The 110,228-nt window shown below is 75.1% G+C and carries 111 protein-coding genes, 2 tRNA genes and 1 pseudogene (1 of these 114 only partly in view); 40 read left to right on the forward strand and 74 right to left on the reverse strand.

Going from position 1 to position 110,228, the window contains the following annotated elements; genetic code table 11:
* On the forward strand, positions 1-361 hold the final stretch of the coding sequence (locus ACI8AP_RS04480) for an SDR family oxidoreductase (RefSeq protein ID WP_456588132.1). Its footprint begins 392 nt before the window's first position; only the last 361 of its 753 coding nucleotides appear in the window; the start codon falls outside the window, past its left edge; it ends in the stop codon at positions 359-361.
* Between the two features lie 3 nt (positions 362-364).
* Here the strand turns inward: ACI8AP_RS04480 and ACI8AP_RS04485 are convergent, their stop codons facing one another.
* Positions 365-1,768 carry a DUF6779 domain-containing protein gene (locus ACI8AP_RS04485; protein ID WP_456588133.1) on the reverse strand — a complete coding sequence of 468 codons (1,404 nt, stop codon included), beginning with the start codon at positions 1,766-1,768 and terminating at the stop codon, positions 365-367.
* Positions 1,769-1,850: 82 nt separating this feature from the next.
* On the opposite strand from ACI8AP_RS04485, the gene ACI8AP_RS04490 reads away from it, so the two are divergent.
* Positions 1,851-2,462, forward strand: a complete 612-nt coding sequence (locus ACI8AP_RS04490; RefSeq protein WP_456588134.1) for a DUF1684 domain-containing protein — start codon at positions 1,851-1,853, stop codon at positions 2,460-2,462.
* A 211-nt stretch (positions 2,463-2,673) separates the two neighbouring features.
* Here ACI8AP_RS04490 and ACI8AP_RS04495 read toward each other — a convergent pair whose 3' ends face one another.
* From ACI8AP_RS04495 to ACI8AP_RS04505, 3 genes are all read right to left on the reverse strand, one after another.
* Entirely contained in the window at positions 2,674-3,672 is a 999-nt protein-coding gene (locus ACI8AP_RS04495; RefSeq protein ID WP_456588135.1) for a glycine betaine ABC transporter substrate-binding protein, read from the reverse strand.
* A gap of 140 nt (positions 3,673-3,812) precedes the next feature.
* On the reverse strand, positions 3,813-4,547 hold the full coding sequence (locus ACI8AP_RS04500) for an ABC transporter permease (protein WP_456588136.1): 735 nt from the start codon (positions 4,545-4,547) through the stop codon (positions 3,813-3,815).
* Positions 4,544-5,254 (reverse strand): ABC transporter permease, encoded by a 711-nt coding sequence (locus ACI8AP_RS04505; RefSeq protein WP_456588137.1) that lies wholly within the window; start codon positions 5,252-5,254, stop codon positions 4,544-4,546. Before ACI8AP_RS04505 ends, ACI8AP_RS04500 begins: the two co-directional genes overlap by 4 nt.
* Before the next feature lie 26 nt (positions 5,255-5,280).
* Here ACI8AP_RS04505 and ACI8AP_RS04510 point away from each other — a divergent pair, with 26 nt between their 5' ends.
* Positions 5,281-6,471 carry an ABC transporter ATP-binding protein gene (locus ACI8AP_RS04510; RefSeq protein WP_456588138.1) on the forward strand — a complete coding sequence of 397 codons (1,191 nt, stop codon included), beginning with the start codon at positions 5,281-5,283 and terminating at the stop codon, positions 6,469-6,471.
* Here the strand turns inward: ACI8AP_RS04510 and ACI8AP_RS04515 are convergent.
* From ACI8AP_RS04515 to dacB, 12 genes are all read right to left on the reverse strand, one after another.
* Positions 6,468-7,013, reverse strand: coding sequence for a dihydrofolate reductase family protein (locus ACI8AP_RS04515; protein ID WP_456588139.1), 546 nt, complete (start codon positions 7,011-7,013; stop codon positions 6,468-6,470). The two genes, ACI8AP_RS04510 and ACI8AP_RS04515, sit on opposite strands and share 4 nt — an antisense overlap.
* Entirely contained in the window at positions 7,007-7,933 is a 927-nt protein-coding gene (locus ACI8AP_RS04520) for a helix-turn-helix domain-containing protein (protein WP_456588140.1), read from the reverse strand. Before ACI8AP_RS04520 ends, ACI8AP_RS04515 begins: the two co-directional genes overlap by 7 nt.
* A 70-nt stretch (positions 7,934-8,003) precedes the next feature.
* Positions 8,004-8,519, reverse strand: coding sequence for a DUF3180 domain-containing protein (locus tag ACI8AP_RS04525; RefSeq protein WP_456588141.1), 516 nt, complete (start codon positions 8,517-8,519; stop codon positions 8,004-8,006).
* 7 nt (positions 8,520-8,526) lie between these two features.
* The gene (folK, locus tag ACI8AP_RS04530) at positions 8,527-9,033 is read right to left on the reverse strand and encodes a 2-amino-4-hydroxy-6-hydroxymethyldihydropteridine diphosphokinase (protein ID WP_456588142.1); all 507 of its coding nucleotides are present in this window, start codon (positions 9,031-9,033) and stop codon (positions 8,527-8,529) included.
* Positions 9,030-9,401 (reverse strand): dihydroneopterin aldolase, encoded by a 372-nt coding sequence (gene folB, locus ACI8AP_RS04535; protein ID WP_456588143.1) that lies wholly within the window; start codon positions 9,399-9,401, stop codon positions 9,030-9,032. The genes folK and folB overlap by 4 nt, the downstream gene beginning before the upstream one ends.
* Positions 9,385-10,248 (reverse strand): dihydropteroate synthase, encoded by an 864-nt coding sequence (gene folP, locus ACI8AP_RS04540; RefSeq protein WP_456588144.1) that lies wholly within the window; start codon positions 10,246-10,248, stop codon positions 9,385-9,387. The genes folB and folP overlap by 17 nt, the downstream gene beginning before the upstream one ends.
* Before the next feature lie 13 nt (positions 10,249-10,261).
* Positions 10,262-10,879, reverse strand: a complete 618-nt coding sequence (gene folE, locus ACI8AP_RS04545) for a GTP cyclohydrolase I FolE (RefSeq protein WP_456588145.1) — start codon at positions 10,877-10,879, stop codon at positions 10,262-10,264.
* A 13-nt stretch (positions 10,880-10,892) separates the two neighbouring features.
* Entirely contained in the window at positions 10,893-12,860 is a 1,968-nt protein-coding gene (gene ftsH / locus ACI8AP_RS04550) for an ATP-dependent zinc metalloprotease FtsH (protein ID WP_456588146.1), read from the reverse strand.
* Between the two features lie 400 nt (positions 12,861-13,260).
* Positions 13,261-13,845: a hypoxanthine phosphoribosyltransferase gene (hpt, locus tag ACI8AP_RS04555; protein ID WP_456588147.1), complete on the reverse strand. Its 585-nt coding sequence runs from the start codon at positions 13,843-13,845 to the stop codon at positions 13,261-13,263.
* Complete coding sequence (gene tilS, locus ACI8AP_RS04560) at positions 13,842-14,870, reverse strand: tRNA lysidine(34) synthetase TilS (RefSeq protein WP_456588148.1); 1,029 nt, start codon at positions 14,868-14,870, stop codon at positions 13,842-13,844. Before tilS ends, hpt begins: the two co-directional genes overlap by 4 nt.
* 5 nt (positions 14,871-14,875) lie before the next feature.
* Positions 14,876-15,958 carry a zinc-dependent metalloprotease gene (locus ACI8AP_RS04565; RefSeq protein WP_456588149.1) on the reverse strand — a complete coding sequence of 361 codons (1,083 nt, stop codon included), beginning with the start codon at positions 15,956-15,958 and terminating at the stop codon, positions 14,876-14,878.
* Between the two features lie 48 nt (positions 15,959-16,006).
* Positions 16,007-17,431, reverse strand: a complete 1,425-nt coding sequence (dacB, locus tag ACI8AP_RS04570; RefSeq protein ID WP_456588150.1) for a D-alanyl-D-alanine carboxypeptidase/D-alanyl-D-alanine endopeptidase — start codon at positions 17,429-17,431, stop codon at positions 16,007-16,009.
* Between the two features lie 56 nt (positions 17,432-17,487).
* On the opposite strand from dacB, the gene ACI8AP_RS04575 reads away from it, so the two are divergent.
* Positions 17,488-17,982, forward strand: a complete 495-nt coding sequence (locus ACI8AP_RS04575) for an inorganic diphosphatase (RefSeq protein WP_456588151.1) — start codon at positions 17,488-17,490, stop codon at positions 17,980-17,982.
* Between the two features lie 169 nt (positions 17,983-18,151).
* Here the strand turns inward: ACI8AP_RS04575 and ACI8AP_RS04580 are convergent.
* The 3 genes from ACI8AP_RS04580 to tmk form a co-directional block, all read right to left on the reverse strand.
* Positions 18,152-18,224: transfer RNA gene (locus ACI8AP_RS04580), tRNA-Thr, on the reverse strand.
* 57 nt (positions 18,225-18,281) lie between these two features.
* Positions 18,282-19,478, reverse strand: coding sequence for a DNA polymerase III subunit delta' (locus ACI8AP_RS04585; RefSeq protein WP_456588152.1), 1,197 nt, complete (start codon positions 19,476-19,478; stop codon positions 18,282-18,284).
* A complete protein-coding gene (gene tmk, locus ACI8AP_RS04590) occupies positions 19,475-21,754 on the reverse strand; it encodes a dTMP kinase (protein WP_456588153.1) in 2,280 nt (759 codons plus the stop codon). The genes ACI8AP_RS04585 and tmk overlap by 4 nt, the downstream gene beginning before the upstream one ends.
* Positions 21,755-21,950: 196 nt before the next feature.
* Between tmk and ACI8AP_RS04595 the strand changes: the two genes are divergently transcribed.
* Positions 21,951-22,775: a trans-aconitate 2-methyltransferase gene (locus tag ACI8AP_RS04595; protein ID WP_456588154.1), complete on the forward strand. Its 825-nt coding sequence runs from the start codon at positions 21,951-21,953 to the stop codon at positions 22,773-22,775.
* Positions 22,776-22,792: 17 nt separating this feature from the next.
* Here the strand turns inward: ACI8AP_RS04595 and ACI8AP_RS04600 are convergent, their stop codons facing one another.
* The 3 genes from ACI8AP_RS04600 to ACI8AP_RS04610 all read right to left on the reverse strand — a co-directional run bounded on the left by ACI8AP_RS04600 (position 22,793) and on the right by ACI8AP_RS04610 (position 29,003).
* Entirely contained in the window at positions 22,793-23,605 is an 813-nt protein-coding gene (locus ACI8AP_RS04600) for a class I SAM-dependent methyltransferase (RefSeq protein ID WP_456588155.1), read from the reverse strand.
* Positions 23,605-26,469: a type I DNA topoisomerase gene (topA, locus tag ACI8AP_RS04605; protein WP_456588156.1), complete on the reverse strand. Its 2,865-nt coding sequence runs from the start codon at positions 26,467-26,469 to the stop codon at positions 23,605-23,607. The genes ACI8AP_RS04600 and topA overlap by 1 nt, the downstream gene beginning before the upstream one ends.
* A 266-nt stretch (positions 26,470-26,735) precedes the next feature.
* The gene (locus ACI8AP_RS04610) at positions 26,736-29,003 is read right to left on the reverse strand and encodes a sodium-translocating pyrophosphatase (protein ID WP_456588157.1); all 2,268 of its coding nucleotides are present in this window, start codon (positions 29,001-29,003) and stop codon (positions 26,736-26,738) included.
* A gap of 187 nt (positions 29,004-29,190) precedes the next feature.
* On the opposite strand from ACI8AP_RS04610, the gene ACI8AP_RS04615 reads away from it, so the two are divergent.
* Positions 29,191-31,674: a DEAD/DEAH box helicase gene (locus ACI8AP_RS04615; protein WP_456588158.1), complete on the forward strand. Its 2,484-nt coding sequence runs from the start codon at positions 29,191-29,193 to the stop codon at positions 31,672-31,674.
* Positions 31,675-31,710: 36 nt separating this feature from the next.
* On the opposite strand, the pseudogene ACI8AP_RS04620 reads toward ACI8AP_RS04615, so the two are convergent.
* The 7 genes and pseudogenes from ACI8AP_RS04620 to ssd form a co-directional block, all read right to left on the reverse strand.
* Positions 31,711-32,037 (reverse strand): annotated as a pseudogene (locus ACI8AP_RS04620) (Rv3654c family TadE-like protein); the annotation flags it as partial.
* Complete coding sequence (locus tag ACI8AP_RS04625) at positions 32,034-32,408, reverse strand: TadE family type IV pilus minor pilin (RefSeq protein ID WP_456588159.1); 375 nt, start codon at positions 32,406-32,408, stop codon at positions 32,034-32,036. The gene ACI8AP_RS04625 and the pseudogene ACI8AP_RS04620, both read right to left, overlap by 4 nt.
* A 3-nt stretch (positions 32,409-32,411) precedes the next feature.
* Entirely contained in the window at positions 32,412-32,666 is a 255-nt protein-coding gene (locus ACI8AP_RS04630; RefSeq protein WP_456588160.1) for a DUF4244 domain-containing protein, read from the reverse strand.
* Positions 32,667-32,785: 119 nt separating this feature from the next.
* Entirely contained in the window at positions 32,786-33,514 is a 729-nt protein-coding gene (locus tag ACI8AP_RS04635; protein WP_456588161.1) for a type II secretion system F family protein, read from the reverse strand.
* A complete protein-coding gene (locus ACI8AP_RS04640; RefSeq protein ID WP_456588162.1) occupies positions 33,511-34,302 on the reverse strand; it encodes a type II secretion system F family protein in 792 nt (263 codons plus the stop codon). Before ACI8AP_RS04640 ends, ACI8AP_RS04635 begins: the two co-directional genes overlap by 4 nt.
* The gene (locus ACI8AP_RS04645) at positions 34,299-35,438 is read right to left on the reverse strand and encodes a TadA family conjugal transfer-associated ATPase (protein ID WP_456588163.1); all 1,140 of its coding nucleotides are present in this window, start codon (positions 35,436-35,438) and stop codon (positions 34,299-34,301) included. Before ACI8AP_RS04645 ends, ACI8AP_RS04640 begins: the two co-directional genes overlap by 4 nt.
* The gene (gene ssd / locus ACI8AP_RS04650; protein WP_456588164.1) at positions 35,435-36,517 is read right to left on the reverse strand and encodes a septum site-determining protein Ssd; all 1,083 of its coding nucleotides are present in this window, start codon (positions 36,515-36,517) and stop codon (positions 35,435-35,437) included. Before ssd ends, ACI8AP_RS04645 begins: the two co-directional genes overlap by 4 nt.
* 125 nt (positions 36,518-36,642) lie before the next feature.
* Between ssd and ACI8AP_RS04655 the strand changes: the two genes are divergently transcribed.
* The gene (locus tag ACI8AP_RS04655; RefSeq protein WP_456588165.1) at positions 36,643-37,479 is read left to right on the forward strand and encodes an HAD family hydrolase; all 837 of its coding nucleotides are present in this window, start codon (positions 36,643-36,645) and stop codon (positions 37,477-37,479) included.
* Positions 37,480-37,482: 3 nt separating this feature from the next.
* Here ACI8AP_RS04655 and ACI8AP_RS04660 read toward each other — a convergent pair whose 3' ends face one another.
* Both ACI8AP_RS04660 and ACI8AP_RS04665 read right to left on the reverse strand, forming a co-directional pair.
* Positions 37,483-38,451: an aldo/keto reductase gene (locus tag ACI8AP_RS04660; RefSeq protein WP_456588166.1), complete on the reverse strand. Its 969-nt coding sequence runs from the start codon at positions 38,449-38,451 to the stop codon at positions 37,483-37,485.
* Between the two features lie 10 nt (positions 38,452-38,461).
* On the reverse strand, positions 38,462-39,250 hold the full coding sequence (locus ACI8AP_RS04665; RefSeq protein WP_456588167.1) for an oxidoreductase: 789 nt from the start codon (positions 39,248-39,250) through the stop codon (positions 38,462-38,464).
* Between the two features lie 65 nt (positions 39,251-39,315).
* Between ACI8AP_RS04665 and ACI8AP_RS04670 the strand changes: the two genes are divergently transcribed.
* On the forward strand, positions 39,316-39,867 hold the full coding sequence (locus ACI8AP_RS04670; protein WP_456588168.1) for a histidine phosphatase family protein: 552 nt from the start codon (positions 39,316-39,318) through the stop codon (positions 39,865-39,867).
* Between the two features lie 307 nt (positions 39,868-40,174).
* Here ACI8AP_RS04670 and ACI8AP_RS04675 read toward each other — a convergent pair whose 3' ends face one another.
* The 5 genes from ACI8AP_RS04675 to def form a co-directional block, all read right to left on the reverse strand.
* Positions 40,175-40,690, reverse strand: coding sequence for an FKBP-type peptidyl-prolyl cis-trans isomerase (locus ACI8AP_RS04675; protein ID WP_456588169.1), 516 nt, complete (start codon positions 40,688-40,690; stop codon positions 40,175-40,177).
* Positions 40,691-40,810: 120 nt separating this feature from the next.
* The gene (locus ACI8AP_RS04680) at positions 40,811-41,140 is read right to left on the reverse strand and encodes a tetratricopeptide repeat protein (protein ID WP_456588170.1); all 330 of its coding nucleotides are present in this window, start codon (positions 41,138-41,140) and stop codon (positions 40,811-40,813) included.
* Between the two features lie 43 nt (positions 41,141-41,183).
* A complete protein-coding gene (locus ACI8AP_RS04685) occupies positions 41,184-42,362 on the reverse strand; it encodes a glucose-1-phosphate adenylyltransferase family protein (protein ID WP_456588171.1) in 1,179 nt (392 codons plus the stop codon).
* Positions 42,363-42,414: 52 nt separating this feature from the next.
* Positions 42,415-42,909, reverse strand: a complete 495-nt coding sequence (locus ACI8AP_RS04690; RefSeq protein WP_456588172.1) for an FBP domain-containing protein — start codon at positions 42,907-42,909, stop codon at positions 42,415-42,417.
* A 90-nt stretch (positions 42,910-42,999) separates the two neighbouring features.
* Positions 43,000-43,557, reverse strand: a complete 558-nt coding sequence (gene def, locus ACI8AP_RS04695) for a peptide deformylase (RefSeq protein ID WP_456588173.1) — start codon at positions 43,555-43,557, stop codon at positions 43,000-43,002.
* Positions 43,558-43,620: 63 nt separating this feature from the next.
* Here def and ACI8AP_RS04700 point away from each other — a divergent pair, with 63 nt between their 5' ends.
* From ACI8AP_RS04700 to ACI8AP_RS04720, 5 genes are all read left to right on the forward strand, one after another.
* Positions 43,621-44,565 carry a cobalamin biosynthesis protein gene (locus ACI8AP_RS04700; protein WP_456588174.1) on the forward strand — a complete coding sequence of 315 codons (945 nt, stop codon included), beginning with the start codon at positions 43,621-43,623 and terminating at the stop codon, positions 44,563-44,565.
* A 250-nt stretch (positions 44,566-44,815) separates the two neighbouring features.
* Positions 44,816-46,264 carry a MocR-like transcription factor YczR gene (gene yczR / locus ACI8AP_RS04705; RefSeq protein ID WP_456588175.1) on the forward strand — a complete coding sequence of 483 codons (1,449 nt, stop codon included), beginning with the start codon at positions 44,816-44,818 and terminating at the stop codon, positions 46,262-46,264.
* A 147-nt stretch (positions 46,265-46,411) separates the two neighbouring features.
* Positions 46,412-47,125, forward strand: a complete 714-nt coding sequence (locus ACI8AP_RS04710) for an ANTAR domain-containing protein (protein ID WP_456588176.1) — start codon at positions 46,412-46,414, stop codon at positions 47,123-47,125.
* Between the two features lie 122 nt (positions 47,126-47,247).
* A complete protein-coding gene (locus ACI8AP_RS04715; RefSeq protein WP_456588177.1) occupies positions 47,248-47,913 on the forward strand; it encodes a lysophospholipid acyltransferase family protein in 666 nt (221 codons plus the stop codon).
* On the forward strand, positions 47,910-49,412 hold the full coding sequence (locus ACI8AP_RS04720; protein WP_456588178.1) for a cobyric acid synthase: 1,503 nt from the start codon (positions 47,910-47,912) through the stop codon (positions 49,410-49,412). The genes ACI8AP_RS04715 and ACI8AP_RS04720 overlap by 4 nt, the downstream gene beginning before the upstream one ends.
* On the opposite strand, the gene ACI8AP_RS04725 is transcribed toward ACI8AP_RS04720, so the two are convergent.
* Positions 49,399-49,788 carry an acyl-CoA thioesterase gene (locus ACI8AP_RS04725; protein ID WP_456588179.1) on the reverse strand — a complete coding sequence of 130 codons (390 nt, stop codon included), beginning with the start codon at positions 49,786-49,788 and terminating at the stop codon, positions 49,399-49,401. The two genes, ACI8AP_RS04720 and ACI8AP_RS04725, sit on opposite strands and share 14 nt — an antisense overlap.
* Before the next feature lie 40 nt (positions 49,789-49,828).
* Between ACI8AP_RS04725 and ACI8AP_RS04730 the strand changes: the two genes are divergently transcribed.
* A complete protein-coding gene (locus ACI8AP_RS04730) occupies positions 49,829-50,452 on the forward strand; it encodes an MSMEG_1061 family FMN-dependent PPOX-type flavoprotein (protein ID WP_456588180.1) in 624 nt (207 codons plus the stop codon).
* Positions 50,453-50,493: 41 nt separating this feature from the next.
* Complete coding sequence (locus ACI8AP_RS04735) at positions 50,494-50,919, forward strand: VOC family protein (protein ID WP_456588181.1); 426 nt, start codon at positions 50,494-50,496, stop codon at positions 50,917-50,919.
* Positions 50,920-50,940: 21 nt separating this feature from the next.
* On the opposite strand, the gene ACI8AP_RS04740 is transcribed toward ACI8AP_RS04735, so the two are convergent.
* Complete coding sequence (locus ACI8AP_RS04740; protein ID WP_456588182.1) at positions 50,941-51,138, reverse strand: hypothetical protein; 198 nt, start codon at positions 51,136-51,138, stop codon at positions 50,941-50,943.
* Between the two features lie 185 nt (positions 51,139-51,323).
* On the opposite strand from ACI8AP_RS04740, the gene ACI8AP_RS04745 reads away from it, so the two are divergent.
* Positions 51,324-51,833 carry a type II toxin-antitoxin system PemK/MazF family toxin gene (locus tag ACI8AP_RS04745; RefSeq protein WP_456588183.1) on the forward strand — a complete coding sequence of 170 codons (510 nt, stop codon included), beginning with the start codon at positions 51,324-51,326 and terminating at the stop codon, positions 51,831-51,833.
* 8 nt (positions 51,834-51,841) lie between these two features.
* On the opposite strand, the gene ACI8AP_RS04750 is transcribed toward ACI8AP_RS04745, so the two are convergent.
* The 4 genes from ACI8AP_RS04750 to ACI8AP_RS04765 form a co-directional block, all read right to left on the reverse strand.
* Positions 51,842-52,057, reverse strand: coding sequence for a hypothetical protein (locus ACI8AP_RS04750; protein WP_456588184.1), 216 nt, complete (start codon positions 52,055-52,057; stop codon positions 51,842-51,844).
* A 146-nt stretch (positions 52,058-52,203) separates the two neighbouring features.
* Positions 52,204-53,268 carry an AbrB family transcriptional regulator gene (locus tag ACI8AP_RS04755; RefSeq protein WP_456588185.1) on the reverse strand — a complete coding sequence of 355 codons (1,065 nt, stop codon included), beginning with the start codon at positions 53,266-53,268 and terminating at the stop codon, positions 52,204-52,206.
* Positions 53,269-53,407: 139 nt separating this feature from the next.
* The gene (locus tag ACI8AP_RS04760) at positions 53,408-53,701 is read right to left on the reverse strand and encodes a transcriptional regulator (RefSeq protein WP_456588186.1); all 294 of its coding nucleotides are present in this window, start codon (positions 53,699-53,701) and stop codon (positions 53,408-53,410) included.
* Positions 53,698-54,150 (reverse strand): hypothetical protein, encoded by a 453-nt coding sequence (locus tag ACI8AP_RS04765; RefSeq protein ID WP_456588187.1) that lies wholly within the window; start codon positions 54,148-54,150, stop codon positions 53,698-53,700. Before ACI8AP_RS04765 ends, ACI8AP_RS04760 begins: the two co-directional genes overlap by 4 nt.
* A 72-nt stretch (positions 54,151-54,222) precedes the next feature.
* Here ACI8AP_RS04765 and cobC point away from each other — a divergent pair, with 72 nt between their 5' ends.
* A complete protein-coding gene (cobC, locus tag ACI8AP_RS04770) occupies positions 54,223-55,332 on the forward strand; it encodes an Rv2231c family pyridoxal phosphate-dependent protein CobC (protein WP_456588188.1) in 1,110 nt (369 codons plus the stop codon).
* Positions 55,333-55,343: 11 nt separating this feature from the next.
* Entirely contained in the window at positions 55,344-56,567 is a 1,224-nt protein-coding gene (gene cobA, locus ACI8AP_RS04775) for a uroporphyrinogen-III C-methyltransferase (protein ID WP_456588189.1), read from the forward strand.
* Here the strand turns inward: cobA and ACI8AP_RS04780 are convergent.
* The gene (locus ACI8AP_RS04780) at positions 56,564-56,722 is read right to left on the reverse strand and encodes a hypothetical protein (protein WP_456588190.1); all 159 of its coding nucleotides are present in this window, start codon (positions 56,720-56,722) and stop codon (positions 56,564-56,566) included. The two genes, cobA and ACI8AP_RS04780, sit on opposite strands and share 4 nt — an antisense overlap.
* Before the next feature lie 190 nt (positions 56,723-56,912).
* On the opposite strand from ACI8AP_RS04780, the gene ACI8AP_RS04785 reads away from it, so the two are divergent.
* The 3 genes from ACI8AP_RS04785 to ACI8AP_RS04795 are packed head-to-tail and all read left to right on the forward strand — an operon-like array spanning position 56,913 to position 58,936.
* A complete protein-coding gene (locus ACI8AP_RS04785; protein WP_456588191.1) occupies positions 56,913-57,791 on the forward strand; it encodes an ABC transporter ATP-binding protein in 879 nt (292 codons plus the stop codon).
* Positions 57,788-58,642, forward strand: coding sequence for an ABC transporter permease (locus ACI8AP_RS04790; protein ID WP_456588192.1), 855 nt, complete (start codon positions 57,788-57,790; stop codon positions 58,640-58,642). The genes ACI8AP_RS04785 and ACI8AP_RS04790 overlap by 4 nt, the downstream gene beginning before the upstream one ends.
* A 3-nt stretch (positions 58,643-58,645) precedes the next feature.
* On the forward strand, positions 58,646-58,936 hold the full coding sequence (locus ACI8AP_RS04795; protein ID WP_456588193.1) for a helix-turn-helix transcriptional regulator: 291 nt from the start codon (positions 58,646-58,648) through the stop codon (positions 58,934-58,936).
* An 83-nt stretch (positions 58,937-59,019) separates the two neighbouring features.
* Here ACI8AP_RS04795 and ygiD read toward each other — a convergent pair whose 3' ends face one another.
* Both ygiD and ACI8AP_RS04805 read right to left on the reverse strand, forming a co-directional pair.
* The gene (gene ygiD / locus ACI8AP_RS04800) at positions 59,020-59,871 is read right to left on the reverse strand and encodes a 4,5-DOPA-extradiol-dioxygenase (protein ID WP_456588194.1); all 852 of its coding nucleotides are present in this window, start codon (positions 59,869-59,871) and stop codon (positions 59,020-59,022) included.
* A gap of 86 nt (positions 59,872-59,957) precedes the next feature.
* A complete protein-coding gene (locus ACI8AP_RS04805; RefSeq protein ID WP_456588195.1) occupies positions 59,958-60,656 on the reverse strand; it encodes a (2Fe-2S)-binding protein in 699 nt (232 codons plus the stop codon).
* A gap of 133 nt (positions 60,657-60,789) precedes the next feature.
* On the opposite strand from ACI8AP_RS04805, the gene acs reads away from it, so the two are divergent.
* The 3 genes from acs (at position 60,790) to ACI8AP_RS04820 (ending at position 64,336) form a co-directional block, all read left to right on the forward strand.
* Positions 60,790-62,739 carry an acetate--CoA ligase gene (acs, locus tag ACI8AP_RS04810; RefSeq protein ID WP_456588196.1) on the forward strand — a complete coding sequence of 650 codons (1,950 nt, stop codon included), beginning with the start codon at positions 60,790-60,792 and terminating at the stop codon, positions 62,737-62,739.
* 165 nt (positions 62,740-62,904) lie between these two features.
* Positions 62,905-63,405: a phage holin family protein gene (locus tag ACI8AP_RS04815; RefSeq protein WP_456588197.1), complete on the forward strand. Its 501-nt coding sequence runs from the start codon at positions 62,905-62,907 to the stop codon at positions 63,403-63,405.
* A 4-nt stretch (positions 63,406-63,409) separates the two neighbouring features.
* Positions 63,410-64,336, forward strand: coding sequence for an alpha/beta fold hydrolase (locus ACI8AP_RS04820; RefSeq protein ID WP_456588198.1), 927 nt, complete (start codon positions 63,410-63,412; stop codon positions 64,334-64,336).
* A 70-nt stretch (positions 64,337-64,406) separates the two neighbouring features.
* On the opposite strand, the gene ACI8AP_RS04825 is transcribed toward ACI8AP_RS04820, so the two are convergent.
* The 5 genes from ACI8AP_RS04825 to nth are packed head-to-tail and all read right to left on the reverse strand — an operon-like array spanning position 64,407 to position 68,215.
* Positions 64,407-65,588 (reverse strand): MarP family serine protease, encoded by a 1,182-nt coding sequence (locus ACI8AP_RS04825; RefSeq protein ID WP_456588199.1) that lies wholly within the window; start codon positions 65,586-65,588, stop codon positions 64,407-64,409.
* 2 nt (positions 65,589-65,590) lie between these two features.
* On the reverse strand, positions 65,591-66,091 hold the full coding sequence (locus tag ACI8AP_RS04830; protein ID WP_456588200.1) for a plastocyanin/azurin family copper-binding protein: 501 nt from the start codon (positions 66,089-66,091) through the stop codon (positions 65,591-65,593).
* On the reverse strand, positions 66,088-66,849 hold the full coding sequence (locus ACI8AP_RS04835) for an NUDIX hydrolase (protein ID WP_456588201.1): 762 nt from the start codon (positions 66,847-66,849) through the stop codon (positions 66,088-66,090). The genes ACI8AP_RS04830 and ACI8AP_RS04835 overlap by 4 nt, the downstream gene beginning before the upstream one ends.
* The gene (locus ACI8AP_RS04840) at positions 66,846-67,415 is read right to left on the reverse strand and encodes a TlpA family protein disulfide reductase (RefSeq protein ID WP_456588202.1); all 570 of its coding nucleotides are present in this window, start codon (positions 67,413-67,415) and stop codon (positions 66,846-66,848) included. Before ACI8AP_RS04840 ends, ACI8AP_RS04835 begins: the two co-directional genes overlap by 4 nt.
* Positions 67,415-68,215, reverse strand: coding sequence for an endonuclease III (gene nth, locus ACI8AP_RS04845; RefSeq protein ID WP_456588203.1), 801 nt, complete (start codon positions 68,213-68,215; stop codon positions 67,415-67,417). Before nth ends, ACI8AP_RS04840 begins: the two co-directional genes overlap by 1 nt.
* Before the next feature lie 98 nt (positions 68,216-68,313).
* Here nth and ACI8AP_RS04850 point away from each other — a divergent pair, with 98 nt between their 5' ends.
* On the forward strand, positions 68,314-68,553 hold the full coding sequence (locus ACI8AP_RS04850) for a hypothetical protein (protein WP_456588204.1): 240 nt from the start codon (positions 68,314-68,316) through the stop codon (positions 68,551-68,553).
* A gap of 176 nt (positions 68,554-68,729) precedes the next feature.
* Positions 68,730-69,404, forward strand: coding sequence for a Crp/Fnr family transcriptional regulator (locus tag ACI8AP_RS04855; protein ID WP_091929288.1), 675 nt, complete (start codon positions 68,730-68,732; stop codon positions 69,402-69,404).
* A 62-nt stretch (positions 69,405-69,466) separates the two neighbouring features.
* Here ACI8AP_RS04855 and ACI8AP_RS04860 read toward each other — a convergent pair whose 3' ends face one another.
* From ACI8AP_RS04860 to ACI8AP_RS04870, 3 genes are all read right to left on the reverse strand, one after another.
* Positions 69,467-70,255 carry an NUDIX hydrolase gene (locus tag ACI8AP_RS04860; RefSeq protein ID WP_456588205.1) on the reverse strand — a complete coding sequence of 263 codons (789 nt, stop codon included), beginning with the start codon at positions 70,253-70,255 and terminating at the stop codon, positions 69,467-69,469.
* A gap of 126 nt (positions 70,256-70,381) precedes the next feature.
* Positions 70,382-70,852 (reverse strand): RidA family protein, encoded by a 471-nt coding sequence (locus ACI8AP_RS04865; protein WP_456588206.1) that lies wholly within the window; start codon positions 70,850-70,852, stop codon positions 70,382-70,384.
* Complete coding sequence (locus ACI8AP_RS04870; protein WP_456588207.1) at positions 70,849-71,019, reverse strand: hypothetical protein; 171 nt, start codon at positions 71,017-71,019, stop codon at positions 70,849-70,851. Before ACI8AP_RS04870 ends, ACI8AP_RS04865 begins: the two co-directional genes overlap by 4 nt.
* A gap of 94 nt (positions 71,020-71,113) precedes the next feature.
* Between ACI8AP_RS04870 and ACI8AP_RS04875 the strand changes: the two genes are divergently transcribed.
* The 3 genes from ACI8AP_RS04875 to ACI8AP_RS04885 are packed head-to-tail and all read left to right on the forward strand — an operon-like array spanning position 71,114 to position 75,649.
* A complete protein-coding gene (locus tag ACI8AP_RS04875; protein WP_456588208.1) occupies positions 71,114-72,106 on the forward strand; it encodes an ArsA-related P-loop ATPase in 993 nt (330 codons plus the stop codon).
* A complete protein-coding gene (locus ACI8AP_RS04880; RefSeq protein WP_456588209.1) occupies positions 72,106-73,323 on the forward strand; it encodes an ArsA family ATPase in 1,218 nt (405 codons plus the stop codon). The genes ACI8AP_RS04875 and ACI8AP_RS04880 overlap by 1 nt, the downstream gene beginning before the upstream one ends.
* 40 nt (positions 73,324-73,363) lie before the next feature.
* A complete protein-coding gene (locus ACI8AP_RS04885) occupies positions 73,364-75,649 on the forward strand; it encodes a transglycosylase domain-containing protein (RefSeq protein ID WP_456588210.1) in 2,286 nt (761 codons plus the stop codon).
* 64 nt (positions 75,650-75,713) lie between these two features.
* Here ACI8AP_RS04885 and ACI8AP_RS04890 read toward each other — a convergent pair whose 3' ends face one another.
* Positions 75,714-76,166 (reverse strand): GatB/YqeY domain-containing protein, encoded by a 453-nt coding sequence (locus ACI8AP_RS04890; protein ID WP_456588211.1) that lies wholly within the window; start codon positions 76,164-76,166, stop codon positions 75,714-75,716.
* A gap of 51 nt (positions 76,167-76,217) precedes the next feature.
* On the opposite strand from ACI8AP_RS04890, the gene ACI8AP_RS04895 reads away from it, so the two are divergent.
* From ACI8AP_RS04895 to ACI8AP_RS04905, 3 genes are all read left to right on the forward strand, one after another.
* Positions 76,218-77,129, forward strand: a complete 912-nt coding sequence (locus ACI8AP_RS04895; protein WP_456588212.1) for a metallophosphoesterase — start codon at positions 76,218-76,220, stop codon at positions 77,127-77,129.
* Between the two features lie 49 nt (positions 77,130-77,178).
* Positions 77,179-77,252: transfer RNA gene (locus ACI8AP_RS04900), tRNA-Pro, on the forward strand.
* An 85-nt stretch (positions 77,253-77,337) separates the two neighbouring features.
* Positions 77,338-79,131, forward strand: coding sequence for a prolyl oligopeptidase family serine peptidase (locus tag ACI8AP_RS04905; protein ID WP_456588213.1), 1,794 nt, complete (start codon positions 77,338-77,340; stop codon positions 79,129-79,131).
* On the opposite strand, the gene ACI8AP_RS04910 is transcribed toward ACI8AP_RS04905, so the two are convergent.
* From ACI8AP_RS04910 to ACI8AP_RS04920, 3 genes are read right to left on the reverse strand one after another with little or no spacing between them, the layout of a single operon-like run.
* Complete coding sequence (locus ACI8AP_RS04910; RefSeq protein ID WP_456588214.1) at positions 79,128-79,604, reverse strand: hypothetical protein; 477 nt, start codon at positions 79,602-79,604, stop codon at positions 79,128-79,130. The genes ACI8AP_RS04905 and ACI8AP_RS04910 overlap by 4 nt on opposite strands.
* A gap of 52 nt (positions 79,605-79,656) precedes the next feature.
* Positions 79,657-80,709 (reverse strand): aspartate-semialdehyde dehydrogenase, encoded by a 1,053-nt coding sequence (locus tag ACI8AP_RS04915; RefSeq protein WP_456588215.1) that lies wholly within the window; start codon positions 80,707-80,709, stop codon positions 79,657-79,659.
* Positions 80,706-81,974, reverse strand: a complete 1,269-nt coding sequence (locus ACI8AP_RS04920; RefSeq protein WP_456588216.1) for an aspartate kinase — start codon at positions 81,972-81,974, stop codon at positions 80,706-80,708. Before ACI8AP_RS04920 ends, ACI8AP_RS04915 begins: the two co-directional genes overlap by 4 nt.
* 74 nt (positions 81,975-82,048) lie before the next feature.
* Here ACI8AP_RS04920 and ACI8AP_RS04925 point away from each other — a divergent pair, with 74 nt between their 5' ends.
* From ACI8AP_RS04925 to leuA, 3 genes are all read left to right on the forward strand, one after another.
* Complete coding sequence (locus ACI8AP_RS04925) at positions 82,049-83,644, forward strand: phospholipase D family protein (RefSeq protein WP_456588217.1); 1,596 nt, start codon at positions 82,049-82,051, stop codon at positions 83,642-83,644.
* A 145-nt stretch (positions 83,645-83,789) separates the two neighbouring features.
* Positions 83,790-84,431: a helix-turn-helix domain-containing protein gene (locus ACI8AP_RS04930; RefSeq protein ID WP_456588218.1), complete on the forward strand. Its 642-nt coding sequence runs from the start codon at positions 83,790-83,792 to the stop codon at positions 84,429-84,431.
* A 228-nt stretch (positions 84,432-84,659) separates the two neighbouring features.
* Positions 84,660-86,399: a 2-isopropylmalate synthase gene (leuA, locus tag ACI8AP_RS04935; protein WP_456588219.1), complete on the forward strand. Its 1,740-nt coding sequence runs from the start codon at positions 84,660-84,662 to the stop codon at positions 86,397-86,399.
* Positions 86,400-86,468: 69 nt separating this feature from the next.
* Here leuA and mnhG read toward each other — a convergent pair whose 3' ends face one another.
* The 8 genes from mnhG to ACI8AP_RS04975 all read right to left on the reverse strand — a co-directional run bounded on the left by mnhG (position 86,469) and on the right by ACI8AP_RS04975 (position 94,957).
* Positions 86,469-86,918 (reverse strand): monovalent cation/H(+) antiporter subunit G, encoded by a 450-nt coding sequence (gene mnhG, locus ACI8AP_RS04940; RefSeq protein ID WP_456588220.1) that lies wholly within the window; start codon positions 86,916-86,918, stop codon positions 86,469-86,471.
* Positions 86,915-87,241, reverse strand: a complete 327-nt coding sequence (locus ACI8AP_RS04945) for a monovalent cation/H+ antiporter complex subunit F (protein WP_456588221.1) — start codon at positions 87,239-87,241, stop codon at positions 86,915-86,917. The genes mnhG and ACI8AP_RS04945 overlap by 4 nt, the downstream gene beginning before the upstream one ends.
* Positions 87,238-87,840: a Na+/H+ antiporter subunit E gene (locus ACI8AP_RS04950; protein WP_456588222.1), complete on the reverse strand. Its 603-nt coding sequence runs from the start codon at positions 87,838-87,840 to the stop codon at positions 87,238-87,240. Before ACI8AP_RS04950 ends, ACI8AP_RS04945 begins: the two co-directional genes overlap by 4 nt.
* The gene (locus ACI8AP_RS04955) at positions 87,837-89,627 is read right to left on the reverse strand and encodes a Na+/H+ antiporter subunit D (protein ID WP_456588223.1); all 1,791 of its coding nucleotides are present in this window, start codon (positions 89,625-89,627) and stop codon (positions 87,837-87,839) included. Before ACI8AP_RS04955 ends, ACI8AP_RS04950 begins: the two co-directional genes overlap by 4 nt.
* The gene (locus ACI8AP_RS04960; RefSeq protein ID WP_456588224.1) at positions 89,624-90,154 is read right to left on the reverse strand and encodes a Na(+)/H(+) antiporter subunit C; all 531 of its coding nucleotides are present in this window, start codon (positions 90,152-90,154) and stop codon (positions 89,624-89,626) included. The genes ACI8AP_RS04955 and ACI8AP_RS04960 overlap by 4 nt, the downstream gene beginning before the upstream one ends.
* Complete coding sequence (locus ACI8AP_RS04965) at positions 90,151-93,036, reverse strand: Na+/H+ antiporter subunit A (protein WP_456588225.1); 2,886 nt, start codon at positions 93,034-93,036, stop codon at positions 90,151-90,153. The genes ACI8AP_RS04960 and ACI8AP_RS04965 overlap by 4 nt, the downstream gene beginning before the upstream one ends.
* Positions 93,037-93,122: 86 nt before the next feature.
* Positions 93,123-93,782 (reverse strand): response regulator, encoded by a 660-nt coding sequence (locus ACI8AP_RS04970; RefSeq protein ID WP_456588226.1) that lies wholly within the window; start codon positions 93,780-93,782, stop codon positions 93,123-93,125.
* Positions 93,779-94,957, reverse strand: a complete 1,179-nt coding sequence (locus ACI8AP_RS04975; RefSeq protein WP_456588227.1) for a sensor histidine kinase — start codon at positions 94,955-94,957, stop codon at positions 93,779-93,781. Before ACI8AP_RS04975 ends, ACI8AP_RS04970 begins: the two co-directional genes overlap by 4 nt.
* Positions 94,958-95,102: 145 nt before the next feature.
* Here ACI8AP_RS04975 and ACI8AP_RS04980 point away from each other — a divergent pair, with 145 nt between their 5' ends.
* Positions 95,103-95,807 carry a hypothetical protein gene (locus tag ACI8AP_RS04980; RefSeq protein WP_456588228.1) on the forward strand — a complete coding sequence of 235 codons (705 nt, stop codon included), beginning with the start codon at positions 95,103-95,105 and terminating at the stop codon, positions 95,805-95,807.
* A gap of 106 nt (positions 95,808-95,913) precedes the next feature.
* Here the strand turns inward: ACI8AP_RS04980 and ACI8AP_RS04985 are convergent, their stop codons facing one another.
* The 3 genes from ACI8AP_RS04985 to ACI8AP_RS04995 are packed head-to-tail and all read right to left on the reverse strand — an operon-like array spanning position 95,914 to position 99,652.
* On the reverse strand, positions 95,914-97,734 hold the full coding sequence (locus tag ACI8AP_RS04985) for an ABC-F family ATP-binding cassette domain-containing protein (protein ID WP_456588229.1): 1,821 nt from the start codon (positions 97,732-97,734) through the stop codon (positions 95,914-95,916).
* A gap of 26 nt (positions 97,735-97,760) precedes the next feature.
* Positions 97,761-99,053, reverse strand: a complete 1,293-nt coding sequence (locus tag ACI8AP_RS04990) for an MFS transporter (RefSeq protein WP_456588230.1) — start codon at positions 99,051-99,053, stop codon at positions 97,761-97,763.
* Positions 99,050-99,652 carry a helix-turn-helix domain-containing protein gene (locus ACI8AP_RS04995; protein WP_456588231.1) on the reverse strand — a complete coding sequence of 201 codons (603 nt, stop codon included), beginning with the start codon at positions 99,650-99,652 and terminating at the stop codon, positions 99,050-99,052. The genes ACI8AP_RS04990 and ACI8AP_RS04995 overlap by 4 nt, the downstream gene beginning before the upstream one ends.
* Before the next feature lie 195 nt (positions 99,653-99,847).
* Here ACI8AP_RS04995 and ACI8AP_RS05000 point away from each other — a divergent pair, with 195 nt between their 5' ends.
* The 3 genes from ACI8AP_RS05000 to ACI8AP_RS05010 all read left to right on the forward strand — a co-directional run bounded on the left by ACI8AP_RS05000 (position 99,848) and on the right by ACI8AP_RS05010 (position 102,371).
* Positions 99,848-100,846: a pirin family protein gene (locus ACI8AP_RS05000; protein WP_456588232.1), complete on the forward strand. Its 999-nt coding sequence runs from the start codon at positions 99,848-99,850 to the stop codon at positions 100,844-100,846.
* A 107-nt stretch (positions 100,847-100,953) separates the two neighbouring features.
* Positions 100,954-101,922 carry a pirin family protein gene (locus tag ACI8AP_RS05005; protein WP_456588233.1) on the forward strand — a complete coding sequence of 323 codons (969 nt, stop codon included), beginning with the start codon at positions 100,954-100,956 and terminating at the stop codon, positions 101,920-101,922.
* A 14-nt stretch (positions 101,923-101,936) separates the two neighbouring features.
* On the forward strand, positions 101,937-102,371 hold the full coding sequence (locus ACI8AP_RS05010) for a PPOX class F420-dependent oxidoreductase (protein WP_456588234.1): 435 nt from the start codon (positions 101,937-101,939) through the stop codon (positions 102,369-102,371).
* 48 nt (positions 102,372-102,419) lie between these two features.
* On the opposite strand, the gene ACI8AP_RS05015 is transcribed toward ACI8AP_RS05010, so the two are convergent.
* Together ACI8AP_RS05015 and ACI8AP_RS05020 are read right to left on the reverse strand one after the other, a co-directional pair.
* Positions 102,420-103,178, reverse strand: a complete 759-nt coding sequence (locus ACI8AP_RS05015) for a VOC family protein (protein WP_456588235.1) — start codon at positions 103,176-103,178, stop codon at positions 102,420-102,422.
* A 59-nt stretch (positions 103,179-103,237) separates the two neighbouring features.
* Positions 103,238-105,301 (reverse strand): TPM domain-containing protein, encoded by a 2,064-nt coding sequence (locus ACI8AP_RS05020; protein ID WP_456588236.1) that lies wholly within the window; start codon positions 105,299-105,301, stop codon positions 103,238-103,240.
* Positions 105,302-105,421: 120 nt separating this feature from the next.
* Between ACI8AP_RS05020 and ACI8AP_RS05025 the strand changes: the two genes are divergently transcribed.
* A complete protein-coding gene (locus ACI8AP_RS05025; protein ID WP_456588237.1) occupies positions 105,422-105,784 on the forward strand; it encodes a Rieske (2Fe-2S) protein in 363 nt (120 codons plus the stop codon).
* A 73-nt stretch (positions 105,785-105,857) separates the two neighbouring features.
* Here the strand turns inward: ACI8AP_RS05025 and ACI8AP_RS05030 are convergent, their stop codons facing one another.
* Genes ACI8AP_RS05030 through ACI8AP_RS05045 form a run of 4 tightly spaced genes read right to left on the reverse strand, consistent with a single transcriptional unit; the run spans position 105,858 to position 110,029 of the window.
* Positions 105,858-107,015 (reverse strand): ABC transporter ATP-binding protein, encoded by a 1,158-nt coding sequence (locus ACI8AP_RS05030; RefSeq protein WP_456588238.1) that lies wholly within the window; start codon positions 107,013-107,015, stop codon positions 105,858-105,860.
* Positions 107,012-108,055, reverse strand: coding sequence for an ABC transporter ATP-binding protein (locus ACI8AP_RS05035; protein WP_456588239.1), 1,044 nt, complete (start codon positions 108,053-108,055; stop codon positions 107,012-107,014). Before ACI8AP_RS05035 ends, ACI8AP_RS05030 begins: the two co-directional genes overlap by 4 nt.
* Positions 108,052-108,993 carry an ABC transporter permease gene (locus tag ACI8AP_RS05040; protein WP_456588240.1) on the reverse strand — a complete coding sequence of 314 codons (942 nt, stop codon included), beginning with the start codon at positions 108,991-108,993 and terminating at the stop codon, positions 108,052-108,054. Before ACI8AP_RS05040 ends, ACI8AP_RS05035 begins: the two co-directional genes overlap by 4 nt.
* A gap of 31 nt (positions 108,994-109,024) precedes the next feature.
* Positions 109,025-110,029, reverse strand: a complete 1,005-nt coding sequence (locus ACI8AP_RS05045; RefSeq protein ID WP_456588241.1) for an ABC transporter permease — start codon at positions 110,027-110,029, stop codon at positions 109,025-109,027.
* Between the last annotated feature and the right edge of the window lie 199 nt (positions 110,030-110,228).

A 110,228-nucleotide genomic window follows, 5' to 3' on the forward strand; every position in this document is an offset into this window, starting at 1 on the left:
CGAGCACGGCGGCTCCGTGCTGTTCGTCGCCTCCGTGGCGGGGCTGCGCTCCTCGCCGGAGATCGGCGCCTACGGCGTGAGCAAGGCGGCGCTGATCAACCTCACCACCCAGCTGGCCGTGGAGCTCGCACCCAAGGTGCGGGTGAACGCGGTCGCCCCCGCGGTGGTGAAGACCCGCTTCGCCGGAGCCCTGTTCGAGGGCCGGGAGGCGGAGGCCGCGGCGGTCTACCCGATGGCGCGCCTGGGGACGCCCGAGGATGTCGGCGAGGCCGCCGCCTACCTGCTGGGCGACGGCGCCGGCTGGGTCACCGGCCAGACGCTGGTGCTCGACGGGGGTGGGCTGTCCCGCGGTCCGCGGTGAGGCTCAGCGGCCGAGGACCCGGGCCAGGACGTCGTCGCTCTCGCCGTCCTCCCGGTACCGCCGCCGGCGGCGCCCGCCGGAGACCGGGCTGACGCCGTTCTCGGCCAGGATCCGCGCCAGCCGGTCGGAGGTGTCCGCCCGGTCCTCGTCCGGCTGCCACGCCCATTCGGGCGTCACCGCGGGGTGCGCGGTGGTGGGCGTGAACTCGGCGGGCAGCGGCGGCTCCGCCGGCTCGTCGGTGCGCCGGCGGCGGGGGGCGTCGTCGACCCGGGGCGGGGCGGGCGCGTCCAGCAGGGACCGGGCGGCCAGCCACTCCAGCGGGGACTGCGGTGGGTCGGCCGGCGGCCGCGGGGCCGAGGGCGTGACCACGGGCGACGCGACGGGAACCGGCGGCGGGGGCTCGGCCGGGGCGTGCCGCGACCCGAGGTAGGGGTCGTCCTCGTGCGCCGCGGCGCGCTCGTGTCGGCCGAGCCCCGAAGGCACCGGTGCGGCCGGGCGGCCCGGCACCGGCGGGACCGGAGGACGCAGCGGCGGCGGGACCGGCGGCGCGGACGCGGCGGGGCGGACCGGCGGCGTCACGGGGACGGCCGGAGCCGGTGGCGGGGCGGAGGACCACGTGCTGGTGCTCGTGCGCACCTGCTCGAACTGCTGGGTGGGGCGTGGCTCGTCCAGCCGGATGGCCGGCCACCCCCCGGTCAGCTCGCGCGGCGGCGCGTCGTCGCTCCACGCCGCGCCGCCGTCGAGGGTGCGGGCCGGCCCGTCCACCCGGCTGGCCTGGGTGCGCATGACGATCCGCTCGACCAGCATCTCGCTGGACAGCTGCTCGGCGAGCTCGGCGCGCAAGCGGCCCATGTCCTCCCGCAGCGCCCCCAGCTGCCCGAGCTCGGTGCGCAGGCCGGTCAGCGCGGCGACGTCGTCACGGAGCGCGGCCACGCGGGCGACCTCGTCGCGCAGCTCGCCGAGCGCGGCGATCTCCCCCCGCATCCCGGCCACCCGGGCGATCTCGTCGCGGAGGCCGGTCAGGGAGGCGATCTCGCCGCGCAGCGCATCCAGCTCGTCGCGCATCGCGTCCTCGGTCTCGCGACGCAGCTCGTTCTCGAGCTCCAGCTCGTACTCGCGGCGGGCGGCGACCTCCCGCTCCAGCTCCCGCTCGTAGGCGCGCCGCAGGCCGGCCTCGCGGGCCTCGGCGCGCACCCGGTCGGTGCCGCGCCGGCCGGCGGCGAAGGTGGCGAGCACGAACGCCCAGGCCACGGCGACGACCGCCACCCGCAGCAGCTGGGCGTTGTCGGTCAGGAAGACGGCGAGCGTGGCGCCGGCGGCGAGCAGGAAACCGCCGGCCTGCAGCAGCGTCCGAGGACCCGGAGCGGCCGGGCCGCGGTCGACGTCGTCGTCCTCGCGGCGGGGCATGGCTCCAGCGTAACGACGTGCGGCGTTCACGGGGAGCATTCGCCCCCGTGCCCACAGTGGCCACAGGTGCAACAGTGCGGAGGTGACCCTCTCCCTGCTCGACTGGCGCCGCCGGGTGGCCGCGCTGCACGCCGCCGTCCGGGACGACCCCGATCCCGATCCCGAACGGGGCTGGCAGCGGTGGCGGGACGGCCGCGACGAGCTCTTCGCCGGCCACCCGCAGTCGCCGCTGGACCCGGCCGCCCGGGCGGCCTTCCGCGGTCTGCCGGTCGCCCCGTACGACCCGGGGCTGCGGTTCGAGCCGGTGCTCGAGCCCGCGGGACCCCGGCGCCTGGAGGTACCGACGGCCGCCGACGGCGTGGTGCTGCTGGAGCGGATCGGGGCGGTGGCGCTGCCCGGCGTCGGCCGGCTGGACGTCTGGTGGATCGCCCTCTACGGGGGTGGGGTCTTCCTGCCGCTGCGCGATGGGACCGCCGGCGACACCACCTACGGCGGTGGCCGCTACCTGCTGGACACGGTGAAGGGCGCGGACCTCGGCAGCGACGGCGACCGGCTGGTGGTCGACCTCAACTTCGCCTACCACCCGTCGTGCGCCTACGACCCGCGCTGGTCGTGCCCGCTGGCACCGGAGGGCAACCGGGTGCCGACTGCGGTCGCCGCCGGGGAACAGCTGCCCCCCGGCGGCTGGACGTGACGTGCTGGAACGGCCCCCGTGCAGGGACCCGCCGCGAGCCCGTGACGTGCTGGAACGGCCGCCCTTCAGGGTCCCGCGCCGAGCGTCCGAGGCGTGGGGGGAAGGGCGGTCCTTCGACTGATCGTCAGGGGTCCTGGGTCAGCGTCGCCGGTGAGCCAGGACCCCGAGTGGTGAGCCAGGAGCGAGCCCGAGGGGTGGGCCGGGACGGCGGTCAGCCCTGCGCGAGGGCGCCGTCGGAGCTGAACACCAGGCCGAGGGAGATCTCGCCCCGCTGCAGCGCCGCCTTGGTCAGCGGGCCGCCGGTGTCCAGCGCCCGGAACTCGGCGAACTCCAGGCCGTAGGTCTCCTCCAGCCCCGGCTGGCAGAACGGCCGGGTCGGGCACTCGGTGGGCCCGCCGAGGACGAGCGAGCCGTCCCCGCAGGCCTCCGCGAGCTCGGAGAGGGTGCTGACCCCCAGCTCGTCGGCGAAGGCCTGGGTGACGGCGAAGGCGTTCTGGTCGGCGGCCTCCGCCGGCTCCCCGACGACCAGGCCAGCCTCCTCGGCCAGCGGCTGGAGGGCCGCCAGCGTCTCCTGGACGTCGCCACTGGCGACCTGGTTCTGCTCGTCACCCTCGAGCGTCTCGGTGACGGTGGCCAAGTACTCGGGGAAGACCTGGATCTCCCCGTTGCGCAGCGCCTGCAGGTACAGCTCCCGGTTGCCGGCCTCCCGGACGGAGGCGTCGAACCCGGCGGCGGTGAGGACGTCGGCGTAGATGGTGGCGAGGATCGTCGACTCGGTGAAGTTGGCTGCGCCCACGACGATCGGGCCGCTGCCCTGGGCGAGGCCGGCGGTGTCGACGTTCTCCTCGACCCAGGCGGCGGCGACGTCCTCGGCGTTCTGCCGCTCGACGTCGACCGCGGCGTTCATCTCGATGAGCTCGTCGGTGGTGAGCTCCGCCGAGACGGCGTCCAGCGCCGGCAGCAGCGCCGGGTTCGCCTCGGCCGCGGCCGCGTTGACCGCCGGGATGATGTTGTCGGCGTTCTGCAGGTCCTGGTCGTCGTCGAGGACGACGAGCTGGTCGCCGGCGACCGGGGCGCAGGCGTCGCCGGAGGCCTGGCCGCCGCCGGTGTCCCCCGCGCCCCCGGTGCCGGAGGACCCCGACTCCCCGCAGGCCGCGGTCAGCGCGACGGCGAGGGCGAGTGGAGCGAGGGAACGGATTCGTGCGCGCATGGTCGGAGGCCCGCCTTCTGTGTCCCGTGCCGGTCGGCACGCGTGTCTGGCGGGAGGACTCCCGCGCCACCATCGAACCGTCCCGTTGTGCACCACGCAATCGGGTATCCGGCGCCCGGGGATCCGTTACCGACGTGTGATCACTGGGGGACGCCGGTCGCGGTCAGCTCGGGCTCTCCCCGCACGGCCCGCCGGCGACCGGTCACGAGGGGCACCCGCTTCGGCCCGGGCCGCGCCGCCCAGGAGAGCACCACCAGCACCAGCTCGGTGAGCAGCGCCAGCGCCGCGATGACGATCGCGCCGGCGATGATCAGCCCGTAGTCCTGCTGGCCGAACCCGAGGTTGACCACCCGGCCCAGGCCACCCCCGCCGACGAGTGCCGCGAGCCCGGCCGTCGCCACCACCTGCACGGCGGCGGTGCGCACCCCGGTCATGACCAGGGGCAGCGCCAGCGGCAGGTCGACCCGGCGCAGCACCTGCCCTCGGGTCATGCCCATGGCGCGGGCGGCCTCGCGGACGTCGCCGTCCACCCCCCGGAAGCCGACGTAGGTGTTGGTGAGGATGGGCGGGAAGGCGAACACGGCCAGGGCGATCGCCGTGGCCCGGTTGCCGAAGCCGATCGGGCTGACCGCGAACAGGGTGAGCAGCGCGAGCGTGGGCACCGCGCGGCTGACGTTCGACAGGACGACCACCGCTCCCCCGCCGCGCCCGCTGGTGCCCAGGGCGATGCCCAGGGGCAGCGCGAGAACCAGGGCGGCGAGGACGGCGATCGCCGAGACCGCGAGGTGCTCGACGAGCAGGTCCAGCAGCCCGCCGGGCCGGGTCCAGTTGTACGGGTCGTTGAGGTAGACGAGGGCGTCGCCGAAGCCGGTCACGACCGCGCCCTCGCCCACGGGGTGAGCAGCCGTTCCGCGCCGGCGAGCAGCAGGTCGGCCAGCAGCGCGAGCAGCACGCAGCCGACCGCGCCGGTGACGATCTCGGCCCGGTAGAAATTGGCGTTGAAGCCGCCGAAGATCAGCTGGCCGAGCCCGCCGTGCCCCACCAGGACACCCACGGTGGTGAGCGCGACGGTGGAGACGGTGGCGATCCGCAGCCCGGCCATGAACGCCGGCAGCGCCAGCGGCAGGTCGATCTGCCAGAACAGCCGGATCCGGCCGTAGCCCATGCCCTGCGCGGCCTCGCGCACCTCCGCCGGCACGCCCTGCAGGCCGGTCAGGAAGTTGCGGACCAGGATCACCAGCGAGTAGACGACCAGCCCGATCAGCACCGTCGTCGCCGTCAGCCCGGTGAACGGGAAGATCAGGGCGAACATCGCCAGCGACGGGATCGTGTAGACGATCGAGGAGAAGCCGAGCACCGGGCCGGCCAGCCACCGGACGCGACGGGCGAGCAGGGCCAGCGGCAGGGCGACGAGCGCCCCGATGACGACGGCGGCGACGGTGAGCCTGACGTGCTCCCCGAGGTACCGCAGAATGGTGTCCCAGTTCGCCACCACGTAGGTTGCGTCGAACCACGGGTTCGGCGCCCCGTCCACGGCCAGCACCGCGCCGGAGGCGGACGTACCGGCACCCGCGCTCAGCACCGGGCGCATCCCAGGAGGGCCACCCCGTGGACGCTACTGCGCACACTCCACCGACCGCGAGCGCGTCCGGTGACGCGGCGGAGATCCGGCTGGAGGGCGTGGGCAAGGTCTACGACGACGGCACCGTGGGCGTGGCCGAGCTCGACCTCACCTTCGCCGCGGGCGAGCTGACCGTGCTGGTCGGCCCGTCCGGCTGCGGGAAGACGACCACGATGAAGATGATCAACCGGATCATCGAGCCCACCACCGGCCGCATCGTGATCGGCGGCGACGACGTCACCCGGGCCGATCCGGTGGAGCTGCGCCGCCGCATCGGCTACGTCATCCAGAACGTCGGCCTCTTCCCGCACCAGACGATCCGCGCCAACGTCGGAACGGTCCCCCGGCTGCTGGGCTGGGACAAGAGGGAGATCCGGGCGCGGGTCGACGAGCTGCTGGCCACCGTGGGCCTCGATCCGGCGGTGCACGGCGACCGCTACCCCGCCCAGCTCTCCGGCGGGCAGCGCCAGCGGGCCGGGGTGGCCCGGGCGCTGGCCGCCGATCCGCCGGTGCTGCTCATGGACGAGCCGTTCTCCGCCGTCGACCCCGTGGTTCGCGAGCGGCTGCAGGCGGAGTTCCTGCGGCTGCAGGCCACGGTGCGCAAGACCATCGTCTTCGTCACCCACGACATCGAGGAGGCCGTGCGGATCGGCGACCGCATCGCGGTCATGAGCGAGGGCGGCCGGGTCGAGCAGTTCGCCACCCCCGCCGACCTGCTGGGCCGGCCGGCGAACGAGTTCGTGGCCGACTTCGTCGGCGCGGACCGGGGCCTCAAGCGGCTCGCCGTCACCGGCATCGACCCCGAGGACCTGGAGCAGCCGCCGGTGCTGCACGTCGACGACGGGCTGGCCGACGCCCGGTCGGCGCTGCAGCGGTCCGGCGCGCGCTGGGCCGTGGTGCTCGACGACGCCGAGCACCTGCACGGCTGGCTGTCGCCGGACCGCGCCACGGGCGGCGGGACCGTCGGATCCGCGGCCCGGCGGATGGAGGCCTGGGTGCCGCGCGAGGCGTCGCTGAAGACGGCGTTCGCCACGATGCTGCAGCACGAGGCGGGGTGGGTGGCGGTGCTCGACGGCGACCAGTTCCTCGGCGTCCTCACGCCGGAGTCGCTGCACTCGGCGCTGCGCCGCTCGGTGGAGGGGCGGGTGCCGGAGACGGCCGGAGCCGCGTCGGCCTAGGGACGCCGGTCCTCCAGCAGCGGGCCGGCCACCCGGTACCGCGCGCTGACGAACGCCCCGTTGACCGCTGACTCGACCAGCTCGAGGTCCAGCCGGCGCGGGAGCAGCGGCCGGCCCGCGCCGAGGGTCACCGGCGCGATCGAGACCACGACCTCGTCCAGCAGCCCGGCTTCGGCGAACTGACCGGCCAGGTCGCCCCCGCCGACCAGCCAGAGGTCCTTCCCGCCCGCCGCCGCGGTCATCGCCTCGTGGACGGCACGGACGTCCCCGGAGGCGAACCGGACCGCGGGCCCTGCCGCTACCAGGTGGCGCGAGGTCATCACCCACGTCGGCAGCGTGTAGGGCCACGGCTTGCCGGCCTCGTGCTCCAGGACCCACTCGTAGGTCGTCGACCCCATGACCAGGGCGCCGATCCCGGCCATGAAGGCGTCCATGCCGAAGGCACCCGCCTCGTCGTGCGGCTGGCGCAGCAGCCAGTCGAGGGAGTCCTGCGGGTCGGCGATCCAGCCGTCGAGGGTGGTGGCGGTGTAGTAGGTCAGCACGGGTCTCCTCCAGGGGTCTCGCCGCGGCGGGCGCGGAGCCAGTCGATGGGGTCGCCGGTGTCGATCCGGCGGCCCGCCGTCCGCAGCAGGTGCCGGACCAGCTGACGCCGGTGGGCCGAGAAGGTGAGCACGTGGGCGACGACGCCGCTCAGGACGAAGCTCTCCGGCGGCTCGCAGAGCGCGTCGATCAGCCGGTCGTCCCAGCCGCCCCGGCGGTCGACGTCGCGGACCACCGCGAGCCACCGGGGAGCCACGGCGTCGTGCCGCTCCAGCAACGTGGCGGGGTCCGCGTCGGCGTGACGGTCGGGCACGTCGCGCCCCTCGATCGACGCCAGCCAGACCTCGACCGTGTGGACCAGGTGCGTCAGCACCGCCTGCACCGACTCCTCCGGGCCGTCCCACGGCAGCACGACCAGGCCGGGCAGCCGCGTCGCGCGGAACTCCTCTTCGGTCAGCCCCTTCGCCGCCTCGAGCAGGTGCCGGGTGTCGTCGAGGTCGTGCGCCACCAGTTGCTCGGTGAGCGGGTTCATCGCGTGCTCCGTGCTCTGCACCCACAGGGACGTGGGCGGGTGGAAGTGGATGCCGTTGGGCGCCGGCAGCCAGTGGCCGGACCCGGCGTCCACCGCGCTGGGCGGCCGGCCGTAGGCGCGGGTGAAGGCCCGGCTGAACCCCTCGACCGACTCGTACCCGGCCGCCCACGCGGCCTCGGTGACGCTGCTGCCCTGCCGCAGCTGCCAGGCGGCGCGCTCGAGCATCACCCGGCGCCGCATCGCCACGGGCGCCTCCCCGGCCTCCCGGGACAGGACCCGGCTGAAGTGGAACGGGGAGGCGTAGGCGTCGCCGGCCATCTCGGCGAGGGTGTGGTTCTCCTCGTCCAGCACGGCGTCGAGGAGTTCGCGGAGGCGGTCGCGTCCCGTCATGCCTGCAGCGTGCCGTCCCGGGAGCCGCCGGCGCTTGACCGTTCTTGCCCGGCGCGGGGCCGGGCGAGCGCTAGGCCGAGACCCCGGGGGCCGGATCGTCGTCGGACGAGCCCGGCGGGACGCGGCACACCGACTCCAGCCACAGCGCCGCGGCGACCAGCGCGAGGGACGTGACGAGGCCGAGCAGCGCGGTCACCGTGTCGCTGCCGGCGTACTGCAACCGGCCCACCGCGGGGCCGGTGTAGGCGAGGACGCCGAGCCAGACGCCGGTGAAGACGGCGCCCACGTAGGCGCTGGCCTGGGCGAGCACCGCCAGCCGGGCGACGAGCATCGGCTCGACCGGGCGGACGCTCGCGGCGTCGCGCTCCCGGGGGCCGCGGCCGGCCCGTGCCTCGCGCAGCGCGTGCAGGCGGGAGCGCAGCACCCGGGCCCCCAGCGCCTCGGCCAGGGCCAGCACTGCCAGCGGCGCCGGCAGCCACCAGCGCAACGGCGGCAGGTCGCCGTACCAGGCGCGCACCAGCAGCCACGCGGCCACGGTGAGCCCGAGGGCGAGGACGACGAGGTCGCGGCGGCGGACGGGGGTCACGGCGTCCTCAGTGCAGGTGGTCCCAGCGCACGACCGCCGCCACGTCGGCGGGGTCGAGCGCGGCCACCAGGTCGGCGACCCGGCCGCGGCCCGGGAGGACTGCGGTCGGGTCGAGGGTCAGCCAGGGCACCAGCACGAACGCCCGTTCGTGCGCCCGCGGGTGCGGCAGGGTCAGCGCGGGGTCGTCGGAGAGCACGGGGGCGCCGTCGTCACCGGTCACGGTGACCACGTCGACGTCGAGCGTGCGGGCGCCCCAGCGCACCTCGCGGGTGCGGCCGGCCGCCTGCTCCAGCTCCTGCGCCCGCGCGAGCCAGCCCCGGGCATCCCGTTCGCCGCGGACGACGGCGATCGCGTTGAGGTACGGCGGCTGCTCGACCGGCCCCCACGGCGGGGTCTCGTACAGCGTGGAGCGGGCGACCAGCACGCCGTCGTCCTTCAGCGCGGTGAGCGCGGTGCGCAGCGCGCCGGCGCGGTCGCCCAGGTTGGCGCCCAGCGAGAGGACGGCGCGGCTCACCGGCGCTCCCTGCGGATGGTGACCTCGACGTCGTCGAACGGCACCCCCAGCTCGGCCTGCGGCTTGTGCACGGTGATCTCGACGGCGTCGACGAGCTCGTCGGCCAAGCAGACGTCGGCCAGCCGCTGGGCGAGGGTCTCGAGCAGGTTGACCGGCTCCCCCGCGACCACGTGGTGCAACCGCTGGGCCAGGTCGGCGTAGTTCACCGTCCGCGCGAGGTCGTCGGCCGCGGCCGCGGCGGTGGTGTCCAGCTCCAGGACGGCGTCCACCCGGAACATCTGCCCGCGCTCGCGCTCGAAGGCGTAGACGCCGTGGTGGGCGTGGGCGCGGATGCCCCGGACGACGATCCGGTCAGGGGTGCTGGCCACGGCCGGCTCCTCTCGCCGCGCGGACGGCGGCCACGGTGCGGATGGCGTCGACCGAGCCGGCGGCGTCGTGCACCCGTACGCCCCAGGCCCCGGCCTGCGCGGCGAGCACCGTGGTGGCCAGGGTCGCGGCGTCGCGCTCCTCGGCCGGGCGGGGGACGCCGTCGGCGTCGGCGAGCAGCCGGCCCAGGAAGGTCTTGCGCGAGGCGCCGACGAGCACCGGCAGCCCCACGGCCACGAGCCGGTCGAGCCCGGCCAGCAGCGCCCAGTTGTGCTCGGCGCGCTTGGCGAAGCCCAGGCCGGGGTCGAGCACCAGCTGGTCGGGGCGCACCCCGGCGGCGACGACGTCCTCCACCCGGGCGGTGAGCTCGGCGCAGACCTCGGTGACGACGTCGCCGTACTGCGCCGCCGCGTACATCTCCCGGCTGTGCCCGCGCCAGTGCATGAGCACCCAGGGCACGCCCGCCTCGGCCACCAGGTCGGCCATGTTCTTGTCCGCCAGCCCACCGCTGACGTCGTTGACCAGCACCGCGCCGGCGTGCAGCGCCGCCTCGGCCACCTCGGCGCGGGTGGTGTCGACGCTGGTGCGCACGCCCGCGGCGGAGAGCTCCCGGATGACCGGGAGCACGCGGCGGCACTCCTCCTCGGCGTCCACCCGGTCGGCTCCCGGGCGGGTGGACTCCCCGCCGACGTCGACGTAGTCGGCGCCCGCGCCGTGCATGGCCAGTCCGTGCGCGATCGCGGTGGCGGGGTCGGCGAAGCAGCCGCCGTCGGAGAAGGAGTCGGGCGTGACGTTGAGGACGCCCATCACCAGGCAGCGACCCGGACGGGGCAGCGCGGCGGGGCTCATCGACGCGCCCCGCTCACCGGCCGAGCACGAGGGCCATGGCCTCGCTGCGGGTGGCCGCGTTCTCGCGGAAGATGCCGCGGACCGCGGAGGTGACCGTGGAGGAACCGGGCTTGCGGACGCCGCGCATCGCCATGCACAGGTGCTCGGCCTGGACGACGACCAGCACGCCGCGCGGCTTGAGGGCGTCGTCGAGGGCGTCGGCGATCTGCCGGGTCATCCGCTCCTGCACCTGCGGCCGGCGGGCGTAGACCTCGACCAGCCGGGCCAGCTTGGACAGCCCGGTCACCCGGCCGTCCTGCCCCGGGATGTAGGCGACGTGCGCGACCCCGTGGAAGGGCACCAGGTGGTGCTCGCAGGTCGAGTACATCGGGATGTCCTTGACCAGCACCAGCTCGTCGTGGTCCTCGTCGAACGTGGTCGCGAGGATGTCGTACGGGTCCTGCGCCAGCCCGGCGAAGGTCTCCGCGTAGGCCCGCGCGACACGCGCCGGGGTGTCCTGCAGGCCCGGCCGATCGGGGTCCTCGCCGATGGCGAGCAGCAGCTCCCGGACCGCCGCCGCGGCCCGCTCCTGGTCCACCCCCGGCGCCGGGGTCAGCAGCTGGTCGGCGGGTTCGGCCGGGATCTCGCTCATCGGTGGTCCCGGCTCATCCCTGGACCGGGGCCCCGACGTCACCGACGGGGCTGGTGGCCCCCGACCCGTTCTGCCCGGCCCGCTCCGCCGGCGTCAGCACCGGCGGCTGGTCGGACGGGGTGCGCTTGCCGAAGCCGTTGTACGGGGCGAGGGCCGGCCGCTTGGCGACCGGAGCGCAGATGCGCGCCATGTCGTCCTTGGAGAGCGTCTCCTTCTCGATCAGCTCGAGCACGAGCTGGTCGAGGACGTGGCGGTACTCGACCAGGATCTCCCACGCCTCGTCGTGCGCGGCCTCGATCAGGGCGCGGATCTCCGCGTCGATGTCGGCGGCGACGGCCTCGGAGTAGTCGGGGCGGGACCCCATGTCCCGGCCGAGGAACGGCTCGGAGTCGCTGCTGCCGTACTTCACCGCGCCCAGCTTGGCGCTCATGCCGTACTGGGTCACCATCGCGCGGGCCATCGAGGTGGCCTTCTCGATGTCGTTGCCGGCCCCGGTGGTCGGCTCGTGGAAGACGAGTTCCTCGGCGGCCCGCCCGCCGAGGGCGTAGGCGAGGGTGTCGATCATCTCCGACCGGGTCTGGGTGTACTTGTCCTCGGTCGGCAGCACGAGGGTGTGCCCCAGCGAGCGGCCGCGGGGCAGGATCGTCACCTTGTGCACCGGGTCCAGGTTGGGCAGCGCGTGCGCCACCAGGGCGTGCCCGCCCTCGTGGTAGGCGGTGACCTTCTTCTCCTTCTCGCTCATCGCCCGCGTCTTGCGCTCGGGGCCGGCGATGACGCGGTCGATCGCCTCCTCGAGGGTCGCGTCGGTGATCATCGAGCCGTTGTTGCGGGCGGTGAGCAACGCGCCCTCGTTGAGCACGTTGGCGAGGTCGGCGCCGGTGAAGCCCGGCGTGCGGCGGGCCACGGTCTCCAGGTCGACGTCGGGCGCGAGCGGCTTGCCCTTGGCGTGCACCTCGAGGATCTTCTTGCGGCCCTCGAGATCGGGGCGGTCGACGGCGATCTGCCGGTCGAAGCGACCCGGGCGCAGCAGCGCGGGGTCCAGGACGTCGGGCCGGTTGGTCGCGGCGATCAGGATGACCCCGCCCTTGACGTCGAAGCCGTCCATCTCGACGAGCATCTGGTTGAGCGTCTGCTCGCGCTCGTCGTGCCCGCCGCCCATGCCGGCGCCGCGCTGCCGCCCGACGGCGTCGATCTCGTCGACGAAGATGATCGCCGGGGAGTTCTCCTTGGCCTGGGTGAACAGGTCGCGGACCCGGCTGGCACCGACACCGACGAACATCTCGACGAAGTCCGACCCGGAGATCGAGAAGAACGGCACGCCCGCCTCGCCGGCGACCGCGCGGGCCAGCAGGGTCTTGCCGGTGCCGGGCGGGCCGAAGAGCAGCACGCCCTTGGGGATCTTCGCGCCGACGGCCTGGAACTTCACCGGGTTGGCGAGGAAGTCCTTGATCTCGTGCAGCTCTTCGATCGCCTCGTCGGCGCCGGCGACGTCGGCGAACGTCGTCTTCGGCATGTCCTTGGTGATCTGCTTGGCCTTGGACTTGCCGAAGGCCATGACGCCCCGGCCGCCGCCCTGCATGGAGTTGAACAGCCAGAAGAGCAGCAGGAGCAGGATCAGGAACGGCAGGAAGCTGACCAGCAGGCTGACCAGCAGGCTGTCCTGGGTGACGTTGGTGTCGAACTGCTCGTCCTCCTGGGCGCGCAGGAGGTCGACGATGTCGCCCTCGACCGCCACCGGGTAGGAGGTGGTGACCTCGGTGCTGCCCTCGACCTCGTCGGTCAGCTCCAGGTCGAGCGTCTGCTCCTTGGTGTTGAGCGTCGCCGACTCGACGTTGCCGCTCTCGATCTGCTCGAGGGCCGTCGAGGTGGTGATCTCCTGGCGGTTGCCCTCACCGCTGAACAGCGACGAGACGGTCAGGGCCAGCAGGATGACCAGGACCACCCAGAACCACACGGAGCGGAAGATCTTCTTACGTTCCATACACCGATGCCGGGCGCCGGCGTGCCGGCTCGCCCGTCGACCCTCCTGACCGTCCCGGGGACGCCGCCACGGCCCGGGCACGGACCCCGGCGCTCGGTGCAGCGTCGTCGGGATCGACGGTACACCGGTGCACCTGGGCGATCCCTGCGTGCGAGCTGGGAACGTCCCCCGCCCGGGCGACGTGACCGGCGACGGGCCCGGAGGGTCCTCGCCGGTCACGGCAGACGCGTGGGACACGGGGCGGGGACGGCAGGCGGTCGCGGCACCGGAGGTGATCCGCCCCGCGAGGGTCGCAGCCGGCGACGGGCCCGGAGGCTCCTCACCGGCCGCGACGGGAGGGCTCAAGCGCAGCCGGGGCACGGCACCCGGCCGCGGTCGTCGTCCGGAGGACGACGACGTGTCAGGCGTAGACCTCGGGCTTGAGCGTGCCGATGTAGGGCAGGTCGCGGTACCGCTCGGCGTAGTCCAGGCCGTAGCCGACGACGAACTCGTTCGGGATGTCGAAGCCGACGTACTTCACCGGCACCTCCACCTTGACCGCGTCGGGCTTGCGGAGCAGCGTGCAGACCTCCAGCGACGCGGGGTTCCGGCCGCCGAGGTTCTTGAGCAGCCAGGAGAGCGTCAGCCCGGAGTCGATGATGTCCTCGAGCACCAGCACGTGCTTGCCGGTGATGTCCCGGTCGAGGTCCTTGAGGATGCGCACGACACCCGAGGAGCTGGTGGCGGACCCGTAGGAGGAAACCGCCATGAACTCCATCTGGGTGGGCAGCTGGAGCGCGCGGGCGAAGTCGCTCATGAACAGCACCGCGCCCTTGAGCACGCCGACGAGCAGGACCTCCCTGCCCGCGTAGTCGGCGGCGACCGCCGCGGCGAGCTCGGCGATCTTGTCGCGGATCTGCGCCTCGCTGAGCAGGACGTGGTCGATGTCCGGGCCGTAGCCGTGGTCGGGACCGAGTGCGCCGGGCGTGCTGGCAGGCTCCGTCACGGAGTGTGCTCCTCGTGGGGTGCGGTTCCGGGGGTGCTGCGCCGAGCCTCCGGCGGCAGCAGCACCAGACTGCCAGACGCCCGGACGACGCCCGCGCCGCCGGGTAGGTCGACCACGCCCTGCCCCCGCCAGCCGGTGACCAGGCTCTCGACCGCGCGCAGGTGGACCGCCTGCAGGTCGGGGACCCCGGCACCGCGCAGCCACCCGCGGAGCACGCGCCGGCGGAGCGCGGCCGGCAGCGCTTCCAGCGGCCGGGCGGGCAGGCCGCCGTCGCCGGACTCCGCGGCCAGCCGGGCGAGCTCGGCGGCCGCCAGGTCGTCGAGCGCGTCGAGGTCCTCCCGGAGCATCCCCGCGGTGCGCGCCAACGCCGGCGCCACACCGCCGCCGAGGACCTCCTCCAGCAGCGGCAGGACCTCGGTGCGCAGCCGCACCCGGGTGTAGGCGGGGTCGGTGTTCCACGGGTCGTCCCACACGGGCAGCCCCTGGTCCGCGCAAGCCCGCCGGGTGGTCTCGCGGCGGACGCCGAGCAGCGGCCGCCACCAGGAGACGCCGTCGGAGACCCGCAAGGGCACCATGCCCGCGACCGACCGGGGCCCGGAGCCGCGGCCCAGGCCGAGCAGGACCGTCTCCGCCTGGTCGTCCAGCGTGTGCCCGAGGGCGACCCGGGCGCCGCGCTCCCGCGCCGCGGCGGCCAGCGCGGCGTAGCGGGCGGTGCGGGCCGCCGCCTCGGGGCCACCGGGGCCGGCCACCCGCACGGGCAGCACCAGCACCGGGTCCAGGCCCAGCTGCCGCAGCAGCGCGGCCGTGTTCTCCGCACGCGCGGCCGAACCGGGCTGCAGGCCGTGGTCGACGGTGACCGCGCCGACGCGCACGCCGGCGGACCGCGCCTCGAAGGCGAGTGCGGCGGCCAGGGCCAGCGAGTCCGCTCCCCCGCTGCAGGCGGCGAGCACCGGGCCCGCGCCGGACCGCAGCCCGGCGCGGACCGCGAGCCGCACCGCGGCGACCGCGCGAGGTGGCCCGGCCACCGGCCTCAGGCGGGGAGCGCCGGGCGGCCGAGCACCCGCTCCACCCACCGCTCGGGCGCGGTGAGCTCGTCGACCAGCGGCAGGTTCGCCGGCCCCTCCCAGACCCGGTTGAAGCCCTCCATGCCGGCGAGCTCGACCACCCCGCCGACGAAGTGCCGGCCGTCGGCGTACTGCTTCATCTTCTGCTCCAGCCCCAGCAGCCGGCGCATCACGCGGTCGAGCGGTCCGCGACCCTTGCGGCGCTGCGCGAACCGCTTGCGCAGGGTGCGCACCGACGGGACCACGTCGGGCCCGACACCGTCCATGACGTACTCGGCGTGGCCCTCGACGAGGCTCATCACCGCGGTCACCCGGTCCAGCACGGCCCGCTGCCGCGGGTCGCGCACCAGCGCCAGCAGCCCCTCGGAGCCGCCGTCCCCGCCCCGCACCGCGTCGGCGAGGCCGCGCAGCAGGTCCTGCAGGCGCTCGCGCAGCACGTCGGGGGCGAGGTCGGTGGCGGCGACGAACTCCGCGATCTGCGACTCGAGGTAGCCGGTCAGCCAGGGGACGCCGGTGAACTGCAGCTGGTGGGTGACCTCGTGCAGGCAGACCCAGAGCCGGAAGTCCGACGGGTCGACGCCCAGCTTCCGCTCGGTCGCCACGATGTTCGGCGCCACCAGCAGCAGCCGGCCACCGGTGCCGAAGACCTCGTACTGGCCGAGCACCCGCGAGGACAGGAAGGCCAGCAGCCCACCGGCCTGCAGCCCGGTGGCGCGGGAGCCGATGGCCGTGGCGAGGGCGCCGGGACGGCTCTCCTGGCGCTCGGTCAGCTTCTGCACCAGCGGGTCGAGCAGGGCGGCCATGCCGCGGGCGTTGGCGTCCGCCCAGCCCGGTCGGTCGACGACGACGACCTCCGGGACCGCGCCCCCGGGGGCGGGCCGCAACCCGGTGAGGGCCTCGACGTGCTCGACGGCGGTGGCCGCGGCCCGGTGCAGCTCGGCGACGACGGCGGCGGCCTCCTCCCGGGTCGTGCTCGGGCCGCTGCTCACCAGCCGGCGGGCCGTGCGTCCGGCGAGATCCCAGTCGACCATCGAGGAGGCGCTGCTCATCGCCTCACCGTACGCGTGGAGCGCCCCCCGGCCCGGCGGGCCGCGGCGTCACCGGCAGCCGCAGGCGGCCAGCGTGGCGGCGACCTCGTCGAGCGCGGCCTCCGCGGCCACCTCGCTGCCCGTCGCCTCGTCCGCCACCACGGCGAAGGCCAGCAGCCGTCCGTCCGCGGTCACGATGGTGCCGGCGAGGGCGTTGACACCCAGCAGCGTGCCGGTCTTCGCGCGCACGGTCCCCGGCGCGGTCGCCGGGTCGTCGTCCCCGCGGTCGGCGAGGGTGCCGTCGTACCCGGCCACCGGGAGCCCGGCGAGCAGGCCCGCGGCGTTCCCGAGGCTGCCGTCGGCAGCCCCGCGCACCAGGGCGGTGAGCAGCTCGGCGGTCACCACGTCCTCCCGGGAGAGGCCGCTGGCGTCGGCGAGGGCGACGCCGGTGACGTCCAGGCCGGCCTCGTCCAGCGTGTCGACGATGGCCCGGGCCGCGCCCTCGAACGTCGCAGGCTCCCCCCGTGACAGCGCCACGTGCCGGGCCAGGGACTCGGCGAGCACGTTGTCGGACATGGACAGCGCCTGCTCGACCAGCCGGGCGACCGGTGCGGACTCCACGGTGCCGAGCGTCCGTGCCCCGGCGGGGGCCTGCCCGAGGACCACGGCGGCGCCGGGCGCGCCGAGCGCGTCGGCGAGGGCGGAGCCGGCGTCCAGGCCGGGCTGCCCGCTCCGGGCGGTCGCGCCGGGGCTGACCCGGGCGCCGTCGACGGCGGTGGCGGTGATCGGGGCGGCGTAGCTGGAAGGGGCGTCCCCCGCACCCCAGCCGCTGGCCGTGAGCGGGCCGCTGAACAGCGAGCTGTCGACCACGACGCGGGTCACGGCGGTACCGGCAGGGAGCTCGGCGACCACCTGGGTGGCGAGGTCGGCCATGGTCGGGGCGCCGGGATAGGTCAGCGACGGCTCGGTGCGCGACAGCGTCGGGTCCCCGCCGCCCACGAGCACCACCTCGCCGGGGGTGGCGCCGCTGACGACCCGGGTCTCGAACGTGTCGGCCGGGTCCAGGGTGGTGAGCACGGCGGCGGCGGTGAGCAGCTTGGCGGTGGAGGCCGGGGTCAGGGGGGCGGCGGCGTCCTGGTCGTAGAGCACCTGACCGGTGGCGACGTCGATGACCTGCGCCGTCGTCCCGGGCCCCAGCGGCGGGCCGGTGACCAGCGGGGTCAGCGTGGCCGCGAGGACGTCGGGGTCCGGGAGGGGCGCATCGGCCGACAGCCCGGCCAGGACGGGCTCGGCCTCGCCCAGGCTGGGCAGCTCCGCGTCGGGGACGGCGACAGCGCCGTCCCGGCCCGTGTCGCCGCCGAGCGCGACGCCGAGCCCGACACCCCCGGCGGCGAGCAGCAGCACGAGGACCACGACGCCGATCGTCATGCGCCGTCGGAAGCGGCCGTAGTTGGCCGTGACGATCGTCGAGCCGCTCGACGAGATGGTGCCCACCCCCCACAGGGGGGCCTGCGCCGACCGGATCGTCCCCCGTGGGCCACACTACGTCCGTGCAGTTCGACGTGACGGTAGAAATCCCGAAGGGCCAGCGGAACAAGTACGAGCTGGACCATGAGACCGGACGCATCCGCTTGGACCGGATGCTGTTCACCTCCACCCGCTACCCGGCGGACTACGGCTACATCGAGAACACCCTGGGGCAGGACGGCGATCCGCTGGACGCCCTGGTGATCCTCGAGGAGCCGACGTTCCCCGGGTGCCTGGTCACCTGCCGGGCCATCGGCATGTTCCGCATGACCGACGAGGCCGGAGGGGACGACAAGGTCCTCTGCGTCCCGGCGACGGACCCGCGGGTGGCGCACCTCAAGGAGATCGAGGACGTGTCGGAGTTCGACCGCCTCGAGATCCAGCACTTCTTCGAGACCTACAAGGACCTCGAGCCGGGCAAGTCGGTCGAGGGCGCCGAGTGGGTCGGCCGCGACGCGGCCGAGGCCGAGATCCTGGCCTCGATCGAGCGCGCCAAGAACAACTCCACGCACCACTGACCTCCCGCCCGGCCTTCCGGACCGGGCGTCGGGTGCACCGATGGCGGCACGCCCCCCTGGGGACGTGCCGCCATCAGCCGTACCCGGGTACAGGCCATGCGCCCGCGCGCACGACGGGCCCGGGAACGACAGCGGGCCCGTCCGTGTGGACGGGCCCGGCGTCTGGGAGAGCCGCCTGTCGGAATCGAACCGACGACCTTCTCATTACGAGTGAGATGCTCTACCGACTGAGCTAAGGCGGCGGACTGCCCGCACAGCCTACGACACGGCCGCGCCGGGCTCGCGCACGGGCCGAGGTGTCACGCGGGCAAGCGCAGGGCGACGGTCAGCGCTTCCAGGGCCACCTGGGGCTTCACGTTCTGCTCCAGCGCACGGCGGCAGGCCAGGATGGCGTCGATGCGGCGCAGCGCCCCCTCCGCGCCGATCCGCCGGGCCAGTTCCTCGGCGTCGGCGCGGCGGTCGGGGTGGTTGAGCTGCGGCGCGGGGTGGGTCGGGGAGGACACAGCGGCGTCGAGGACCAGTGCGTCGCGGTAGAGCCCGGCCAGGTCGACCAGCGCGCGGTCCAGGGAGTCGCGACCGAGCCGGGTGGCCCGCGACTTCTGCCGCTTCTCCAGCTCCTTGAGCTGGCCCGCACCCCGGCTGGCGGCGGCCACGCCCGGCCCGCGCGCACCGACCCCCAGGCTGGCCTTGACCGCCTCGGTCTCGGCCCCGTCCAGAGCGGCGGAGGCCTCGTCGGCCTCCTCCTTCGCCGCGCCGACCAGGTCGTCGGCGGCGTCCAGGCACGCGGCGAGGGAGACCAGCCGCAGGGGGACGTCGAGCACCGCCTTGCGGGCCAGCCGTGCCGTCTCATCCCGGGCCAGCCGCCGGGCCCGGCCCACGTGCCCGCCCGACGCCGCGGCCGACCAGGCGGCCAGCGCGGGGTCGACGCCGTCCCGGCGGACCAGCACCTCGGCGATCGCCTCCGCCGGCGGGGTGCGCAGCCCGACGACGCGGCAGCGCGAGCGGATGGTGACAGGCACGTCGTCCGGGTGGAGGCTGGGCGCGCACAGCAGGAACACGGTGCGCGGCGGCGGCTCCTCGAGCATCTTGAGCACGGTGTTGGACGCCTGCTCGGTCATCCGGTCGGCGTCCTCGACCACCACCACCTGCCAGCGGCCCTGCGAGGGGGCCCGGCCGGCGATGCGCACGAGCTCGCGCACCTCGGCGACGCCGATGGACAGGCCCTCGGGGACGATCATCTGCACGTCGGCGTGCGTCCCGGCCAGCACGGTGCGGCACGCGTGGCAGGTGCCGTCCCCGCCCGCGGGGCACTGCAGCGCGGCGGCGAAGGCGCGCGCGGCCACCGACCGCCCGGACCCCGGCGGGCCGGTGAACAGCCAGGCGTGGGTCATCGCGGTCGGGTCGGCGATCGCCGCCCGCAGTTCGGCCACCACGGCCGGCTGGCCGACCACCTGCGTCCAGACGCCCTCCTCGGGCGCCACCACCGGGGCGGTCACGGGTGCAGCTGCGGCGTGGCGCCGGTCTGCGCGTGCGGATGGTGCGCGTGGGCACCGCCCCGGCCGTCGTGCCGCAGCTCGGGAGCGACCTGGGTCTGCGCGGCCGGCGGTGCGGGGGTCTGCAGCGGCAGCCCGGAGAGCAGCTCGGCGACCCGCACCCGGATCGCGGCCGCGAGCTCGTCGGGTGAACGCCGCGCGTCGAGCACCAGGTAGCGGTCGGGCTCGGCCTCGGCGAGCTCCTGGAAGGTGCGCCGCACCCGCTGGTGGAACTCCAGCGACTCCGACTCCAGCCGGTCGGCGGCGGCCCGGCCGCGGGCTCGCGCGAGGCCCACCTCGGGCGGCAGGTCGAGCAGGACCGTCAGGTCGGGCTGCAGGCCCTGGCTGGCCCAGCGGGAGATCGTGCGGACGTCGTCGAGCGGGATCGTGCGCCCGGCGCCCTGGTAGGCCAGCGAGCTGTCGATGAACCGGTCGGTGATCACGACCTCGCCGGCGTCGAGCGCGGGGCGCAGCACCTCGTGCACGTGCTGGGCGCGGTCGGCGGCGTAGAGCAGCGCCTCGGCCCGCGGGGCGATGCCCACCTGGGCGCGGTCGAGCACGATCGAGCGGATCCCGGCCCCCGGCGGGGTGGCGCCGGGCTCGAAGGACGCACGGGCGGTCAGCCCCTCGTCGGCGAGCCACTCCTGCAGCCGGCGCACCTGGGTGGACTTGCCGGCCCCCTCGCCGCCCTCGAAGGCGATGAGCACCCCGCCCCCGGCCAGCCTGCGGCGCGCGGTGGTGTCGCGGCGCAGCGCGGTGACGACGTCGGCCCACAGCGGGATGGGGCGCCGGTCGTCCATCTGCCGGTAGGCGAGCAACCCGACGCCGATGGCCAGCAGCCCGGCCGCGAGCAGCATGATCCGCTCGCCGGAGAGCGGCAGCACGACGGCGCCGAGGTCGAGCTCCTCCCGGCCGATCAGCCCCACCCCGATCGGCACGAGGGCCAGGGAGATGATCAGCGCCGCGCGGACCAGGGACTGCACGATCGCGAAGGTGCGGCCCCGGATCGAGTCCTCCACCTCGGTGCCGATCAGGGTGATCCCGGCCAGGAAGGCCATGCCGGCGAAGAAGCCCATGACGACCACGAGCAGCAGCGAGATCCACAGCGCGAAGGACAGCGACAGCAGCACCACGACCACCCCGGCGCCGACGATCGCCAGCCCGAAGATGCGCTCGCGGGCGAGGTCGCGGGCCACGCTGGGGCCGATGCCGATGCCCAGGCCCAGGCCGACGAAGACGGCCCCGAACAGCAGGCCGTACGCCGCCTCGCCGCCCCCGAGCACGTTGACGTAGGCCTGCCCGGTGGCGATGATCGCGCCCGCCGCGACGAAGGCCCCGGTGATGCCCACGACCAGGCCCCGGATCAGGCGGGTGTGCCCGGCGAAGGAGAAGCCCTTGACCAGCGAGCCGAGGAAGCTCTCCTGCTGGCCGACCACCGCCCCCTCCGCCCGGCGGCCGCTGATCGACGGCAGGTTCCAGATGACGAAGGCCGCGACCAGGAAGGTGAGCGCGTTCAGGTAGAGGGCGAGGTCCACCTCGTCCACGCCCGGCAGGACGGCGCTGAGCTCGCCGCCCACGCTGGTGAGCAGGGCGAACACGATCGCCGCGGCCACCGGGGTGAGCCCGTAGGTGGTGACCAGGGAGAGCTGGTTGGCCGGCTCCAGCTGGTCCTTGCGCAGCATGTTGGGGACGGCGGCGTCCTTGGCCGGGATCCAGAACAGGCTGAAGGCCTCGATGACGAACTGGGCGATGAAGAGCCAGATGAGGTTGTCGACGATCGGGATCGAGGCGAACAGCCCGAACCGGAAGATGTCGGTGACCACCATCGTCTTCCGCCGGTCGAACCGGTCGGCGAAGGCCCCGGCCACCGGGCCGAGCACGATGGCCGGGAGCAGCCGGAAGAGCAGGACGCCGGCCAGCGCGAAGTTCTGCGCGGCGTAGTCGTCGAAGGTCATCGTCGCCGTGACGGTGATGGCGAGCAGGCCGAGCCAGTCACCGAAGCTGGACAGCAGCGTGGACAGCCAGAGCTTGCGGAAGTCGCGCACCCGCAGCACCGCGCGGATCTTGGCCACCGTGCCCACCGCACCGGAGCCGTCCGCGCCCGAGGCGGACGAGCCGGGGGGTGCGCCGTCCGGGCCGACGTCGGTCAGGGGCGGGCCCGCGGACGGCGGCACCGGCGTGCCGGCGGGCGGCAGCCCGTCGCCCGGGGCGGCCGGCTCCCCGACCGGAGCAGCCGGCACCGCCTTCTCGGGCGGTGCCGGTGAGTTCGGGTCGGCCGGAATGGCGAGCTCCCCAGGTCGGTGGGCGGCAGGGCGGAGCGGGCCCAGCGGGGTTACGGTACCGGCCGGGGACCACGTTCCGGCACCGCATTACCCGGCGGGTGGGCGGTTCTCGACGGCTCCGCGGACGGGCGGAGCCCTGTCAGGGTCGGGGATGATGAGGGCGACCGGGGATCCGACGCGCCAGGCCGGCAAGACTTCACCCGGCCGTTGGCACCCGGACACCTACCTGCGGTTCGCCGGGGAACGCGCCCGCCCGTTCGCCGACCTGCTCGCCCGGGTGGGGGCCCCCGACCCGCGGGTCGTCGTCGACCTGGGCTGCGGAGAGGGCTCCCTGACCGCTTCGCTGGCGCAGCGCTGGCCGGGTGCCCGCGTCATCGGCGTCGACTCCTCCCCCGAGATGCTGGCCGCGGCCACCGCCACCGCTCCCGGGCACGTGGAGTTCCGGCTCGGCGACGTGCGGGACTGGACCCCGGCCGGCGCGGTGGACGTCGTCGTCAGCAACGCCGTCCTGCACTGGGTGCCCGGGCACCCGGACCTCATGGCGCGCTGGGCCGCGGCCCTGCCGGCCGGCGGGTGGCTCGCCGTCCAGGTGCCGGGCAACTTCCGGGCACCCACCCACGCGCTGCTGGCCGACCTGTGCCGCCGCCCGGAGTGGGCCGACCGGCTGGCCGGCGTCGCGCCGCGGGCCGACGCCGTGCTCGAGCCCGCCGGCTACGCCGAGGTACTCACCGGGGCGGGGTTGGTGCCCGACGTCTGGGAGACGACGTACCTGCATGAGCTGAGCGGGCCCGACCCGGTGCTGGCCTGGGTGCGCTCGACGGTGCTGCGCCCGGTCCTCGCCCGGCTGGACGACGACGCCGCGACCGCGTTCTCCGCCGCCTACGCCGAGGCCCTGCGGACGGCCTACCCGCCCCGACCCGACGGCACGACGCTGCTGCCCTTCCGGCGGGTCTTCGCCGTCGGCACCCGCCTGTCCTGACCGTCGGCCGGCGGCGGTCAGCGCGGGGTGAGCCGGTAGGCGTGCGTCCGGTAGGGCAGCTCGAGCTCCGGCCGCCCCCGGGTGCCGGGGTGGTCGGCCAGCAGCCGGCGGATCGCGGAGAGGAACTCCTCGCGCCGGGCGCCGTCCATGACCGCCACGTAGCTGCGGGTGGCGATGCCGCCGACGACGTCCTCGGGGCCCGCACGCTGCACGATCCCCGACTCGACGACCTCGACGTCGGCCCCGAGCTCCTCGGCGAAGCGGTCGACGACGCGCTGGTCGGCCTCGTGCCCGCGCGCCTCGTCGGCGATCAGCTCCTCCAGTGCGGCGATCCAGGGCACCCGGTCGTCGCGGGTGTTCCAGACCAGGCCGAGGACTCCACCGGGACGGAGCACCCGGCGGATCTCGCGGGCGGCCGGGACCGGGTCGAACCAGTGCGCGGCCTGCCCGGCCACGACGGCGTCGACCGAGGCGTTCCCAGCCGGGAGCCGCTCCGCGGTCCCCACGGCGGTGGCGACCGCCGGGAACCGGGCGCCGAGCTCGGCCAGCATCTCCGGGGACGGGTCGACCGCGCGGACGCGGTGCCCCAGGCCCAGCACGACCTGGGTGAGCAGTCCCGTGCCGGCACCGACGTCGAGCACGTCGAGCGACCGGTCCCGGCCGAGGAGGAACTCGACCGCGTCGACCGGGTACGTCGGCCGCAGCGCGGCGTACCCGGCCGCGACCGCCCCGAACGAGCGCGCCCGTGCCCCCAGCGCGTCCTCGTCCGGCGGCCCCGCCCCGAGGCCTCCCCCGAGCATGCGAGGGGTGCGGGGGACGGGGTCCTTCATCAGCCCGCGGTGACCGGGTCCGACGCCGTCGTGGCGGCCTTCTTCGCGGTCGTCTTCTTCGCGGTGGCCTTCTTCGCGGTCGTCTTCTTCGCCGCCGTCTTCTTCGCCGTCGTCTTCTTGGCGGCCTTCTTCTTCGACGGTCCAGCGGCTCGGCGGTCGGCCAGGAGCTCGGCGGCGCGCTCGATCGTGATCGACTCGACGTCGTCGCCCTTGCGCAGGCTGGCGTTGGTCTCGCCGTCGGTGACGTAGGGCCCGAAGCGACCCTCGCGCACGGTCACCACGCCCTGGGTGACCGGGTCGGGGCCGAGCTCCTTGAGCGGGGCCTTGGCCGCCGCCCGGCCGCGCTGCTTGGGCTGGGCGAAGATCGCCAGAGCCTCGTCCAGCGTGGTGGTGAACAACTTCTCCTCGCTGTCGAGCGAGCGGGAGTCGGTGCCCTTCTTCAGGTACGGACCGTACCGGCCGTTGAGCGCCTGGATCTCCTCGCCGTCGGGCGCGGTGCCGACGGTGCGCGGCAGCGTCAGGAGCTTCAGCGCGTCGTCGATGGTCACCGTCTCCGGGGACATCGACGAGAACAGGCTCGCCGTGCGCGGCGACTCCTTGCTCCCCTCGGGGACGACGGTGGTGACGTAGGGGCCGTAGCGGCCTGCCTTCACCACGACCGGGTGCCCGGACTCCGGGTCGGTGCCCAGCTCCCGGTCGCCCGAGGGCGCCTCCAGCAGCTCGCGGACCTTCTCCTCGGTCAGCTCGTCGGGCGCGAGGTCCTCGGGGATGCTGACGCGCGCGCCGTCCTCGCCGTCGGCCTGCAGGTAGGGGCCGTAGCGGCCGACGCGGACGACGACCGGGCGGCCCTCGCGGTCGGTGGCGCGCAGCGGGATCGAGTTGATGCCGCGGGCGTCGATCTCCTCCAGCCGCTGGCCGATGACCTGCTTGAGCCCGCCGGACTGCGCGATCGCGCCGGCGTGCCGGCCCTCGCCACCGAAGTAGAACTCGGTCAGCCAGTCCACCCGGCCCAGGTTCCCGCCGGCGATCTCGTCGAGCTCCTCCTCCAGCGAGGCGGTGAACTGGTAGTCGACCAGCTGGGCGAAGTACTGCTCGAGCAGGTTGACCACGGCGAACGCCACGAACGACGGGACCAGGGCGTTGCCCTTCTTCCAGACGTACCCGCGGTCCTGGATGGTCTGCATGATCGACGCGAAGGTCGACGGCCGGCCGATCCCCAGCTCCTCCAGCCGGGCCACAAGGCTCGGCTCGGTGTAGCGGGACGGCGGCTGGGTGGTGTGGCCCTTGGCGTCGAGCGACCGGGTGTCGAGGGTCTGGCCGCGCTCCAGGCGCGGCAGCCGGCGCTCGGCGTCGTCGCTGCCGTGGTCGTCGTCGCCGTCCTTCTGCGCGCCCTCGTCCCGGGACTCCACGTAGGCCCGCAGGAAGCCGGGGAAGGTGATCGTGCGGCCGCTGGCGGTGAACTCGACCGCCTCGTCGGTGCTGCTGCGACCGGCCAGCCGGACGCTGACGGTCTGGCCGACGGCGTCGGCCATCTGCGAGGCGACGGTGCGCTGCCAGATCAGCTCGTAGAGCCGGAACTCGTCGCGCGCCAGCTCCGACGCCAGCTGGCCGGGGGTCCGGAAGCTGTCCCCGGCGGGCCGGATGGCCTCGTGCGCCTCCTGCGCCCCCTTGGACTTCTTGCTGTAGACCCGCGCCTCCGGCGGCACGTACGCGTCGCCGTACAGCTCCCGCGCCTGGGTGCGAGCGGCGTTGACCGCCTCGGCCGACAGGTTCGTCGAGTCGGTCCGCATGTAGGTGATGTGGCCGTTCTCGTACAGCCGCTGCGCCACCCGCATGACCTGCGCCGACGACCAGCCGAGCTTGCGACCGGCCTCCATCTGCAGCGTGGAGGTGGTGAACGGGGCGTACGGACGACGGCGGTAGGGCTTCTCGTCGACCCGGCTGACGCTCACCTGGCGGCCCTCGAGCCGGGCGGCCAGGCCACGGGCGCCGGCCTCGTCGAGGTGCACGACGTCACCGGTGACGCGGCCGGTGGCCGCGTCGAAGTCCTTGCCGGTGGCGACGCGACTGTCGTCGACGCTGACCAGCTTGGCCCGCACGGTGGTGGGCTCGCCCGCGTCGGCGCCGGCGGCGCGGCCGGGGACGGCGAAGGTGCCCTCCAGCGACCAGTAGTCGGCGGCGTGGAAGGCCATCCGCTCACGCTCGCGCTCCACGACGATGCGGGTGGCCACCGACTGGACGCGGCCGGCCGAGAGCTTCGGCAGCACCTTCTTCCAGAGGACCGGGGAGACCTCGTAGCCGTAGAGCCGGTCGAGGATGCGCCGGGTCTCCTGCGCGTCGACCAGGTGGGTGTCGAGCTCCCGCGGGTTGGCCACGGCACGGGCGATCGCCTCGGGGGTGATCTCGTGGAAGACCATCCGGCGCACCGGCACCCGCGGCTTGAGGGTGTCGATCAGGTGCCAGGCGATGGCCTCGCCCTCGCGGTCCTCGTCTGTCGCGAGGTAGATCTCGCTGGCGTCCTTCACCAGCTGCTTGAGCCGGGTGACCTGCTGCTTGCGGTCGGGGCTGACCACGTAGAGCGGCTCGAAGGAGTTGTCGACGTCGACACCGAGCCGCGCCCACGCCGCGCCCTTGTGCTCGGCCGGGACGTCGGCGGCGTTGCGCGGCAGGTCGCGGATGTGCCCGACGCTGGCCTCGACGACGTAGCCGCTGCCCAGGTAGCCGGCGATCTTGTTCGCCTTCGTCGGCGACTCGACGATGACCAGCGGCCGGCCGCCGGACGCGGCCGAGCCCCGGCGGGCCGGCGTCTTCTTCGCGCCGTCCGTCGTGGGGTCGCTCTCGGTCTGCGTGGTCTTGGTGGGCACGGGACTCCTGTCGGTGCTGCGGGGGCGGTGCGGGTGCGGCGGGACCGGCCGGTCGGCCGGTCTCCTGCGTCGCCCCGGCGGGTGCCGGGGCGGCGGGCGCCACCGCGGAACGCCCCTCGGCGGGCCACGGTAAGCCACCCCGGCGCCGTGGCGCCGGGGGCGACCTCTCCATGGGCGTGCCGCCACCCCGACCAACGTGGATGGTGCGGCCGTGTTCCCGCAGGTGGAAGGCGGTGTACCGCCAAGGGGTCAGCCGCCGGCGGTGTTCAGGGCGCGCTGGTGGTGAGCTCGGACCCGGTGGAGGACGCCGTCGTCGCCTCGCCGACGACGACCGAGCGCCGCTTGGACACCACGACCGCGACCACGATGACGACGACGGCGGCCAGCGCGATCGCCACCCGGACCGGGGTGTTGGCGCCCTCCCCGACCGACAGGGCGACCACCGCGGGTGCGATGAGCAGTGCCACCAGGTTCATCACCTTGATCAGCGGGTTGATCGCCGGGCCGGCGGTGTCCTTGAAGGGGTCGCCCACCGTGTCGCCGATGACGGTGGCCGCGTGGGCCTCGCTGCCCTTCCCCCCGTAGCTGCCGTCCTCCACCATCTTCTTGGCGTTGTCCCAGGCGCCGCCGGAGTTGGAGAGGAACACCGCCATGAGCGTGCCCGCCGCGATGGCGCCGACGAGGTAGGCGGCCAGCGGGCCGATGCCGAGACCGAAGCCCACGGCCACCGGCGCCAGCACGGCCAGCAGGCCCGGGGTGGCGAGCTCGCGCAGCGAGTCCTTGGTGCAGATGTCGACGACCCGGCTGTAGTCCGGCCGCTCCTCGAACGTCATGATCCCGGGGTGCGTGCGGAACTGCTCGCGCACCTCGAAGACCACGCGTCCGGCGGCCCGGGACACGGCGCTGATGGCCAGCCCGGAGAAGAAGAAGACCACTGCGGCGCCGAGGACCGCACCGACGATGTTGTTCGGGTTGACCAGGCTGAAGGCGGTGCCGAGCGTGGCGCCGGCCTCGTCGAGCGCGACGGCGACCTGGGCGTTGTAGGAGCCGAAGAGCGCGGTGGCGGCGAGGACGGCGGTGGCGATGGCGATGCCCTTGGTGATCGCCTTGGTGGTGTTGCCGACGGCGTCGAGGTCGGTGAGCACCCGGGCGCCGTCGTCGTCGATGTCGCCGGACATCTCGGCGATGCCCTGGGCGTTGTCGCTGACCGGGCCGAAGGTGTCCATGGAGACGATCACGCCGGCGGTGGTGAGCAGCCCGCACCCGGCCAGGGCGACGGCGTAGAGCGCGGCCCCGCCCCCGATGAGGAAGGCGCCGTAGACCGCTCCCCCGATGAGCAGCGCGGCGTAGACCGCCGACTCCAGGCCCAGCGAGATGCCGGAGAGGATGACGGTGGCCGGTCCGGTGAGGGAGCTGCGCCCGACGTCCTGGACCGGCTTGCGGCTGGTCTCGGTGAAGTAGCCGGTGAGCTGCTGGATGGCCGCGGCCAGCACGACGCCGACGAGCACCGCCACGAGGCCGAGCACCTGCGGGCTGACAGCCAGGCCCGCACCCCCACCGGTGCCGGGCAGCACGGTGAACGCGGCGACCGCCACGAGCACCAGCGACACCACGGCGGAGACGAAGAAGCCGCGGTTGATCGGGGCCAGGCCGTTGCGGTCGTTCTTGCCCGGGTTGGTGGCCAGGATGCCCACGACCGAGGCGATGACCCCGATCGCGGCCACCACGAGGGGGAAGACCATGCCCACCGAGCCGAAGAAGACCTGGCCCAGGATGAGGGCGGCGACCAGGGTGACGGCGTAGGACTCGAAGAGGTCGGCGGCCATCCCGGCGCAGTCGCCGACGTTGTCGCCCACGTTGTCGGCGATGGTCGCGGCGTTGCGGGGATCGTCCTCCGGAATGCCGGCCTCGACCTTGCCGACCAGGTCGGCGCCGACGTCGGCGGCCTTGGTGAAGATGCCGCCGCCGACGCGCATGAACATCGCCAGCAGCGCACCGCCGAACCCGAAGCCCTCGAGGACGACCGGCGCGGTCTCGTCGAACAGCAGCAGGACCAGCGCCGCGCCGAACAGGCCGAGGCCGATGGTGATCATCCCGCAGACGCCGCCGGTCCGGTACGCGATGCGGAAGGCCGGCCGGTAGCCGCCCTCGCGGGCGGCGGCCGCCACCCGCACGTTGCCGCGCGTGGCCAGGGTCATGCCGATGAAGCCGACCAGCGCCGAGAACAGTGCCCCGACGAGGAAGAACACCGCCCGTCCCACCCGGGTGCCGAAGCCGCCGTCGGCCACGGGGAGGACCAGCAGCAGGGCGAAGACGATCACCGCGAAGACGCTGAGCGTGCGGAACTGCCGACGCAGGTAGGCCGCCGCGCCCTCCTGGACGGCCCGGGCGATCTCCTTCATCTTCTCCGTGCCCTGATCGGCGGCGATGACGGCGCGGACCAGGTAGGCGGCGAAGGCCAGCGCGGCGAGGGAGATCGCGAGGATGACGGCGACCAGCGCCGTCTCCCCGCCGGACAGCGATCCGTCAGGCATGGCTCCTCCAGGCGTCTGCGGCCGCCCGGGAGGCGCCGTGCTCCCCGGTGCGGCGGAGGTCGGCGTCCCGGGGGCGGGCCCCGGGACGGCGCGAAGTGTAAGGGAGATCACACTGCATGTGGCCGGTCCGCGCGCTCCTTCTCCCGGCGGGCGACGGCCGGTTGCGCCCGGGTGTGACAGTGGGGAGGTGACCACGCTCCACCCGGTCCGGTCGGCTCCCCCTCCCGGCACGGACGACCGGTCCGGGGGCGCTGCGGCCTGGCCCGGCGGCGGCGAGCTGCTGGCCGCGCTGCTGGCGGACACGGCCGAGGACGAGCAGCCGGTGACCCACGTGCACCACCTGCCGGTGCGTGAGAGCCGCACGGCCGCGTGGCCGGAGTGGGTGGAGCCGGGCCTGCGCGACCGGTTGGTGGCACGGGGCGTGCGCGCTCCGTGGCAGCACCAGGTCGCGGCGGCGCAGGCGGCGCGGGAAGGCCGGCACGTCGTCGTCGCCACCGGCACCGCGTCGGGGAAGTCGCTGGCCTACCAGCTCCCGGCCCTGACCACGCTCGCCGAGGACCCGCGCGCCTGCGTCCTCTACCTCGCGCCCACCAAGGCGCTGGCCCGCGACCAGCTGGCCTCGGTGGCCGAGCTCGCGGACCCCTCGGTGCGGCCGGCCCCCTACGACGGCGACACCCCGGCCGAAGAGCGGGACTGGGTCCGGCGGCACTCCCGCTGGATCGTCACCAACCCCGACATGCTGCACCGCGGGATCCTGCCCGCGCACCAGCGCTGGTCGAGCACGCTGCGCCGGGTGGCCTACGTGGTGATCGACGAGTGCCACGCCTACCGCGGGGTGTTCGGCTCGCACGTCGGGCACGTGCTGCGCCGGCTCCGCCGGATCTGCCGCCGCTACGGCGCGGACCCGGTCTTCGTGCTCGCGTCGGCCACCGTGGCCGACCCGGCCGCCGCGGCGACCCGGCTGATCGGGGCGGACGTCGTCGCCGTCACCGACGACGGCTCCCCGCGCCCGGGCGCCACCTTCGCGCTCTGGGAACCACCGCTCACCGAGCGGACCGGCGAGCACGGGGCGCCGCTGCGCCGCTCGGCCGCCGCCGACGCCGCCGGCCTGCTCGCCGACCTCGTCGAGCGGGGCGCGCGGACGCTGGCGTTCGTGCGCTCGCGCCGCAGCGCGGAGTCGGTGGCCGAGCAGGCCCGCCGGCTGCTGCACGACCGCGGCCGCGCCGACCTCGTCCCCCGGGTGGACTCCTACCGCGGCGGCTACCTGCCCGAGGAGCGCCGGGAGCTGGAGCGGGCGCTCTCGGCCGGGGACCTGCTGGGCGTGGCGACCACCAACGCGCTCGAGCTCGGCATCGACATCGCGGGACTGGACGCGGTCCTGCTGGCCGGCTACCCCGGGACGCTCGCCTCGCTCTGGCAGCAGGCGGGGCGGGCCGGGCGGGCGCAGCGGGAGTCACTGGTGGTGTTCGTCGCGCGCGACGACCCGCTGGACCACTACCTGGCCCACCACCCGCGGGCGGTGTTCGGGCGGCCGGTCGAGGCCACCGTCACCGACCCGGCCAACCCCTACGTGCTGGGCCCGCAGCTGTGCTGCGCCGCGGCCGAGCTCCCGCTGGTGCCCGCGGACCTCGCCGACTTCGGCGGCCCGGTGGCCGAGGCGCAGCTGGACGAGCTGGTGGCCGCCGGGCAGCTGCGCCGGCGGCCGGCCGGCTGGTACTGGGCCGGGCGCGGCCGCCCCGACGTCGACATCCGCGGCAGCGGGGACGAGCCGGTGGCGATCATCGAAGCCGGCACCGGCCGGCTGCTCGGCACCGTCGACGGCGGCGCCGCGCACTCCACCGTGCACGAGGGCGCCCTCTACGTGCACCGGGGCGACACCTTCGTCGTCGACGAGTTCGACCTCGACGACGCCTGCGCTGTCGTGCACCCGGAGAGCCCCGACTGGACCACGGTGGCCCGCGACGTCACCGACCTGGCGATCGTCTCGATCGAGCAGACCCGGTCGCTGGGCACGGTCACCGCGCACACCGGCGTCGTCGACGTGACCAACCAGGTGGTCGCGTACCAGCGGCGGCGGCTGGGCACCGGCGAGGTGCTCGCCGAGTTCCCGCTCGACCTGCCGCCGCGCCAGCTGCGGACCAAGGCGGTGTGGCTGACCCTCGACTCCCGCGCCGTGCAGCGGGCGGAGGTCGACGACGCGGCGCTGCCCGGCTCGCTGCACGCCGCCGAGCACGCGGCGATCGGCATCCTGCCGCTGCTGGCCACCTGCGACCGCTGGGACCTCGGCGGGCTCTCCACCGCGGTGCACCCCGACACCGGGACGGCGGCGATCTTCGTCTACGACGGCCACCCCGGCGGAGCGGGCTTCGCCGAGCGCGGCTACGCGGCACTGCGCAGCTGGCTGCAGGCCACCCGCGCGACCGTGGCCAGCTGCGAGTGCGAGAGCGGCTGCCCCTCGTGCGTGCAGTCGCCCAAGTGCGGCAACGGCAACGACCCCCTCGACAAGGCCGGCGCGGTGCGGGTGCTCGACGTCGTCCTGGACGAGCTGGCCACCGTCGACGAGCGGGGCGCGGACGACCTCGCCGACGAGGACGACGACGCCCCGGTTCCCGGCGCGGTCACTGCTGCCGAAGAGGTGCCCGCGCCGACCGAGGAGGACCTCGTCTTCTGACCCGGTCGGCGCGGCGGCTGCGACCGGGCCGGCGCGGGCCCGGCCCTCCGCGCCGTGCACGCCGAGCCGGCCCAGCCGCAACGGCACGCGCACGGTCACCTCGACGACCGCACCCTCGGTGACCCGGCACCCGGTCAGCTCCGCGCCGTTGGCGGCCGCGACCTCGGCGGCCGCGGTGCAGGCCGCCGGATCACCCAGCACCGCGCGCCCGGCGGCGGCCAGGGCGGCGAGATCCGCCGCCGTCGCCGCCCGGTGGCGGGCCACCGTGGCCAGGCCGACCAGCACCGCCCCGGCTGCGACGGTCACCAGGACGGCGCAGAGCACCAGCACCCACACCGTGGCCGAGCCGCGCTCCCTGCTCATCCGGGGGGCTCCGTCCCGGGCTCGCGCTGCGTCACCGCCGCGGCGGTGACGGTGACCCGCCAGGGCAGCGGGCCCAGGGGCCGGACCTCCGCCGTCACGGTCACGCGGACCTCGCTCCCGCTGCCGGTGACCGCCGTGCGGGCACCCGCCGGCGCCGCCCGGCCGGCCCACTCCGCGACGACCGCGACCTCCTCCCCGCGCGACGCGGCCCGGGCCCCCTCCCGGGCCGCGTCGACGCACCGCAGCTGCGCACCCACGACGGTGACCGCGGCGACGGCCCCGGCGAGCACGAGCAGCAGGACCGGCAGGACCACCGCGGTCTCGGCGGTGACCATCCCGGCCTCCCGGCGCGGGGCCGCTCGACGTGCCACCGCTCAGGAGAGGGTGGCCAGCGCGGCGTCGACCAGCTCGGTGAGCCCGGTGACGATGGAGTCGCCCGAGACCACCCGGTAGAGCACCGCGGCGAAGGCGCAGGCGGCCACGGTGCCGACGGCGTACTCGGCGGTGCTCATGCCGGCCTCCGCACGTGTCTGCAGCCGCGCCCACCGGCGGCGGAGGAGCAGGCCGCGAGGCGGCTCCTCGGCCCCCTCCGGTGACGGGTTGCGGGGAGCGGGCGTGGTTCCGGGCATCGGGCGTCCTCCTCGGTCGGGGCCCCCGGCGGGGCCGTGCCATCGAGCCTCGGGGTTGCGGGCGGCCCGGCCGAGGGGCACGCGACATCTGTGGAGAGCGCCGGAGGATGTGGACGGCGTCAGCCGAAGACGTCGCCGGCGATGCCGAGCACGAGCGGCACCACGCCGAGGCAGACGAACGCCGGCAGGAAGCACAGCCCGAGCGGGGCGAGCACCCACACCCCCGCCCGCTGGACCGCCGCCTGGGCCTGCGCCCGCGCCGCCGTGCGGGTCTCCTCGGCCAGGGCCACCAGCGCCGGCACCGCGGCGGCGCCGGACTCCCCCGCCCGCACCAGCACGCGCGCCAGACCGGCGAGCTCGGCCGGCTGGTCGGCCCAGGCCCGGCGGGGCTCGGCACCCATCCGGTACAGCCCGGCCGCGCCGCGCAGCCGCCGGCCGAGCGGGTCGGGCACCGCACCGGCCACGGCGGCGAGCGCCCCGGCGACCGGCAGCCCCGCGGTCAGGCAGGCGGCGAGCAGCTCGCAGGCCGCCGGCAGCTCGCGCAGCAGGGCCGTGCGCTCGGCGGCGTCCTCGTCCGGGGAGCCGCCGCGCAGCAGCCGCTCCCCCGCGGCGGCGACCACGACGGCGGCGCACGCCCCGGGCACACCGCCCAGCAGCAGGCCCACCGCGACGCCGGCCGCGCCCGCGAGCAGCCAGCGGCGCCGAGCACCCGCCGCCGCGTCGCCGGCGACGGCCGGCGGAGGGCCGGGCCCGGTCACCCGGCGGACCCGCTCGCCGACCACGGCCGAGCCCGGCACCCACACGGCCGCCGCCACGGCGAGCAGCAGCACCGGCAGCGCACCGGTCATCGCGCGCTCCGCCGCAGCAGGCGGCCGGTCCACGCGATGCCGGCCACCTCCAGGAGCACCCCGGCCACCAGCAACCCCTGCCCGGTGCCGGTGCGGGTGAGCACGTGCCACGGGTCGCCGCCGATCCCGGCGCCCATCGCGAGCCCGAGCACCGGCAGCCCGGCCAGCAGCCGGGCGCTGGCCCGGGGCCCGGCGGTGGCCACGAGCAGCTCGCGGCGCCGGCGCAGCCGGGCCCGGAGATCGCTCTCGACCGCGGCGACCACGGCGGCCAGGGAGCAGCCGGTGCGGGTGCTCAGCGCGACGGCGGCCGAGAGCCGGGCGAGCGCGGCGGCGACCCCGTCGGCGCCAGGTGCCTCCGCAGCTCCCGCAGGCACCGGCGCGCGGACGGCCCGCACCAGCGCTGCGGCGCACTGCGGGTCGGGGCAGTCGGCGGCGGCGGCGCGTACCGCCTCGTCCAGCGTGCGGCCCGCCCGCAGCTCCGCCGCGAACGCGGCCAGCGCGTCGGCGAGCACCCCCTGGCGCGCGGCGTCGGCCGCGTCCCTCCGGCGGGCCAGCCGGTCGCGGGCCGCGAGCGCGGCGCAGCCGGCGGCGAGCACCGCGACCAGTGGTGTGCCGAGCAGCGCGCCGGCTCCGCCGGCGACCACCGCGGCGGTGAGCGGCAGCGGTGGCAATCGAGACGGGCTCCCGGTAGCGGCCGGCGTCACCCGAAGCAGCCGACGGCGGACCACCGCGCGGCCGTCCGGCCAGAGGAGCGCCGCGCCCGCGGCGGCCAGCAGCGCCGCGGTCACGGGCCCGCCAGCAGCCGCCGCAGCGCCTCACCGGCCGGGCACGGCCCGCCGTCGGCCCGCCAGCCCGGCTCCACCACCACGAGCTCACCGTCCCGGCGCAGCAGCCCGATCTCCTCCACCCGGCGTCCCCCGGGCGCCCGGCGCAGGTGCACCACCACGTCGAGCGCGGCCGCGGCCTGGCTGTGCACCGCGGCGCGCCCCAGCCCGGCGGCCACGCCCAGCGCCTCCAGCCGGGCGGGCACCTCGGTCGACCGGTTGGCGTGCAGGGTGCCGCACCCGCCGTCGTGACCGGTGTTCAGCGCGGCCAGCAGGTCGACCACCTCGGGGCCCCGCACCTCCCCGACGACCAGCCGGTCGGGGCGCATGCGCAGCGCCTGCCGGACGAGGTCGCGCAGGCCGACCGCGCCCGCGCCCTCGACGTTCGGCGGCCGGGTGAGCAGGCGGACCACGTGCGGGTGCGGCGGCGTCAGCTCGGCGGCGTCCTCGCACAGCACCAGCCGCTCGGCCGGGTGCACCTCACCCAGCAGCGCGGAGAGCAGGGTCGTCTTCCCCGAGCCGGTGCCCCCGGTGACCAGGAACGCCAGCCGCCGCGCCACGACCGCGCGGACCAGCGCCCCGCTCTCGCCGGGCAGCGCGCCCAGCGCCTCGAGGTCGGCCAGCGCCTGCGAGCACCGGCGCAGCACCCGCAGCGACAGGCACGTGCCGCCGCCGGAGACCGGCGGGAGGACCGCGTGCAACCGGGTGCCGCCGGGGAGGCCGACGTCGACCCAGGGGCAGGCGTCGTCGAGTCGCCGCCCGGCCGACGCGGCCAGTCGCACGGCCAGCCGGCGCACCGCGTCGTCGTCGGGGAACCGGATCCCGGCCGCCGGCTCCAGGCCGGCCCCGCGGTCCAGCCAGACTTTCTCGGGCCCGTTGACCAGGACGTCGGTGACCCCGGGCAGGCGCAGCAGCGGCTCCAGCGGGCCGGCGCCGGCCAGTTCGTCCACGGCGTCGCGCGCGGCGAGCAGGACGTCCCGGTCACCCAGGAGCCCCCCGGCCTCGTCGCGCACCAGGGCGGCCACGCCTGCCCGCGAGGGGACACCGTCGGCGACGGCGAGCCGGGCGCGCACCCGGTCCAGCAGCGAGGGCTCGCTCACCGGCCGGCCGCCTCGGGCAGCGCCGCGAGCACCCGCCGGGCGACGGCGGCCAGCGGGGACCGGGGGTGCGCACCGGGGAGCTGGCCGCGCTCGGCGCGGGCGACCGCCCCCCGGTCGTGCGGCAGCTCGGCGAGCACCGGCCGCCCCACCACCTCGGCCACGTCACCGGGCGCCAGCCCGCCGGGCCCGGTGCGCACCACCAGCTGCGCCGGGGACCACGGCGAGCCGTCGGCCGCGACGAGCTCGCGGGCGGCCGTGGCGGCGCGCAGCCGGGCCGGCACCACGAGCAGCGCGAGGTCGGCGTCGGCCAGCACCTCCTGCGGCCCGCGCCCGATGCCGTCGGGGCCGGGGCGCGGCAGGTCCACGACGACCGGGCGCCCGGTGCCGCGGCCGGCGTCCACCACCGCGGTCAGCGCCTCACCGGGCACCGGCGTCGCGCCGCCCCGGTCGGCCGAGACCAGGTGGACGCCGGCGACCTCGGGCAGCGCGGCCAGCAGCGCCTGGCCGGCCACGCCGCCGCGCAGGCCGGTCAGCTCCGGCCAGCGCAGCCCCTGGGCGAGCTCGGCGCCGAGCAGCAGGTCCAGCCCACCGCCCCAGGCATCGGCGTCGACCAGCACCGCGCCCCCGGGGGCGGCCAGGGCGACCGCGGCGGCCACCGTGCTCGCGCCCGCCCCGCCGCAGGCACCGCCCACCGCGATCAACCCACCCCGTTCGGCCGGCGCCCGGGCGGCGGTGGCGCAGCGGGTGAGCAGCCAGGCCTCGTCCGCCGGGAGCACCGCCACCCGCTCGGCCCCCACCTCGACGGCCACGGCCCACTCGGCGGCGGGCAGCTCCCCGCCGGAGACCACCACCACGCCCGGTCGGCGGGGCAGCCCGCGCAGCGCCCCGCGGCTCAGCTCCTCGGTGCCGACCAGCACCAGCGGCGCCTCGCGGTGGGCGCGGCGCAGCGCCGGGCCGCCGGTGGCCACCTCCGCCTCGGCGCCCGCGGCGGCGACCAGGCGGAGCAGCTCGTCGAGCAGCTCCTCGTCGGTGCTGACGACGAGGGGACGGAGCGGTCGGGACGGCATCGGGACGGGCACGGGGCGACCCCACCGGACGCCAGGAGGACGGCGCCAGAACGGCAGGGGAATTGTGGATGACCCCATCGGGTGTGGACACCGTGCATCTCGGTGCCCTACCTGCCGATCCAGCTACCGTGACTGACGTGTCCCGCGCCGCGGCGTTCTTCGACCTCGACAAGACGGTCATCGCCAAGTCCAGCACGCTGGCCTTCGGCCGGCCGTTCTTCCACGGTGGGCTGATCAACCGGCGCGCCGTGCTGAAGACGGCCTACGCCCAGTTCGTCTTCTCCCTCGCCGGTGCCGACGCCCAGCAGATGGAGCGGCTGCGCGCCCAGCTCACCACGATGGTCACCGGCTGGGACGTGGCCACGGTGCACGAGATCGTCCGGGAGACCCTGCACGAGATCGTCGACCCGCTGGTCTACGCCGAGGCCGCCGACCTCATCGAGGAGCACCGCGCCGCCGGCCGGGAGATCGTCATCGTCTCCAGCAGCGGGGCGGAGATGGTCGAGCCCATCGGCGAGATGCTCGGCGTCGACCGCGTCGTCGCCACCCGGATGGTCGTCGAGGACGGCCGGTACACCGGCGAGATCGAGTTCTACGCGTACGGCGAGCACAAGGCCGAGGCGATCCGCCGGCTGGCCGCCGAGGGCGGGTTCGACCTGGCCGACTGCTACGCCTACAGCGACTCGATCACCGACCTGCCGATGCTCTCGGTCGTGGGGCACCCCACCGCCGTCAACCCCGACCGCGGGCTGCGCAAGGCCGCGCTGCAGCACGGCTGGCCGGTGCTGCGGTTCGAGCGCCCGGTGAGCATGCGCTCCCGCTTCTCGGTGCCGCCGGCGCCGGTGGTCACCGGCGCCGCCATGGGCGTCGGCGCCGCCGTCGTCGGGCTGGCCTGGTACGCCCGGCACCGGGCGCTGCGCGCCGGGCTGCCGGCTCCCGGCCCGGCGCCGCGGCGGCGTCGTCGCGGCGCCTGACGCTCAGCGACCGAACCGCTCCCGGAGCCCGTCGACGAGGGTGCGCACGCCGGACACCGGGGTGAACGCGCGCGCGGCCGCGGTCAGCGCCGCCACCTCGTCGTCGGCCAGCACCAGCTGGTCGGCGGCTGCGTTGAACTCCAGCTGCTCGACGCTCGAGGCGCCGGGGATCACCACCACGCGCGGCTGCGCGACGAGCCACGCCAGCGCGACCTGGGCGGGGGTCGCGTCGTGCGCGTCGGACACCTCGCGCAGCACGTCGAGCAGCGGCTCGACCCGGCGCAGGTTCTCGGTGCCGAACAGGGGGTTGGCCGCGCGTACGCCCCCGGGCCGGTGGTCGGCCGAGTACTTCCCGCCGAGGAGGCCCTGGGCCAGCGGGCTGTAGGCGATGACCAGCCGGTCCTCGCGCTCGGCGAAGGGCACCAGGTCCGCCAGCGGACCGGCGTGCGCCAGCGAGAACTGCACCTGGTTGGCGATCACCGGCGCACCGAGCGCCGCGTCGGCGGCCCGCCAGCGGTCCAGCGAGTAGTTGGAGACGCCGACGGCGCCGATCCGCCCCTCGTCGAGCAGCGCCCGCAGGCCCGGCATGGTCACCGTGTCGGGCACCACCGGGTTGGGCTGGTGCACCTGGTAGAGAGGGATGCGGTCCAGGCCCAGGCGGCGGGCGCTGCCGGTCCAGCGCTGCCGCACCACCCGGGGGAACGGCGCCACCGGGAAGATCTTGCTGGCGACGACGACCTGGTCCCGCTCCTCCCCCAGCGCCTCGCCGAGGATTCGCTCGCTCCGCCCGAAGCCGTAGATCTCGGCGGTGTCGAACAGGGTGATGCCGAGTTCGCGTGCCCGCCGCACGATGTCGCGGGCGGCCCGGTCGGCGTAGGTGTCGCCGTACCCCCACTCGCGGGACCCGAACTGCCAGGTGCCCAGACCGATGCGGCTGACGGGGCCCAGCCCCGGGACGTCGAGAGTGCGCATGCCCCCAGTCTCAGCCGCGGAGCAGGCTCTCGCAGATGGCCAGGCCTTCCAAGGCCCCGTGCTCGGTGGCGCGGCAGCAGTGCACCAGCCACGCGGCCACGCCCTCGGGGGTGCCCGTCACGTAGCCGGCGAGCGCCTCGGCGTAGGCCTCCCGGCCCAGCTCGGTGAAGCCCACCTCGGGTACCGACACCGCCTTGGGGTCCAGCCCCCGGGCGATGCCGGTCAGCCGGGCGGCCCCCCGGGCGACGACGCCGTCGGCGACGCCGAAGGGGGCGAGGGCGGCCAGCTCGCCGTGCACGAGGGCAGCCACGAGGACGGCGGGCACGGTCGTGGTGCCGGTGGCCAGGGAGAACAGGCCCGCCAGCCGGGGGCCGGCGTGCGCGGCGGGCCGGCCGAGGTCGGCCCGGTCGGCGAGATCGGCGGCGGCCAGCACGTGCAGGCGGGCGATGACCTGCCCGGGCGCCCGCGGCCAGGTCTCGACCATCGAGCCGAGCGCCGCCGAGACCCGCAGCGCGCCCTGCACCACCGGGTCGTCCACCCCGCCGGCCCGCAGCTCGGCGAGCGGCACGTCGACGCCCGCCAGCGCCGCGGATGCGCGCGCCCCGCGCAGCGCCGACTCGGTGCTCACGCCCGCGGACTCCCGGCGCAGCACCTTGTGCCTCAGCAGCCGGTCGATCCCGGCACGGGCCGCGTCGGCGGCGTCGCGCACGCCCGGCAGGTCGAGGAGGGGCGCCAGGGGGTCCGGGTCACCCGGACGGGCTGCGGGACGGGCCGCGCCGGGGCGGACGGGGATGCTCACGGCCACGACGGTACGAGGCGCGGCGTGCGGGCCCGCGAACCCCTGCCCTACGCTGCCTCCTTGCCATGGCCCGACCCGTCACCCTGCTGCTCGTGCGCCACGGGCAGAGCGAGTGGAACGCCGCCGGCCGCATGCAGGGGCAGGTGGCCCACGTGCCCCTGACGCCGCTGGGCCACACGCAGGCCGAGGCGGCCGCCGCCGAGCTCGCCGGCCTGCGGCCGGGCGCGCTGCTCTCCAGCGACCTGCTCCGCGCCGTGCAGACCGCCGAGTACTGCGCCCGCGCCACGGGGCTGCCCTTCAGCACCACCCCGGCGCTGCGCGAGCAGGGCTACGGCGTCCTGGAGGGCCGGCCGTCCCGGGAGCTGTGGGACGTCGTCGACTGGTCCGACGCCCACTGGTCCGCCGAGGGCGGCGAGAGCCTGGCCGAGCTGCACGCGCGAGTGGCGGCCTACCTCACGCAGCTGTGCGCCGAGCCCCCGGCCGACGTGGTCGCGCTGGTGACCCACGGGGACACGATCCGCGCGGTGCAGGCCGTGGCGGCCGGGCTGGGGCCCGACGCGATGCCCGCGATCACCCCGCACAACGGCTCGGTGACCCGGCTGGAGATCTGCGAGTGAGGACGGCCCGGCCGCGCGGCCGGGCCGTCGTCCCCGCTCAGCGACGGCGGAGGAACCCCTGCACGAGGCGCCCGATGCCACCGCCGGAGGAGGCCGAGCGGCCACGCCCGGTGCCCCTGCTCGCCGACGTCCTGCGGCCCATGCCGCGGCCGCCCCGCGTCGCGCTCTGCGCCGTTCCCATCAGCTTCCCGAGGATGCTCATGCAGGAGCCAGTGCCCGCCGCCGACCGGCCCGATGCGGCCGACGGCGACGCGCCGGCCCGACGCGGCGTGGCGTCACGCCCTGCACGCCGAACGGCACGGTCGCGTCAGGCAGCGAGCTCCACCAGGTCAACCACGAAGACCAGCGTCGAGCCGCCCGGGATGGGTCCGCGGTCCTGCTCGCCGTAGCCCAGCTCGCTGGGGATGACGATGACCCGCCGGCCACCGACATGCATGCCGGTGATCCCCTGGTCGAAGCCCGGGATCACCTGGCCCGCGCCCAGGGTGACCGGCAGCGTCTCGTCCGCTCCGCGGCTCCAGGAGGAGTCGAACTCCTCGCCGGTCTCGTAGAACGCGCCCACGTACTTCACCGCGACGGCGGTGCCCTCGGTGGCCTCCACCCCTTGCCCGACCAGCACGTCCTCGACGGCGAGCTCGGTCGGCGCGGGCGCGTCCGAGGCGGGCACGTCAGGCGCCTGCGTGAGGTCGGTGGCGATCTCCTCGGCGATCACCACCGCGGGGTCGCCGGTCGACGAGCCGGTCCCGTCGTCCCCGCCGCAGGCGGTCAGGACGGCGGCGAGGGCCAGGGCGAGCAGGGTGCCGGGAACGGTGCGGCGGGGCATGAGGACTCCTGGACGAGCGGCGGCTCGGATCGGGACCGGGACGGCGCTGCCCGGGCGGACGGGGGCCACGACGGCCCCGTGGTCATCGTCCCAGAACGCCCGGTCCGCCCCGGGGCGCGGTCAGGCGGCGCCGAAGGCGTCGGCCACCCGGTGGTGCACGGCCGCCTCGTCCCGCCGGCTCTGCCGCTCCAGCGTGCGCGCCAGGGCCCGGCGGGCCCAGCCATTGCTCGGCGCCAGCTCCACCAGGCGGGCGAGCGCCTCCTCGGCCGACCGCAGCTGCGCCGAGCCGTAGTAGGCCCGCGCCAGCAGCTCCAGCGCCGCCTCGTTGCGCGGCTCGGCGTCGACGACCGGCCGCAGGATGCGGACGGCCGCGTCGGCCTGCCCCATGTTCAGCAGGAGGTCGGCGCGGAGGAACTCCGAGTGCAGGTCGAACTCGCTCGGCTGACGCATGCTCCCGCCAACGCGCCCGCACGGCGGCAGCTTCCCGCGGGGCTCAGCCCTCCGGTTCGGGGAAGCGGGCGCCCGCGGCCAGCTCGCTGCCGTCGGCGACCCGCGCCGCCCGGCCCACCAGGGTGATCTCGCCGTCCCCGCCGATCGACGCCCCCCGCCCGACGTCGACGCCGTCGTCGAGCACCGACCGGGTCACCGTCGCCCCCGAGCGCACCCGGACACCGGGGAGGAGCACCGAGTCGACGACGGTGGCCCCGGCCTCGATCACCACGCCCGGCGAGAGGACCGAGCCGCGGACCTCCCCGCCGACGCGGGTGCCGCCGGAGATCAGGCTGTCCTCGACGTGTGCCTCGCTGAGCACCCGCGCGGCGCTGTGCCGCCCACCGCGGGTGTGCACCGGCCACCGCGGCGCGTCGAGGTCCAGCGGCGGCTCCGCGGCGATGAACTCCCGGTGCGCCTCCCAGTAGGCCGGGATGGTGCCGACGTCGCGCCAGTAGCCCTGGAGGGGGAAGGCGCGTGCCAGCCCGTCGGCCGTCATCGCCGGCAGCAGGTGGGTGCCGAGGTCCTCCAGCCCCTCCTCCCCGACCTGGTCGCTCAGCGCCTCCAGCCGGTCCAGCGTGGGGGCCGGGGAGAAGACGAACACCTCGTTGGTCGCCGTCGTCGTCGCCGGCTCGTCGGGCTTGTACGCGTACCCGCTCACCCGGTCGCCCTCCCCTACCTCGACGATCCCGTAGCGCGACGCGTCGTCCGGGGCCACCTCGGTGGTCACCATCGTCACCTCCGCACCGGAGCCCAGGTGCGCCTCGGCCACCTCGCGGTAGTCGAGCTTGTAGACGGCGTCGGCGCTGACGACGACCAGCGCGTCCGCGTCGAAGTCCCGGATCAGGTCGGCGTGCCGCCACAGGGAGTCCGCGGTGCCGGTGTTCCACCCGCCGCGCTCGGTGCCCTTGTACGGGGGAAGGGTGAGCAGCCCGCCGGCCGTCCGGTCGAGGTCCCAGGGGCGGCCGTTGGACAGGTGGTCGTGCAGCGACGTGGGGTGGAACTGGATGGACACCCAGACGTCGGGGATCTGCGAGTTCTGGCAGTTGCTCAGCGGGAAGTCGATGAGCCGGTAGACCCCGGCGAAGGGCACGGCCGGCTTCGCCCGCCGTTCCGTCAGCAGCTCGAGGCGGCCTCCGGCGCCGCCGGCCAGCACGAGGACGAGGATTCGCGGGAGCGCCATGGCGGCTGGCTACCCCGCCGCGGGCACACCCACCCGCGGGCGTGCCCGGCGACTACGGGCGGCGCACCGACTCGAGGAAGCCGCGCACCCGCTCCTCCAGCTCCCAGGACCGCTCGGCGACGACCTCGTCGGGGTCGCGCTCCTGCAGCCACGGCGGGATCTCGGTCCGCACCCGCGCGGAGCACCGCAGGTCCGCGCAGATGTAGGTGCCCACGGTGTTGCCGTTGCGCCCGGCGTCGCCGGTGCGCCGGGCGGTGAACAGGGAGACGCCGTCGCCCGGCTGCGCGGTCTGGCAGAGCAGGCACATCGCCGTCGTCCGGCTGGACATGCGGCTCTCGGCGGCCCGGACGGCGATGCCGACGGTCTCGTCGTCGACCTGCGCCACCAGGTACCCGCGCAGCGGCGCCTTCGGGTCGCGCCAGCCGAGCACGACCTGCTCGCTCCAGTCCAGCTCGCCGAAGTCCCTGGGCAGGGTGAGGGTCTTCGCCTCGCCGCGTGAGCAGTTGACGAACGAGCGCCGGATCTCGGCCTCGGTCAGGGGTGTCACCGGTGGTGCCTCGTCTCGTGGTGGTGCGGGTGCCGACGGACGATCATCGGTCATCCGCCCGGCGGGCTCACCCGGTTTTCCGCACCGCGGTCAGGCGGGGAGCTCACCACCGGGACCGGCCGCCTCGGCCAGCAGCCGTTCCCGATGCTCCGCCGGGAGCCGGTCGACGTACACGGTGCCGTCGAGGTGGTCGACCTCGTGCTGCAGGCAGCGGGCGGCCATGCCGGTCGCCTCGATGGCCATCGGGTCGCCGTGCAGGTCGACGCCGTCGACCCGCGCCCGGAAGGCGCGCGGCAGCTCGGCGTAGGGGCCGGGCACCGACAGGCAGCCCTCCTCGGTGATCTCCTCGGCCGGCTCGTCCCCGACCGGCTGGAGGACGGTCAGGGCGGGGTTGACGACGTAGCCCACGACGTCCTCCCCGTCGGCGTCCGGGCAGTCGATGACGAAGACCCGCGCGTCCACGCCGATCTGGTTGGCGGCCAGCCCGACACCGTCGGCGGCCTCCATGCTGGCGAACATGTCGAGCACCAGCCGCCGCAGCGCGTCGTCGAAGACGGTCACCTCGGTGCACCTGCGGTGCAGCACCGGGTTGCTGCCGTAGGTGACGATCGGCCGGGCGACGCCGTCGTAACGGCCGAACAGGCGCATGCGGCGATCCTAGGGAGGACCACCGCGGGCGGGCGCCCGCCGGGGCCTTGGCACGATGGCGCGGTGCGCCCCAGCCCCGATGCCGCGACCGCGCTGGGGCTGGCGCTCGGCGCGCTGGCCGACCTCGCGCTCGCCGATCCGCGGCGGGGGCATCCGGTGGCCGGTTTCGGGCGCGCCGCCGCCGCGCTCGAGCGCCGGGTGTGGCGGGACTCCCGCGCCGCGGGTGCCGGCCACTGGGCCGTGCTCGTGGGCGGCGCCACCGCGCTCGGGGTGGCGGCCGATCGCGTCACCCGCTCCCGCCCGGCGCTGCGCACGGCGGCGACGGCGGCCGCGACGTGGACGGTGCTGGGCGGCACGTCGCTGGCCCGGGTGGCCGGGCGGATGCACGTGGCCCTGGCCGCCGACGACCTCCCCACCGCCCGGGCCACGCTGCCCGGCCTGGCGGGGCGCGACCCGAGCGGGCTGGCGGCGGCGGAGCTCGCGCGTGCGACGGTGGAGTCGGTGGCGGAGAACACCTCCGACGCCGCCGTCGCCCCGCTGTTCTGGGGTGCGGTGGCCGGGCTGCCGGGGTTGCTGGGCTACCGGGCGGTGAACACCCTCGACGCGATGGTGGGCCACCGGTCGGCGCGGTACGGCCGCTTCGGCTGGGCCGCCGCCCGGGCCGACGACGTCGCCAACTGGGCGCCCGCCCGGCTGACCGCGGCCCTGACGGTCGGGTGCGCCCCCCTGGTGGGCGGGTCCGCGGCCGGAGCGCTGCGCGTCTGGCGCCGCGACGGCGCCGCGCACCCCAGCCCCAACTCGGGGCGCTGCGAGGCCTCGCTCGCCGGCGCCCTCGGCCTGCGGCTGGGCGGGCGCAACGTCTACGGCAGCCGGGTGGAGGACCGGCCGGCGCTGGGCGACGGCCGGCCGCCGGGAACCGCGGACATCTCCCGGGCCGTGACCCTCTCCCGCGCGGTGTGGACCGCGGCGGCGGTCGCGGCGGTGCTGGCGCGCCGGCTCCGCGGCTGACGGCGCCGGTGCGCGACGTCACGCGGGCGTGGCGGCACCGGGAAGCCGGCCGGGTCGACCCGGGGATGGCTGGCCGGCGGGTCCCCCGGCCCGCGGCCACCCCGCACCGTGACGAGGAGCGTGGACACCGACAGGTACCCCAGCCCCAGGAGAACGAGCACCATCGCGACGACACCACCTGCATCCATGCCGAGCACAGTGGCACGGTCGTTGCTGGCACATTCCAGGCCAATCCGGCATGGTGGCCCGCATGCCACCCGGAGCAGAGAAGTCCACCGGCGCTCGCGAGCTCGCCACTCTCATCGGGCCGCCCGACGGGTTGCCCGCTCCGCGGTACGCCGGGGTCGCCCGGCGGGTCCGGGAGCTGCTGACCGCCGGCTCGCTGCCCGTCGGCACCCGGCTCCCCGCCGAACGGGAGCTCGCCGCCGAGCTGGACGTCAGCCGCGTCACCGTGGCGTCGGCCTACCGGGTGCTCCGCGAGGAGGGGTTCGCCCGGACCCGGCACGGATCGGGCACCGTGACCGCGCTCCCCGACGTCCGGACCGGCTGGTCGCCGCCGAGAACCACCCCCGGGGTGCTCGACCTGGCGCACGCCGCACCGGAGGCGGCCCCCCAGCTGCTGCCGGCCTACGAGCGGGCGTTCGGCGAGCTGCCGGCGCACCTGCCCGCCCACGGCTACGCGCCCAGCGGGCTGCCCGGCCTGCGCGCGGCGGTCGCCGGGTGGTTCACCTCCCGCGGGCTGGCCACCGACGCCGACCAGGTGGTGATCACCGCGGGCGTCGGCGATGCGGCCGCGCTCGTCCTGGGGACGCTGCTGGAGCCCGGCGACCGGGTGCTCGTCGAGCACCCGACGTACCCCGGCGCGGTGGGCCTGGTCGCGGCGGCCGGCGGGCGCTGCGTGCCCGCGGTGGTCGATCCGGCCGAGCCCGACGCGCTGGTCGGGACGGCCCAGCTGGTCGCCCGGCAGAGCAGCCCCCGGCTGGCCTACCTGATGCCCGACTGCCACAACCCCACCGGCGCCGGGCTGTCGGCGACCGGGCGCCGGCGGCTGGCCGCCACGCTCTGGCAGCACGGGATCGTGACCCTGGTCGACGAGGTGGCCACGGGCCTGCAGCTGGACGGCCCGGCCGCGCCGCCGTACGCCGCCGGGGTCCCCGACGCCGCGGTGGTGACCGTCGGCGGCCTCTCCAAGGCGGTGTGGGGCGGCCTGCGCATCGGCTGGCTGCGGACGGAGGCGAGCCTCGCCGCCCGGCTGGGCGAGGCGCTGGCCAGGCGGCAGCTGTCGGTCGGGGTGCTCGACCAGCTGGCCGCCACCGTCCTGGTGCAGCAGCTCGACGAGGTCCTCGGGCACCGGCGGGTGCAGCTCCGGGAGCGGCGCGACGTCCTCCTGGCCGAGCTGGCCCGGCAGCTGCCCGACTGGAGCGCGCCGGTGCCCGCCGGCGGCCTCTCCGCCTGGTGCCGGCTGCCGCCCGGGACCAGCTCCGCCGAGCTGACCTCGGCCGCCGCCGAGCTCGGGCTGCTGCTCGCCGAGGGGCGGGCGTTCGGCACCGGTCACGCCTTCGACGACCACCTCCGCCTGCCCTTCACCCTGCCCCCGGAGCGGCTGCGGGCCGCCGTCGGCGTGCTGGCCCGGCTCGACTCGGCGGTGCGCCGCACCGGCCCCGCCGCCTCGCCACCGCGCCCGCTCACCGTGGTCTGAGGCGCGTGCCGGTGCGGGGAGCGCCGCGTCGACGTACGGTCCTGGCATCGGGAGGCCCGGCCCGTCGGAGCCGGGGCGCCCGGGTGTCGAACAGCCGGTGCCCGGGGGTCTGCCGGCACCGGCACGCCTCCGCCGAGGAGGTCGACCATGTCGTCACCGGCGCCCGCCCGCACCCCTCCGGCCACCCGCCCCCCGCTCGACGGGGGCCGGGAACCGCGCCGCACCATCACCCGGCACCCCGCCCCGGTGCCGGCGATCGCCGGCCGCTACCGGTTCGACCGGCACACCGGGAGCTGGTGGTGGTCCCCGGAGATGCACGACCTGCTCGGCCTGGACGCCACGGCCACCGCGCCCTGCACCGAGGCGCTGATCGGCGTCCAGCACCCCGACGACGCCGGGCGGGTGCTCGCCGCCCTCTCGGCCTGCGGGGCCGGCCGGCCGTTCGCGGTCGAGACCCGCGTCGTGCACCCGGCACGTCCACCGCGACAGGTGCTGCTGGTCGGCGAGCCCGACCGGGACGACGCGGGCGGCGTGCGCGCGGTGGAGGGCATCTGCGTCGACCTCACCGGCTCCCGGCCACCGGTGCCCGGGCCCACCGGCGCAGAGATCCTCCGGGCCGAGGTCCAGCAGCTCCGGGCGGCCATGGCCAGCCGCGCGGTCATCGAGCAGGCCAAGGGCATCCTCATGGTGCTCACGGGCTGCACCGAGCAGGTCGCGTTCGACCTGCTGTCGCACATCTCCAGCCACACCCACCGGAAGGTCCGGGACGTGGCCCAGGCCATCACCGCCTCGGCCACGGGGCACGGCCGGCTGCCCGAGGACGTGCGCCTCATCCTCCGGGACGCCTGCCCCCCGGGGTAGCCGCCCGGCCGGGCCCTCGCCGGAGCCGCCGTCCCGCCGCCGGGCGGGTTCCGGCAGGATCGCGGGCAGCCCGTGGTGTCCGGGGTCGCGGCCCCCGGGCCGCCGAGGAGGGAGAGCCTGCGATGTTCTACGTCCTGGCCCGATTCGTGCTGCGCCCGCTGTTCTTCCTCATGTGCCGGCCGCAGATCACCGGGCGCGAGAACGTGCCGCTCGACCGGCCGGTCATCCTCGCCAGCAACCACCTGTCCTTCATCGACAGCATCGCCATCCCGCTGGCCGCCCCGCGCCGGGTGGCCTACCTGGCCAAGGCCGAGTACTTCACCGGCCGGGGAGTCGGCGGGTGGCTCACCCGCACGCTGTTCACCGCACTGGGGGCCCACCCGGTCGAGCGGGAGACCCACCGGGCCGCGCAGGCCGCCCTGGACACCGCACTCGGCATCCTGCGGGGCGGCACCGCCTTCGGCCTCTACCCGGAGGGCACCCGGTCCAAGGACGGCCGCCTGGCCCGCGGCAAGACCGGGGTCGCCTGGCTCGCGCTCACCGCCGACTGCCCCGTCGTCCCGGTCGCGGTGCGTGGCACCGACAAGGTGCAGCCGGTGGGCGCGCGCTGGCCACGCCCGCACCGCATCGCGATCACCTTCGGCGAGCCGCTGACCTTCCCCGAGCTGGCCGGCCAGGCGAACCGCAACCGGGCCCGCCGCGAGGTCACCGATCGGATCATGCTGGCGATCGCCGACCTCTCCGGGCAGGAGAAGGCCGGCTGGGACGCCCCGCGCGAGGCGGCGTGAGCGGAGGGCTGCTCGTCGCCGGCACGACCTCGGACGCCGGCAAGTCGGTGGTCACCGCCGGCATCTGCCGCTGGCTGGTGCGCCAGGGCGTGTCGGTGGCGCCGTTCAAGGCGCAGAACATGAGCAACAACTCCATGGTCACCCTCGACGGGGCCGAGATCGGCCGCGCCCAGGTGATGCAGGCGGCGGCGGCGCGGGTCGAGCCGGAGGCGGCCATGAACCCGGTGCTGCTCAAGCCGGGCGGGGAGAACTCCAGCCAGGTGGTCGTGCTCGGCCGGCCCGTGGCCGACGTGACCGCGCTGTCGTACCGGCCGATGAAGGCGGCGCTGCTCGAGCAGGTGCTCGAGTCGCTCGCGGACCTGCGGTCGCGGTACGACGTCGTCGTCTGCGAGGGCGCCGGCTCCCCCACCGAGATCAACCTACGGCCCGACGACATCGCCAACATGGGCCTGGCCACCGCCGCCGACCTGCCCGTGGTCGTCGTGGGCGACATCGACCGGGGCGGCGTCTTCGCCGCCCTGCACGGCACCGTGGCGCTGATGCCGGCGTCGGACCAGCGGCTGGTCGCCGGGTTCCTGGTGAACAAGTTCCGCGGCGACGTGCGGCTGCTGCGGCCCGGGCTGGACCAGCTGACCGCGCTCACCGGGCGGCCGACGCTCGGCGTCCTGCCCTGGCTCTCCGGCCTGGAGCTGGACGTCGAGGACTCGCTGAACGTGCCCGCCGCGTCCGCCGCCTCGCCACCGGTCGGCGACGACGTCCTGCGCGTCTCGGTCGCCCGGCTGCCCCGGCTGTCGAACTTCACCGACCTCGACGCGCTGGCCGCCGAGCCCGGTGTGCTCGTGCGGTACGTGACCCGGCCCGAGGAGCTCGCCGACGCCGATCTGGTCGTGCTGCCCGGGACGCGCGCGACCGTCGCCGACCTGGCCTGGCTGCGCGCGACCGGGCTCGCCGACGCCGTGCTGCGCCGGGCGGCGGAGGGGACTCCGGTGCTCGGCATCTGCGGCGGCCACCAGATGCTGGCCCGGTCGATCACCGACGAGGTGGAGTCCCGGGCGGGCACCGTGACCGGGCTGGGCCTGCTGCCCGCCGCCGTCCGCTTCGCCCGGGAGAAGACGCTGGCCCGCCCGGTGGGGTCCGCGCTGGGCGAGACGGTGCACGGCTACGAGATCCACCACGGGGTCGTGACCGTCGACGGCGACGCCGAGCCGTTCCTCGACGGGGCCCGCGCGGGATCGGTCTTCGGGACGACCTGGCACGGCGCGCTGGAGAACGACGGCTTCCGCCGGGCCTTCCTCGCCGAGGTCGCCCGGATCACCGGCCGCCGCTTCGTCCCCTCCCCGGACACCGACTTCGCGGCGGTGCGGGAGGCCCGGCTGGACCGGCTGGGCGACCTGGTCGCCGAGCACGCCGACACCGACGCGCTGTGGCGGCTGATCGAGGCAGGACCGCCCGCCGACCTGCCGATGCTGCCGCCGGGCGCCGGGTTCAGCCCTCGCTGAGGCGGGCCCGCACGTCGTCCGGCCAGGGGGTGGCGCGGCCGTCGGTGACGGAGACGTAGGTGGTGCGCACCACGCAGCAGACCCGGTCGCCGACGCGCACGGTGAACCGCACCGACACGCTGGTGCGGCCGACCTTCTCCGTCTCGGCGTCCACGGCGACGGTGTCGCCCCAGCGGGCCGACGACGTCCACTCGAGCGCGGTGGCCTTGACCACCGGGTCGATGCCGCGGGCGACCAGCTCGTCCCACGCGAACCCCTGTGCGGCCCACCACCCGTTCGACGCCTCGTCGGCCCACGTCAGGTAGTGGGCGTTGAAGACGACGCCCTGCTGGTCGCACTCGACGTAGCGGACGGGGGAACTCCAGACCTCGGGCACGGGTCGCCACGCTAGCCGCACGGGCCGATACCGTCGGGGCGTGCACCCCGAGACGCCCGCCACCCCGCCCTCCGACGCCGTCGTGCTCGCCGGGTACCGGGAGGCGTCTCCACGGGTGCTGAACAAGGTGATCGGCGCGCTGGACGGCTACTGCCGCGACTTCATCGCGCTGAGCCCGTTCGCCACGCTGGCCACCGCCTCGCCCGACGGCTGGCCCGACGTCTCCCCGCGGGGCGGCGCGCCCGGCTTCGTGCACGTGCTCGACGAGCACCGGCTGGCGCTGCCGGACCGGAGCGGCAACAACCGGGTCGACAGCCTGCGCAACCTGGTGGCCAACCCGAGGGCCGCGCTGATGTTCTTCGTCCCCGGCTTCGACGAGACGCTGCGGGTCTACGGGACGACGTCGCTGGTGGACCCCGGGTCGCTGGATCTCGACCTCACCGAGTTCGGCCGGGCACCGCTGTCGGTGCTGGTGGTCCAGGTGGAGCGCGCCTACTTCCAGTGCCCGAAGTCGGTCATGCGCTCGGGCCTGTGGGACCCGGAGCAGCGGGTGGACCGCTCGGCCTTCGCGCCGTTCGGCGAGGTGATGCGCGAGCACTGCCGGGACACCACCATCCCCACCGACGACGCGGTGATCCGGGCGGACCTGGCGCTGGAGCTCTGACGCCGGCGGGTTCTGTCGGTGCGGCGCCCTAACCTGCGGCCATGTCCTTCGACGTGCAGGTCGTGGTCGACTCGTCCGCCCCGCATGAGCTCGCCGACTGGTGGGCCGAGGCGCTGGGCTGGCGGGTGGAACCCCAGGACGAGGCCTTCATCCGCCGGATGGTCGAGACCGGCGCCGCCGCCGGGTCGGACACCACCACGCACCGTGGTGCACTGGTGTGGAAGGCAGGCGCCGCGATCACCTCGGCGGAGCCGGGCCGCCCGCGCGTGCTGTTCCAGCTCGTCCCCGAGCCGAAGGCCGTCAAGAACCGGCTGCACCTCGACGTCCGGGTCGCGCCCGAGCGGCGGGAGGAGGAGGTGGCCCGGCTCGCCGGGCTGGGTGCCACGGAGCTGTGGCGCGGCCAGCAGGGCCCGTTCGCATGGGTGACGATGGCCGACCCGCAGGGCAACGAGTTCTGCCTCACCTGAGGAGGCACTCCCCCTGGGTGCTCAGCCGGCGCGCAGGTCGCGGGCGAGCTTCCGGTCGGCGACGGCCCGCTCGGCCACGGCGCGCACCCGAAGGCGGCGGCGTCTGCGACTGGAGCCCAGGTAGCGGGCGTCCTCCACCAACTGGAAGGCGGCGAGCACGCTCGCCTGCACCTCCCGTGCGCGTGGGAGCGCCGGGCGCGCCGGTTCGGCCGAAGTCATGAGCCCCCCTTCTCCCGGGGGCGCCGCCACGCTCCCCGTGCGCCCATCGTGCCCCCGTATCGACACCGCCAACCCCCACGGTGACCAGATGGTGCCGATGTGTCACGTGTGACACACGGTGATGCTCCTGTGTCCTCGCCGGGGCGCACGATGCCGTCGCGGCCACCCCTCCGTACGGTGCGGTCATGGCCAGGTTCCGGCTCGGGCGGACGGCGGCGCACACCGCGGGCCGCGTGCTGCACCTGCTGCGCAGCAGCCGTTCCCCCGCCCGCGGGCGGCCCGCGCCGCCGGGGAGCCCGCGGCCGGCCGGCGCGCCGGACGTGGAGTACCGGCCGTTCGACGACGACCGTCCCGATCCCGGGGAGATCGTCTGGGCCTGGGTGCCCTTCGAGGAGGACGACGGCCGGGGCAAGGACCGACCGGTGCTGATCATCGGCCGGCGGGGCGAGGACCTCCTCGGTCTGATGCTGACCAGCCGCGACCACGACCGGGACGCCGCCGACGAGGCCCGGCACGGCCGGTCGTGGACCGACATCGGCACCGGCGCCTGGGACCCGCGAGGGCGGGCGAGCGAGGTGCGGCTGGACCGGCTGCTGGTGCTCGATCCCGGGACGGTCCGCCGGGAGGGCGCCGCGCTGGACCGCAGCCGCTTCGACCGCGTCGTGGCCGAGGCCCGCCGCGTGCAGGGCTGGTGAGGCGGGGGTCAGTCCGCGACCGACTCGTCCCGCGCGGGCCGCCGCACCGGCGGCCGCAGGTTGTAGACGCCGAGGCCGTCGCCGATCGGCTCCAGGTCGTAGCGGTGCACGACCTTCGGCCCGCCGTGGAGGTGGACGTGGGTCACCGTCGGCAGCGGGTCACCGTGCCGGGCCTCCCGGATCTGCACCCGGCCGTCGAGCGGACCGCCGACGAACAGCAGCACCGCGTCGTCGGCGTCGGCCCCGGTCGTGGCCGCGTTCTCCTCGGACAGGTCCCTCTCCTCCCGCTCGTGCGCCGGTCCACGAGGGTAGGCGCGTCCGGCCCGCCCGTCAGGTCCCCCGCCCCCCGGCAGCCCGGTGGCCGGGTCGCTCAGCCCGGGGGTCTGCGCCGGAGCCGGCGCGCCACCAGTGGGGCGCTGAAGAGCATGACGAACAGCCGGATCACCTGGACGGCGAGGACGAAGGTGGTGTCGGCGCCCGAGTCCCGGGCGGTGGCCAGCACCGCGTAGAGCCCACCGGGCGTGGTGGCCAGGTAGCCCTCGAGCGCGGTGGCCCCGGTGGCGGCGGCCAGCAGCCCGCCCAGCCCGGCGCACGCCAGCACCAGGGCCAGCATGATCGCCAGCGCCAGCGGCAGGGCGCGGCCGATGGCACGCAGGCTCCCGCGGGTGAAGCTGATGCCGACCTGCAGGCCGATCACGAGGAAGGCCGCGCTCTCGACGAGGGCGGGCACCCCCGCACCACCGGAGAGGCCGGTCAGGTCGGCGACCGCGGCGGCGACCAGCGGGCCCAGCAGCGCGGCGACGGGGACCCGGAGCAGCCGGCCCCCGACCAGCCCCACGAGCGAGCAGGAGGCGGTGAACGCCAGCCCGGCGGGCCAGCCCGGCCCCCCGGCGTCGCCGGGGGTGAGCCCGGCTCCCGCGGTGGCGCCGTAGGCGGTGGTGGCGACCACCGGCATGAGCAGGACGATGAGCAGCACCCGCAGGTACTGGAGCACCGCGACCATCCGCTCGTCGGCTCCCAGATCGCGGGCCATCACCACGATGCCGGAGGCGCCACCGGCGATCATGGCGAACGCCCCCGTGACCGGGCTGATCCCCCGGTGCAGCCGCAGGGCGAGCCCGGCCAGCAGGCTCAGCACGAGCGTCCCGACGGTGACCAGGAGGACCGGGAGCCAGTCGGCGGCCACCGCCCGCAGCGTGCCGAGGTCGACCAGGGCGCCCATGGAGACGCCGACGACCGCCTGCCCGGCGGTCCCGAGCCGCTCGGGGACCCGTGCCGGTGCAGGTACCGCGAGCGCGCGGACCAGCCCGGCGACCAGGCCCCCGAACAGCGCGGGCGACGGCAGGCCGGCCAGGCCCAGCAGCAGGCCGAGCGCGACGGCTCCGCCGACGACGGCGGCCGCGTCGAGCAGCGTCGCACCCCGTCCGCCCCGCACCAGCCCCCCGCTCCCCGTTCCGCCGCCGGCGCACACTCTGCCGGTGTGCCGCTGGCCACGCGCGGGTGGTCGGCTGCCGGCGCCCCGGCAGCGAGGGCGCTCCGCACGGGAAGTCGGGCGCACCGCCCCGAGGGCGGACTCAGCCGCCGGTGATCCGCCGCAGTTCGGCGACGTGGGCGTCGAAGGCCGCCCGGCCGGCGGCGGTCAGGGCCAGGCTGGTGCGCACCCGGGACGCGCGGGTGACCTTGCGGACCGTCACGTACCCGGCCGCCTCCAGCTGCTTGACGTGCTTGGAGAGGACCGAGTCGCTGACGCCGACCTGCTCGCGGACGGCGGCGAAGTCCATCGTGTCGACGACGGCGAGCAGCCCGCACACCTGCAGCCGCGGCGGGGCGTGCACGACCGGGTCGAACCGCGGTTCGACGGTGGTCACAGCTCGCCGCGCAGCTCGGCGACGTAGATGCGCGTCCACCACCGGCTGACGAGCGCGATGCCGATCCCGAGGACCGCGCCGGCCACGACCATCGCCCCGTGGACGTCGAGCAGCAGCTCGAGGACCAGTGCCGGCACCACGACCAGCGTGGCACCGACCAGCCACGCCGTGTACGCCCGGCGGGTGGGCCCCGGCCGGTCGCCGCTGACCCAGGCGCCGGTCAGCCGCCGGTACACCGCCATGAGCCCGCGAAGCCCCGCCAGGTGGACCACCAGCGCCCCGAGTGTCAGCCAGGGGAACGCGAACGAGTACGACGCGAACAGCAGGAACGTGAGCAGGCCGAGGAGCACGTCGTACCACCACGGCTGGACGACGCGTTCGGCCAGCGCCGCCCGGTCCGCGCGCAACGCGGCCAGCTGGGTCCGGGCGTCCCTGTCGTCGCTTTCCATGCCGGAAAGTCTGAGTCCTCGCTTTCCAGTTCGTCAAGTCGCGCCACACTCCCGTTACACGCCCGTGGTCGAATGGCCCATCGACGCCGACCGCGAAGAGGAGACGTGACGGATCTGCGACACCACGGCGACGCCGAGCTGGCGCCCGGCCTGGTCGACCTCGCCGTCAACGTGCGCGCCGGCACGCCACCGGAGTGGCTACGGGTCGTGCTGCGCGAGGCGCTCGACGGCAGCGCCGCCTACCCGGACCAGACCCCGGCCCGGGCCGCGGTGGCCGCCGCGCACGCGCGCACCCCGGACGAGGCGCTGCTGGCCGCCGGGGCAGCCGAGGTCTTCGTGCTGCTCGCCCGGGCCCTGCGCCCCCGGAAGGCCGTCGTCGTCCACCCGTCCTTCACCGAGCCGGAGGCGGCGCTGCGGGCCGCCGGGCACCCGGTCAGCCGGCACCTGCTCTCCCCCGCCGACGGTTACCGGCTCGACCCCGCCGCGATCCCCGACGACGCGGACCTCGTCGTCCTGGGCAACCCGACCAACCCGACGTCGGTGCTGCACCCGGCCGGCGACCTGGCCGCCCTGACCCGACCGGGACGGATCGTCCTGGTCGACGAGGCGTTCGCCGACACCGTCCCCGGTGAGCCGGAGTCCCTCGCCGGGCGCACGGACCTGCCCGGGCTCCTCGTGGTGCGCAGCCTGACCAAGACCTGGGGCCTGGCCGGGGTGCGGGTCGGCTACGCCCTCGGGCCACGGGAGCTGATCGCGGCGATGGCCGCCCAGCAGCCACCGTGGCCGGTCAGCACGCCCGCGCTCGCCGCACTGGTGGCCTGCAGCACCCCGGCCGCGCGCGCCGAGGCCGGCGCCGCGGCCGTCGAACTGGTCGCCCACCGGGAGGCGCTGCTCACTGCGCTGCCGGCACCGGTCGAGGTGGTCGCCGAGCCCCGTTCCTCGTTCGTCCTCCTGCGCGTGCCCGACGGCGCGCGGGTGCGCGCCGCGCTGCGGGACGCCGGCTGGGCGGTGCGCCGCGGCGACACCTTCCCGGGCCTCACGACCGACCACCTCCGGGTCGCGGTGCGGGATCCGCAGACCTCGCGCGCGTTCGCCGGAACGCTCGCCGGGATCCTGGCGGGGACGCACGGGCCCGGCTCCGCCCCCGGAACCGCCCCCCGCATCCCCGAGGAGATCCGCTGAACGCCACCCCGGTGCCCCCCGAGTCGGGCACGGTCTACCCGGTCGGCCTGCGGCTGCGCGACCGGCCGGTCGTCGTCGTCGGCGGCGGCCGGGTCGCCCACCGGCGCGTCGCCGGTCTGCTGGAGGCCCGGGCCCGCGTCACGGTGGTCAGCCCGGAGGTCACCCCGGCGCTCGAGTCGCTCGCCGCGGCCGGCAGCACGACCTGGCACCGACGGCCCTACCGGCCCGGGGACCTCGACGGCGCCTGGTACGCCGTCGCCGCCACCGACGACCCGGCGGTCAACGCGGCGGTGGCCCAGGAGGCCGAGCGCGCCCGCATCTTCTGCGCCCGCGCCGACGACCGCGCCGCCTCCAGCGTCTGGACCCCGGCGATCGGCCGGCAGGGCGACCTGGTGGTGGGCGTGCACGGCGGCGGGGACCCGCAGCGGGCGATCGGGGTGCGGGACGCGATCGTCGCCGGGCTGACCGACGGCAGCATCCGCGACCGCGCCGCACGCCCGACCCCCGCGGGCAGCGTGGTGCTGGTGGGTGGCGGCCCGGGTGATCCGGGGCTGATCACCGTGCGCGGCCGGCAGGCGCTGGCCACCGCCGACGTCGTCGTCGCCGACCACCTCGGCCCCCAGCCACTGCTCGCCTCGCTCCCCGCCGAGGTCGAGGTCGTCGACGCCTCCAAACTGCCGCGCGGCCGCTCGATGGCCCAGGAGACCATCAACGACCTGCTGATCACCCACGCCCGCGCCGGCCGCCGCGTCGTCCGTCTCAAGGGCGGCGACCCCTTCGTCTTCGGCCGCGGCTTCGAAGAGGTCCAGGCCTGCACCGACGCCGGCATCCCCGTCGAGGTCGTGCCCGGCATCACCAGCGCCGTCGCCGTCCCCGCCCTCGCCGGCATCCCGGTCACCCACCGCGGCCTCACCCACGAATTCGTCGTCGTCTCCGGCCACCTGCCCCCCGGCCACCCCCAGTCACTGGTCGACTGGGCCGCCCTCGGCGCACTGCGCGGCACCCTCGTCGTCCTCATGGGCGTCGACACCGCCCCCGCCATCGCCGCCGCCCTCGTCGAGCACGGCCGCGCACCCGACACCCCGGTCGCGGTCGTCACCGACGGCTCCACCCCCACCCAGCGGTCGCTGCGCACCACCCTGGCCGACCTCCCGGCCACCCTCACCGAGCACGCAGTCCGCCCCCCGGCGGTCTGGGTCGTCGGTGAGGTGGCCGGGCTCACCGCTGCCACCTAGGAGCCGTCGGCCACCGTCGCGAACACCACGGTGTTCTCCGTGCTGGTCCCCGCAGCGTCGTCGAACTCACCGCCGCAGGTGGCCAGCGCGACGTCGGCCTCCGCAGGATGCCCACTGAGCGCGCTCCGGGCGCGGTGGCGGATCCGTTCGTCCACGCGGGGGGTCGCTACGTCCCACACGTGAGCCGCTACGAGGCGTGAGAGCCACCGCCGTTCCGTATGCACTTGTGCTCTCGATGTAGTACTCCTACTATCGGCCGCACCGACGAGCGCACAGGGGTGTGGCGGTATGGGTCCTCAGCGGGACACGGCAGGTGAACCGGTCGTCCGGACCAGCGGGCTACGGATGACCTACGGCGAGCAGGAAGTCCTCTCCGGCGTCGACCTCGAGGTCCACCCCGGCGAGGTCGTCTGCCTGCTCGGCCCCAACGGGGCCGGCAAGACCACGACGATCGAGATCCTGGAGGGCTTCCGGCTGCCCTCGGCCGGGGAGGTCCGGGTGCTGGGGGAGAACCCGGCCACCGCGGGCGACGCGTGGCGGGCCCGGGTGGGCGTGGTGCTGCAGTCCTGGCGCGACCACGCCCGCTGGACGCCGCGCCGGCTGCTCACCCAGCTCGGCGGCTACTTCACGCCCTACTCGACACCCGAGCGCCGGCGCCCGTACGACGTCGACGAGCTCATCGCCACCGTCGGCCTCGACGAGCACGCCGACCGCAAGATCGGCACCCTCTCCGGCGGCCAGCGCCGGCGGCTCGACGTGGCCGTCGGCATCATCGGCCGGCCCGAGCTGCTCTTCCTCGACGAACCCACGGCCGGCTTCGACCCGCAGGCGCGGCGGGACTTCCACGAGCTGGTGCACCGGCTCTCCGACCTGGAGGGCACGAGCATCCTGCTCACCACCCACGACCTGGCCGAGGCGGAGAAGCTGGCCGACCGGATCCTCATCCTGGCCCACGGCCGGATCGTCGCCGCCGGCAGCGCCGACGAGCTCACCCGCCAGGTCGCCGGCACGGCGGAGGTGCGCTGGGCCTGCGGCGCGGAACGCTACGTGCACCCCACCGACGACGTCGTCCCCTTCGTCCGCCGGCTGTTCGAGGAGCACGGCGACCGGCTCACCGACCTCGAGGTCCGCCGCGCCAGCCTCGAGGACACCTACCTGGCGATGGTGCAGCGCTTCGAGTCCGGCCGCCCGGCCGACCCGGTCCTGGAGGAGGTCACCCGATGAACGCCACCCGGCACGCGATCGGTCTGGGGCTCCAGCGGGGCTGGACGGAGTTCGTCCTGAGCCTGCGCAGCCCGCAGGACCAGGGCTTCTACCTGTTCACCGCCGTCGGCACCTTGCTCTACCTCTGGTTCAACCGGGACAACGAGCTCGAGGGCACCGGGCTGATGTACCCGACGTACGCGCTGCCCAGCATCCTCGGCGCGCTGCTGGCCTTCGGTGTGGTGATCGGTCCGGCCTTCGCGCTGGCCATGGAGCGCGAGGACGGCACGTTGCTGCGGCACAAGGCGCTCCCCCACGGCATGCCGGGGTACGTGACCGGGCAGCTGACCTACCACTCCCTCTCGCTGTTCCCGTCGCTGCTGACCGTGCTGGTGCCGAGTTTCCTGCTCTTCGACGGGCTGATGCACGGCGGCGCGTCGGGGTGGCTCACCGTCGCCTGGGTGGTCGTGCTCGGGCTGCTGGCCACGCTGCCGCTGGGCATGATCCTGGGGGCGGTCGTGCCGAGCACGCAGAAGGTGGGCAGCTGGGGCATGCTGCCGGTACTGGTCCTCACGGCGATCTCGGGGATCTTCTTCCCGATCACGCTGATGTGGGGGTGGGTGCAGGCCGTGGCGCAGGTCTTCCCGATCTACTGGATCGGCCTGGGGTTGCGCTCGGCGTTCCTCCCCGACGCGGCGGCGACCCTCGAGCTCGGCGACTCGTGGCGCACCGGCCTCACCGTCGTGGTCCTGGCCGCCTGGGCCGTGTTCGGCGCGCTGGTCACCCCCCGGGTGCTGCGCCGGATGGCGCGCCGGCAGTCCGGGTCGCAGGTGCAGGCGGCCCGGGAGGCCACCCTGCAGTGGGTGCGCTGATCGGTGGCTCCTGATCGCCCCGCCGGCGACCGTTCCGGCGACGCCGTCCACAACCGGATATCGCTGCTGCGCGCCGAGCAGCAGGTGACCCGGCGGGAGCTCGCCGACGCCCTCGGCGTCCACTACCAGACCGTCGGCTACCTGGAGCGCGGCGAGTACAACCCGAGCCTGCACCTGGCCCTGCGGATCGCCGAGTTCTTCGGCGTACCGGTCGAGGCGGTCTTCTCGACGCGCCCCTTCCCCCGGATCACCGATCTGCACCGCCCCGCCGACGAGGAGCCCCGCACCGCATAGCGACCCACTGGGCATAGGAAGCTATGCATACGTTCTCGCGCCGGAAACGCATGCATAGCTTCCTATGCCTGGTCGGTGGTCCATCAGATGTTGGCGCCGTCCGGGGGCGGGCCGTCGGGCAGCGCCGCAGCGACGCCCGACCCCGCCGCCTCCGGGGCGTCCATGCCGACGGTGTAGGCGGTCATCGACAGCGAGCCGTAGGCGTAGCCGTCGACCAGCACGTCCACCGGCGCGTCGGTCGCGCCCGCCATGCCGGCCACGTAGAGCAGCGGCAGGAAGTGGTCCGGCGTCGGGACGGCGAGGTCGAAGTCGCGGTGCCCGTCGAGACGGCCGACGTCGGTGGGGTCGGTCAGCATGCACTCCTTCGCCGCCTCGTCGAACCGCTGCGCCCAGTCGAACCCGGCGTCCGGCAGCGCGCGGCTGACCCCGCCGAGGTTGTGGACGACGTTGCCGCTGCCGATGACCAGCACCCCGTCCTCGCGCAGCGGCGCCAGCGCCGCCCCGAGCTGGAGGTGGTAGTCGAAGGACTTGAGCGCGTTGATCGACAGCTGCACCACCGGGACGTCGGCGTCGGGGAAGGCGTGTGCCAGCACCGACCACGCGCCGTGGTCGATGCCCCAGCTGTCGAGGTCGGCCCCCACCCACGTCGGGTGCACGATGTCGGCCACCTCGTCGTACAGCTCCGGCAGGCCCGGGGGCTCGTACCGGACGTCGAACAGCTCCCGCGGGAAGCCGAAGAAGTCGTGGATGGTGCGCGGCCGCGGCATCGCGGTGAGCGCGGTCGCCTGCACGTACCAGTGGGCGGAGATCACCAGGATGGCCCGGGGCCGGGGCACCGACCGCCCGAAGGCCCGCCAGGCCTCCGTGTAGCGGTTGCTCTCCAGCGCGTTCATCGGGTTGCCGTGGCCGAGGAACGCGGCGGGCATCACGGGCATCGCTGACCTCCGCTCTCGTCGCCTCCGTCGATCATCTCGCGCGAAGCCTCGCGGTGCGACGTCGTCGCGGCACCGACAGCGACGGATCAGCCCGGCAGCCGGGTGGCCGCGTCCTCGAGGAGCACCTGCCGTTCCGCCGGGGGGCGGCGGGGGCAGGACAGGCACCTCGCACCGGGCGGCAGCCGGTCCACCAGGCAGCAGGACACCCGGGCGGTGAACCGCGCACCGCCGACGTCGACGTAGCGGGGAGCCGGCAGCGGCGCGCCGACCGCCCGGGCCAGCGGCGCGGCCAGCGCGGTCACCGCCGGGACGTCGCCCAGCGCGCGGCCGAGGCCCAGCAGCCCGTTGGCCAGCGAGTCGGTGGCGATCGCCCAGAGCGGCCGCTCGCGCATCCCGGCGACGTCCGCCAGCGCGGGGACGACGTCGCCGAGCGTCTCGCGGAGCCCCGCCGCCGGGTCGTCGTCCCCCCGCGAGGAGACGGCGGCGAGCGGGAGACCGCCCGGGCTCAGGGCGACGGCGACGTCGGGGAGGCGGCCGGAGAGCGGACGCCCGACCGCGAGCCCGGCCAGCAGCGGCGCCAGGAGGACGGCGGAGGCCGAGTACCACCACACCGTGGCGTGCACCCGGCGGCTGCCGCCGCGGGCCCGGCCGGCGAGCAGGTCGGTCAGCCACACCCGGTCGGCGAACGCGGTCGCCGGAACGACCGGGGCGCCCTCCGGGGGCACCAGGCCGAGCGCCGCCGCACCCGGGATCCGGGCCGCGACCTGCGCCTGGCGACCGCTCACCGGCCCAGTGTGGCCGGTCGTCGCTCGGGGGCTCGCGTGGGGCAGACGCCGGAGCACTGTCCGCCATACGGTGTGTCGTGGCACACGTTGCACGGCCGCGGGCCCACCGCGGCACCGGACCCGGGAGGACCACATGAGCGAGACGCCCCAGCTGGACGGCCGGACCTTCGCGCCGCCCGAGGCCCTGGCCGCCCAGGCCAACGTGGGCCCCGAGGTGTACGAGGAGGCCGCCCGCGACCGGCTGGCGTTCTGGGAGTCCGCGGCGCGACGGCTGAGCTGGGACCAGGAGTGGGACACCGTGCTCGACTGGAGCAACCCGCCGTTCGCGAAGTGGTTCGTCGGCGGCCGGCTCAACGTGGCCTACAACTGCGTGGACCGGCACGTGGAGGACGGCCACGGCGAGCAGGTGGCCTACCACTGGGAGGGCGAGCCGGGCGACACCCGGACGATCACCTACGCCCAGCTCAAGGACGAGGTCTGCCGGGCCGCCAACGCCCTGACCGAGCTCGGTGTGCGGGCCGGCGACCGGGTCGCCATCTACCTGCCGATGATCCCCGAGGCGATCATCTCGATGCTCGCCTGCGCCCGGATCGGCGCGGTGCACATGGTGGTCTTCGGCGGCTTCTCCGCCGACGCCCTGGCGAGCCGGCTCGACGACGCCGGCGCCGTCCTGGTCATCACCGCCGACGGCGGGTACCGCCGCGGCGCCCCCAGCGCCCTCAAGCCCGCCGTCGACGACGCGGTGGGCCGCAGCCCCGGTGTCCGCAACGTCGTCGTGGTCAAGCGCACCGAGCAGGACGTGGAGTGGACCGAGGGCCGCGACCTGTGGTGGGACGACGTGGTCGGCCGGCAGTCCGCCGAGCACGAGTGCGAGTTCTTCGACGCCGAGCACCCGCTGTACATCATGTACACGTCGGGGACGACGGCGAAGCCGAAGGGCATCCTGCACACGTCCGGCGGCTACCTCACCCAGGTCGCCTACACCCACTGGGCCACGTTCGATCTCAAGCCCGACACCGACGTCTTCTGGACCGCGGCCGACGTCGGCTGGGTCACCGGCCACAGCTACATCGTCTACGGGCCGCTGGCCAACCGCGCCACCTCGGTGATGTACGAGGGCACACCCGAGACCCCGCACCGCGGCCGCTGGTTCGAGCTGATCCAGAAGTACGGCGTCACGATCCTCTACACGGCGCCCACGGTCATCCGCACGTTCATGAAGTGGGGCGAGGAGGTCCCGGCCGGCTTCGACCTGACCTCCCTGCGGCTGCTCGGCTCGGTCGGCGAGCCGATCAACCCCGAGGCCTGGCTCTGGTACCACGAGCACATCGGCGGCGGCCGCTGCCCGATCATGGACACCTGGTGGCAGACCGAGACCGGGGCGCACATGCTCACGCCCCTGCCCGGCGTCACCACCCTCACCCCCGGCTCCGCCCAGCACCCGTTCCCGGGCATCTCCGCCAAGGTCGTCGACGACGAGGGCAACGAGCTCACCGACGACTCCACCGGGCTGCTCGTGCTCACCGAGCCGTGGCCGTCGATGCTGCGCACGATCTGGGGGGACGACGACCGGTACGTCGACACCTACTGGTCGCGCTTCGGGAAGAACGTCTACTTCGCCGGTGACGGCGCGAAGAAGGACGCCGAGGGCAACATCTGGCTGCTCGGCCGGGTCGACGACGTGATGAACGTGTCGGGCCACCGCATCTCCACCACCGAGGTCGAGTCCTCGCTGGTCGGCCACCCGACGGTCGCCGAGGCCGCCGTCGTCGGGGCCAGCGACCCGACCACCGGCCAGGGCATCGTCGCGTTCGTCATCCTCCGGGGGAACGCCGAGGACTCCGGCGACGAGCTGGTCCAGCAACTCAAGACGCACGTCGCCAAGGACATCGGCCCGATCGCCAAGCCGCGGCAGATCATGGTGGTGCAGGAGCTGCCCAAGACCCGGTCCGGGAAGATCATGCGCCGGCTGCTGCGCGACATCGCCGAGAACCGCGAGCTGGGCGACGTCACCACGCTGACCGACTCGTCGGTGATGAACATGATCAAGGAGAAGCTGCCCGCCACTCCCGCGGAGGGCTGACCTCCCAGGCATAGGAAGCTCTACCTGCGCCTCGGACCCCGGGCACGCAGGTAGAGCCTCCTATGCCCTCCCGCCCCACCGAGTCTGCAGGCACCGGGACGCGGTCCCGCTGGCCATGGGGCACGATCGTCCCGACCAGCAGTTCCACCGAAGGAGGAGCCACCCGTGGCCCACAGTGTGTCGACGACCCGAACCGACGGGAGCAGCGCGGCGGCCGAGCCCTCGATCGGCACGCTGGTGCAGAGCGCGATGGCCGACGTCTCGACGCTGGTGCGCGGTGAGATCGAGCTGGCCAAGGCCGAGATCGGCACGTCCGCGAAGAAGGGCGCCATCGGCGGCGGGATGTTCGGCGCGGCGGGCGTCGTCGCCGGCTTCTCGATGTTCTTCCTCTTCATCGCCCTCGCCGAGGGGCTCACCGCGCTGGGCGTGCCCCGCTGGCTGTCCTACCTCATCGTCTGGGTCGTGCTGCTGCTCGTCGCCGGCGTGCTCGCACTGATCGGCAAGCGGCTGATCAAGAAGATCGAGAAGCCCGAGCGGACGATCGAGTCGCTGCGCGAGCTGCCCGAGGTGATGCACCGCGAGGCGCCCGGCGCGCGCCACCGCGACGTCCCCGTGGTGAACGGCGGCAAGGTGGAGCTGCGCGGCAACGAGACCTACCGGGTCTGACTCGGTGACCGTCCCTCCGGACGGCCGTCCCGACGCCGTCAGCGTGCTGCTGCCGGGGCCCTGGACCCACCGCGACATCTCCGCGAACGGGGTGCGGCTGCACACGGCGGAGGCCGGTGACGGGCCGCTCGTGCTGCTGCTCCACGGTTTCCCGCAGTTCTGGTGGACCTGGCGCGCCCAGCTCACGGCCCTGGCCGGGGCGGGGTTCCGGGTCGTCGCGCCGGACCTGCGCGGCTACGGGGCCAGCGACAAGCCACCTCGCGGATACGACCTGCCGACCCTCTCCGCCGACGTCGCGGCGCTGGTGCGGGCGCTCGGGGAACGCGATGCGGTCGTCGTCGGCCACGACTGGGGCGGCCTGCTGGGCTGGACGGCGGCCGCGCTGCACCCGCGGGTGGTCCGCCGGCTGGTCGTGGTGTCGATGGCCCACCCCCGGCTGCTGCGGGCCGGTATGGCCGACCGCCGCCAGCGCCGGGCGATGCGCCACGCGCTCGGTTTCCAGGTGCCCCGGCTGCCCGAACGGCGGCTGACCCGGGTCGACGACGACCCGGTGGCCGACCTGATGCAGCGCTGGGCCGGGCCGGAGTGGGCGCGCACCGCGGAGTTCGCGGCGGCCGTGGACCGCTACCGCGCGGCGGCGCGCATCCCGCAGGCCGCGTACGGGGCGATGGAGTACTACCGCTGGGCCGGCCGGTCCCAGCTGCGGCCCGACGGTCTCCGGTACGCCCGGCGGATGGCGGCCCCGATCACGGCGCCCACCCTGCAGGTGCACGGTGCGCTGGACCCGTACGTGCTGCCGGGTACGGCGCGCGGGTCCGGCCGCTACGTGGCGGGGGCCTACGAGTGGCGGGAGCTGCCCCGGGTCGGCCACTTCCCGCAGGAGGAGGCCCCCGACGAGGTCACCCGGGCCATCGCCGACTGGGCCAAGTGACCCGCTGGAACGGCCCCGCTGCAGGGACCCGGCACGAGCGAAGCGAGTGGTGGGGGGCAGCGGGGTCCTCTTACTCGCAGGAGCCCGTCGCCACCTCGGTGCGCGCGACGCTGCCCGCATCGGCGGCCGCGGCGACCTCCGGTCCGGTGAGCGCGTAGCCGGTCTGCGGGTCGTCGATCGCCGAGGCGAACACGACTCCGAGGACGCTGCCGTCGGGGGCGAACAGGGGGCCACCGGAGTTGCCGGCGCGCACCTGTCCGTACAGGGCGTAGACGTCGCGGACGACGGTCTGCGTGTTGCGGAAGTCGGGGCCGCTGATCTCGCCGCGGTCCCGCACGCGGGCGGCACCGACGTACAGCGGTCCACCTCCCGGGTAGCCCATGATGATCGCGTCGTCGCCCGAATCGGCCGGCTGCGGGGTGAACGACAGCGGCACCTGCGGCAGCCCCGGCACCGCGAGGACCGCGACGTCGATCTCCTCGTCGACCACGACCGGGATCGCGTCGTACTCCCTGCCCTCGGCGACGACCACCGGCGCGGTGACGCCGGCCAGCACGTGGGCGTTGGTCATCACCCGCTCCGGCGCGTAGACGAAACCGGACCCGTCGATCTGCCGGGAGCAGGACGGCGCCACCCCACGGATCCGCACCACGGACCCCTGCACCGAGGCGACCACCGCGCTCTCCTGCAGCGCCGGGTCGGGCGCCGGGACGTCGCGCGCCTGGGTGGGGGTGAGCGGGTCGAGGACGTCGGGCAGCCCCCTCCGGTCGATCGCCTCCCGCAGGTCCTCGTAGACGGTGCGGACCTCGTCGGGGACCGCCCGGTCCACGGCCTGCACCAGCGCCGACTGGCGGACCTGGCCGGCCACCTCGGGGAACGGCGAGCTCGCCAGCGGTGAGGCGACCATCCAGGCGACCAGCAGGACCGCCGCCGCCGAGACGACCGCGCCGGCCACGGAGTCGACCATCTTGGCCGGCTCCCACGTGACGCGGGACCGCAGCGCCCGGCCCGCGGCCCCGGCCAGGATCTGGCCCAGCAGCGCGCCGGCGAGCACCACCACGAGCGCGGCGAAGACCCGGCTGACGCTGGAGCCGTCGATCCGGTCGGCCACCGGCCCCGCCAGCTGGGCCCCGAGGACCGCCCCGGCCAGGAAGCCGACGATCGAGGTGGCCGAGACCAGGAGGCCCTGCCGGAACCCGGACAGCGCGAACAGCAGCGCCAGCATGACGAGCAGGAGGTCGACCAGGGACACCGCTACCCGCTGACCGTCATCGTGCCCACCTGCCCCAGCTGGAGGTGGAAGGTGCAGGAGAACGGGTACTCCCCCGGCGTCGACACCTCGAACTCGATCGTCTTCTCCTCGCCCGCGGCGAGCATCGAGATCCCGGCGTCGATCGGCTCGGGCAGCTCCTCGTCGGTGAACTCGAGGTTGTGCGGCATCTGCTCGGCGACGTTCACCAGGGTCAGCCGCACCCGCCCCGGCGACACGGTGAACCGGTCGGGGGTGAACACGTAGTCGTCCTGGGTCTGGAGGGTGACCTCCTGGACGCCGTCGTCGGCGATCGTCACCTCACCGAGCCCCTCGGCGACCGGCGCCGCGGTCACCTCCTGCCCCCCGGCGCCACCGCAGCCGGTCACCAGCAGGACCAGCACCGCGACGACCGCCACGACCTTCCCGCCGATGCCCTGGCCGCCTCCCGGGCCCCGCCCCGAGCCGGCGAGGGACGGGGAGGAGGTGGTCCTTTCACCGCTCATCGGGGCCGAACCGTACGCGCCGGGGCGACGCCGGGCGCGGGATCGGCGACGGTCGGCGCGGCGGAGTCGCCGGCGGGGTCGTCGTCCCCCGAGCCCGGCAGCGTGTACGGGCGCAGCCGCTCCGGGCGGATCGGCCGCACGTCGGTGGCGTCCCACGGCTGCGCCAGCCCGGCGGCTTCGAGGATCGCGTCGAGCAGGCCGGCGGTGAAGCCCCACACCTCCATGTCGGCCACGCCGAACGCCGGCCCGACGAAGCCCGCCGGATGCCGGACGCGGTAGCGGTTGGCCGGGTCGACGAGGTCGGCCAGCGGCACCCGGGCGACCCGCGCCACCTCGTGCGGGTCGCCGACCGTGACGTCGCGCGGGTCGTCCCACCAGCCCACGACCGGCACGACGAGCCGGTTCGACGGCGGCAGGAACAGCTCCTGCAGGGTGGCGAGGACCCGGACGCCGTCGGGGTCGATCCCGGCCTCCTCGTGGGCCTCGCGCAACGCCGTGCCCACCGGGAAGTCGTCGCCCGGGTCGACGCCGCCGCCCGGGAAGGCGGGCTGCCCGGCGTGGCTGCGCAGGTGTGCGGACTTCTCGATCAGCAGGATGTCCGGCCCGGCCGGGCCCTCGCCGAAGAGGATGAGGACCGCCGAGCGGCGGGCGGTGGCGGTGGCCTGCGGCATGCGGTGGCGCAGCGGGAGGTCGTCGGCCCGCTCCAGCAGCCGGAGCAGGTACTCGGGCAGGCCGTCGGTGGCCGCCCCGGCGGTCACAGCTGCACCCCGAGGTGGTCCGCGACGAGGCCGCGGAGCTCGTCCACCGAGGCGACCGCGCCGGCCTCGGTGTGCACCAGCGCGCCGCCGGCGTCGACGAAGTAGGTGAAGGGCAGGAAGTTGATCCCGAGCTCGGCCATCAGCTCCCCGGTCCGGTCGTAGGCGCTGGGGAACGTGACGCCGGCGTCCTCGGCGAACGAGCCGGCCTGCGGCAGCCCGTCCTTGCTGATCACCCCGACCACCCGCACCTGGTCGCCGGCGAGGTCGGCGAACTCCTGCAGGACCGGCATCTCCTCCCGGCACGGCGAGCACCAGCTTCCCCACAGGTTCACGACCGTCGGCACGCCCGGTGCCCTGGCCAGGTCGAGGGAACCACCGCCGGGGCAGTCGAAGGCGAGCGCCGGCAGCCGCTCGGCCCCGGCGGCCTCGACGTCGGGCTGGTCGGGGCACGGCGTGAACGACGGGGCCGCGGTCGTCGCGGGCGTGGCCTCGGGCTGCTCCTCGGCGGTGCAGCCGGCCATCAGCAGCGCGAGCGCCGCCCCGGCGGCGGCCAGGACCCGGCGCATCACTCGGTGTCCGAGGCGGAGGGGGTCTTCACGAGCTTCAGAGCCACCTCGGGGTCGACCGGGCCGATGCCGAACGAGGGGCACCACTGCGCCAGGCCGCAGGCGCCGCACGCCGCCTTCTTCGCGTGGCACACGCGCCGGCCGTGGAAGATCACCCGGTGGCTGAAGTCGGTCCACTCCTTCTTCGGCACCAGCTGCGCGATCTCCGCCTCGACCTTGACCGGGTCCTCCTCCGCGGTCCAGCCGAACCGGCGCACCAGCCGGCCGAAGTGGGTGTCGACGGTGAGCCCCGGGACACCGAAGGCGTTGCCCAGCACGACGTTCGCCGTCTTGCGCCCGACGCCCGGCAGGGTCACCAGGTCGGCCATCCGGGCGGGCACCTCGCCGTCGAAGCGCTCGACCAGGGCCTGGCTCAAGCCCAGCACCGAGTTCGCCTTGGCCCGGAAGAAGCCGGTGGGCTTGAGGATGGTCTCCAGCTCCTCCCGGTCGGCGCCGGCGAGGGCGACCGCGTCGGGATACCGCGCGAAGAGCGTGGGCGTCACCTTGTTGACCATCTTGTCGGTGGTCTGCGCGGACAGCACCGTGGCGACCAGCAGCTCGAAGGCGTTGGTGAAGTCCAGCTCGCAGTGGGCGTCGGGATGGATCGCGGCCAGCTCGCGGGCCATGCGACGGGCCCGGCGGGTGCGGGCCAGCGGCGTCTCCGCCGGGTCGTACGGCGACGCCCCGGTCAGTGCGGCTGCGGTGGGGCGCCGGGCCCGGGCGGGGCGTGCGTAGGCCGGTGAGGACGCGGGTGCGGACACGCGGTCGAGGGTATGCGGAGCTGCTGACCCTCTCCCGGCGTGCCATGATCGAGGACGGACCGCTTCCCCGTTCCGCCGACGACGCAGAGGAGGTCGGGATGGTCGCCCTCAGTGTCATCCTGTTCCCACCGCTGCTGATCGCGTTCCTGCTGGTGATGGAGCGGGTCGAGGAGCCCCTCCGCCGCCCGGCGTCCCCCCGCGAGGTCAGCGAGTTCCTGGACACCGCGACGCCCGGCGAGGTCGACACGCTCGCCACCTCGGGCATCCGGCGGGCGCTGTTCCGCTGGCGCCGTCGCCGCCACCGCGTCCGGCGCTCGCAGAACCCCCCGCTGGTCTGAGGAAGGACCTCCCTGCCCCCACCGCTCGCACGCTCGCGGCGGGCCCCTGCAGGGAGGCCACTCGCTCCATGGGGGGACGCGGCCGCCCACCGAACGGGTGATTGACCGCACAGCCGCCTAGACTCGCTCCGGACGCGGGCACCCCTGCGTCCGAGGACAGTGCGAGAGGACGTGCAGTGGACGAGGTGCTGGCTCAGTCGGGGCTCTTCCAGGGGCTCTCCGAGGACGCGGTGGACCCCGTCATCAGTCGCCTCGAGACGATCACCCTCCCCCGGGGCCGGGTGGTCTTCAACGAGGGCGAGCCCGGCGACAGCCTCTACATCGTCATGACCGGCAAGATCAAGCTCTCCCGTCGGTCGCCCGACGGCCGGGAGAACGTGCTCGCGGTCATGGGACCTTCCGACCAGTTCGGTGAGCTGTCGGTCTTCGACCCCGGTCCGCGTACCGCGACCGCCACCGCCGTCACCGACGTGAAGCTGGCCCGGATGCCGCAGTCGGTGCTGCTGCCCTGGATCGAGGCGCACCCGGAGATCGGCGAGCAGCTGCTCCGCGTGCTGGCCCGGCGCCTGCGCCGCACCAACGACTCGGTCGCCGATCTCATCTTCACCGACGTCCCCGGCCGCGTGGCCAAGGCGCTGCTGCAGATGGCCGACCGCTTCGGCAGCCGCGACACCGACGGCCTGCGCGTGAAGCACGATCTCACCCAGGAGGAGCTCGCCCAGCTGGTCGGCGCCTCCCGCGAGACGGTCAACAAGGCGCTGGCGGACTTCGTGCACCGCGGCTGGATCCAGCTGCAGGGCAAGTCCGTCGTCGTCCTCGACGAGGAGCGCCTGCGCCGCCGCGCGCGCTGACGCACGCCTGAACGCGAGAGGCCCGGAACCGCATCGGTTCTGGGCTTCTCGCGTTCACCGCTTCACGAGGGGAGCGGCACGGCCAGCCGGATGCGGGTGCCGTCGGGCAGCACCGCCCAGCGGCCGTCGGGCGTCTCCTCGAAACGCGGGCTGATCGGCTGCAGGGGCTCTGGCGGCGAGCCGGCCAGGGCGGCCGCGACGTCGGGGAAGGCCACCAGCTGGCCGAGCGTGTGCGACGTCGGCGGCAGCATCGGGCGGGTGCCGGCCTCCAGCTCGGCGAGCGCGGCGGCGGGTGCCAGCCACGCGGCCTCGTCGGCCTCCCCCGAGACGTCGCGCGCCTCCTGCCCGACCGGCAGCGCGGCAGCGAAGAACTTGGTGTCGTAGCGCCGCGGCTCGACCGGTGGGGTGATCCAGTGCGCGAACGGCCGCAGCAGGTCCGACCGGAGCACCAGCCCCCGACCGGCCAGGAGCCCGGCCAGCGACAGCTCGCGGCTGAGCAGGGCCTGGCGCTGGTCCTCCCAGTCCTCCCCCGAGACGTCCGGAACGACGGTCCCGTCGGGCAGCCCGGCGAGCAGGACGCCGGCCTCCTCGAACGTCTCGCGCACCGCGGCGCACACGAGCTCCCGGGCGGTCCGCTCGTCGCAGCCGAAGGCGGTCGCCCACTGCGCGGGCGCGGGCCCGGCCCACCCGATCTCGGTGTCGCCGTCCCGGGGGTCGACGCCGCCGCCCGGGTAGGCGGTCATGCCACCGGCGAAGGGCATGCCCTTCGTGCGGCGCAGCAGGTACACCTCGAGCCCGGGCGCGCCGTCCCGCAGCAGCAGCACCGTCGCGGCCTGCTTCGGCTCAGGCATGCCGCACGACGCAGTCGTCGGTTACGAGCAGCGGGGGTCCGGAGGACCTCCCGGCGAGGGACCGGGACACGCTCAGCGCAACGACGGATGGCACCTGGCCGCGGTGCGATGCGGAGGATCGCGGTGTCATCGCAGCTCGACGGTGAGCTCGACCTCCACGGGGGCACCCATCGGCAGCTCGGCCACCCCCACGGCGCTGCGGGCGTGCTGACCGGCGTCGCCGAAGATCCGGCCGAGCAGCTCGCTGGCGCCGTTGACCACCCGGGGCTGACCGGTGAAGCCCTCGACGCTGGCCACGTAGCCCACGACGCGGACGACGCGCGCCACCGCGTCCAGCCCCACGAGGTCGTCGATCGCGGCCAGCGCGTTCAGCGCGCAGACCTTCGCGTCGGCCGCGGCGGCCTCCACGTCGACCGACCCGCCGACCTTGCCGGTGCGGCGCAGGCCGCCGTCGACGAACGGCAGCTGCCCCGAGGTGAACACCAGGGAGCCGGTGCGCACGGCCGGCACGTAGGCGGCGACGGGAGCGGCCACCGGGGGCAGCCGGATGCCCAGCTCGGCGAGCCGGGCGTGCCAGCCCGGAGCCGGGGCCGTCATACCGGCCGCTTGAGGTAGGCGACCGGCTGCTCGGGCCCACCGGGCCCGGGGAGCACGGTCACCAGCTCCCACCCGTCGACGCCCCAGGAGTCGAGGATCGCCTTGGTGTTGTGGATGAGCAGCGGGATGGTCGCGTACTCCCACTTCTGGCGGGCGGTTTCGCTCATGACCGCGACGCTAGCGCAGCGGCCGGACGCGATGCCCGTCACGCCACCTGGCACGGGCAGGCCGTCCCCGTCGCCTGCTCCTACGCTGGGACAGGTGAGCCCAGATCCCGCCGCCCCGCGCCTGCACGTGGTCACCGGCAAGGGAGGGACGGGCAAGACCACCGTCGCCGCCGCCCTGGCCCTGGCGCTCGCCGCCGACGGGCGCTCGGTGCTGCTGGTGGAGACCGAGGGCCGGCAGGGCATCGCCCAGCTGTTCGACACCCCGCCGCTGCCCTACGAGGAGCGCCGGGTCGCCGTCGCCCGCGGCGGGGGCGAGGTCAAGGCGCTGGCCATCGACGTCGAGGAGGCGCTCCTCGACTACCTCGACATGTTCTACAACCTCCGCCGGGCCGGCCGGGCGCTGCGGAAGATGGGCGCCATCGACTTCGCCACCGCCATCGCGCCGGGCCTCCGCGACGTGCTGATCACCGGCAAGATCAAGGAGGCGGTCACCCGGCGGCGGGACGGCAGGCTGGTCTACGACGCCGTCGTCGTCGACGCGCCGCCCACCGGCCGGATCACCCGCTTCCTCGGCGTCACCGGGGAGATGTCGCAGCTGGCCCGCTCCGGTCCGATCAAGACCCAGAGCGACGGCGTCATGGCGGTGCTGCGCTCCCCGCAGACGGCGGTCCACCTGGTGACGATCCTGGAGGACATGCCGGTGCAGGAGACGGCGGACGCCATCGCGGAGCTCGAGGCGGCCGGGCTGCCGATCGGCTCGGTGATCGTGAACATGGCGACCGAGCCGGTGCTGCCACCGGCCGCGCTGTCCCGCGCGGCGGCCGGCGAGCTGACCGGGGCCGACCTCGCACCCGCGCTGGACGCCGCGCACCTGCCGGGCGCCGAGCAGCTGGCCGAGGCGCTGGTCGCCGAGGTCGTGGAGCACGCCCGCCGCTGGGCGGCGCAGGACGCCCTGCGGGCCCAGGTCGCGGAGCTGGACCGCCCCAGCCTCGAAATCCCGCTGCTGCCCGGCCCGATGGACCTGGGCTGCCTGTTCGAGCTGGCGGGGCGGCTCGAGGAGCACCTGCGCACGGAGGTGGCCGCCTGATGGCCGCCGGCACGGCCACCGCGCCGCGCACCCGGGCGCCCCGGCAGGCCCCGGCGATGGACCTGGGCGCGCTGATCGCCGACCGGCAGACCCGCATCGTCGTCTGCTGCGGCGCCGGCGGGGTGGGCAAGACGACGACGTCCGCGGCGCTGGCGCTGGCCGCGGCGGAGGCCGGGCGCACCGTCGTCGTCCTCACCATCGACCCGGCCCGGCGGCTGGCCCAGTCCCTGGGGCTCACCGAGCTGGACAACGAACCGCGGCGCGTGGACGTCCCTGGGGCGACCGGTGAGCTGCACGCGATGATGCTGGACATGAAGCGGACGTTCGACGACATCGTCACCGCTCACTCCACGCCCGAGCGCGCGCAGCAGATCCTCGACAACCCCTTCTACCAGGCGCTCTCCTCGTCGTTCGCCGGCACGCAGGAGTACATGGCGATGGAGAAGCTCGGGCAGCTGCGCGCCAGCGACCGGTGGGACCTGATCATCGTCGACACCCCGCCGTCGCGGTCGGCGCTGGACTTCCTCGACGCCCCCAACCGGATGGGCCGGTTCCTCGACGGCACGATGATCCGGCTGCTGATCGCGCCGAGCCGGGCCGGCTTCAAGTTCGCCAGCGCCGGGTTCCTGCTGTTCAGCCGGATCGTCAGCAAGATCCTCGGTGGCCAGCTGCTGCGCGACATCTCCGCCTTCGTCGCGGCCCTGGACACCATGTTCGGCGGGTTCCGCGAGCGCGCGACGGCGACGTTCGAGCTGCTGCGCCGCCCCGGCACGTCGTTCGTGGTGGTCGCCGCGCCGGAGCCCGACGCGTTGCGCGAGGCGTCCTACTTCGTCGACCGGCTCTCGGCCGAGGGGATGCCGCTGGCCGGACTGGTCGTCAACCGGACGCACCCCCCGGCCACCACGGCGCTGTCGGCGACCCGCGCGGAGGGCGCCGCCGAGGAGGTCGCCGAGAGCGGTGACGAGGGTGCGGCGCTCGCGGCCGCGGCGCTGCGGGTGCACGCGGACCGGATGCAGCTCGCGAGCCGGGAGCAGCACCTGGCCGACCGCTTCACCAGCGCCCACCCCGACGTCGCGCTGCGCACGGTGCCGGCCGCCGCCGGGGACGTCCACGACCTCGACGGGCTGCGGATGATGGCCGACGCCCTCACCGGCCCCGACCACGACACGCCGACCGGCACGCCGCGGACGCGCGTCCTGCCCGCGCGCCGCGGCTGAGCGCTCCGCTCACCCGTCCGGGCGACGTACCCTGGCCGCGATGTCGGAGAACGCGCGTGTCCGGACCCGTCTGCTCGCCAAGCTCGCCGCGACGATCGTCGTCGCCGGCGCACTGCTGGCCGGACTCATGCTGCCCTGGATCGGGGGCACCGGCCTGGCGGCACGCAACTCCGTGTCGCTGCTCGACGCCCTGCCGGTGGAGCTGACCGACAAGACGCCGGCCGGCGTCACCCGGGTGCTCGCCGCCGACGGGCAGCTGATCACGAACTTCTACGAGCACAACCGGACGCCGGTCACCTCCGACCAGATCGCCGACGTCATGAAGCAGGCGCTCGTCGACATCGAGGACTCCCGGTTCTACGACCACAACGGCCTGGACGTGCAGGGCACGATGCGGGCGCTGGTGAAGAACGTCGCCGCCGGCGAGGTCCAGGAGGGCGGCTCCACCCTGACCCAGCAGCTGGTGAAGCAGACCCTGCTGCAGACGGCCACCACGCCGGAGGACCGGGACGCCGCCGACGCCCAGACCGTGGGTCGCAAGCTGCGGGAGGCCCGCCTGGCCCTCGCCCTGGAGGACACCTACTCCAAGGACGAGATCCTCACCCGGTACCTGAACATCGTGTACTTCGGGCAGGGCGCCTACGGCATCCAGGCCGCCGCCCAGCGCTACTTCAGCGTGAACGCCGCCGACCTCACCCTCCCGCAGGCGGCCATGCTCGCCGGGCTGGTGCAGAAGCCGTTCTACGACGAGCCGATCAACAACCCGGAGAACGCCCAGATCCGGCGCAACCAGGTGCTGCAGCGCATGCACGACCTGGGTCACGTCAGCGCGGAGCAGCTGGCCGAGATCACCCCCACCCCGGTGGAGGTGGCGCCGGGCCAGGCGCCCCCGAACGGCTGCATCGACGCCGCGATCGGCGGCTTCTTCTGCGACTTCACCCGGCAGTACCTCATCCAGGAGCTCGGTCTGACGAAGGCCCAGCTGGACAAGGGCGGGCTGACCATCCAGACGACGCTACGGCCGGACATGCAGGCCGCCGGTGACCAGGCCGTGCTGGACACCGTGGCGATGGGCGCCGACACCGTGGGCGTCTACGACGTCGTCCAGCCCGGCACCGGGCACGTGCTCGCGATGAGCGTCAACCGCCGCTACGGCTGCGACGGCCCCGAGTGCGAGTCGGTGAACTTCGCGACCGTCCCCACCAAGGGCTCCGGGTCGACCTTCAAGACCTTCGTCGCCGCGGCCGCCCTGGAGATGGGTCTCCCGGCCAGCCACACGATCACCACGAGCGAGCCCTACCGGTCGAAGGTCTACGAGAGCTACGACCCCGAGACCCAGCGCATCGAGCCCTACTCGATCGGCAACGTGGGCAGCTCGTACCCGCGCACGCTGACCATGACGCAGGCGCTCTACATGTCCTCCAACACCTACTTCCTCGCGCTGGAGGACGCACTGGGCCGGATCGAGCCGGCGGTGCGGATGGCCGAGCGGCTGGGCATGACCTTCGACTACTCGGTCACCCAGACGCCGGCGCAGCAGATCATCGACGAGAACCGCCCGTCCTTCGCCTACGGCACCGATGGCGTGAGCCCGCTCGACCTGGCCAACGCCTACGCGACGATCGCCGCCCGCGGGGTCAAGTGCACGCCCACGCCGGTGCTGTCGATCACCACCCCGAACGGCGAGCCGCTCACCGGCGAGGACGGCGAGCCGGTGGTGAAGGGCGACGACTGCGAGCAGGTCATCGAGCCCGGCATCGCCGACACGCTGAACCAGATGATGATCAAGGACGTCGAGCCGGGGAACCGGCTGCAGACCGGCGCCCGGGCCCACATCCCCGGCCACCAGATCGCCGGCAAGACCGGCACGGTGAACGAGCGCGACTCGGTGGCCTTCGTGGGGTCGACGCCGGAGTACACCGCCAGCGTCATGGTGTTCCGCCCGCGGGACACCAACGACGTCGGCAGCTACGGCGGCGGTCTCCCGGCCGGCATCTGGCGGGCCGCGATGGCACCGATCCTGACCAACCAGCCGGCGGCCGAGTTCCCGCCCGCCGATCCCCAGTACGCCGGCCGCGGCGTCGACGCCGCCCCGCAGGGGGCCGGCGTCTCCCGGTCCGGCACCACGTCGAGCCGCTCGGCGGACCGGTCGAGCACGACGGGCACCACGGGAGGCACCACCTCCCCGCCGCCCGTGCAGCCCGAGACGCCGGCACCCCCGCCGGTGGAGCCCCAGGTGGAGCCCCAGGTGGAGCCCCAGGTGCCGCCGCCGGCCGACGCCGGCACGACCGCACCGGAGCCGACCGGGGACCTCCCGACGAACTGACCGGAGCGACGACGAAGGGCCGGACCGAGAGGTCCGGCCCTTCGTCGTTCCCGTCGCGCGGGGCTCAGCCGAGCTGGCGGCGGACCTCGGCGGCGACCCGCGAGCCCTCGGCCCGGCCGGCGACCACGCCGTTCGCCGCGCCCATGACCTTCCCCATGTCCTTCATGCCGGAGGCGCCGGTCCGGGAGATGACGTCGGCGACGATTGCGGCCAGGTCGGCGTCGTCCAGCTGAGCCGGCAGGTAGTCCGCGAGGATCTCGCCCTCGGCCCGCTCGCGGGCGGCCTGCTCGGCGCGACCGGCCGAGCCGAACGCCTCGGCCGCCTCGCGGCGCTTCTTCGCCTCGCGCCGGAGCACGGCCTGCACCTCGTCGTCGGTGAGCTCGCGGGCCTCCTTGCCCGACACCTCCTCGGCGCTGACGGCGGCGAGCACCATGCGCAGCGTGGCGGTGCGCAGCTCGTCACGGGCCTTCATGGCGGTGGTCAGGTCGGCGCGCAGCTGTTCCTTGAGGTCGGGCACGGGTCCAGCCTCGCACGACGCCGCGCCGGGGTGCGCCCGTAGGCTCGGCGGGTGCGCTGGTACACCGCCGTCCCCACCGCCGCCGTCGCCTCGGGCGCGGCCGTGACCGCCTACGCGAGCCTCTACGAACGCACGCGCTGGACGCTGCGCCGGTTCGAGGTGCCCGTGCTGGCCCCGGGCTCGGCGCCGCTGACGATCCTGCAGCTGTCGGACCTGCACATGACCGCCGGGCAGCGGAGCAAGCAGGAGTGGGTCGCGGGCCTCGCCGCCCTCGAGCCCGACCTGGTGATCAACACCGGGGACAACCTCGCGGGGTTCGACGCGGTGCCGCCGACGCTGCGCGCGCTGGACCCGCTGCTGGACCGGCCCGGCGCCTTCGTGCTGGCCAGCAACGACTACTACGCCCCGCGCCCGAAGAACCCGCTCAAGTACTTCAAGCGCGACCACAAGCGGGTGCACGGCGACGAGCTGCCCTGGCGCGACCTGCGCGACGGCATGCGCGAGCGCGGCTGGCTGGACCTCACCAACGCCGCCGGTGAGCTCACCGTGGGCGGGCGGCGGATCGTCTTCGCCGGCGTCGACGATTCCCACCTGAAGCGGGACCGCTACGACCTGGTCGCCGGGCCGGCCGATCGGAGCGCCGACGTGCGGATCGGGCTGGCCCACTCCCCCGAGCCGCGGGTGCTCGACCGCTTCGCCGCGGACGGCTACGACCTGCTGCTGTGCGGTCACACGCACGGCGGCCAGCTGCGGGTGCCGTTCTACGGGGCGCTGGTCACCAACTGCGGCATCGACCGCCACCGGGTGCGCTGGCTGCACCGCTGGGCGGCCCCCACGCCGGAGCACCCGGCCGGCACCTGGCTGCACGTGTCGGCCGGCCTGGGCACCAGCCCCTACGCCCCGGTGCGGTTCGCCTGCCCGCCCGAGGCGACGCTGCTGACCCTCACCGCACGGCCGTCCTGACCCGCCGCCGGGGCGCGCGCAGTGGAGCGTTAGACTCGTCGACGCACCTCGGGGTGTGGCGCAGCTTGGTAGCGCGCGTCGTTCGGGACGACGAGGCCGCAGGTTCAAATCCTGTCACCCCGACCCTCCGCTCAGGGGCCGCCGCAAGGCGGCCCCTGAGTCGTTCCCGGGGCACCGGTCGTTCCCGGGGCGCTGCGAAGATGGTGGCGTGACCGCCGAGCAGACCGTCCCCGCCCTTCCCCCCGAGGTCACCGCCCGCTGGCAGGCCCGGTTCCGCGCACCCCGGGTGTCGCTGCCGGACTGGGCCGAGGAGGCACCGCACCGCAACCTGTACAGCTCCGACGTCAGCGGCGTCGTGGAGCAGTACGCCTGGGACCGGGAGACCGGCACCCACCGCCGGGTCACCGACCGGCCCAACGGCACGCTGATCGCGACGCTGGACCGTGACGGCGACACGATCTGGTGGTTCGCCGACACCGACGGCGACGAGTTCGGCGTCTGGATGACCCAGCCGTTCACCGGCGGCGAGGACACCGTCGCCGTCCCCGAGGTGGGGCCCGCCTACCCGGCGGGACTGGAGATCGGCCGGGACCTGGTGGCCATCGGCCGCAGCACCGACGACGGCAGCGAGCTGTGGCTGGCGCCCACCGGAGGCACGCCGCGGGTGGTCTACCGGCACCCCGACCCCGCCTCGGTGGACGCGCTGACCCGCGACGACGAGCTGCTGGTCATCTCGCACTCCGAGCACGGCGACCCGCGCTACCCCGCGCTGCGGGTGCTCCGCACGGCCGACGACTCGGTGGTCGCGGAGAAGTGGGACGGTGAGGGACGCGGGCTGCACGCGCTGGAGTTCGCCCCGCTCCCCGGTGACCGCCGGCTGCTGGTCGGCCACGAGCGGCGCGGTCGCGAGGAGCTGCTGGTCTGGGACGTCGCCGCCGACACCGAGACGGAGATCGTGCTCGACCTGCCCGGCGACGTGACCGCCGGCTGGTACCCCGACGGCTCCGCGCTGCTGGTGGGCCACGACCACGCCGCCCGCAGCGAGCTGTACCGCTACGACCTGGCCTCGGGCGCGCTGGAGAAGCTCGACACCCCGCCCGGCGTCGTCCGCGGCGCCACCGCCCGCCCCGACGGCACGGTCGAGCTTGCGTGGTCGAACTCCGAGCGGCCGCCGGTCATCCGCCGCGCCGACGGCCCCGTCGTCCTCTCGGTCTCCGACGAGGAGCCGCCCGCCGCCTACCCGGTCGAGGACCGCTGGGTCCCCGGCCCGGGCGGCGACGTGCACGCCCTGCTGGTGCGCCCGGCCGGTGAGGGCCCGTTCGCGACGGCGTTCCTGGTGCACGGCGGCCCGGAGGCGGCCGACGACGACTCCTACCGCGCCCGCCGGGCGGCCTACGTCGACGCCGGCTACGCGGTCGTGCACGTGAACTACCGCGGCTCCACGGGCTACGGCTCGGCCTGGCGCGACGCGCTCACGGGGCGCCCGGGGCTCACCGAGCTCGAGGACATCGGGGCGGTCTACGACGCACTGGTGGCCGAGGGCGTCGTCGACCCGGCCCGCGCGCTCCTCACCGGGGGCTCGTGGGGCGGGTTCCTCACCCTGCTGGGGCTGGGCACCCAGCCGGAGCGCTGGGCGGCCGGGATCGCCGAGGTGCCGGTGGCCGACTACCTCGCGGCGTACGAGGACGAGATGGAGGGCCTGCGGGCCTACGACCGGGCGCTGTTCGGCGGGTCACCGGAGGAGGTGCGCGACGTCTACGTGCGCTCCTCGCCGATCACCTACGTCGACGCCGTCGCCGCGCCGGTGCTGGTGGTGGCCGGCGCGAACGACCCGCGCTGCCCGATCCGGCAGATCGACAACTACCTGGGCGAGCTGGAGCGGCTGGGCAAGCCGCACGAGGTCTACCGGTTCGACGCCGGCCACGGGTCGCTGGTCATCGAGGAGACGATCCGGCAGGTCGAGGTCGCGCTCTCCTTCGCCCTGCGCCACGTGCGGCCCTAGCGGTCCCGGCGCCGCCGGCCGGCCACGCGGGGGCGCGGTGGAGCGAGCAGTGCCAGACGGGCGCTCTCCCTCCGCCGCAGGACCGCCCGGCGGAGCCGCCCCCGGCTCCCCCGCGGGTCGCCGGGGGCGTAGGCGTACCAGCCGAACTCCTCGTCCGGCGGGTCCGGCGCCTCCTCGTCGGCGAGCATCCGGGCCCGGAGCGCCGCCAGCACCCGCTCGGCCAGGGGGTCGTCGGTGACGATGGCGGACAGCTGTGCCTGGTCCCGCCCCTCGGCGGCCAGCGCGTCGGTCAACCACTCGTACCACCGCGGCCCGAACGCGTGGACGACGGCGTCGCTCAGCAGGGCGTGGGCGGCGTCCACCGTCACCCCGCGCTCGAGCGCCAGGTCCAGCTCGAGCATCCCGCGCAGCGTGTAGAGATCCGGCCCCGGCCAGGCGTGCTGCGGGGAGGCAGGCAGGTCCGCGGAGTTCACGGGACCATCCTGCCGCCTGGTCGGGCTCCTCCGCGGAGGAGCCCGACCAGGGTCAGCGGGAGGCGGCGATGAGCTCCGCGATCTGGACGGTGTTGAGGGCGGCGCCCTTGCGCAGGTTGTCGTTGCTGACGAAGAGCACCAGCCCGCGGCCGCCGTCCACGCTCTGGTCCTGCCGGATGCGGCCCACGTAGCTGGGGTCGCGGCCGGCGGCCTGCAGCGGATTCGGGACGTCGGAGAGCTCCACCCCGGGCGCGGCCTGCAGCAGCTCGGTGGCCCGCTCGACGGTCAGCTCGCGCGCGAACTCCACGTTGAGCGAGAGCGAGTGCCCCGTGAACACCGGCACCCGCACGCAGGTGCCCGAGACGCGGAGGTCCGGGATGCCGAGGATCTTGCGGCTCTCGTTGCGGAGCTTCTGCTCCTCGTCGGTCTCGAACGAGCCGTCGTCCACGACCGAGCCGGCCATCGGCAGCACGTTGAAGGCGATCGGCGCGACGTACTTCACCGGGTCGGGGAAGGCGACGGCGGTCCCGTCGTGGGTGAGCTCGTCGGCCTTGTCGACGACGGCCTTCGCCTGCCCGTGCAGCTCCTCCACGCCGGCGACCCCGCTGCCGGAGACCGCCTGGTAGGTGCTGGCGACGATGCGGACCAGGCCGGCCTCGTCGTGCAGCGGCTTGAGCACCGGCATCGCGGCCATGGTCGTGCAGTTCGGGTTGGCGATGATCCGGCCGTGCGCCTTCGCGATGTCGCCGGGGTTGACCTCGCTGACGACCAGCGGGATCTCCGGGTCGCGGCGGAACGCCGAGCTGTTGTCGATGACGGTCACGCCGGCCGCGGCGAACCGCGGCGCCTGGGCGCGGGAGGTGGTCGCGCCGGCGGAGAAGATCGCGATGTCCAGCCCGGTCGGGTCGGCGGTCGCGGCGTCCTCGACGGTGATCTCGCCACCGGCCCAGGGCAGGGTGCTGCCGGCCGACCGCGCCGAGGCGAAGAAGCGGAGCTCGGCCAGCGGGAAGTTCCGCTCGGCCAGGATGTCGCGCACGACGCGGCCCACCTGACCTGTCGCGCCCACGATGCCGACCCGCAGGCCGCCGGGGGTGAAGCCACTCATCGTCCGGTCCCTCCGTAGACCACGGCCTGGGCGTCCTCGGTGCCCAGGTCGAACGCATCGTGCACCGCGCGGACGGCGAGGTCGACGTCGGTGTCGCGGCACACCACGGAGATGCGGATCTCCGAGGTGCTGATCAGCTCCAGGTTGACCCCGGCGTCGGCCAGCGCGCCGAAGAACTTGGCGGAGACACCCGGGTGCGAGCGCATGCCGGCGCCGACCAGGCTCACCTTGCCGATGTGCTGGTCGAAGCTGACGTCGGTGTAGCCGACGGTGTGCTTGACCCGTTCCAGGGCGGCCAGCGCGGCCGGGCCGTCGCTCTTGGGCAGCGTGAAGGAGATGTCGGCGAGCTTGCTGGCCTCGGCCGACACGTTCTGCACGATCATGTCGATGTTGACCTCGGCGTCGGCGAGCACGCGGAAGATCTGCGCCGCCTCACCCGGCCGGTCCGGCACGCCGAACACGGTGATCTTGCCCTCGGAGCGGTCGTGCGCGACGCCGGAGATGATCGCCTGTTCCACGGTGAGGTCCTCCATCGAGCCGGTCACGGTGGTGCCGGGGAGCTGTGAGTAGGAGCTGCGGACGTGCACGGGGATGCCGTAGCGGCGGGCGTACTCGACGCAGCGCAGCATGAGCACCTTCGCCCCGGAGGCGGCGAGCTCGAGCATCTCCTCGTAGGTGATGGTGTCCAGCCGCTTGGCGTTGGGGACGATGCGCGGGTCGGCGGTGAAGACGCCGTCGACGTCGGTGTAGATCTCGCAGACGTCGGCGTTCAGCGCCGCGGCGACGGCGACGGCGGTGGTGTCCGAGCCGCCGCGGCCGAGGGTGGTGATGTCCTTGGTGTCCTGGCTGACGCCCTGGAACCCGGCGACGATGACGACCGAGCCCTCGTCGAGCGCCGACTTCAGGCGGCCGGGCGTGACGTCGATGATGCGCGCCTTGCCGTGGCTGGACGTGGTGATCACGCCGGCCTGCGAGCCGGTGAACGACCGCGCCTCGTAGCCGTGCTCGGAGATCGCGATGGCCAGCAGCGCCATGGAGATCCGCTCGCCGGCGGTGAGCAGCATGTCCAGCTCGCGGCCGGGCGGGGTATCGGTGATCTGGCTGGCCAGGTCCAGCAGCTCGTCGGTCGTGTCGCCCATCGCGGAGACCACGACGACGACGTCGTCGCCGTTCTTCTTGGCAGCGACGATCCGCTCCGCGACGCGCTTCATGTGCTCGGCGGAGGCGACGGACGAGCCGCCGTACTTCTGGACGACGAGGGCCACGGGTCAGAAGGCTACCGACGCGGTCCACGGGCCGAGCGGTTGCATCTCGTGCGCCCGACCGATGTGATCGCCGGGTGGACGATCCGCACCGGTGGTTGCTCACCTCCGAGGAGCGCCACAACCGCGGTGCCGCCGTGCCGGCCTGGACCGAGGGCAACCTGGTCCGGCCGCTCGTCCACGGCGCGGCGTACTTCGACCGGCTCGTCGAGGTGGTCGAGCAGCTGGGCGAGGGCGACCGCGTCTGGTTCACCGACTGGCGAGGCGACCCCGACGAGCGGCTGCGCCCCGACGGGCCCACCGTCGACGAGCTGTTCAGCGCGGCCGCGCACCGCGGCGTCGACGTGCGCGGCCTGGTGTGGCGCTCGCACACGGACGCGCTCTCCTACAGCAAGGAGCAGAACCGGTCGCTGGACCGGGAGATCGAGGCCGACGGCGGCCGGGTCGTGCTCGACCAGCGCATGCGCCGGTTCGGCAGCCACCACCAGAAGGTCGTGATCATCCGGTGCCCCGCGGACCCGTCCCGCGACGTCGCGTTCGCCGGGGGCATCGACCTGTGCCACAGCCGCCGCGACGACGCGCGGCACGACGGGGACCCCCAGGCGGTGGACATGGCCTCCGGCTACGGGCCGACCCCGCCCTGGCACGACGTGCAGGCGGAGATCCGCGGCCCGGCGGTCGCCGTGCTGGAAACCAGCTTCCGCGAGCGGTGGGACGACCCGACCAGCCCCGTGCAGGGAAACCCGATCGCCTACGTCGTCGGCCGGTTCCGCGGGGCCCGGCTGGACCCCGCTCCGCTGCCGCCCGAGCTGCCGCCGCCCCCACCGGCCGGCCCGCACCTGGTGCAGATCCTGCGCACCTACCCCAAGATCCTGCCGCGCTACGACTTCGCCCCCGAGGGCGAGCGCTCGATCGCCCGCGGCTACTCGAAGGCGGTGAAGCGGGCGCGGCGGCTGATCTACCTCGAGGACCAGTACCTGTGGTCCTCCGAGGTCGCCCAGCTGTTCGCCGACGCCCTCCGGGACAACCCCGACCTCCACCTGGTGGTGGTCGTGCCCCGCATCCCCGACCAGGAGGGCGCGTTCTCGGCGACTCCCCAGACCGTGGGCCGCCGGCAGGCGATCGACCTGTGCGTCCGGGCGGGAGGCCAGGACCGGGTGCACGTCTTCGACGTGGAGAACCACGCCGGGACGCCGGTGTACGTGCACGCCAAGGTGTGCGTCGTCGACGACGTGTGGGCCAGCATCGGCAGCGACAACTTCAACCGGCGTTCCTGGACGCACGACAGCGAGCTCTCCACCGCCGTCCTCGACACCACGCTCGACCCCCGCGAGCCGCGGGACCTGGGAGGAACCGGGGACGGCGCCCGCACCTTCGCGCGGGACCTGCGGCTGGAGCTGGCGCGCGAGCACCTGGACCTGGCCGAGGACGGCAGCGACGACGACCTGCTGGTGGATCCGGCGCGCTTCGTCGCCACGCTCGAGGAGCGGGCGGGCGCCCTGGCCGAGTGGCACGAGGGGGGTCGCCGCGGGCCACGTCCACCCGGTCGGCTCCACCCACACCGCCCGGAGGAGCTGCCCTGGCACACCCGGCTGTGGGCGACGCCGCTCTACCGGCTGCTGGTCGACCCGGACGGCCGGCCCCTGCGGCTGCGCCTGCGCAAGGAGTTCTGACCGCCGCCTGCGGCTGCGCCCCGCACGTGCGGACGGCACCAGGGGAGCTCCGCGGAACTAGTGCCCTGCTCACCCCTGTGGGCAGGGCACTAGCTTCCACAGGAGCATCTGCCCCGGGCCGCCGGCGCGGGCCACGATCCCCGGCGTGGACGAGGGTGATCGGGCGGAGCTGCTGGCGGGGATGCTCCGCCGCGCCCGCCGGGTGGCGGACCTCTCCCAGCGCGAGATGGCCGCTGCTGCGGGGGTCGCGAAGTCCACGCTGGCCGCGGCCGAGGCGGGCGCACGTGACCTGCCGGTCGGGGCGCTGCTCGGCGTCCTCGCCGTGGCACGGCTCCGGCTGGCGCTCATCGGTGCGGACGGCGCGGAGGTGCTGCCGATGTCCGACCGTGCCATCCGGGACCACGGGGGACGGCGCTTCCCCGCGCACCTCGATCCGCGTCACTCGGACGAGGGGTGGTGGCACGGCTCCGAGCGGTACAGCCGACCGCAGCCCTGGTACACCTTCGACCTCTCACGCAGCGCGCGAGACGGTGAGCGGCGGCTCCGGGGAGTACCCGACGACCACCAGCCGCCCCGGGCCGGCGACTCCCCCGCCGAACGCCGCGCCGCCCGACGAGCGGAGGCGGCGCAGCGACGGCGCGAGGACCTGGAGCGCAGGCGGCTCGCCGGTGAGCTGCCGACGCTGACCGACTTCGCCTGCACGTGCCCGCCGGCCTGCGCGGAGGGCGACGACGGCCTTCGGCCGTTCCACGTCGACGACTGCCCTTGCCGCTGCGACGTGGACTGATCCGCCAGGCCGTCCCCGGCGGCCGCGACGCGCCGTCCTCCCTGCGACGTGGGCTGACCCGCTGCTACCGTGGGCGCGTGCGCGGCAGCCTCCTGCTTACCCGCCGCGGCGAGGCCCTCTCCTAGGTCGGCTTCCTCGCCGCGGGGTTCCGGCGTCCCCGGCGTCCGCTGACCGCCCCCGGAGCCGTGCGCACTCCGCGCACGCAGCCCGCACCAGGAGCCCTCCCCCATGAGCGAGACCCACCCGCACGTCCGCAACCCCCAGCAGCCATCCGGCATGCCGATCCAGCGCTACGTCCCCTTCACCCCTGTGACGCTGCCCGACCGCACCTGGCCGGACACCGTGACGACGCAGGCGCCGCGCTGGTGCGCCGTCGACCTGCGCGACGGCAATCAGGCGCTGATCGACCCGATGACGCCCGACCGCAAGCGCCGGATGTTCGAGCTGCTGGTCCGCATGGGCTACAAGGAGATCGAGGTCGGCTTCCCGGCGGCGAGCCAGACCGACTACGACTTCGTCCGCCAGCTGATCGAGGACGACCTGGTCCCCGACGACGTGACGATCCAGGTGCTCACCCAGGCCCGCGACGAGCTGATCGAGCGCACCTTCGAGTCGCTGCAGGGCGCGAAGCAGGCGATCGTGCACCTCTACAACTCCACGTCCACCCTGCAACGACGGGTCGTCTTCGGCTCCGACCGGGCCGGGATCGTCGACATCGCCGTCCACGGCGCGCAGGTGGTGCGCAAGCTGGCCGAGCAGATGGGCGACACGGATATCCGGTTCGAGTACTCGCCCGAGTCCTTCACCGGCACCGAGCTCGACTTCGCCGTCGAGATCTGCAACGCCGTCACCGATGTCTGGGAGCCGACGCCCGAGCGGCCGACGATCCTCAACCTGCCGGCCACGGTCGAGATGGCCGAGCCCACCGTGTACGCCGACCAGGTCGAGTGGATGCACCGCAACCTGGGCCGGCGCGACTCCGTGGTCCTCAGCCTGCACCCGCACAACGACCGCGGCACCGCCGTCGCCGCCGCCGAGCTCGGCTACCGGGCCGGCGCCGACCGCATCGAGGGCTGCCTGTTCGGCAACGGCGAGCGCACCGGCAACGTCGACCTGGTCACCCTGGGGCTGAACCTGTTCAGCCAGGGCATCGACCCGCAGATCGACTTCTCCGACATCGACGAGATCCGCCGCACCGTCGAGTACTGCAACCAGCTCGGCGTACACGAGCGCCACCCCTACGGCGGCGACCTGGTCTACACCGCCTTCTCCGGCTCACACCAGGACGCCATCAACAAGGGCTTCAAGGCCCTGGAGGCCGACGCGCAGGCCGCCGGCGTCCCCGTCGAGCAGCAGACGTGGGCGGTGCCGTACCTGCCGATCGACCCCAAGGACGTCGGCCGCAGCTACGAGGCCGTGATCCGGGTGAACAGCCAGTCCGGCAAGGGCGGCGTCGCCTACATCATGAAGACCGAGAACCACCTGGACCTGCCGCGCCGGCTGCAGATCGAGTTCAGCGCGGTCATCCAGCGGCACACCGACGACGAGGGCGGCGAGGTCACCGCCCAGCAGATGTGGACCGCCTTCAGCAACGAGTACCTGCCCGACCCGGCCGCGCCGTGGGGCCGGTTCTCCCTCAGCGGGCACCGGCACACCGCCTCCGGGGACGGGCAGCTCGACGAGATGGTCGTGGAGCTCGTCGACTCCGGCGTACCGGTGACCGTCGAGGGCCGCGGCAACGGCCCGATCGCGGCGTTCGTCGACGCGCTGCGGACCGTCGACGTCGACGTCCGCGTGCTCGACTACGCCGAGCACGCCATGTCCGCCGGGGGCGACGCGCGCGCCGCCGCCTACGTCGAGTGCGCCGTCGGGGAGCGGGTGCTGTGGGGCGTCGGGATCGACCCGAACATCGTCACCGCCTCGCTGCGGGCCGTCGTCTCCGCGGTCAACCGCGCCCAGCGCTGCTGAAGGTTCCCTTTCCCCCTTCCCTCGCAGGCTCGGGCGGGGCCCGGAACGGGACCTGACGGGGCGCGCCGCTCAGCGCGCCCCGTCCTCCCGCTCCTCGCGGCGGCTCTCGGCCAGGGCCCGCCCCGGCTCCTCCGGCGGGGCGTCGGCCGGCTCGTCGCCGCGGTACACCCGGTCCGGCCGCCGCTCGGTGTGCAGCTCGTCGACCAGCAGCAGGTCGCGCCGCACGTGCCGGCGCCGGTAGGCCACGCGGCTGATCATGTGCGCGCTCACCGGTGCCGTGAGCATCTGGAAGACGGCGACCAGCAGGAGCATCCACGTCGCCGACCAGCCCTGCAGCCGGATCGCGCCGCCGATCATGATCAGCAGCACGCCCAGCACCTGCGGCTTCGTGCCGGCGTGCATCCGGGCGAGCACGTCGGGGAAGCGGAGCAGCCCGAGCCCGGCGGTCAGGCACAGGAACGCGCCCAGCAGCACCAGGACGACGGCGATCACGTCGCCCGCGGTCTCGATCCCGTTCACCGCGCCTCCTCCCCGTCCGGGGGCCGGTCGTCCACGTCGAGCCCCTGGGTGCCCAGGCTCGAGTGGATGAGCATGCCGCCGACGTAGCGGGCCACCGAGACCGAGCCGACGAACGCCAGCAGCGACACCACCACGAGCACCGGCACGACCGTGGGGTCCCGATCCAGCGTCGCGTGCACGGCCAGCCCGGCGGCGATGATCACCAGCAGGGTGTCGGTCGCGACCACCCGGTCGAGCAGGGAGGGCCCCAGCGCCAGCCGCACCAGCGCCAGCAGCGCCCCGGTGCCCAGCATCAGGTAGGTGGCCCAGTAGACGGCGGTCACGGCGTCCGCCGCCCGTCGCCGATGCCGAGGGAGCCTGCGCCGGTGGTCACGGCGGTCACCTCGGCGGCGGAGCCGAAGGCGCGCACCACCCGCTCCTCCATGGTGAGCACCGACCTCCGCTGCCGCTCGATGTCGCGCTCGTCCTCCACGTGGAGGATGTGCACCGCCAGCGTCCGCTGCTCCCGATCCATGTCGATGACCATCGAACCGGGCACGAGGGTCAGCGCCTCCGAGATGATGGTGAGCAGCAGGTCGGAGTCCGTGCGCAGCTGCACCCGGATGATCGCGCTCCGGCTGATCCCCCGCGGGCGGATGGTCTGCCACGCCACCTCCGCCCCGGAGGTCACGAGGTCGACGACGAAGGTGCCGACGAAGGCGAGCACCGGCACCGGGCGCACGGTCAGGCCGCCCTCCACCGGCGGCAGGGGCAGCAGCAGGGTCACGGCGAGGGCCAGGACCACCCCGGACAGCAGGTTGGCCCACGACCACGTGCCCCACAGCAGGTTCCAGACCAGCACCAGCCAGACCAGCAGGGGCAGCTGGTGCCGCAGCTGGTAGACCAGGCCCCCGCGGCCGGCCTGGTCCGGGGCGCCGGTCACGGGGCCTCCTCCGCACCGAAGACCGCCTGGACGTAGGGCGCGCGGTCGCGCAGATCGCCGGCCGCGCGGTCGGCCACCGCGTAGAGCGGACCGGCGAGCGCGGTGAGCGCGACCGTCACGGTGACCATCGCCGCGGTCGAGGCGAGCATGACCCGCGGCAGCAGCTGGTCCGGCCGGGCGCGCTCCGGGTCCTCCCCGAGCCCGTCGGTGGCCGGCGTGGTCGCCGTCGCCACCGCCGTGTGCCGCTGCCACGCCGCGCGCCGGGCGGCGGCGCGACCGACCCCCCCGGACGCCACGGAAGCGGACGCGGGCACCGGCGTGGGTTCGACCTCGTCGGTCGGGCCGGGGCCGTCGGCCTGCGCCTCACCGGGCTCCGGTGTCGGGGGCTGGGGCAGCGGCTCCGGGGAGAGCTCCGGTCCGGCGTCGGCCGCCGCGGCCTCGTCGGTGTCCGCGGACGGCTCCTGGGCCCGCGGCCGCCAGAAGGCCCGGCTCCACACCCGCGAGATCGCCACCAGCGTGAGCAGGCTGGCGACCACGCCGGCGGCCACGAGGACCAGCGGCAGCCACCCGCCGTCGGCCACGCCCGCCTCCAGCAGCCCGAGCTTCCCGATGAACCCGGAGAACGGCGGGATCCCGGCGAGGTTCATGGCGGGGACGAAGAAGAGGACGGCGAGCAGCGGCGATGCCTTCGCCAGGCCGCCGAGCCGGTCGACGGCGGTCGCCCCGCCCTGCCGCTCGACCAGCCCGGCGACGAGGAACAGCGTGGTCTGGATGGCGATGTGGTGGACGACGTAGAAGACGGCGCCCGCGAGCCCGGCCCGGGAGGCCAGCGCGATGCCGAACACCATGTAGCCGATGTGGCTGACCAGCGTGAACGACAGGATCCGCCGGATGTCGGCCTGTGCCACCGCACCGAGGATGCCGATCAGCATCGTGGCCAGCGCGGCCCACATGAGCACCGTGTCCAGCCCGCCGCCCGGGAAGAGCAGGGTCTGCGTGCGGATGATCGCGTAGACGCCGACCTTGGTGAGCAGCCCGGCGAAGACGGCGGTGACCGGGGCCGGCGCGGTCGGGTAGCTGTCCGGCAGCCAGGCCGACAGCGGGAACACCGCCGCCTTGATCGAGAAGGCGATCAGCAGCAGCGAGTGGATGAGCAGCTGGGTCCCCTCCGGCAGCTCCCCCAGCCGGCCGGCGAGCTGCGCCATGTTGACGGTGCCGGTGGAGGCGTAGACCAGGGCGATGGCGGCGAGGAACAGCAGCGAGCTCAGCAGGCTGACGACGATGTAGGTGACGCCGGCGCGGATCCGCGGTGCCGATCCGCCCAGGGTCAGCAGGACGTAGCTGGCGGTCAGCAGGATCTCGAAGCCGACGTAGAGGTTGAACAGGTCGCCGGCGAGGAACGCGTTGGCCACGCCCGCCATGAGCACCAGGAACGTCGGGTGGAAGATCGACACCGGCGCCTCCTCGTCGCCGTCGGCCGCGCCCTGGCCGACCGCGAAGACGAGCACGCCCAGGCCCACGGTCGAGGCGACCACGAGCATCAGGGCCGACAGCCGGTCGACGACCAGCACGATGCCCAGCGGCACCTCCCACCCGCCCAGCGAGACGGCCACGGCGCCCTGCTCGTCGGCGAGGACGAGCAGCGCGACCGACACGGCGAGGACCGTGCTGAGCACCAGGATGCTGAGCGTGCGCTGCGCCCGCGGGCGGCCGCCGCCGACCAGCAGGGCCGCCGCCGCGCCGAGCAGCGGCAGCAGCACCGGCAGGGGCGTGAGGACGCCGGTCACCGGCGCCGCCGCCGGGTGGCCGGCAGATCCACGTCGTCGGACGGGATCCCGGCGTAGTGCCGCCGGAGCAGCTCCTCCACGTCGTCCCCCTCGCCGTGCAGGCTGTCGGCGTGCGCGGCCGGCCGGTCCTCCGGCGCGAGGTCGTCGGGGTCGATCTCGTCGGCGTCCGTGCCGGACCGGGCGGCCACCCGCCGGTCCTCCTCGTCGACGCCGACGACCTCCTGGCGCACCAGCCGCCAGGAGCGGTAGATGAGCGCGAGCAGGAAGGCGGCGATGCCGAAGGTGATCACGATCGCGGTGAGGACGAGCGCCTGCGGGAGCGGGTCGCTCATCTCCTCCGGCTCGGCGATCCCCACGATCGGCGCCAGCCCCGCCGGACCACCGCTGGAGAGCAGCAGCAGGTTGGTCGCATTGCCCAGCAGGAGGAAGCCGAGCAGCACGCGGGTCAGGCTGCGGTCGAGCAGCAGGTAGACGCCGGCCGCGTAGAGACCCGCGACGATCACCGGCAGCACCACGGTGGGGGTCATCGGGGGACCACCTCACCGGGGGCGCCGTCGATCGGGTCCCGCTCGTCGGCCTGGCGGTCCAGCTCGGCCCCGAGGCTGCGCAGCACGTCGAGCACCAGCCCCACCACGATCAGGTACACCCCCATGTCGAAGAAGAGCGAGGTGACCAGCTTGACGTCGCCGAGCACCGGCAGCGTCGTCTCGAGGATCGCCGTCTCCAGCACCTCGGCGCCGAGCACCAGCCCCATGGCTCCGGTCCCACCGGCGAACAGCAGGCCGGCGCCCAGCAGCAGACCGGGATCGACCGGCGCCGCCTCGCCCAGCTCGTAGCGGCCGCCGGCCAGGTAGCGCAGCACGAGCGCCAGCCCGGCGACCAGCCCCCCGGCGAAGCCACCACCGGGCTGGTTGTGCCCGCTGAACAGCAGGTAGATGGAGAACACGACGATCGTGTGGAACAGGACCCGGGTGATCACCTCGAGCACCACCGACCGCCGCTCGGGGGCGAGCGCCACCGTCGCCGACAGCCACTGCCGCCGGGGCGCCCGCCGCGACCGCCGGGCGTCCCGCGCCGCCCGCACCGGGTCCAGCCGCTGGACCACGCCGGTGCGCCGCCGGAGGAAGACCAGGCTGGCCACACCGGTGGCGGCCACGACCAGCAGGGAGATCTCGCCGAGGGTGTCCCAGGCGCGGATGTCGACCAAGGTCACGTTGACGACGTTCTGCCCACCGCCGAGCTCGTAGGCCGCCTCCGGGTAGTCGACCGACACCGGCGTGGCGTCGCGGGCGCTGAGCGCCACCGCGCCGACCGCGCCCATGAGCAGCCCCACGCCCACGGCGATCGCACCGCGGACCGCGCGCTCGCCGGGACGGTGCCGCTCGGAGATGTCCTTGGGCAGCTTGCGCAGCACGAGCACGAAGACGACCAGGGTCAGCGTCTCCACGAGGAACTGGGTGAGCGCGAGGTCGGGGGCGCCCTGCAGGGCGAAGAGGACGGCGAGGCCGTAGCCGGTGACGCCCACGGCCAGCACCGCCGACAGCCGCTGGTGGATCCGCAGCGCCATGGCGGCCGCGAGCAGCACCACCGCCCCGACCAGCGCCTGGATGGGGGTGTCCCAGGCCCGCCACTCCCCCGGCCACGGCGCCCGGAACAGCAGCACGGAGCCGGGGAGGGCGAGGACGACGACGAGGATGGTGCCGAGGTAGGCCGGCAGCGAGCCCCGCTGGGTGGTGCCGGTGACCAGCACGGCGAGCCGGTCCAGCGTCTGCATGGTGTTCCAGTAGCCCTCGTCGGCCGATGCGCCCACGGCCCGCCGCTGCTGGAAGCGGAACACCGCCGAGCGCGCGGCGAACAGGGCGGCGCCGCCGAGCAGGGTGAGGGCCGACAGCGCCAGCGCCGGCTGCCAGCCGTGCCACAGCGCCAGCTTCTCGGCCTCCTCGGCCACCAGCGGCAGCCCGTCGGCGTACCCGGCGACCAGCGGCTCCAGCAACGGGCTGGCCGGCCCGGCGGCCAGCCCGGTCAGCGCCAGCAGGGCGGGGGCCAGCAGGAACAGCGGGGTGGGCGGGTGGACCAGCTCCGCGGGGGCGGTGGCCGGCAGCCCGGGCTTGCGGGCGAAGGCGCCCCAGAGGAAGCGGAAGGTGTAGGCCGCGGTGAGCACCGAGCCGAGGACCAGGCCGACGAGGACGACGACGGCCGCCGTGCGGTCGGGCAGCCCGCCGTCCCACAGCGCGCTGAACGCCGCCTCCTTGCCCACGAAGCCGAGCAGCGGCGGGACGCCGGCCATGCTCAGCGCGGCCAGCGTGCCGATGACCGCCACCACGGGCAGCCGCCGGCCCAGCCCGGACAGCCGGCGCAGGTCGCGGGTGCCGGTGGCGTGGTCGACGACCCCGACGGTGAGGAAGAGCGTCGACTTGAACAGGGCGTGCGCCAGGGTCATCGCCAGGCCCGCGGCCGCCAGCTCGCGGCTGCCGGCGCCCACGAGCGTCATGAGGAAGCCCAGCTGGCTCACCGTGCCGAAGGCGAGCAGCAGCTTGAGGTCGTTCTGCCGCAGCGACCGGTAACCGCCGACGAGCATGGTGGCCAGGCCCAGCCCCAGCACCACCGGGCGCCAGCCGGGCACCTCGGCGAACCCGGGCGCCAGCCGGGCCACCAGGTAGATCCCGGCCTTCACCATCGCGGCCGCGTGCAGGTAGGCGCTGACCGGGGTGGGCGCCTCCATCGCGGCGGGCAGCCAGAAGTGGAACGGGATCATCGCCGACTTGGTCACCGCGCCGACGACGACCAGCATCGTCCCGGCCACCAGCAGCGGGCCGCTCCCCGGGTCGGCGACGACCTCCGAGAGCAGGTAGCTGCCGCTGGTCTCGCCGAGCATGATCAGCCCGACCAGCATCGCCAGCCCGCCCGCGGTGGTGAGGATCAGCGCCTGGCCGGCCGCCCGGCGCGCGGCGAGCTTCGTCCCCGAGCCACCGATCAGCAGGTAGGAGAAGACGGTGGTGAGCTCCCAGAACACGTAGAGCAGCAGCAGGTCGTCGGCCACCACCAGGCCCAGCATGGAGCCGGCGAAGGCGGTGAGCGTGCCGGCGAACCGCCCCGTCCCCTCGTCCCGGGGCTCGAAGTAGCGGGCGCAGTAGAGCATGACCAGCGCGCCCACCCCGGTGACCAGCAGCGCGAACACCAGCGCCAGGGCGTCCAGCCGCAGGGCGATGTCGAGGCGCAGGGTGGGCACCCACGGGACGGTCTCGGTGACCTCACCGCCGTCGGTGACCCGCCCCAGCTGCGCGAGCACCCAGCCGAACCCCGCCGCCGGTACGAGCGCGAGGGCGAGGAACGCCTGGCGGCCCCACCAGCGCACCAGCACGGGTGCGGCCACCGCGGCGACCAGGTGGAGGAGCAGGAGCGCGAGCACGGGTCTCCGGGAGTCAGGGGCTGCTCGGACACCACTGACGTCGGAGGACGGCCGGCGGTGAGCCGCAGTTTATCGGCGGGACCGGCTCATGCGCCCGGCGTGACCAGCCCGCTCTCGTAGGCGAACGCCACGGCCTGCACCCGGTCGCGCAACCCGAGCTTGAGCAGCACCCGGCTGACGTGCGTCTTGACCGTCGCCTCGCCGAGGTGCAGGCGGGCAGCGATCTCGGCGTTGGAGAGCCCGGCCGCGACGAGCGCCAGGACGTCGGTCTCCCGGTCGGTCAGCGTGCGCAGCGCGTTCGCCCGGGCCGGGTCGGGTGCGGGCGCCGCGGCGAAGGACTCGATCACCCGCAGCGTCACCGCCGGGTCGAGCAACCCCTGCCCGGCGGCGACGGTGCGCACGGCGGCGACCAGGTCCTCGGGCGGGGCGACCTTGAGCAGGAAGCCGCTGACACCGGCACGCAGCGCGGCTGCCACGTACTCGTCCTCGTCGAAGGTGGTGAGCACGACGACGCGGGTGGGCAGGTCGGCGCCGAGGATGCGGCGGGCCGCCTCGAGCCCGTCCATGCCGGGCATGCGGACGTCGAGCAGGACGACGTCGGGCCGCAGCCGGGTGACCGCGCGGACGCCCTCGGCGCCGTCGGCGGCCTCCCCGACGACCTCGATGTCGGGCTCGGCGGCGAGCACCATCCGCAACCCGGTGCGCACCATCGCCTGGTCGTCGACCAGCACCACGCGGATCGTCACGCGGTCACCGCGACGGGCACCGGGAAGGTGGCCCGGACCCGGTAGCCACCGCCGCGCACCGGCCCGACCTCGAGCGTGCCGCCGGCCACCGCCACCCGCTCGCGCATGTGCAGCTGGCCGTGCCCTCCCGCCGCGGGGCCGCCGCCGGCGCGGGGCGCCGGCACGGTGGGGCGCCCGTCGTCGGTGACGCTGACGCCCACCCGGTCGCCGGCCCAGTCGACCCGCACGCAGGTGGCCGCGGCCCCCGCGTGCCGGACGACGTTGGACAGCGCCTCCTGCACCACGCGGACGGCCGAGACGTCGACCAGCTGCGGCAGCTCCACCGGTTGCCCGGTCACGGTCAGCTCGACCGGCATCCCTCCGGCGCGCAGCTCGTCGAGCACCTCGTCCAGCCGGGACAGCGAGGGCTGCGGCGCGGGGTCGCCACCCGCCTGTTCCCGCAGGATGCCGACGACGCGCCGCATCTCCTCGACCGCCTCGCGCCCCAGCCGCTCCAGCCCGAGCAGCACGTCCTGCGCCTCGGGGTGGTCGGGCAGCAGCCGGCGCAGGCCGCCCATCTGGAGCACCATGACGCTCACCGAGTGGGCGACCGAGTCGTGCACCTCCCGGGCGATGCGGGCCCGCTCGGCGACGACGGCGGAGGCGGCGACCGCCGCCTGCTGCTCGGCCAGCCGCGCCGCCAGCACCTGGAGCTCGACCGACCGGGCCCGCGTCTGGCGGACCAGCAGCCCGACGCACCAGGCGCTGCCGAGGATCAGCGAGTAGAAGATCGCCTCCCACGGGGACGCCGCGACCACGACGACGCCGAGCACCATGCAGACGGCCGCGGCGCCGGCGGTGGCCAGGAGGCTACGGCGCAGCGGCAGCACCGCGGCGGCGTGCCCCACCAGCAACCCCATGCCGATGAGCTGCGCGCCGCCGGGTCCGGGGAGCCCCATCGCGAGGTTGCCGGCGACGGTGGTGGCCCCCAACACCGCGGCGGCCGCCGGCCACCGGGGGCTCAGCGCCAGCAGGGCACCGACGGCGACGCCGGGCAGCGCCGTGCCCATCCCCCAGCGGCCGGCGTAGTCGGTGTCGATCGCCGACTCCGCCAGCGCCATGAGCGCGATGCCCAGGCCCACGGCGTCCCACAGCAGGCGGCCGCGGGGCAGGAGGGCGGGCGACCAGGACGGCATGGCAGCACGGTAGGGGCCGCGCGGAGCCGGGGGCATCCCCCGCGCGGCCGAACGGCGGCCCGCGCCGTTCCCCCGCAGGGCGGAGCCAGATCGGTCCGTCGCGGTGGACGCGAGGCGCTGCCCGCCGTCCCTAGCTTCTCCGGCCATGACGACCGAACTGCGCAGCCCCTCGGCTGCGACCCCGCCCATCGCCCCGACGCCCCGGAGCGCCGGCTCGCTGCTGCTGCCGATCGCCGGCGGCGCGCTGATCGTCGGTCAGCTCCTCTTCGTCGCGGGCATGGCCACCTCGCCACCGCAGGACTCGATGGCCGACGCCGACTACATCGCCTCGCTCGCCCGCGACGAGGGGCAGACGACGCTCTCGGCGCTGCTGCTGCACTACGGCAACCTCCTCAGCGGGCTGGCCTGGCTCGCCGCCCCGGCCCTCGTGCGCGGCGTGCGCGGGCGCATCCCGACCGTCGTCGGCGCGCTCATGGCGGCCTTGGGGCTGGTCACCGTGGCCGGCAACGTGCTGTTCGACTTCTGGGTCGGGGCGGTGGGCCGGCTCCTCGACGCCGGGCCGGCCGAGGCGGTCTTCGCCGACGTGCATTCCTCGACCGGCATGGCGATCGTCGGCACGGTGACCATGCTGGGGTTGCTCGGCCCGCTGGTGGCGACGATCGGGCTGGCCCGGGCCGGCGTCATCGGCTGGTGGCTGCTCGCCCCGGCGGTCGCCGGGCTGGCGCTCGCGATGGTGCTGACGTTCTCGCCGCTGCTGTTCGCCGGGCTGATGCTGCTCGGCGCGGTGCCGGCGTTCGTGGTCGGCCTGCGGCTGCTCGAGCGGAACCGCGCCGAAGCGGCCGCCGCCTGATGTTGATCAGGTGACCTGATCAACAGGGGTCCTGGCTCACTGTCGACGGTGAGCCAGGACCCCGTGTGCTGAGCCAGGACGCCGGAGCGGGCCGGCCGCGCGGCGCTCAGCCCTCGGCGGTCTCCGAGGCGACCAGCCAGGCCTCCTCGACCTGCTCCTTCTCGGCCTGCACCGCCTTGAGCTGGGTGTCCAGCTCGGCGGCCTTGGCGTAGTCCGCGGCGGCCGCGGCCAGCTGCTCGTGCAGCCTCTTCTCGTCGGCGTCCAGCTTGAGCATCCGCCGCTCCAGCTTGGCGGCCTCCTTCTTCGCCGCCCGGGCCTCGGCCGCCGACACCGCCGGGGCCGACGTCGACGGGGCGCCCACCGGACGGGCGCCGTCGTCCCCGGCCGCCGTGGTGAGCGGGGCGCCGCCGGCCGCGCGGCGGCGCAGGTACTCCTCGACCCCGCCGGGCAGCTCGGCCAGCGACCCGTCGCCGAGCAGCGCCACGACCTTGTCGCACACCCGGTCGACGAAGTAGCGGTCGTGGCTGACCACCAGCACGGTGCCGGGGAAGCTGTCGAGCAGGTCCTCCAGCGCCGTCAGGGTGTCGATGTCCAGGTCGTTGGTGGGCTCGTCGAGGATCAGCACGTTCGGCTCGGCCATCAGCAGGCGCAGCAGCTGCAGCCGCCGCCGCTCGCCGCCGGAGAGGTCGCCGACCGGCGTCCACTGCCGGTTCGCCATGAAGCCGAACCGCTCGGCGAGCGACGAGGCGGAGATCTCCTGGTTGCCGATCCGGGCGACGCGGGCGACCTCCTGCACCGCCTCCACCACCCGCAGCGTGCGCGGCAGCTCGGTGACGTGCTGCGACAGGTATGCCGGCGCCACCGTCTGGCCGACCACCACGCGCCCGGCGTCGGGCTCGGTCTCGCCCACGAGGAGCCTGAGCAGCGACGTCTTGCCCGCGCCGTTGACCCCGACGATGCCGATCCGGTCGCCCGGGCCGACGTGCCAGGTCAGATCCTTGAAGAGGGTGCGCGGACCGTCCTCGGTGGGGACGGCGTAGTCGACGTCCTCCACGTCGTAGACGGTCTTGCCCAGGCGCCGGGCGGCGAAGCCCTGCAGCGCCATCGAGTCCCGCGGCGGCGGCTCGTCGGCGATCAGCGCCTGGGCCGCCTCGATGCGGAACCGCGGCTTGCTGGTGCGGGCCGGCGGGCCGCGCCGCAGCCAGGCCAGCTCCTTGCGGACCAGGTTCAGCCGGCGCTCCTCGGTGACCGAGGCGATCCGCGCCCGCTCCGCCCGCGCCAGCGTGTACGCCGAGTAGCCGCCGTCGTAGGAGTGCACGTTCGCGTCGGCGACCTCCCACGTGGTCGTGCAGACCTCGTCGAGGAACCACCGGTCGTGGGTGACCACGACCAGGCCACCGGTGCGCTGCTTCACGTACTCGGCGAGCCAGGCCACCCCCTCGACGTCGAGGTGGTTGGTGGGCTCGTCGAGCACCAGCAGGTCCAGCGGCCGGATGAGCTGGGCGGCCAGCGCCACCCGCCGGCGCTCGCCACCGGACATGGGGGCGACCGGCGCGTCGAGGCCCAGCCGGTCGAGCTCCAGGCCGGTGAGCACCGAGCGGACGGCCGGGTCGCCGGCCCACTCGTGCTCGGCGGCGAACATCGACGACGGCAGCACGACGTCGCGCACCGTCGCCCCCGGCGGGAGGGTGCCGGACTGGTCGAGCACCCCCATCGCGATGTCCCCGCGGCGGGTGACCCGGCCGGAGTCCGGGTCGTCGGCACCGGTGATCAGCGACAGCAGCGTGCTCTTGCCGCCGCCGTTGCGGCCGACGATCCCGATCCGTTCGCCGGCGGCGACGCCGAGGGAGACGTCGTCGAGCACCACGGTGGTGCCGTGGGCCTTGTGCACCCGCTCGAGGTTGACCAGGTTGAGGGGCGCGCTCATCGGCTGCTCGCAGAAGTCATGGGCCCTCAGTATCCGACGGTCGCCTCCCCGGGGGCCACGGTGGTGCCCGCGACGGTCGACCGGGGCAGCCGCAGGCAGCCGAGGAGGCCGAGCGCCACGACGCCGGCGACGACGAGGAAACCGGTCCCGGTGCTCGTCGCGGCGGCCAGCGGCGGGACGGTGAGGTTGCCGGCGATCCCGCCGAGCGCCAGCGCCAGCGACATCGCCGAGACGGCGGTGGCCCGGTGCGCGGCGTCGACCCGCGTGTGCAGGACTGCGGCGAGCAGTGGCCAGACGGAGCCGTGCGAGAGGTAGTACAGGGCGAAGCCGGCGGCGGCCGGCACCAGCGTGTCGGGCCCCGCGACCAGGGCGAGCGACAGGCCCCCGACGGCGAACAGCGCGGCGCAGGCGGCCGGGGTGGAGCCGCGGAGCAGCCGCCGCAGGGCCGGCGCGAGCACCGCCCCCACCGCGGAGGCTGCGAACGAGATCGCCAGGACCACGCCGTACACCGCGGCGCCGCCGTCCCGGCCGCCGGTCAGCTCGGCGAACCGGACCGGGCCCAGCAGCTCGCACACGACCAGCCCGGCGCCGGTGACGGCGGTCAGCGCCAGGACCCGCCGCAGGGTGCGGTCGCCCACTGACACCCGCACCGACTCCCCCACGGTCGCCGGCACCGCACGCACCCCGGCGGCCAGCGCGCCGAGGACGCTCCCCTCGCGCGGTGGCCGGTGCTCGGTCAGCAGCCACAGCACCGCGCCGACGAACGCGACGTCGAGGACGGCGGCCCCCAGGTAGGAGAGCGCGAGCCCCTCGGCACCGCCACCGCCGAGCAGCACCGGGAGGAACCCGCCGACGACCGCGCCGACGGCGAGGCTCGCCCCGTCGGCCGCCGAGTGCTGGGCCAGGCCCGGGGCGACGTCGGCGCCCGGCTCCAGCCGGTGCACCGTGTCCACGTACCAGGCCTCGAGCGGGCCGGAGTCCAGCACGCGGCCCACCCCGAGGGCGACGACCCCGGCCAGGAACCCGGCGAACGACGTCGCCGTCGCGATCAGCAGGCACGAGGCGATGTGCAGGACGGCGCCGGCCACGATGACGGGACGGCGGCCGAGCACGTCGGCCAGCCCGCCGGTGGGGAGCTCCAGCACCACGACCAGCACCCCGTGCACGGTGAACAGCACGCCGATCTCGGCGAGCGAGAGCCCCCGCGCCTGCGCGAGCAGGACGGTGATCGGCGTCGTGAGCCCGACCGGTAGCCAGCGCAGGGCGGTCAGCCCGACCAGCCGCCGGGTGGCGGAGCGGACGGTCTGCGGCGCGCTCACGTCGGCCACTCCCGCAGCGGGACCAGGTCGAGCAGCACGCAGACCTGCTCGGTGCCCTCCGCCGGCGGCGCGTCGCCAGGGTGCTCGGCCATCCAGCGCCGGAGCGTGGCGTGCAGCTCGCCGATCAGCTCCCGCGCCTGGTCGGGGCTCAGCCGGAGCCCGTAGTCGTTCAGCGTGGCGGCGTCGGTCCAGCCGGGGTCGAGCTGCTCCTTCTGCTCGAACCAGGCGTCGAGCACGCGGGCGTGCTGGTCGATTTGCAGCCGGCTCATCTCGTCCTGCACCTCGGCCCCGCCCTCCTGCGGGACGAGCTCCCCGGCCTGCCAGCTGGTCATCCGGTGCCGGGCCCGCCACCACCGCTCGCGCGCCGTCCCCTGGCCCTCGACCTCCTCCACGAAGCCGTAGGCCGCCAGCTGGCGCAGGTGGTAGCTGGTCGATCCGCTGCTCTCCCCCACGGCCCGCGCCAGGCCGCTCGCCGTCGCGGGGCCGTGCACCCGGAGCCGGCCGAGCAGCCGGCTGCGCAGCGGGTGCGCCAGTGCACGCAGGGCGCGCACGTCGGTCACCTGGACGGCCGGCTCCAGCGGCGGGGGCTTCTCGGTCACACGGTCAGGCTACGAATACAAAGACGCCTTTGCAAAGGTCTCTTTGCGCCCAGCCCGGACCAGATCTGCACACTGGCCTCCATCAGCCGCCGTCGAGGGGGCACTTCGCAGATCTCGCGCGGGAAGAGGGGAAGACAACGGGCTCCCCGGGCGCTACGGTCACCGTTAGTTGAGCCCTCAATCAAGGAGGCCGGCATGCCTGCCGTGACCGTCGAGGACACCACCACCCTGCCGCGGGTCCCGCTCCCCGCTCCCCGCACGGTGCGCCGCCGCACCCGGTCGGTGACGACCGCCCCGTCGGGCTTCGAGGGCGAGGGCTTCCCCGTGCGCCGCGCCTTCGCCGGCGTCGACCTGCGCGCGCTGGACCCCTTCCTCCACATGGACCAGATGGGCGAGGTGGAGTACGCCCCCGGTGAGCCGAAGGGCACCAGCTGGCACCCCCACCGCGGCTTCGAGACCGTCACCTACCTCCTCGACGGCACCTTCGAGCACGCCGACTCCCACGGCGGCGGCGGCACGATCAGCAACGGCGACACCCAGTGGATGACCGCCGGCGGCGGCGTCCTGCACATCGAGCGCCCGCCGGAGCAGCTGGTGGTCAGCGGTGGCCTGTTCCACGGCCTGCAGCTGTGGGTGAACCTGCCTCGGGCGCAGAAGTGGGTCGAGCCGCGCTACCAGGACCTGCGCGCGAAGGAGTCGGTCCTGCTCGCCAGCCCGGACGCCGGCGCCCTGCTGCGGGTGATCGCCGGCGAGGTGGGCGGGCACACCGGCCCCGGTTCGACGTACACCCCGATGGCGATGGTGCACGCGACCGTCTCCCCCGGCGCGACGCTGGACCTGCCCTGGCGGCCGAACTTCAACGCGCTGGTCTACGTGCTCTCCGGCGCCGGCTCCGTGGGGATCGACGGCGCCCCGGTGCGCACCGGCCAGCTCGCGGTGCTCGGCCCCGGGGACACCGTGACCGTGCGCGGGGCGGTGAACCAGGAGTCGCGGACGCCGGCCCTGGACGTGGTGGTCCTCGGCGGGCGGCCGATCAACGAGCCGATCGCCATGTACGGGCCGTTCGTGATGAACACCCGGCAGGAGGTGGCCGACGCGTTCGCCGACTTCTCCGCCGGCCGGCTCGGCTCGATCCCGGCGCAGCGCATCGAGGGACCCGTTCCGCACCGCGCCGTCCGGGGCGAGACTGACTGACGGCGGGGCTCCCGCCCGCGACCCCGTGCCGAGATCACGGGATCTCGGCACATCGAGCCCCCGGAACCGCCGAGATCACGGGATCTCGGCAGAGGGAGTCGTCGACGATGAGCAACCTGGAACCGCGCCCGCCCGCCCGCGGGCTGGGCGGGCTGGCGGGCACCACCGCCGGCCCCGCCCTGGACCTGCTGCCGGGCAAGGAGGTGCTGCTCGGCGAGAGCACCCGCGTGCGCCGCCTCCTGCCCACGCTCGGCCGGCGGATGGTCGGCGCCTGGGTCTTCGTCGACCACTACGGCCCCGACGACATCACCTCCTCCCCCGGCATGCAGGTGCCGCCGCACCCGCACACCGGGCTGCAGACCGTGTCGTGGCTGCTCGACGGCGAGGTGCACCACCGCGACTCGCTCGGCAGCGACGTGCGGTTCCGCCCCGGGGAGCTGGCGCTCATGACGGCCGGGCACGGGATCGCCCACTCCGAGCAGTCGCCGGCGACCCACCCGCGGTACCTGCACGGGGCCCAGCTGTGGGTGGCCCTGCCGGAGGCCGACCGTGAGGTCGCCCCGCACTTCGAGCACCACGGCGTCCTGCCCGGCTTCAGCTCCGACGGGCTCACCGCCACGGTGCTCATGGGCGGCTTCGGCGGGGTGACGTCGCCGGGGCGGGCCTACACCCCGCTGGTCGGCGTCGACCTGGAGCTCGCCGCCGGCGCCGACGTGGAGCTCCCGCTGGAGGCCGACTTCGAGTACGGGCTCCTGGCGTCAGCGGGGTCGGTCACGGTGGACGACGTCGTCCTCGAGCCCGGCGCGATGCTGTACCTGGGCACCGGCCGCACGGCGCTGCGGGTGCGGGCAGGGGCGGCGTCCCGGTTGCTGCTGCTCGGCGGGGAGCCGTTCGAGGAACGCCTGGTGATGTGGTGGAACTTCATCGGCCGCTCGGGCGAGGAGGTCGCCGAGTACGCCGAGCAGTGGAACGCCGAGTCGCGGCGCTTCGGCACCGTCGTCGGTTACGACGGCGACCGGCTGGAGGCGCCGCCGCTACCCCCGGTCGCGCTCCGGCCGCGCGGCCGGGTCCGCTGAGGCAGGCTTCGGGCATGAGCGACCCCACCCGGCCGGACCCTCGGCTGCTGCAGTTCGTCGCCGAGCAGCGCTGGGGCGTGCTCGCCACGATCAAGCGCGACGGCCGACCGCAGCTGTCCAACGTCGGCTACGCCTGGGACGACGGCCTGATCCGCGTCTCGGTGACCGCCGACCGCGCGAAGACCCGCAACCTGCAGCGCGACCCGCGGGTGACGCTGCACGTGGCGTCGAAGGACTTCTGGACCTGGGTCGCCGTCGAGGGCACCGCCGAGCTCACCCCGGTCGCGCAGGAGCCGCACGACCCCACCGTCGAGGAGCTGATCGCCTACTACCGCGGCGTCTCCGGCGAGCACGAGAACTGGGACGAGTACCGGGCGGCGATGGTCGCCGACCGGCGGCTGGTCGTCCGGTTCCGGCCCGAGCACGCGTACGGGCAGCTGCCGGGCTGAGCCCGGCGCCGCCGGTGCGCCCCGTTCGCACCGGCCGCCGGGCGGAGCTCAGCCGGCCGGCACCTGCATGACGGAGAACGACGCGCCCCACGGGTCCGCGACGACCGCGAAGCGGCCGTACTCGGTGTCCTCGGCCGGGAGGAGCACCTTCCCGCCCGCGGCGGTCACCGCGGCGACCGCGGCGTCGGTCGAGGCCACCGCGAAGCAGGTTGACCAGCCCTTGGGCGCACCGGGGACCACGCCGCCGAGCCCGCCCAGCGGGTCACCACCGGTGGCGAAGGTCGTGTAGCCCTCCGCGCCCGGGATCTCCTCGAACCGGAACCCGAAGACGGCGGTGTAGAACTCCCGGGCCGCCGCCGGGTCGTCGACCGCCGCCTCGTTCCACACCAGCGAGCCCGGTTCGTTGTACCGCTGCACGCCGGGGTGCTCGCCGGCCTGCCACAGGCCGAACGGGTGGCCCTGCGGGTCGAGGGCGATGACCATCGTGCCCATCGGCCCGACCGCCATCGGCTCCACCACGACCGTGCCACCGGCCTCCCGGATCCGGGTGACCGTGGCGGCCGCGTCGTCCGTCGCGAAGTACGTGGTCCAGCGGGGCGGGGCGCCCCCGTCCGTCTGCGGTCCGAGGCCGGCCACCGCCCGCCCGTCCTTCTGGGCGTCCAGGTAGCCGCCGAACTCGGGCTCGCCGCCGGTGTACTCCCAGCCGAGCAGCGCGGCGTAGAACTCCTTCGCCGCCGCCAGGTCGGCGGCGCCGTAGTCCACCCAGCACGGCGTCCCGGCCGGCCAGGGGGTGTCTCGCGTGGGCATGGTTGCCTCCTCCGGTTGTGGGGGAGGTCACCGTCCCACCGGAGTACGACGGTTCGGGGCTAGAACGTCCCGCCCCCGCCGCGGCCGCCGCCGCCGAACGAGCCGCCCCCACCGAGACCGCCGCCGCCGAACGACCCTCCCCCGCCGCGGCCGCCGAACCCGCCGCCGCCGAAGCCCCCACCACCGAAGCCGCCGCCGAACCCGCCGCCGTGGCCGCGTCCGCCGCCCAGCAGGATGCCGCCCAGCACGAGGCTGCCGAGGTCCACGCCACCGCGGCGGTACCCGCCCCCGTAGCCGCCGCCGAACCCACCGGGTCCGTACCCGGAATTCCACCGGTCGACGTCGTCCTGCGCCAGGTCGAGGGCGTGCTGGGCCAGCATGCCCGCCTGGTGGGCCTCCCGCAGCGCGCTCACCGGGTCGGTCCCGCCCAGGTCGACGGCTGCCTCCAGGTGCCGCCGCGCCTCGGCGAGCCGGGTGCGCGCCTGCGGACCGACCGCCCCACGGCGGGTGTCGATGAAGTCCGCGGCCGCGGCGACCGCCGAGCGCGCGTTGAGCAGCGACTGCTCCAGCGCCGCCGCGGCCCGGCGGGCCTGGGTCTGCGCGTCGCGGGCCGCCGCGAGCGCCTCCTCGAGCGCGGTGTCGGCGTCCTCGAGCTGCCGGAGCGCGGCCAGCGGGTCACCCGGGGTGCCGTCGGCCGGGTGCAGGGCGGTATCGCAGGCCGCGAGCGCCGACTCGGCGCGGGCGATCTGCGGCTCCAGGCCCGTGCGGTCCCCGGCGGCGACCAGCGCCCGGGCCTCGGCCAGGTCCTTCTCGGTCTCTGCGCGGGCGGCCGCGACCCGGCCGGCGGCGGCGTCGAGGTCGGCGGCGAGCCGGCCGACGGCGTCCAGCAGCGTGCCCGTCTGCGCCGCGGCGTCCTCGGCCGCGCGGATGTCGCCGACGGCGTCGCCGCTCCGCCCCTCGGCCAGCGCCGCTCGCGCCTCCCGGACCTCCTGCTCGGCGGCGGCCAGCCGCGCCCGGGCCTGCTCCACGTTGTCCGCCACGGGAGCGGATGCGGTCGCCGCGTACCGGCTCCGGAGCGCGGCCAGCCGCTGCTCCTCCTGCGGGATCCGGTCGCCCAGCCCGGCCAGCCGCGGCTCCAGCGCGTCCAGCACCTGCGGCGCGTTGTGCTCGAGGTCGCGCAGCCGCTGGAAGGCCTCGCTCTGCTCGTCGAGCCGGGCGCCGGCGGCGCCGGTGAGCGCCAGGATCTCGGCCAGCATCCGGCGGGTGGTGGGCTCGTCCTCCGGGATGTCGTCGTCGAGCTCCTGGCGCAGGGTGAAGGCCCGGGAGAGCTCCTTCCTGGACTGCGCCAGCGCGGCGTCGAAGCCGGCGACGGCGTCCTCGCCGTACTGCGACCGGGCGAAGTCGAGGTCCAGCTGCGAGGTCTTCACGGCCTCGTCGAGGTCCAGCAGCGCCTCGCTGGCGCGGCCCTGCAGCTGGTCGGTGGGCACGCCCTCGTACGGATCGGGCTCCCGCCGCCGACCGGGCGGCAGAGCGGTGCCGCTCCGGTTCCGGCGCGAGCGGCTGAGCAGGTAGGCGCCGCCCCCGACGACCGCGAGGCCGCCGAGCACCAGCAGCGGCCCCACCCCGCCGGAGCCGCCGTCGGCGGACCCGGTCGGCTCCTCCGCGGCCGCGCCGCCGTCGCGCAGCAGATCCGCGAACGCCGCCACGCCGCCGGCCCAGTCGCCCTCGCCGAACTGCGGGGCGACCCGCTCGTCGGTCAGCGAGTCGAACTCGGCGCCGGTGACCGGGAAGTCGGCCGGCCGCACCGTGCCGTACTGCCCGTCGTCGACGGCGACGGCCAGCAGCGCGTCCTCCTCGCCGAGCTGGGTCAGCTCGGCCGTGGCCTGGGCCCACTCCTCCTGGTCCGCGCCGTCGAAGCTGGACACGAACACCACGTAGAGGTCGGTCCGGGTGTCGGCGCGCAGGTCGTCGACGACGTCCTGCACCCGCCCGGCGCCACCCTGGAGGACGCCGACCTCGTCGACGACCTGGTCGGGCAGCCGGAACGGCGGCACCGCGTACGCCGGCCCGCCGGTGAGCAGGAGGACGGCGAGCACCCCCAGGACGACGCACAGCCGGCGCACGGAGACCTCCTGGACGGGTGAAGGGGAACCCGGACGACCCTACCGACGGCCGAGGGGTCCGGCCCGACCGCCGTGGGTACGGCTCCTCCGCCGCCGACCCGCCGTGCCGAGGAGCCCCGCGTGCCCGAGCCCGACTCCGTCCCCGCCGCCGACCTGCCGCCCGGAGCGGTCCGCCGCGCCGGCGGCTGGGCCGTGGGCAACCGGGGGGACGACGAGTACTTCGCCGTCTCCCGGCGGTGCCGCCACCAGCTGGCCGACCTCGCCGAGGGCAGCGTCGACGCCCACGGGTGCCTGGTCTGCCCGTGGCACGGCAGCCGCTACGACGTGCGCACCGGCGAGATGGTGCAGGGGCCGCGCGGCTTCCTCGGCTACCACGGGCCGACGCCGGTCTACACCCAGCTGGTGCGGCTGCTGGGGTCGGTGGCCCGGCTGCGCGTGCGCCGGGCGGTCCGCCGCGGGGACGACGTCGTGGTGACCGACTGAGGCATAGGAAGCTTTTCGTGCGTATCCGGGTGCGAGAACGCACGCAAAGCTTCCTATGCCCGGGGCGGCAGGGTCAGCCCTGCTCCTGACGGGGCAGCGGCTCGTCCCGCCCGAGGAAGGGGGTGGGGTCGTCGTCGCCGCGTCGGGTTGGCCCCGGACGGGCGGCCGCGGCTGCGTGCAGCGCCTCCTCCGGCGACCGCGGCCGCAGCACGCCGTCGCGGATCTCCTCCGCCCAGTGGCAGCTGACCAGCCGCCCCGGCGCCAGCTCGCGCAGCGCGGGCACCTCGTCGTCGCACCGCGTCTCCTGCCGCCACGGGCAGCGGGTGTGGAACCGGCAGCCGCTGGGCGGGTTCGCCGGCGACGGCAGGTCACCCGCCAGCAGGATCCGCTCCCGGCTCTCCTCGACCTCCGGGTCGGGCACGGGGACGGCGCTCATCAGCGCACGCGTGTAGGGGTGCAGCGGCTGCTCGTAGAGGTCGTCGGCCGGCGCCTGCTCCACCAGGGAGCCCAGGTACATCACGCCGACGACGTCGCTGATGTGCCGCACCACCGCGAGGTCGTGCGCGATGACCAGGTAGGTCAGGCCGAGCCGCTCCTGCAGCTCCTCCAGCAGGTTGAGCACCTGCGCCTGCACCGACACGTCGAGGGCGGACACCGGCTCGTCGGCGATCAGCAGGTCCGGCTCGAGCGCCACGGCGCGGGCGATGCCGATCCGCTGCCGCTGGCCGCCGGAGAACTCGTGCGGGTAGCGGCGCAGCGCCGCCGAGGGCAGGCCGACGGCGTCGAGCAGCGTGCGGATCCGCTGCGCGATCCCCTCCTTGCCGCCGCCGATGCCGTGCGCGCGCAGCGGCTCGGACAGCAGCGACTCCACGTTCTGCCGCGGGTCGAGGCTGCCCAGGGGGTCCTGGAAGACCATCTGCATCCGCTGGCGCATCCGCCGCAGCGGCTCACCCTTGAGCGCGGCGACGTCGGTGCCGTCGAAGAGCACCCGCCCGGCGGTGGGTTCCACCAGCCGCAGGATCGCCCGGCCCAGCGTCGACTTGCCGCAGCCCGACTCCCCCACCAGCCCGTAGGTGGCCCCGCGCGGGACGACGAGGTCGACGCCGTCGACGGCCCGCACGTGCCCGACGGTGCGGTCGAAGAAGATCCCCTGCTTGATCGGGAAGTGCACCTCGAGGCCCTCGACGCGCAGCAGCTCGTCCTGGCCGGGAGCGGTCGGGACGGCGGTCATCGGGCGGCTCCGGAAGCGGTCGCCCCGGCGGGCGGGGACGGCGGGTACTCGATCGGGTGCCGGCAGCGCAGCTCGCGACCGGGGCCGTCGTACTCCAGCGGCACGGTGCTGCCGGAGACCTCGGTCAGGCAGTCGTCGCGGGCGTTGTCGCAGCGCGGCGCGAAGGCGCACCCCTCCGCCCACGGGATGGCGTCGGCGGCCGAGCCGCGGATCGGCGTGAGCGGTGCCCCGCGGGCGGAGTCCAGCCGCGGCACCGAGGCCAGCAGCCCGCCGGTGTAGGGCTGGCGGGGCCGGGCGAAGAGGTCGTGCCGGTCGGCGGTCTCGATGATCTTCCCCGCGTACATGACGTGCACGCGGTCGCAGAGCCCGGCGACCACACCGAGGTCGTGGGTGATCATCACCAGCGCCGTCCCGGTGTCGACGACGAGCTCGCGCAGGAGCTCCAGGATCTGCGCCTGGATGGTGACGTCGAGCGCCGTCGTCGGCTCGTCGGCGATCAGCAACCGCGGCGAGCACGCCAGCGCCATGGCGATCAGCGCGCGCTGGCGCATGCCGCCGGAGAGCTGGTGCGGGTACTCCTTCAGCCGGCGCCGCGGGTCGGGGATGCCGACCTTGTCCAGCAGCACGATCGCCTCGTCGGCGGCCTGCCCGCGGTCCATGTCCCGGTGCTCCAGCAGCACCTCGGTCACCTGGGTGCCGATGGGCACGGTGGGGTTCAGCGAGGACAACGGGTCCTGGAACACCATGGCCATGTCGGCCCCGCGCAGCCGGCGCAGCGTCCGGTCGTCGGCGCCGACCAGCTCCTGCCCGTCCAGCCGGACCGAGCCGGACACCTGCACGCCGCGCCGGGGCAGCAGCCCCATGATCGCCAGCGAGGTGACCGACTTGCCGCAGCCGGACTCCCCCACGAGACCGATCGTCTCGCCGGGGGCGACGGAGAAGCTGACGCCGTCGACGGCGAGGGTCGGGGCCTCGCCGCGGCGGGTGAACCGGACGGCGAGGTCCTCCACCACGAGCACCGGTGCCTGCAGGCTGCTCACCTCCGGAACTTCGGGTCGAGGGCCTCGCGCAGGCGTTCCCCGAGCAGCGTGAACCCGAGCGCGACGACGATGATGCACAGCGCCGGCCACACGGCGAGCGCCGGCCGGATGGACAGGAAGTCCTGGGCGTTGGCCAGCATCGCGCCCCACTCGGGCCGGGCGATGTCCGGGTCGCCGAGGCCTAGGTAGGAGAGCGCGGCGGCCTCGATGATCGCCGTCGCCAGGGAGAGCGTGGCCTGGACGATCACCGGCGACAGCGAGTTGGGCAGCACGTGCCCGAACACGATCCGCGTCTTCTTCACCCCGAGCGCCTGCGCGGCAACGGCGTAGTCGCTGCCGCGCTGGGCGAGCATCGAGCCGCGCAGCAGCCGGGCGAACACCGGCACCTGGACGACCGCGATCGCGATCATCAGCGCGTACTGGTTCTGGCCCAGCAGCACCGAGACGGTGATCGCCATGAGCAGGCCGGGGATCGACAGGATGATGTCGACGAACCGCATGACCACGGTGTCGACCCAGCCGCCGAAGGCGCCGGCCAGCACGCCCAGGGCCATGCCGACCACCAGGCCAAGCACGGTGGAGACCACGCCGATGAGGAGCGACTGCCGGGCGCCGTAGACCAGCCGGGAGAGCAGGTCGCGCCCGAGGTTGTCCACACCGAGGGGGAAGCCCTCGCGCGCGCCGGGGATCTCACCGGGCCGGATCTCCGACAGCAGGTACTGGGTGACCGGGTCCCTGGGGGCGAGCAACGGCGCGAACGCCGCCACGACGAGGAAGACCAGGACGATGACCGCGCCGGCGATCGCCACCGGGTCGCGGCGGAGCCGCCGGAACGCGCTGCGGGTGAGCGACAGGCCGCCGTCGCCCTCCGGGAGCCGGCCAGCCCGGGCGGCGAGGGCGTCGATGCGCTCGCGCTTGACCTCACCGAGAGCCGTCATCGGCTGCGCTCCTCGTCCGATTCCGCAGGCGTCATCGGACGCGCACCCGCGGGTCGAGCAGGCCGTACGAGATGTCGACCAGCAGGTTCACCAGCACGTACACCACCGCCAGCATGAGGATGAAGCCCTGGAGGACGGCGAAGTCCCGGTAGGTGATCGCGTCCCGGAGGGTGAGGCCCACCCCGCCGAAGGCGAAGACCGTCTCGGTCAGCACCGCGCCCGACAGGAGCAGGCCGGTCTGCAGCCCGATCGTCGTCGACACCGGCAGCAGGGCGTTGCGGACGACGTGCCGGCGGCGCACGGTCGCCGTCGCCAGGCCCTTGGCGTTCGCCGTCCGCACGTAGTCCTCGTTGACGACGTCGAGGACGGAGGCCCGGGTGATCCGCACGATGATCGCCAGGGGGATGGTGCCCAGGGCGATGGCCGGCAGGATCAGGTGCAGCACGGCGTCCCAGGCGGCGTCCCACTCCCGGGTCATCAGCCCGTCCAGGACGTAGAAGTTGGTGATCCGGGTGGCGTCCATCCGGACGTCCTGGCGCCCCGACCCGGGCAGCCAGCCGAGCTCCACGGCGAACAGCAGCCGGAGCAGGTAGGCGAGGAAGAACACCGGGATCGCCACGCCGATCAGCGATCCGATGACGGAGGCGGAGTCGAAGAAGCTCCCGTACCGGCGGGCCGCGAGGTAGCCCAGCGGGATGCCCACGCCGATGGCGAAGATCATCGCGAAGACGGTGAGCTCGATCGTGCCGGGGAACCGCTCGAGGAACACCTCGGTGACCGGCCGGCCGTACTGCGTGGAGTTGCCGAAGTCGAGGGTGACCGCTCGCCCCAGGAAGCGGAAGTACTGGACGTAGATCGGCTCGTCGAGCCCGAACAGCTCGTTGTACCGGGCGATCGCCTCCGGGGTGGCGCGCTCCCCCAGCGCGGCCTGGGCGGGCCCCCCGGGGAGGGCGCGCAGCCAGGCGAAGAGCAGCACCGACAGGCCCAGCAGGATCGGGATCAGCTGGAGGAGCCGCCGGACGATGAATCGGAGCACGAGCTCGCGTCACCCTCTCACTGAGCGGATCCGCCCGACAGGCTCGGGGGGGGGGGGGGGGGGGGGGGGGGGGGGGGGGGGGGGGGGGGGGGGGGGGGGGGGGGGGGGGGGGGTCGGGGGGGGGGGGGGGGGGGGGGGGGGGGGGGGGGGGGGGGGGGGGGGGGGGGGGGGGGGGGGGGGGGGGGGGGGGGGGGGGGGG

It is taken from the genome of Blastococcus sp. SYSU DS1021, from assembly GCF_054050995.1.

What these genes read in the sequence shown, in the direction of transcription:
- ACI8AP_RS04915 (WP_456588215.1), bottom strand. Translation starts at nt 80,709, where the DNA reads ATGAGTGGCTTCACCCCCGGCGGCCTGCGGGTCGGCATCGTGGGCGCG.
- ACI8AP_RS04565 (WP_456588149.1), bottom strand. Translation starts at nt 15,958, where the DNA reads ATGAGCAGCGCCTCCTCGATGGTCGACTGGGATCTCGCCGGACGCACG.
- ACI8AP_RS04630 (WP_456588160.1), bottom strand. Translation starts at nt 32,666, where the DNA reads ATGCCCGGAACCACGCCCGCTCCCCGCAACCCGTCACCGGAGGGGGCC.
- ACI8AP_RS04885 (WP_456588210.1), top strand. Translation starts at nt 73,364, where the DNA reads ATGTCGGAGAACGCGCGTGTCCGGACCCGTCTGCTCGCCAAGCTCGCC.
- ACI8AP_RS05015 (WP_456588235.1), bottom strand. Translation starts at nt 103,178, where the DNA reads ATGCCCACGCGAGACACCCCCTGGCCGGCCGGGACGCCGTGCTGGGTG.
- ACI8AP_RS05000 (WP_456588232.1), top strand. Translation starts at nt 99,848, where the DNA reads ATGCCTGCCGTGACCGTCGAGGACACCACCACCCTGCCGCGGGTCCCG.
- ACI8AP_RS04685 (WP_456588171.1), bottom strand. Translation starts at nt 42,362, where the DNA reads ATGGCGCTCCCGCGAATCCTCGTCCTCGTGCTGGCCGGCGGCGCCGGA.
- ACI8AP_RS04870 (WP_456588207.1), bottom strand. Translation starts at nt 71,019, where the DNA reads ATGAGCGAAACCGCCCGCCAGAAGTGGGAGTACGCGACCATCCCGCTG.
- acs (WP_456588196.1), top strand. Translation starts at nt 60,790, where the DNA reads ATGAGCGAGACGCCCCAGCTGGACGGCCGGACCTTCGCGCCGCCCGAG.
- leuA (WP_456588219.1), top strand. Translation starts at nt 84,660, where the DNA reads ATGAGCGAGACCCACCCGCACGTCCGCAACCCCCAGCAGCCATCCGGC.
- ACI8AP_RS04670 (WP_456588168.1), top strand. Translation starts at nt 39,316, where the DNA reads ATGGCCCGACCCGTCACCCTGCTGCTCGTGCGCCACGGGCAGAGCGAG.
- cobC (WP_456588188.1), top strand. Translation starts at nt 54,223, where the DNA reads ATGGCCCATCGACGCCGACCGCGAAGAGGAGACGTGACGGATCTGCGA.
- ACI8AP_RS04785 (WP_456588191.1), top strand. Translation starts at nt 56,913, where the DNA reads ATGACCTACGGCGAGCAGGAAGTCCTCTCCGGCGTCGACCTCGAGGTC.
- ftsH (WP_456588146.1), bottom strand. Translation starts at nt 12,860, where the DNA reads ATGGAACGTAAGAAGATCTTCCGCTCCGTGTGGTTCTGGGTGGTCCTG.
- ACI8AP_RS04600 (WP_456588155.1), bottom strand. Translation starts at nt 23,605, where the DNA reads ATGAAGGACCCCGTCCCCCGCACCCCTCGCATGCTCGGGGGAGGCCTC.
- ACI8AP_RS04865 (WP_456588206.1), bottom strand. Translation starts at nt 70,852, where the DNA reads ATGACGGCCCCGGCTCCGGGCTGGCACGCCCGGCTCGCCGAGCTGGGC.
- ACI8AP_RS04735 (WP_456588181.1), top strand. Translation starts at nt 50,494, where the DNA reads ATGTCCTTCGACGTGCAGGTCGTGGTCGACTCGTCCGCCCCGCATGAG.
- ACI8AP_RS04860 (WP_456588205.1), bottom strand. Translation starts at nt 70,255, where the DNA reads ATGCCTGAGCCGAAGCAGGCCGCGACGGTGCTGCTGCTGCGGGACGGC.
- ACI8AP_RS04840 (WP_456588202.1), bottom strand. Translation starts at nt 67,415, where the DNA reads ATGCGCCGGGTCCTGGCCGCCGCCGGGGCGGCGCTCGCGCTGCTGATG.
- ACI8AP_RS04710 (WP_456588176.1), top strand. Translation starts at nt 46,412, where the DNA reads ATGTCGTCACCGGCGCCCGCCCGCACCCCTCCGGCCACCCGCCCCCCG.
- ACI8AP_RS04680 (WP_456588170.1), bottom strand. Translation starts at nt 41,140, where the DNA reads ATGCGTCAGCCGAGCGAGTTCGACCTGCACTCGGAGTTCCTCCGCGCC.
- folE (WP_456588145.1), bottom strand. Translation starts at nt 10,879, where the DNA reads ATGAGCGAGATCCCGGCCGAACCCGCCGACCAGCTGCTGACCCCGGCG.
- ACI8AP_RS04830 (WP_456588200.1), bottom strand. Translation starts at nt 66,091, where the DNA reads ATGAGCGGTGAAAGGACCACCTCCTCCCCGTCCCTCGCCGGCTCGGGG.
- ACI8AP_RS04660 (WP_456588166.1), bottom strand. Translation starts at nt 38,451, where the DNA reads ATGCGCACTCTCGACGTCCCGGGGCTGGGCCCCGTCAGCCGCATCGGT.
- ACI8AP_RS04880 (WP_456588209.1), top strand. Translation starts at nt 72,106, where the DNA reads ATGGCCGCCGGCACGGCCACCGCGCCGCGCACCCGGGCGCCCCGGCAG.
- ACI8AP_RS04975 (WP_456588227.1), bottom strand. Translation starts at nt 94,957, where the DNA reads ATGCCGTCCTGGTCGCCCGCCCTCCTGCCCCGCGGCCGCCTGCTGTGG.
- ACI8AP_RS05040 (WP_456588240.1), bottom strand. Translation starts at nt 108,993, where the DNA reads ATGACGGCTCTCGGTGAGGTCAAGCGCGAGCGCATCGACGCCCTCGCC.
- ACI8AP_RS04715 (WP_456588177.1), top strand. Translation starts at nt 47,248, where the DNA reads ATGTTCTACGTCCTGGCCCGATTCGTGCTGCGCCCGCTGTTCTTCCTC.
- ACI8AP_RS04985 (WP_456588229.1), bottom strand. Translation starts at nt 97,734, where the DNA reads ATGAGCGCGCCCCTCAACCTGGTCAACCTCGAGCGGGTGCACAAGGCC.
- ACI8AP_RS04765 (WP_456588187.1), bottom strand. Translation starts at nt 54,150, where the DNA reads ATGGAAAGCGACGACAGGGACGCCCGGACCCAGCTGGCCGCGTTGCGC.
- ygiD (WP_456588194.1), bottom strand. Translation starts at nt 59,871, where the DNA reads ATGCCCGTGATGCCCGCCGCGTTCCTCGGCCACGGCAACCCGATGAAC.
- ACI8AP_RS04675 (WP_456588169.1), bottom strand. Translation starts at nt 40,690, where the DNA reads ATGCCCCGCCGCACCGTTCCCGGCACCCTGCTCGCCCTGGCCCTCGCC.
- yczR (WP_456588175.1), top strand. Translation starts at nt 44,816, where the DNA reads ATGCCACCCGGAGCAGAGAAGTCCACCGGCGCTCGCGAGCTCGCCACT.
- ACI8AP_RS04495 (WP_456588135.1), bottom strand. Translation starts at nt 3,672, where the DNA reads ATGCGCGCACGAATCCGTTCCCTCGCTCCACTCGCCCTCGCCGTCGCG.
- def (WP_456588173.1), bottom strand. Translation starts at nt 43,557, where the DNA reads ATGCGCCTGTTCGGCCGTTACGACGGCGTCGCCCGGCCGATCGTCACC.
- ACI8AP_RS05005 (WP_456588233.1), top strand. Translation starts at nt 100,954, where the DNA reads ATGAGCAACCTGGAACCGCGCCCGCCCGCCCGCGGGCTGGGCGGGCTG.
- folP (WP_456588144.1), bottom strand. Translation starts at nt 10,248, where the DNA reads ATGAGCCCCGCCGCGCTGCCCCGTCCGGGTCGCTGCCTGGTGATGGGC.
- ACI8AP_RS04790 (WP_456588192.1), top strand. Translation starts at nt 57,788, where the DNA reads ATGAACGCCACCCGGCACGCGATCGGTCTGGGGCTCCAGCGGGGCTGG.
- ACI8AP_RS04485 (WP_456588133.1), bottom strand. Translation starts at nt 1,768, where the DNA reads ATGCCCCGCCGCGAGGACGACGACGTCGACCGCGGCCCGGCCGCTCCG.
- ACI8AP_RS04960 (WP_456588224.1), bottom strand. Translation starts at nt 90,154, where the DNA reads ATGACCCCCACCGTGGTGCTGCCGGTGATCGTCGCGGGTCTCTACGCG.
- ACI8AP_RS04635 (WP_456588161.1), bottom strand. Translation starts at nt 33,514, where the DNA reads ATGACCGGTGCGCTGCCGGTGCTGCTGCTCGCCGTGGCGGCGGCCGTG.
- ACI8AP_RS04610 (WP_456588157.1), bottom strand. Translation starts at nt 29,003, where the DNA reads ATGCCTGACGGATCGCTGTCCGGCGGGGAGACGGCGCTGGTCGCCGTC.
- ACI8AP_RS04520 (WP_456588140.1), bottom strand. Translation starts at nt 7,933, where the DNA reads ATGACGGGACGCGACCGCCTCCGCGAACTCCTCGACGCCGTGCTGGAC.
- ACI8AP_RS04980 (WP_456588228.1), top strand. Translation starts at nt 95,103, where the DNA reads ATGACGACCGAACTGCGCAGCCCCTCGGCTGCGACCCCGCCCATCGCC.
- ACI8AP_RS05030 (WP_456588238.1), bottom strand. Translation starts at nt 107,015, where the DNA reads ATGACCGCCGTCCCGACCGCTCCCGGCCAGGACGAGCTGCTGCGCGTC.
- ACI8AP_RS04740 (WP_456588182.1), bottom strand. Translation starts at nt 51,138, where the DNA reads ATGACTTCGGCCGAACCGGCGCGCCCGGCGCTCCCACGCGCACGGGAG.
- ACI8AP_RS05010 (WP_456588234.1), top strand. Translation starts at nt 101,937, where the DNA reads ATGAGCGACCCCACCCGGCCGGACCCTCGGCTGCTGCAGTTCGTCGCC.
- ACI8AP_RS04595 (WP_456588154.1), top strand. Translation starts at nt 21,951, where the DNA reads ATGAGGGCGACCGGGGATCCGACGCGCCAGGCCGGCAAGACTTCACCC.
- ACI8AP_RS04745 (WP_456588183.1), top strand. Translation starts at nt 51,324, where the DNA reads ATGGCCAGGTTCCGGCTCGGGCGGACGGCGGCGCACACCGCGGGCCGC.
- ACI8AP_RS04850 (WP_456588204.1), top strand. Translation starts at nt 68,314, where the DNA reads ATGGTCGCCCTCAGTGTCATCCTGTTCCCACCGCTGCTGATCGCGTTC.